Raw genomic sequence first — 115,343 nt, 5'->3', positions numbered from 1 at the left:
TGCTGATTTCGTGGATGCTGAATTACGTCAAATAACCGCTCAGGTGTCGGACTTTCCCATGTGGCCGTATGATTGGGAGTAATCCCTAGAACTCGTTCTCTCGCCCCTATAGTTTCTGCAGTAGGCAGATCACCAATCGCTTGTCGAACAGTTCTCTTCACGTATGAAGGAGTTGGAAAACTAAAATGGAACCCCAAATCCTTTCTAATACCAGCGATAAACACGCGGTTTCTCTCTTGCGCTACACCGAAATGCGCAGCATTTAGGAGCGCCCAGGTAACGTTAAATCCCATGTCCTTATAATTATCGATTAGATGGTAAAAGGATTGTGAGTGTCTTGTCAGTAAGCCCTCTACATTTTCAAATAGAAAAAAATCGGGCATCATTCTCCGGATTATTTCTTGATAAACTATTGCTAGTTTTCCGTGATCCCCTTCAATTCCACGATTGACTCCAGCAGAGCTGAAATCGATGCAACTGGGTCCTCCAATAAATCCGTTGGACTTCGGAATACTTCTTAGTGGCACCTTTGTAATATCTCCTACTCGGATATGCCTACCAATGTTTTCTTCGTAACAGTGTGCAGCGTGTGGATTGAATTCATTCGCCCATTGAATGTCGAACAATTCTTTAAATCCTAAATCAAGTCCACCCATACCAGAGAAAAACGAAGTAATTGTCGGTTTTCTAGAACATTGCATTTGTTAGCCCTCAATTCGCTGTGAAGCTCACAGCTACGAGAGGACAACCGATATGAGAAATGCTGGGCCATTATCTCCTCACTTGCAAGAAGGGGTTCCTTAGCCCTCCCCCTTCGCTTGAGACGGTTTTATGAGGTACATTAAAGAGCCGGTAACGCCCAAGTTTACTTACTGTGGCAGGGGCGTAGCGTATCCCTCAACCCTTTTAGGGAAATGCAATACGTTTTCGTTCCTTTTTAGCTTCTCTCTGCAAAGAAAACCAGGAATCCTCACGGTATTTATCACGATCATCTTCCGCACATTGAAATTCATTACGAAAGCAATCAGGAGTACCGTAATATTCGCAATCCTGGCAAACCGATTTGGTGAATCGTTCTACTTCACGACAGAAAAGAAGAAATGTATGGTTTAGCGGTATGTTGCCTATCAGCTCTCGGTTGTTAATTTTGTGAGAAAACTCAGTTGACGAGAAGGCAAGCACCCCCGTTACTCCAGAGCAGTCCTCATAGGATTGCTCTAGTGCCACTGATAATTTTCTACCATCTACATATCCCTTGTTAAATAGGTCTGTTTTTAACCTTCCATTCAAAGGAATAAAAACATACCCTGCAGAACTATGAATCAGTTCCTGCATCTTGTATTTCTTTTTTCCTGTACTGTTTACATGAACAGGAACGGGCTTGGGTTTTGACACTAATTTTATCCCTCCTATTTTGGGTACAAAAAAAGGAGACGCAAAAAAGATATACATTAACTTGTATATCTCTATGGTCTCCATGATTTGAACCTTATGTATGAGCTGCAGTTGCAGCATACTCCTTCCCTGCAAAATAAAAAGATCGCAAGGGAAAATTAATTAAATCGTATTGGAATAATTATATCGTTATCTCAATCATCTGGGAAGTACATTGAGGACAGAGGCTACAATAACTATTTGAATCCTATCACCAGAATAAGATTTTAACTGCTGGCTGTGCCATTGAAACCAAAAGTATGTGATGGATGTTAAAAGAAATATTTTAGTGGTGTTACAGCTAAGTATGTTGATGGTTGAGGTAATTGTATTCGTTCATTCTGACAGGAAAGAAAAAACCTTGAAAGGCATGAAGCCAATCAAGGTTTTATAATAATTATTTAAGCGGGTCACTATGCCATCTATCGTCTCCCATGATTCTATCAATAATATGCTCCGCTTCCCAGACAGCAGCAATTTCTAAACCTTCGCATTCTAGTTTAGTAGCCTTCCTCATCTCCCCCTTATAATAAGTTGAATATTCATCAGTTAATTTATCTATTACACACGCAGGAGGTGGCCAAGCTTCTTCTTCATTCGAAAATGGTCGATTCTCAATAACCGGCCATTGACCGGATTTTAATACATCATCGTAGACACCTACAATAAATTGATAATCTTCATCTTGAGGTATATCCTCGATATAACTACCAATATACCTATAGATTGCAATACTAGCGTCTTTAAATCTCCTTCCGAAACCAAACCTACCATCAGGCAAAGGGATTGCAAACACATCTCCAAGTTTTATTCGCTTACGTTTCGTGCTCGTCAAGGTTTACCAAACTCCTTATTTGCAGTATCTAATTTTCCATTCTTTAATTTGATATTTATGGAACCCCCATCTTTTCCATGAACCGTAGCGATACTCATTACTTCATTTATTCGGTCCATATGAATTTCCGAAATATCTAACCCATTATTTTTTGTATACTTCATAATACTGTTAATCTCACGTGATGCCTTAAACGATCCTCTAATTTTTAGATAACGTAGGATCATCGTAAAAATACAAAGGGCAGGTACAATAATAAGAAGAATCCCGTCACCCAATAAGAATTGAACTGCTGTATTTTTTCCTTGAAGCTCAAAAAATGTAATGGATAATACGAGAAGGATTATACATGCATATACCCCTACCTTGAACTCTATAATTTCATCAGACATGATAAAGTCCCCCCTCCGCTAGTACAATTAATATCTTGCTAATGTTATATAAAAGTAATAAATCATCAATTGCTGAAGTCAACTATTCTGCTATACATAAGAACTGCAAAAGCAAAGGCAGCAACTAACACTAACAAATGAATAGCATATTTTCGCTTCTTATTTTTAACGATGAATATGATAAATTCATTAAACTCTATAAGTTGTTGTTTCATAAGAGTAAACCCCTCTAAATAAGATTTGAACTGCTAGCAATCATATGTACATAGCCACAATTAGCACAACAGAGAAGGCGTAACCGACGAGTATCGGAGTATAAGCGTGTGGTATTAGTAATAGGTAAAAAACTATGAAGGTGATTTTCACCATCGTGAATCTCACCTTCTGTAAAATGTCTTCCAGAGCAAAGTGGGCAAATAAGTTTTTGCTTAGTTTTAGTAATTACCGTACGATATGATTTATTCGGCATTCTTATCTCTTTTCCTTCAAATAAAGCTACGAAGACTCCAGGACTTTCAGTATAAAGATATTCGACTACTCTTTCATCGAATAACAATAACAAAGTCCCACGTTCCAAACTATTTATAAAATCATTCAAGGGTCCATTAAGTCTATTTTCTTTACTTCTTTGGATTATCATTTTTAACGTTTTAAACATTTACAATACATCCTCCCTTTCATTGAAACTTTGTATTCTTGCAACATAGTCACTCTGTCTTCCAACTATCCCGATAGGTAGTATCTTTTATAAATGAACATGCCAGAACTTTCATGTTACTGTAAAATCTCTACTACCGTTTCGGTATGACTAAGTTCATTCACTTTTTCAAGGTGAATATACCTAGAAAAGCCATCTTTTTCAAAGCGGTTCTTGCATGGAATCTCGATCGTTCACTCGTACTGAGTATTTCTATTGACGACAATGATTGTACCGCTATGTTTAGGGCTTTTTCTTTTTCTTCTAAGAGTGTTAAACAGCAGCCTATGATATGAGTACTTTCATCATATACTCTGCGTTTTTCACATAACTTTAGGTGTTTTTTTGCTATTTCAATCTCGCTTAGTTCATTCATGAGATTTCTCCTTAAGGTTGCCACTATCGCTAGTTGATTCGGTCGAATCGATGGATCCAACCCCCTTAGCCCACTTAGCAAAATCCATCACCCATACACCGGTTGTTGATTTGCTGGACGGCTTGTTTTTGTACATCACCATCCCTCCAACTCCGACAACGTAGCGGCTTCTTTTACTACCATTGTTGAACCACTTTTCTCCGTTTGCGATGTGTAATAAGAACTCTTCGATCTTCATTCTCTTCATCCTCTCACTTTTATGTGTTCTTTAGTTTGCAAAACTATTTCGGGCAAAACTACTTTCTATGTCCCTGCAGCACCTATCCACAAATAGACCTACAATTAAGCTTCAGATATCAATAGTAGTATATTAATATTGTAATATATTAATATACTACTATTGATATCTGATTTAGAAAATACAATATTTATAGATTTATAGAAGCTTCCTAAGGTTTTTAGTAATAAACTTACGCATAGAAAAACTCAACCGAGAGGTTGTAATTCGTTCTCTAATATTGCCTGCACAAGTGAGGGGACAAAGTCCAAGGTTCGCAATAAATGATCGCAACTTTCTATCGATATGGTAGAATATAGATAAAGTGTTTTAGGAGGAAGTGATGAAATGGGCTTTTTTAAGAAGAATGATTCCAAAAAGAATCAGTCTATAACAGCCAGCTTATATCATGTAGATGGTCTACCTTTACCTGAGAAGAACCTATGTAAGATTGAATTGAATACAACCCATCTAAATATTGATGGTGGAGGAAGTGATTTCTCTATTGATATTATGCGTATAAAAGAAGCTCAGTTTAAAACTGAAAGTGTTCCGGCGCCAAACGGTGGTATATGGGTGACGTGCTATCTTTTAATTAGCTATATCAATAAATCAGAGAAATTGAGTTCTATTTCTCTTAAAATAGATATTGCCACAGGCAAAACAAAAGATGTCAAAAATGCCCGGAAAATTGCAGATGAGTTGACTTTAAAAACAAAGAATTCCGATGTAGTTGAACTATAAATTTAAATGAATTGAAGACACTCCTAGTGGAGTGCAAAGAAGCCCCCATAAGAAGGGCTTTTTTGTTCTGTTTATTATTACAATGGTCAGATGCTTGTGAGTATCTCTCTCTTATTTTTTGTTTTTTTTCAGATTATTTAATAGTTCATTTCTTTTTTCTTTTCTCTCATTCATTATCTCTGCTTGTGTACGATCGATAATTTTGGTTGCTTTTTTTTGGAATGTAATAAGCTTCCCCTTTTTAACCATACTATTGCTTCCCTTCTATTAGAGATTCATAGTATGTATTCTTCTCAAGTTTCATAGTTATAAACCTATGCGCAAAAAAACCCCCGGGAATTCCCGAGAGTTTTTCTTATAGTTATGCTCTAAGCAATACCTTCTCAGCTTTCTCTTCCGTAACGGCTACTCTTTCACCAAGTTGCTTTAACATTTCGTTACGCAGCTGACGCCGTTTATTCAAAATTTCTTCCTGAGATTTATCCTCTACCTTAATTGGCTTGTTCTGCAGCATCTTGGGTAGCCTCCTTTTTTGAGATCATGTTTTTGTGTAATATCAAACAAAAAGCATGAATAAGTCTTCTAATTTGCCTTGACTCTATTATATCATTGGAAATTACTAGAGACAAGGCGCGTTTGTCTGACTCATCAAAGTGGAAGCACCACACCCAACGCTCATTATTCAGCATTTTCATTGAGAAAGCGACGACTACTCTTCCTGGATATGGGTAGCTAATGAATGAATCGTTAGATTTTTCTTTCGCTGCAGACACAGCTGCATATTCGAATTCCTGGGTGACAGATAAATCTATCTCACTCATACTTCCTCCAGATGTGCCTACGTCGTATATCTTTGTGAGTATATTTTCCTTTACGGCATAAATAGTAAATGGAGAGACGAATCTTAGATCATCAAAATCAAGAATGCCATTGGTTAATTGATATATGTTGGTGTTGACTGCTTTAAGTAAATTAACCAAATAGGAAATACTATTTTCTGAATTATCTATATCTTCAGCAAGCCCATCTACTGATCTTTCTAACTCTTCTATTCGATCTCTCAACTCCTGGATGGTCTCCTCCAATACTTCCTCCCTACCGATAGAGTATTGCAGTACAGATTCAATACTGCCGTCTTTAATAGGGACGAGCAATGTATTGAAAGCATCGTATAGACCATTAAAAGTGAAGTGATCCTTTTGAATGAAAGTACTCCAAACAGCATATTCTGCAGGACGTCTGGCCTTCAAAGCTTCAACGTGAAATTCAGGCGTTCCCAGGGTTGCCATCTTGTCTATGTATCGTTTTACATAAAAAAAGTAATAGATAACAAATAACAAGACTACACTGCCCAGAATAATAGACCATAATGGTAAATGCTTATACCAACCTGTTAAAATGACTATTGCTTGTCCTAAAAGAGGTAGTGAGCTCCATTTTATCGCTGAAACTATTTTAGCGTGTTTAAAATATCCTAACACTTGCTTAATGGGGCCTTTCCAAGCAAGACTTACCCATTTTTCGTTTTTCTGCTGTCTCATCTTTTTTATGATTGGATCGTAAGTTCCTTTTAATTCGTCAATATAGCTATGATAGTTTCTCATTATTTCAGATTGGTCCATGAAATATTACCCTCCCCTTTCATTACTATTCCACAATAGTGGCGGAGATCCTTCCTTTAACAACTTTCTTTCAAATGTCATTAACTACAGGGAAATCAAATGACAACTGACCCTTGGTTTCAGGTTTATAATTCATAAAAACATATTCTTTCTCTATTCTTCGGGTTTGTCCTAGTTCAGCCTTGGCTACTGTGCCTACCTTTGCTTCGAATGTCTCACAATGCCAATCCTTATAAAGATCTAGAATTAACGGATCACCATAATACGTGACCATACATTTGCCTTGAATATTATGAAGCATTGTAGCAAGTTCAACATGTTCATCAAAAGCAAATTTGTAATAGTGCTCACGGTGAACATATGGAGGATCAACAAATAGGAAAGTACCCGGAGAATCATATCGCTGTATCATATTTTTATAGTCAAGACATTCAATCATGACACGACTGAACCGCTCTTCAAAAGCTTCGAGCTTTGCCAAAGAGTTTTGAAAATCACTAGCGGTGTTCTTAATCTTTCCGGATCGCCATCCACTTTTAATACCGTTAGCGGGTATTATGCAGTTTCGGAGTAAATAGTACCACCTTACTGCACGTTCAAGAGGATCCTTAGGAAGTTCCTCGCGTTGCCATTTTTCGAAAAGGTATCGGCTTGTCGGTAAAGTAGATAATGAACTTATCAACTCATCTCTTCTCTCTCTAAGAGTTAGAAGGAAATTGATTAGATCATGATCCTTATCATTAAAAACCTCTACCTTACTTCTTCTTTTAGCCACAGTCATGTGCCCTCCGCCTCCAAAAACATCCACCCAGCAGTGGTGTTCAGGAATTAAAGGAACCAGGTCACGAGACAGAAAATGCTTTCCTCCAAACCACCGAATTACACTACCTACGCTATTTTCATCAACATAATTTGTCGCCATATCCATCTCTCCTGTTTCCGATATCGTATTTAGTCGATATGGAAATAGGCAGGACTCTATCTGTCCTCTCACGCATTCTCGAACGATCTGCGTAAGTGCTACATATCCCAATTGGGAGCTCGCTGAAGGGGGCTACAATGAACCTCAATACGGATTATTCCGTACCTTCGTCGCACCTGATACTAGAGAGTATGGAATCGCATCTTTAACATTTCATTCATATGAAGTACCATTCCTTATTTGATAAGTGCGATTTGTGTACGGAGTAGCGCTGCGCTAATTTTAGATTCACTCTGCAGTACATAGCTCTGCTTGATCAGACACAATGTAAATTTTGCTAGGCACTTACCATATTTGTTTTTAATACTCTCAAAGTTGGAATCTGCATGCAGTTCTGCAAGTGAACCTTTTGCCTGTAGAAAGTATGCGAGTTCACCGGTTTGATCTTCTTCTTGAAGCAATTGCTCCATTTCTCCTAAAGCATTTTTAACGTCTTTCCGCTTCTGGTTGTAATTTCCGAGGAGCTCCTTTAGCTCTTCTAGATTCCGCTCGATGCCATAAAGATGTGCGCTATTACTAAAACTAGTAACAACCTCACTAGCTTCTTGGGGAGTCTGCAACCGAATCATTGAAGTGATCTGCCACTTCTCACGTTGAATTTCCTTGAGTTTTCGCTTGTTCAGCTCCTCCTCAATTAAATCAGCGTAATAATTTGGTTTGCTTCCTAACGGTATTCCAGATCCATATACGCGATATAAAACGTTATGCTCATCAAGCAGTTGCTTAAGCGGATCTGAGAAGGTTCGACCTGCATGAATTTCTACAAAAGGCAATGATTCCATACGGAGAATCAGATTTACGACCTTATGGGCTAACTCAATCGCCTCATTTTTTCGTGGATGATATTTTTGCTTAGGATACGGCTCGACTAAATCCTTATAGCCAATAACTCGCTGCTCATAATGACTCAAAAAGAAGATGTCTTCATGTGGAAAGTCACGGACTTCCATGTACTCGATAACTTTATTAACCCATCGACTTTGCGTTCCTTGAAAGAACTGGTGTGCCGGCATCGGTTCATTTGGTCTTGCTGAAGACTCTGTTATAAAAGCAATTCTTCGCATTATTCCACCTCGAGTTTAATTATTATTTCTCCTAATTAATGCTTAATGGTCATGTATAGACTCATTGCTCCAGATTTAAATCCTTGGGATACAGCCTAATACATTGACCGCACCATTCACCTAATCGTGTCTCCTGTAAAACCCCTTCATTCCCGCAGCAATCACATACTTGAATCATCGCAGGATGTTCATCACCACAGCTTGAGCAAACTGGTTCTTTGCAAGCTATTGAGTAGTGATCATTTAAAGGCTTTTCACTGGTATGACGCCAAGTTTGTTCTTTTTTACAGCAAGATGTTAAAAGGCTCATCGTAATTCCTCCTCTTTTTTTGGGCATAAAAAAAGGAGACAAAAAAAGAATATACGTATCCCGTATACCTTTTTGTCTCCATAATTTAAGCCCTATTTTTTTCTGCTGTGCAGAATTCCCCTTCTCTGCATGAATTATAGTTCTGCAGAGAAAATAAATGTGTTTCGTAATAGATCTAGTATATGATCTCTTAGGTGATTTGGAAAGAGAATCCTACTCTTTAACAGTAAATATCCCCTTAATTGAACTGCATCATATTAGAAGATGTTCTTAAACCTATTGTTTGGAAAGAAGATGAACTGATGTAATACTTCCTCTTAGCCTCTATATATTTCATTCGATTGCAAAATACCCCGAAGAATGATTAAATAATCAGTAAGTAGCCTACCACAATCAAATATGCTAATTAATCGGAAGCACCGATAAATTCTTAAACTATGAGTAAATACATTCATGGTTGTGAATCTATCGGTGCTTTTTTCTATAAATCAATAAGGAGGTACGTATCAAGGGGTTCTGCTTGTTGTCTGAAATTATACGAAAATAACCGAAGATAAAAGGGAGAGATTTAATAAATGATAGATACTACACTAATATCATTAATATTGAGAATATCATTTGGTGGTGTAATGATGTTTTTAAACCAGCGCTTGTACCACTTATATGCTCATGATTTATTACACAATTCACCTTGGCAAATTCTTCACTATGTCATATTTTTTATACTCATGTGGTTCTGTCGTCCCTTATCCCTTATACAGCTAGGAAAGGAAGTAGTGCAAGATCTATATAGAGTCTGGAAAAGAAAATAATTAATCTTAGTCTGTGAATATAGACAAACTGGCTGCGTAATCTCACGGTCATTTGTTAAAACTGACGTGATAAAGGTTACTTATAAAGATTACGATTGGTCGATGAGTGTCACTGGTCCGCAGGTACGCTATCTATGTTCTCTTTGGTTGGTCAGCAACAGAAGAAAGCCACCTATGTAAGGGGGCTTTCTTCTGTTTAAGAGGATTGGAAATGTAGATTAGAGGTTATTTTCCATGTGAATAAAAGTTTCAAAATCCGGGAGAGAGTCAAGATCGTAATTATGAACAGCCCTTACAATTTTTTCAATGGTAGATTGCTCAAAGTCTTTAGCGGAAAGTGAAGATAGAGTTCTTGATGTTTTACGAATTAAAGGATAATAAGCATCTAAAATTTTGCGCATGGCCTCTCGGTCACCGAATTGTGCTTTACGCGCACATTCAAATAATTCAGAGTTCTTCACTTCTTTTTATCCTCCTCCCCAAGCAATGCCAGTTTGAAATCTTGAATCGTAGTAATGAGGTTATCTATTTTTTTTTCGAAACGTAATAATAAATAACCTGTTAACACTATAGGAAAGCCGAAATTACCGATTGTCGTTGATATTACAGTAATTAACTGAGCCTGATCCATGCTAGCTTCCCTCCTTTATTGCCGATTCAATATTCAATGGGGGAATATACCGTTTCAACTTCTGTAAAGATGTTTTTCGTGTTTTAGAGATAGACTGCTGGGTTACATGTAAGAGTAACGCTATCTCACTATCTCGACTACAGGAGGAATAGGCAAGGGTTATCACAAATTTTTGTTTAGGTGTTAATTTGGAGAATCCATGATATAACCATTCATTATTAAGCTGTGATTGGAATACATCAGGATCAACTGTTACTTGAGGAATATCCTCCCCGTGGTAAACATTCGATAAAATCTCTCCTAAAGCTACATCCTCATCTGTTGACAATGGTTTATCAAAGATTAGCAACTCTCGCTCCTCATCTTTTTTTACTTTCCTTAGATAATCGATTCGGCTATTTGTAATGAGAGAACTAAGATACTTTGTAAATCGGATGGCAAAAATATAAATTTTAAAGGCTTGATTTAACTTTTCATGGTTGGATTCAGTTGGATTGTTAATAAATTTTTCTACTAATATCGCATTCTCTGGGTGTGAGGAGAACCCAAGTACAATAGGATGCTGCAAAGATAATTCAAATTCATATCCGGTAATGTTTGTAACAGCCCTTGAATTTTTACTATTCATATTATAGATTTCTTCCATGAAGGATCTTCCTTTCTTGAATTAGACTGTTCGCCCTATACTATATAAAGTGAAGTGAACGAGTAAAATCACAACCAATACAAGAACAAATGTTCCTATTTATTATACTTTATTTGGTTAATTATTTGAATCACTAGATAATTTTTACTGTCAGACATTAATAACAAGGATAGCTATCCTTTAAATATTTAATTGTAACTTTTAGAAACAATTACATCCTTAAAGCGTTTAAATTGTATAAGAAAGGAAATCAAAATTAACCGAAGGAGGAATCACCCCATGAGGAAGATACAATTGATGAGTTTAATCCTGGTTTTATTTTTCTTGTCTGCTTGTTCATCAAAAGAAGAGGTTAAAACTACTTACATTGATGCAACTGCCTATCAAGGAGCACAGCAAGATGTGCTTTCAGTGGTAAACCAACGAGTGGAGTATTTTAATAAACGGGATAAGGATCTATATGCTTCAGTATTTACTAAGGATAGTTCACAATCTGATATAGAGGCTTATGAAAAAGATAAAACGAGAATTATGAAATTAAGTGCTCCCAAATTTATGTCCGAAAGTGAAAATCAAATAACAGTTTCGATTCATGAGGAGTACAAAGATTCTCCTTATGGTTCTGTTGGCGATACGATGTATACCTTAATGAAAGTGGATGGAGCGTGGAAAATAAATGGTATAGATTAAATAGTACAAACAAAAAAAGAAAGCCAGTTAAATTTAACTGACTTTCTTTTTTTGTTTGCATTACTTGTTAATGATTCCAACCATAAACCCAAGTTTACGATTTGGATCGGTGCCGGTAAACGTATATTCTTTACAGAGCATCTCTGTTGAACCACCGCCATCGAGAAGTACACCATCACGAACATTTGGGATTTTGTTTAGGATAGCTGCCCGGAATGCAGTGATGCTAGTTTTACTTTCCGTAATAACTAAATGAATATTGTTGGAGCTATCATAGACAATTGCTGTTCTAGCAGCACTTGAACTTACACCACCAATGCCTTCAACGTGCTCAGTAGTCATTTGCGAGGACCAATTGGTGTTTTGCAATCCTAAGCTAATTCCTCCGATAGCCCAGTACATATCCGGACGCACATAACCTGATTGTGAGGCATTATCGATTACCTTAACACTTAAACTGTTAATATAGGCATCGTATACCAATGTTCCGCGAGTGTAGTATTCATTGAACCAGCCGGTATTGTGAACACCCTTTGCTCCCTTTACGGGAACGTCATTGTATACACCGATGCTAAAGCATTCGTTATAGTTACTGTTATTCGCGAATCCTGCATTAACTCCGTATACGCTTCCCGAGGTAACAGGGGCGAGTGGAGTGATACCTACTGGCTTAATGTTGCCTGGAGTGGTTTTAATAACCTTGAGCGTAATTCCATTAGAAGCAGTGAGAGAAGAGAATGTATATGCCATAATATTTGATCTCCTTTATTTGTGGTTTTTTTGGTGAAGTTCATTCAGGATACTATTGTCTTTGGTGTATCCCTCACCTCGTACAATAGGAACGATTCTTCTGATTCAGTCCGAGCTAGCAGTTGGAGCTGCTATATTTACTTGGGCTGATGTTCTATACAGTGTAACGATGATCGAAAATCACAACCGTATAAAAAAATTCTAATTGTTAACACAGAAAACTTATTGCTGCATTAAACGAAAGTACAAAAAGAGGCTAGATCAAGATGTGACCCAGCCTCTATTTTTATATAAATAACAGAAATAAGACCGATCAAAAGATCGGTCTTATTTAGTTCTTTCGTACTCAATGTCTTAACAGTATCGCTATATTTGTGGCCTGTCTCAACTATTATGCCGCATTTATTTTATACAGCAGCACATCATTAATAATGAGTGCATATTTACAAATAGCCATCTGTGGTGTTTTTCCAACCCCAATATAAATATCATCATAGTAGATACTCCAAAAGAGCCCAGCGCCAGAACCACAAGGAATAAGCCTAGTCTTATCTGCGATAAGGGTATACTCAAACACTTGCAGGGCATGATTCATGTCTTGAGAAGGTTTGAATGAGCCCCTACAATAATGCACGTGAGATAGAAATGCCGGGACCTCAAACGTATGTGGCTCCCATCCCATTACTTCTGTAGTAATGACATGATCTCGCTCTTCCGAAGTCATCCCATCAAATCTAAGGATCTGCGGCTCACAGAGAAGTCTGGAATTCCGCAAGTCATCCTTTGTTATTTTTTTTAGATATTTGGAGCGGGCTAACTCATACGCTTCTATTTGTTTTTGAATCTCAGTGTCCATATTTATTGACCTAACAAAGACCATGGAATTAATCCTGTCTTCTGCCAGGTCACCTCCTCTACTTTTATTTCGTTCGTCATATATTCCTTTCCATCACTACGTAAAAGATGGTTCCGTATTTAAGAGCTCTTGTTTTTGTCTCGATTTTTCCCCGCTTCCACCACATAAAAAACAGATTCCGTTCTTAATATGAAGGTATCGAGTTCTACCTGAACCTTTGCATCGTTCACACGGCTCTTCATCAAGAGAAGCGGTACGCACCATTTGAATACTATTCTTCTTCTGGCTAATAGAGCTGAAAGTACTCGAAGTAGGTTTCATGATAGGAAACGGCGTAGACCGCACTATGTTTTTCTGAGTTTTTGATCTCAGTTGCACGGCACTCTCCACCACGATCTCTGGATCATAAGCTGGTTTCTCAGCGTACTGAAGTGCAGCTCTTCTTCTCTCAATTCTCACAACCACTTCTTGTCCGGTTGCTTCTTTACAGAGCAACCCCCATGCTAACCCTTCATAAGTTCTCAGAAACATCGCTTCCGTTACCTCAGCGTCCCAAAGCCAAACTTGCTGGCTTTTTACGCACGTATACTGGCGATAGTACCATCCACCATCTTCGGATCCTCCAAATGCCCGAGTGACAGTATAGACGTTCACCCAAGGGATAAGTCCGAAAAAGGTAGGTGGGCGGAGCATAGGTAACGACTGTCCTGAAGATGCCTCCTGATAGGACTCTGGGTTCTTCTCTATGCGTTTTTCGCTAGATTTGCAGACTGCTACATCTTTAGTCATTAATCTCTGCTGAAAGAGGTTCTGTAGGTTTTTTATGCCCTTTTGAATACGTAATGCATTCTGAGAACCCCACCGCTTTACAGCTGGAATGGTTTTGTTTATTCGTGCACTAGATAAACAAATGCCGGCTTCCTCTGACTTCATATTTTTAAGGTCTGTAGATGGATCGGCTGGTTTAATTGGATAATGAACAGTAAGGTTAGAGAAGATGAATGACTGCAAACGATTTAGGGAGCGGGAGCAGAACTTAATTAACCACTCCTTTTCCGAAAATGTTCGTCTCACGATCACTCTCAAAAGTCCTTCTGACTTCGCTATGTCCGCTTCTACAGCAGCCATCGCTTCCATATCTTCTATATAGCTAAGAAGATCCATTTGTTCGTATTGAGGCATATCTAATCCTCCTCGGGCTCCATAATAGTAATAACCGCTTCCAAGTTATCTCCAGGGCCAATGATCGCTTTGAGCTGAACATTCTCAATATTCCCCTGCTTATCAGCCAAAGGGACGGTGAAAAGCAGCTTGTGATCATTAGTTGTGGAGTTTCTTGCCACAGAAGCAAGCATACTTAAACATCTCCACAAAGCTCCACGTGTTTTAATATCGAATGGCTTATCTCCATCGATCTCTTGTATGGCTCCGATCCATACCGCACTACTAATGGCAACAGGATAGACTATACCAATTTGTCTAGCTGGCTCTGAAACGTCAATTAAGCCGCCATCCTGGATCTTATCTGCTCGTGAGTAGGCATGAATTAGAGTCGTACCGCAAAGTTCATTCATCTGGACCATCCTTTTATATTTTTTAATGATTGAACAGAAGATTCAAATCATTCTCTCGTATCATCATGTTTTTGTGCTTCATTTAAGCTGAGTATTACATACTGCATTGGAGTACTCACTCTGACCCGCCGCATGAGATGAATGAATTGCCATTCTTGCTGATTGCGTTTACGGTAATTTGCTAGATTCATCAAAATGAGAAAGTAGTTCATTCCAATACTGATTACTCGCTCTACTCTATTTTGCTGTACCGGTGTTCCATTCAGACCTAATTTTGCATAATAGCCTTGTAAGGTCGAAGTTTCAGAATGTAACACGATATCCGGGTACCCTGCTTTAAACTTTCGTATAGCATCTTCCTGCAGCCTTGAATACTTCTCCCGATGTGCATAGTAAAAGCCAAAAGCAGGGCTATGATGAAGGGTGTAAGCACCCTTTCCATTACGACTAACTACGAAGTATCGGTTTAAATAACGTCCGAATACTATTGATTTTGCCGTAAATAACATAGATCCAAGGAGAATAGCGAAAATGAATACGAGTACAAACGTTTCTATAAGAATAATTATCATTTTTAAATACCTCCCCATAACAAATGAAGAGGATTAACGGTTGTATTACACCCGTAATCCTCCTTGTTTTTCTTTCTATGCAACAATGATTTCGTGAGACAATTCGGCTTGGGGAAGGTAAGAGGTCACAAAGAACTGAGTGCGCTCTCCGATGACTTCTTTAATCGATTCACAGTTATCAATAAAGACAGGAATCACCATCCCTAGCGTCATGGCCACTAAATCTGCAAGCTCAAACGAAACTCGATTTTTATCAGCACCAGATAGCAAGTAGTACTCTCTCTCTTTATACCGTAGGCGGTAATGGAAGGTGTAATCTCCCACTTTGCCGCGTCTTGGAATAAACAAGATTTCAGCACTAGATAACTCGCGATTTGCGGCTATCACTTGCAGTTCAGCATACCGTAGCATGAATTGCTGCACGGACTCGACCTCTACCTGAAGATATTCCCTTTGTATTTTCGCATCATCTAAATTTTTCTGATGTAGCGGGAATTGTTTAAAGGAATGACCGGTCTTTTGTTTCAGTTCAATTTTCGCCTCGATCATCTGAAGATCAATCTGGAGTCGCTGTAGCTCCTGCTCAGTTCGTGCAATGAACTCTGCCTTTTCTTCCTCGTATTGTGCACGATTTTTATTTATGTCCTTCCGTAGGGAAAAGCCCTCTTCCAGGATAGCATTACAGCGATTTGCGATTTGATCTAGCTCTAGTTTTCTTTTGAAACGTTCTCGCTCTCCACCGTTAACCGGCGTTTTGTTTAACTTTCCCCAGCTTTCAACTTCCGCATCATATCTCTTTCGGAGAACTTTAGATTCTTCTTCCCATAAGGTGATATGTTCCGGAAATGTTGGTCCTGCTTCCTCTTCGAGCATCTCAATTTGTTGACGTATATCCGCCATTTTTCGCTCATCATCCTCGATGATTGCAGAAGATCCTCGTAGCGCGTTACTGAGAAGCAGTTGCTCTATTGTTTTTTCCGTCTCTTGAATATAGTCGTTCCATTCCCCCAGCTCGATTTTTAGAGACTGAAGATACTGGAGCGGATCGCTCAGTTCATCTAGATTCAGACGGGTCTGAGTCTCCGCTGGAAGACTATTCATGACTTGAGAGATATCTTGTGCTGGTAGCATGGAAAGGACTACATGGTTCATCCTAGCCGCTCCGATTCCTCCGATATACCCGGGAAGAAAGATACTAAGTAATGTATCTGTTTCCCCAAACCATGCATCAAAATCATTTTGGCTGACCTTTTCATCATCCAGAAAGAGGCGCATGGAGCGGGCAGTACTAATACGGCAGAAGGAATGCTTATTCAGTAGCCCTTCAGGTGTATGAAACTCCCAAGTAGTAACGACTTTCATTTCTTTAGTATTGGGATTAGCCAAACGTTTCTTGACTCCCTTTACATTCCCCGTTAAGTCGCATCCTTTAAGGCACCATATAATAGCTTCGCTAAGGGCGGTTTTACCCTGCCCGCGATCACCAGCGATATGATTGCCCATTCCAAAAGAAAAGGAGTGCTCTGCTTCAAAAAGTTTGAAACCAGTGACAGTAGTCTGTACCAGTTTCATCTTATATGCCTGATACATATTTATATTCCCCTTTCACATGAATCCTCTTTCTTTCATGCTTGTATTGGATTGACTCCCGATGATGACATGATCGAGTAGATTGATTCCAATAAGCTCGCCAGCTTCAACTAATCGCTTAGTTAGTTCAATATCCTCAGGAGAAGGAGTGCTATCTCCGGATGGGTGATTATGCGCTCCAATAATGGAAACTGCACCGCGCCGGATAGCCGATTTAAACACCTCTCTGGGATGAACAAGCCCAGTGTTTATAGTTCCTATGGAGATCGTTTCTCTTCCGAGTACTTTGTTCTTCGAGTCTAAAAACAAGAGAACAAAGTGCTCTTTGTCGAGAAATTTGAGATCATCCAGGTACTCGTAACAATCCTCTGGTGATCGGATGATCGTAATCTCTTCATTTCTAACGACGTGTACCCTACGGGAAAATTCAAACAGGGATACGATTGGAAGACTTTGCTTCTCATCAATACCAAACAGTACCGACAGCTCAAATTCGGAAAGAGAAGCTAAATAACTAAGTCCCTTTTCCAAAATCTGATCTACCAAAACCGATACGCTTCTATCTCGAACCAATGGCTCTAGGATTAGAATGAGTAAATCTCTATTGGATAGAGAATTGGTATTGCACGTTTGATAATAAGAACTCCGTACTTCACGCACCGCATATTTATTGACCTCTGTAATAGACATAATTTTCGCCCATGCCAATTGAAGGGGCAAAAGCCCCAATGCACAATGGCAGCGGGGCTTTCCTCCTCACAAATTGGTTTTTATAGGCATCCTAAAGGCATGGAATCTAGCTTCTAGACAGCAATTTACCGATCACTGTGCATTCTTTCAGCTTCTTCCGTCTTTCAGCCTCGAATTGTAGTTTCATCAGTTGTACCTTAGTCATGTTTTTTTGCCCATATGTATGTACTGGGGCGAAGCCCCTAATTACAACATAGCGGGGCTTCCTCCTTTAAATTAAATTATTTTTATGGTCTCCAGCTTCTTGCTTAACTAAAACTAATTACACTGCCACTGCCAGGTGAAGATGTCTTTTTAGCAGCTGCAGATTCAAGGCTTGTTGAACGCTTAGAAAAGGTTGACGCTCATTACTAGCTTGGATATTCGCACAAACTTGCGCTGGATGCGGATACCCATGAGCGGTCTCCCCTTTCAACCATTTTTCTGTACAAACAGAAATGTTCCCTTGAATATCCACAGGCATGGATTGTAAATAGGTTTCAATATTGATCTCCTGCAGAGGAGTTAGTGTCATAATATAAGTCATCCTCTCAAACGCCGCAGCGGGCGATATTTATACAACTAGATCGAAGCTGATTTGATCATCAGGCTTCTGCTGGCCTTTCAAATTATGTTTCAATTCATCAAGCCAATGCGAAAAGCGCTGATGCGGGATCGAATTCCGAATATCCTCATTCCGGACTTCAAAATAATAGTGGTCAAGAATGGGATAAAACGAGAAATACAGTTGTTTCTCCGCTTTTGACCAAATCCTTGGATTGCTCTCGACAAATCCGTAGATTGGGCGAAACTGTTCAATATCAAGAGCAACCTGCATCCAATTAACTGAAGTCACAAAGTGCTGACTCATTGTAAAGTACCAATCGGATAGCACTCGAGCTAGTAACTCCTTTTCAGTTGGCCCATGCTCATTAACGAAACGAATCCAAAAGTAGGAACGTTCGGGTGAACACATATTTACCCTGGGCTCCACGGTGAGTGAATGCGTACCTATGGAGCGGGTCCAGCGTTGTTTTTTACCAGGAGTCAGCTTGACTTGCTTCAGGACAGTTGCAACCGATTCTAACGGTGCTTCTACGTGCCATTTAAAAGCAATATATCGAAGCTTCATTCCGTACTCACGCCCCAATCCGTACATTGTTCCCGATGTTCATGCCAAGTGGAAGCGTACCGCGATAATTGCGGCCAGCCGCCAGCATGATGGTGTTATCAGGATCAAAACCCGCTTCTATTAGCTGATCGTTGATCATAGAAGACCAGACTTGCAGCTCAGCCGGTGTAAGCGCCGTTATATTCACGGGAACGAGTTGAGCTTTATTTATATCGACGAGACCATCACCAGTAAGGGAGTAAACGAATTCACCATAGGTTTTAGCAATAAGTAGGTTTTCAGACATCCGCTTTTCAAATCCTCCCAAATTGACCAAGAGACAAACTCGTTTTGTCGTCAGCTGTTTCATTTCTATTTCCACCCTCCGGTTTGATTGGTTGATCTCCTCTGAAATGGCATAGGTGCCGATCTTTAGCGGTATGTTATGAAAGGTGAAGAGTTCGAACAATTCTCTTTCAAATTGATCCGCATCTTCCATAGAGATTCGCTTCTTTCGGCCGCCAACAATCACATTCGTCTGAGGTGGTTTTACAACGTCAAAGTCAATACAGACGTCGCTTCCATCCAGATCAACAATCGCAAGCCCACTGCAAAGGATACCTAAGTCGTCTTGAATCATTACCTTTTTAATCATCCGGAGATCCTCCCTTTTTTAGGCACAAAAAAAAGGACACCGCAGTAGCAGCCTCCTTTATGCCATCCATATTTGATTTTTTATACACGAGTTACACCAATAAGGTATATATCATGTCTCCATCCCTGAAGGGATTACAGAAGCGTTGACGTCCGTTAGTTATGATCCTAAATGATGTACTCCTAAAGGAATCATTTAGAAAAACAACATCTTTGTTCCTCAATAACATCTGTACTATTTATAACTCCTAGGAAAAAATTAATGTTGTTGAGCTTCTTTAGGCAGGAAATCTTGGATTGTGAATTTCTGCTTTAGATCCTGCATAGATACAGTAATCTCTCCAATAATACTGCGATCCACGAGCAATCTTACATAACCCGCAATCAGAGCACTATCATTAAGAAGCATTTGTTCGTCACATTCGCATTTTTGAACTGGAACATCAGTTACTACTAACGTTCCTCCATCAAATTGACGTTTATTAGTAATCAACATAGTATTGATCTCCTTTTTGCACCGGCCACATTGAGACATAAAGCATCCCTCCTATGACCTTATTTTATCATGGTTTACTAAATTCAACAAAAAATAGATGCACTATTTTTATCCAAAAACTGCTCGACTAATCAAGACAAGTGTTCCTACGATGTAGGTAAGGATAAGCAAGGCATGTACTTTGTTTGCATCTTTAGCAGGCATCATTTCTATTCCTCTTCTCTCATGATTTAGGGATATATTTGCTGTAACGCTCCCTATCCACAGGAAATACTGTTTTTACGATGAACTGATTACCAGTCTTCATCAAGATAATCACGACAGCCCAATTACCGGATACTGCAGGACCGATAATGGTCCGCTCCGGTTCAGGATTTCTTCCTCTCTCTCCACTATCGTACCCTTCGACGATCTCACCATTAGCAATTGCCCATACGATATCAAGTTCGTCGAACACACGATCCGGATAACCCGAATTATGATAACGATCTTGCATGTAATGAGGACTAATCGTAGTGACGTAACCATCAAGATGATTCACGCCTTTTCTTATGCATTCCAGCTCTTTGGGCCAGTATTTCTTCATATGGTCCATCTCTATCTCCCCCTTTTCATGTTTTTGGACATAAAAAAAAGCCTTGAAATGAAAAAAAAGGCATAACCAAAAAAATGGCCATACTTTTTCAACCTCAAGGCATATTCTATAAGTTGTCAATTAAGACAACAGCTCCTTCTCCAGCTGAATATAAGACAGCGGAGAAAATGAATGTGTTTCGTAATGAGGTAATTATATCCTAATCAATGAAAAGGGGCAATAGAGTAGGCGGATTCTTTCAATCGCCTTCTATTGCCCCAATTACATACTTTTTTAACCAGACTGCCGATGTTTTTTTCTGCGCTAACATCAAATATTACTTTGTTCCTGGATAAACAGTTAAGGTGTATTCAAATTCATTGTTTCTGGCACTCGTAAAAATCAGATTAAACTTAGGTTGATTAACGTTTTTATTATTAATTTTTAATTGTGTTTCTGGAAAACCGATCTCATCCCTAGATCCATTTCCAGTAAGATCGTTTCCAAATATATCCTTTCCAGCTTTCATTGAATAATAAAGAAGGTCATAGTAAGTAATATCTTTATTATATATATCTGAGCCGTTTTCTTTAATATAAGCTTGATTAATAACATTTATAGATTCTTGTTCAAATGAAATGGGCATTATGTGTTTCAAAACAATTGCTTCTCCCGATTTTATTATGAATGGAAGTCTAACCGGCTTGTCTTCTTCAGATGTAAATCCGACATCTGATAAGGCATTAGTTCTTGATTGATCAGTTTTAGTTCCCACTTGCACCTCTTTGAAATTTATAAATGATATAGAAGGATCACCAGTATTTGCAAGTAGAATTTTATATTGAAAAGGTATAATTACTTGGTTGTTACTTTGGGTTATTTTAAATTTATATCCAGGATCAGCCTGATATGAATGAATAACAAGTTCTTCTTTTTTACCCTGAATATCCTGATTTATCTGCCAAACTAACGTTCCAATTGCTATTATTATAGCTAGTAACGATAAAAATTTCTCATTCATTCTATTTCTCCATATATTTTTAAAGAACTCTATCAAGTCAAACACCTCATTTTAATTATAATCAATCTTTTTTGATTTAGCATGTATAGTCAGGTATATTATCTAATTTATAATTAGTGAATTTCGCAACACTGCAATATTTTATATATACGCTAATCGCTTGAGGCATCCTGATCAATAGTTAAACAAAGGACTACCTCTCGGCAGCCCTTTCATAATTGAACTACAGCATTTATGTAACTATGAGATAAAAATTATGTAGGAAAAATCTTTTTTCATGCCCTGGGTCACATGAAGATTCCTGTTCCTGGTGTGCGCATGACTTCTATCCATTTTTTTAACGTTGTCCTATCGGCTTTATCAATCGGATACCCCCGAGCAATCCTCACTTCATCGGCACTTGGAGAAAGGCCACGTGTGGTAACAATTAAACCTCGATCTGCATTTTCATGTTCTACGTCTGCGTACAATGCTTTAACGACACCCGATTCCACCATATCTTTACGACGTTTGCATTGAATCAGGAATGCCGGTGGACTACCAGCTGCAGGATCCTTAATCCATGCTCGAACATCGATACCACCATCATTCGATCCTGGTCCGATTTCTACATAATAGCCATGTCGTTCGAAAAATTCGCAAGTCAGAGCTTCGAATTTTCGCCAATGAATGTCGCTGATTCGATCGAAGTTTTGGGCGAGGAAGTCAATATATCGCTGATCGAAGAATTCCCCGTATTGCGTATCTAACGACCGACTCTTAAATAGGCTCTCCAGTTCGGCTGTGTCTCTCCAATCTATGCTCCTAACACCTGATAGAGGGCTTATGTGCTGTTGCGTTATCGTGGTTTCTATTAATTCAACTGCCAACGCAAGACCGTCTTTACCGTGCTTGGCAATTATGCCCTCCAAAAAAGGTAACGGGTCAATTACTTTATCCTTACTATTATCGTGTTGTTTCATCCAGTTAGATAGGTACATGGTCCAGCCCTTATTAATCTCAGAATAGAGTGAAAAGAGCGGTGTCTTGAAATACTTCTTTGTAAGAGAAAAGTACGGCAGCAAGTCGGGACTCGATATATTGCCAACTGCGTATAGCAAATGCGCGATTAGCCCTTCATATTCCTCGGAGCGAATACGTAGGAGTTCTTTTTCAGATCCTCCCCATAATTCTTTGAATTTTTTAGGCATGATGCTGTCAAATTCTTTTCGCGTTAACGCAAGGCCGGCTTTGTAGCCAATCATCTCGGACGTTTGCCTGACTAATCCCCCTCGGTTGATCCAAATTGCACCCATCTGAAATGCAGCTCCTTCCGACTAATTAATCTCTTATTATATTTTCTACTGACGACAATCGATTCCTGCCCTTGTCAATCGTTTTGTTCTTGTTATGCCAGCCAAACGATAGGCATCAATCTTGGCTGTAACGTCTCTCGAAGCATCTACTAATACGATCTGTTCTGGAGCTTCCATGGTAATTGCCGATATCTTTTAAGAATAAACTTATGTAAATCTATCACTTAGACATCTGCTCATTTACTTTTCGAACTTATAGATTACTATTACCTCAATGCCGATCCAAGATTAAGAGCTCACAATTAAAGCAACTTCTGACTTGGTTGTTGAATAGTAAGTCTTAGATTGCTTGATTTTGACGGAGTTAGAGAGGGAGAAATTCATCCGCAGCTGAGAATTTATGATTCTAATATCAATAACAATGGTTACCGATAATTAACTAAGGTCCTTATTAGCCCTTTCATAATGAACATTGGCTTTAAGGTGATACATACATATGAGGTGGTAGGTATATGTCCGTACATAATATTATCCGCAAGGCAATTCGAGACAATATAATGCTGCAAATTGATTATAACGATGGTAAAAAAACAACGAAAAGAACTTATGAACCAAGATTCTTGTTTCAATGGAGGACCCATTATTACGTTTCTGGATATTGTCATTTGAGAAGTGCAATCCGAGTATTGAAATTATCTAGAGTTCAAAAATGTAAAAAACTAAAGGATGTATCCACAACCCCTTTTAACATTCTTGATGCACTCAACCGTGACCAATTTAGCCATTTGGATATTATTGTTGATGCATATTCTTTAGATCTGAAACAAGAGCTAGAGAGTCTTCAAATTCGACTAAAAGAAAATATAATTAGGGAATATCCTAAAAGTGTTCTTTTCTCTAAAATGCAGAAGTCAGCAACTTTGAGGAGCCCACTTGAAGAAAAGGTTATTATGAATATGATTGATGATCCGGATGTGAAACTTATTGAAATTGAACCCTTCACCATTCCTTATGAATTCGAAGGAAAATCACACAATTATGTGCCTGATGTACTTGTACATTACCAAAATGGAAAAAAGATGCTAATAGAAATTAAAGTTTCTGGAGATATTATCGCATCTAAAAACCAAGCTAAGTTTCAAGCAGCAGAAATATTTTGTGTGAAACATGAGATGATATTTTCGATTAGAGGAGTAAACGGAAGATCAAATTCAACATATAATTCATCCTGGGATGAAGATGAAATCCTCATTGAGGAGTTCTCAACAAACCATACAAGTCAAAATTTTCATCGACCAACTAAAAAATTTCAAAAAAACTTGAGTGAGAAAACAAAAAAAACACCTTCAGTATATAATCTATCTGAACAAATTGAATATGAAAATAGCATGCTTTTATCTGGAATAATAGAGGACTTTAATCTTAGCTGTATACAGTATGACTGCTCTGACTGTCACGGCAAGGGTTACTTGGAAGGCCATACCAATGGTGTTCCAGCTACTATTCGCTGCACTGGGGGCGGCATTATCCAGCTGTGGGAATCAGGATCAGTCCAGCAGAATAGGCAATATTTGCTAGATTGGACGAGTTATACCGAAATCAGGGTCCTGCCACCTTCCAAGTGGATCGATGATGCTAGATTATTCACTGGACGTAACCCTAGTGGTGAGTGGGTAGAACTGAGGGTTGACGACGACCCAGTTGTGTTAAAAAAGCCTGACAAGCCCAACGAGTATTACTTTAACGTTTGGGACCGCCCGGTGGGTAGCGATCAAAGGTGGGAATGGGTCACTACGATTCTTGCAGAACTAAAACAACTAAGAAACAATAAGAATCTTGACTCTTGAAGAGACATAAGTTATATGATGTACTAACACACAACAAACCGCCTTCTTCTGAAGGCGGTTTGTTGTGATTCACTCAGTTAGAAAGATATATCATTATTACGATTGCCGCAATACAGAAGCGTAGTCACCATTATTCACATCAAACACATTATGTAGTGTGGAGAGAATGGGTCGATTCATTATTTCTTCCTCTTTCCATTTAAACATGTTGGCCTATTTCCTGATGTTATATCAGTAGTAATATCAAAGGGATCATAAATTCCATTAATCATCACTAGATTTTTTATGATAATAGCTTTATCCGTAATAGCTATCAGATTCAGGAGCTTATAACAAACATTTTAGTGTTTCAAATCCAGTGGAAGGATCCTCTTTTACTGTTAACTTATTTTTTATTTTTTTTGAGTATTCGCGTGCAAATTTCATGAATTCATCTACTGATAGCTTAGAGATGACACCACTATAGGGTTCTTGTTTAGGTATTTCTATTGCTGAGTGCGTATAGTAGTACGACGACTTAGGATTATTTTCAAGCTCTTTTTCGTAACTAAGATTAAATACTGAATCTCTAGGACGATCAATTTTTTTTAGATGCTTACGATAACTAACTAACTTTGGTTTACCTGTGGTTGTCTGATCTTCAATATCTTTATATGTATTTGTTTCTAGCTGATCTTGGTACCAAACAAGATCATATATATAATCACCACATTGAACCCACGAATGAGAGACGTTCGCATATTTTTCACGATAATACTTATGTTTAAACTCATAATTAGTGTGTGAACTTAAATAAGTTGCAATTAAACTTGATGCTAAATGACAACAGCTTGGATATGTGTGATATTTGTATAGAAACTTGATAAATGGTTCCTCTACTTCACTTAGAAACTCACGTATTTTTTCGTCCATTTTATAGTCACCCTCTGATTATTATGAATTACCTTTATGCTATCGTGCTTTCTTCTTATCTTAAACATCAATTGTTTATTTAGATAGAGTAAATTCTATAGTTGTATCTCAAAATTAATTAGTAGTCGCCTTCATCAAATAACTGCCCGTTAGATTAATGCCTTTACAATCTAGTACTTTGTTTTCTCAGTCTAAAACATTATTTTCTTCCGACAGAAACATTTTATACAGAAGATATCTAAACGACAACAAGATTTTAGGAAATAAAAGGCATGAGTTTGATATATTAACAAACTCATGCCTACAATTCACTTTTGATTCACCTATCTTAAAAAGTCACAATTTTTTATAGATAGACTATTTAACATGTAACGCAGGAAGTTAAGACAAGATATTTCTCACTACGCGGAAGCGGAGTTACCCCACTTCACATCAAACAGATGATGTAGCGTAGGATATAACGGTGCATCAGCTTGACGATCTTGCTGCAGGAGTAAGTAAAGGTCTAGCTTCGTATTATCTTCACCATTAAGTGTGCGGCTGTTCATCATGCGAAGCAATAGCTGATGCACGCTGTTCATTGTTGCTGGATGTTCCGGATCCGTCCAGTTGCGATTAGTTTGAAAGAAAACATCCTCGTATCTGTGTAGGATAATCCAGCACAACTCGGTCTGTTGGTCCGAATCTAATGATTCTGGGAATAACAAAGCTCGAAAAAGGGATACATCATCCATGTTGTGGCCGGCCATAGACAACCAGGATTGAATTTCTTGGAAAGTAATCTCGAAATTGACCATGAGGTAAGTATCACTGAACTGCAGATTAACCAATTGTGTATTCATTAATAGGTCCCCTTTATATAGTCTACGTTCATCACATAAAATTCTCGTTCATTGGGTGCATAAATGGTTACTCTAATGGCTTCTGGGATGTCTTTTATTTCAATAACAGGAGCTTGCGCTTGAGAAGAGTGTACCACACGATCGTAATTTTCAAAATTAATTATTGGGTTTCCGGTTGTGGGATCGTTAATGGCTTTATAAACGGTATGATACTTACCGTTCATATACTGTTCCTCATGGGTTTCAAATGCCGGTCCTCCATAATATTGACTAATTCCAAAGGTTACAGTAATTAAACTACCAGCCCCACCGTCCCCACTGCTTCCTCCAACAAACCCAACATCAGCGAAGGGTTGGCCCGTTGCGGGGTCAATCCCTTGATTCATATCTAGCGAAGCTAAGTTTTGCTTTCGGATAATCGATTTAAGTTTGTTGGCATACTGACTATCCGTAGCATAACCAGCTCTTTGAAGTTCGTTTGCAAACTCATAAGGATTCTCTTTGGATAGTGCGAAACGGTAACGGCTATTTTTAAGTAGGAAATTCGAATGATCAGCAAAAGACCCTGCTACGCTTGAGTAACTCCGGAATTTTGAAGTCGTAGGTACACGTACTCCACCCACTTCCTCATGCGTTCTTGCCAAGCAATAATCACCTTTGTATGCCTTATCCGCTTTTATTCCAAACATATTATAATTGCACACCGCACTCTTTCCTCTTCCAGATTCAAGTGCAGCTTGAGCAAGGGTGATACTAGCGGGTACCCCGCTCCTACGCTCCTCATACTGAGCCATTACTGCGTACTGGATGAAAAAGGGGTCGGTCAGTGATCCAAGATTTGGTGGGATGTACACCTCTTCTTTTTCTTCTTCTTCGCTTGGGTCTGGAACAGCAGGAATATTACCATTACTATAAAAGTTTGAAGAAGCCCCCCATCCCCCTCTAAGTAAGGGCCTAGTATAACCAACTCCATTTTCGTTGAATGGTGCTATTGAAGAACCATCGAAATTAATATTACTTAGATATAACATTTTCTTAGACAAATACATTGGGTGATCCCCAGTAAGGTACGAAGATACCGGTGTATCCCACTTTACTTTTTGAAAAGCTTTAAAGGCTTCCTCACTTGCCACATCCGTAAGTTTCGAGATCAGCATAACGTAGGGCTTAGGATCCGTTGCTTCTTCTCCATCAGGGATTAGTTCGTAATGTAAATGAGCACCAGTTGATCGTCCCGTATTCCCCGATAAACCGATAATCTCTCCTTTTCTCACAACTTGTCCAGTGTTAACAAAGACTTGGCTAAGATGCAAGTAACGGCTGCTCATAGCGATTTCCGGATCGCTGCTTTGTACGACCACATAAATTCCCGCATTTTGGGTGGATTCAGCATCCGAATTTGTTGGAAAACTTACAGTCGTTACGACTCCTTCAAAGGAACTAGCGACAGGAGTACCCTCTGGGACACCAATATCAATCCCAGAGTGAAACGACGATACTTCTCCTGTCACGGGATGCACCCGCTTCCCATAGTCACTCGTGATTAAGTCCTCCATATCGGATGCATATATCTGTGGTGGGAGGATCTTATCACTAATGACGTTTGAACTGATCACAGCATTTGCGGAAGATACTGCGCTAGCGATGATGAAGAAAAAAAGGAAAATCGCGATACCTAAAGCTAATGCACCTAAGACATATGGATTAGTTAGCAGTTGTAGGGCCTGCTTTTTTAGCATGTCCGTACCTTTTTTTTTGAGCTTCTCTAATGCCTGGCGCTTAGCTATTTCTGCAAGACTATTACTCATGATTCGCTCCTTTAGAACCTATCAACTAGGTTTTCCGGGTTTTTGTTGTGGTGTTTGTCTAGCGATTCTAGCTTTTTGTTGAACGGATTGACTGAGACTTTCGGCCGCTTGGGTAACTGGAGCGGTTTTACGAGCACGTTGCATTGTTTTTAAATGTCTGAGCTCGTCCTCTAATCCACTTGAAATATTTGGAGATATTTTTTGTTTAACCTCCATAGCCACTTTTTGAACTTGTTCGGTATTGATCTGGATCTTCAGATCTTCTACAGGTCCGGAACGATTTAATGCGGTTTTAGCCTCTTCCATTTTTGTTTTTAGAGTAGAATTTTTGATGTTAACAGTCTTAATATCAAGTTTTGGCGTTACTTTCCGGTTTACTCTCACATTCTGAACGACCTCTTGCTCAACTGTTCGAGTAGAAGAGTTAACTTTAGGTAACGTAACGGACTCTGAAACCTTAGTGTTCGCATGTTGTTCTTGTTTCTTGATTTCGACATGAACACCACTACGTTGATCAATCCTCACCTTGTGCATCCTACGCTGACGAAGGGATTGCTCAGATACATTACTTGTAGACTGGAGCGGTAATATAGTCGATTTCGCCTGTTCCAGCGTTGCCTTCAGGTCTGGATTTTTGATTTTGACTTGTTTCATATCCACTTGAACATCTTTACTGCGCTTAATGTTCACTTTATTCAGTGAACGTTGTTGAACGGACTGCTGAGATACATTGTTTGTCGATTGGATTGGTATGGAAGTACGCTTACTAGGTTCCATTCCAGTTCCCGATTGTCGAACATTCACAGTTTCTGCATGTACTTGTGTGCCTTTATAGCGCTTGATGTTCACTTTATTCAGTGAGCGCTGTTGAACGGACTGCTGGGCCACATCATTCGTGGATTGGAGCGGCAATATAGTCGTTCTAGCTTGTTGCATTCTAGCTTTCAGATCGGATTGTTGAACATTTACGCGTCCAACTTCCACCTTAGTGCCTGAATTACGGTTAAGGTTAACCTTATGCAGCATATTCTGTTGAACGGACTGCAGGGATGTCTTTCTTGTGGATCGGAATGGTGCTAATGCTTCCGCTCCCTGCTCCATCTTCGCCTTCAACTCTGGATTTTTGATGTTAACTTGTTGCATATCTATCTGAGTACCAGATCTGCGCTTGATGTTCACTTTGTTGAGGAGTGTTTGTTGTACAGACTGGCTAGCTACACTGCTTATTGCTTGAAGCGGCAATACAGCAGATTTTGCTTGCTGTAGATTGGCTACAAGATCCGCAGGTCTGACGTTCATTCGTCCCACTTCCAATTGCGTCCCAAACTTTCTTTGTACCCGCACCTTATGAAGCTGGCTAAGCTGGGCTGAAGTAGTCGTAGTCATGTTCGCAAGCGCTGCAGGAGTCTTCCCTACGTTACCTTCCACGGAAGAGCTAACGTTAACCCGATACTTTGCTCGTAATCGAGAAGGCATGATAGAGTAGGTATCTTCTGATAGTTTTGAATCCGCTTGGATTCTTCCAGTAAATAACCGTTTAATCTCCATTTGCTGAGTAACTTGTCTCCGCTTAAGGGTAATCGGTTTAGACTGTTCCTTTTGATCCAAACCACCAATCAACGTCTGGTCTACAATTGTGCGACGTACTTCTTGCTTCTTAGCAAGGTTACTACTCACGGAACTGTCTGGAAGCTTCGGTAATTTTGTGAGAACAGAAGCCTGACTTACCGGACCTACGATATAAGAAGGCGGAGGAATAATGACCTTATCCTGTTTAGCTTTAATATGAGTCACATTACTATCGAGCGATTGTTTAATATTTTGGTGTAGCTGTCCTTTACGCTCCTTCATTTGCGATGCGATAGCACTTCCTGGGATTTGAGGAACGCTAGAACGGAATGATTCGGTACTGATAGGAGCGGACTTATACAATGGAGTAACTTTGGTTTGACGGTCAACCGCATTTTTTTGATGTTTCTGTTTAGATAGGTAACTCTCTGGTAAAGCCACTACTTTCGTATTTTTGTTTGTGATTGGATCAATCTTTTGGCCAAGAGCGACTTTACGATCGTTCATCTGACTTGTTATATTGCCAGTCGGAAGCTTCGGCATCTGCGAAACAAGGAAATCTGTGCTCACGGGTGCGGCAAAATGAACAACCGGTTCAGGAATATAAATGCCTGATGCAGGAGGAGCAATTTTACGTAAAGCTTCGTTTGCCTGAAGGAGTTTCATTTTATACTCGTTAAATTCAGGCATTTCATCAAATACCGGAGCGATAGAAGTCCTGCTATTCCGGTGCATCATGGTCTCATTTACCTTTTGAGTGGTATTCAGCCCAGCAACTTTAAACCGTGAGTCCATGTTTTTAACGAAGTCAGTGTGTTCGACTGGATTGCCTGTTACTTGTGAAGTATCGATTGCTCGCTTGTACTCCACTTTATAACGCTCAAAAAGTTGGATCATACAGAAGTCGTTCACTGAAGTCTGTAGCTTATGGTTCTTATTAAGGGACTTCACTCGAGCCATTTGATTAACGGCTTCTTTCGGACGATTAACCATATGGGAAGCAGCCTGGCGGATCGCATTCTCGTTTCCGTATACGGTAGCGGCTACTTCTTGGTCGTTCATACTTTCTTGAACGCCTTGTGTTAAGACAGCCTGTTTCATATCTCCACCATCGTCTTTAATTTCTTTGAGGCGGTTCTTTTCTTCCTTCCATTCTTTGTCCATGCCACGGAATGGATTCTTTGTGCCGTTACGTAGGTTCTCATTCACTCGTTGTACATAAGGGGTGTATTGAACTTCTTCCCCTGACTCGGTGGCAATACTCTCTGCTGCTTGCTTCTCCCGCTGATAACGGAGCATCATACTAGAGCTTGTAGCGTCATTAAGGACTGTGGAAGCTTTTGAAAGTGAGCTTGGATTAAAGGTACTAGGTACACCTTCCCGCTCCTTGCTGTTAAAGATTCCACTGACTTTGTTAGCCGCAGTGTTATAAAGAGTTCTGGTTACGTTACGCTGAAAGGCATCAACAACCGTTGACTTTGCTTTAGGTATTTGTGGGATAACACCTGTAGCTTTAGAGAACACACTATTAATCTCTTCTCGGTATTTAAAAATAACAAAGATTATCACGGATTCTAGTAGGAGGCCAGTGAACCAGCCCTTTCCCCCCTTAACCGCGACCACATCATAGGTTACGTGACCCATAACGAGAGATAGATCTAAGAAAAACATAGTCATGGCGGTCGTTACTGCATAGCCGATCAGTTTAATAAATTGAGAACGAATGACGGCAATACCGGCTTCTCTACCAGGAAGTAATGAAGCTAACAAAGTGACGGACATAACAGCTGCGTGAACGATTAACTTCAGACGCATAAATATGGTCATCACTGCCCAGAAACAGAAGAAACCTAATATAAAGAGAGAAAAGATAAAATATACAAGGATGATAATCATTTGCTCCGCTGATCGAGCAGCCCCCACGCCGGGATACTTATCGGCTGCTTCAGCTAAAGCCATATCTCTTTCTCCCGAGAATGGTTTTGAAGTCAGCACCTTATCAAATAGGACGGGATCTTTTGTTGAAATTTCAGTGTTATCGAACTGTAACATCGAATAAGGACGAATGACGAGTTCATTCCAAACTTGCTCGGAGATCACAGTAACTCCGTTCTCAGCGTTTGTGTTCAACCCAGTGGCTTTTGCTAAGCCTTTGTACATCGTAGTTCCAACAGAACTGACCATTTGATTGGCCGTTTTTAAGAATGCACCGGATTGTGAAAAGAATGCTATACAAATAACCAGTGCGATAAAGAAGGATAGGGATTGTTGTAATCCATCCAGGAAGCGGGTACGTACCATTAACCAGAGGATGTAGGAAACGGTAATCATAACAGCAATACCGCCTAAGCCATCGAATAGTCCTCCAGAGGTAATTACCGCTCCATTTACACCCGTAATATTTCGGATAATGTCAGATACACTGTCTATCAGAGAGTCCATGAAAGAGAATGTAAATGCTTCACGGGCTAGAAAGTTAAAGAAGCGGGTCAATTGTACGGATACTAGAAAACACATGGACAACATTTGGTCAAAGGCATTGACTAGACTATCCTTCGCGGCGGCACTTACTTGCCAAAAGTGATGGTCTTCAGAGACCGTTTGAAACGAATAATGAGAAACGCCATATCTGTTATACAGTGCATCTTTGTTAGTATCGCTTGGTACCATCGTATCAAGGGAATTTGCGTAAATTATGCTAGCAGGGATAGAGGCTACGATAAAAAATACTAGAACTAGACCAAGGATGATCGACAGCCGCTTACTTTTTTTGAAACCGAGCGTCGAAGCCTTTATTTTCATTGACTAGTCCTCCTCTTCCTCTGAAGATGCTGCTTCATCCATATACTGCTGGAACTGTTCCAACACTGTGAAATCAGACTCCTCCGTATCAGTTCTTGGTTCAGCAGCAACTACAGGTGGACGTGTATCGAAGCAATCAAAGAGATGCTGGAAGACAACATCGATTTGTACTAGCCCAATACGACCATAGAGATCTTGCATTAAACACTGACCATTCGCTAGATTCTTGATCATATCGATATTCTCTTGGGTATCTTCCAGTCCAAAGTAGGATAAGGTATTCTTTATCTTCTTCGTATCCTGGTCACGGAAGGCGAACTTAACGCCAATATTCCCTGCTAGATCCCCGGCAACGTCAGTTGCGTTTTGTGTGACTATGATGGCTCCGCCTTTTAAGCTTCGTCCCGTACGAACAACCATATCTGCTAGCGCCTTACCCGCTTGTGTAGAGAGTAGTGCCCATGCTTCATCCATGAGTACGAATTTAAAGATGGATCGATCATGATAGATGAATTTAGTAGCGAAGCGGGCTATAGCAAACATTAAAGCTACGCTCATCTTCTCTTCCAGTGAGTAGTTTTCAGGCAGTTTTTCTGGAGAAGGCATCTTCAGATTTTGAACTTGTAATATATTAATGGCATAGTCCATTTTGATTGTTCGTTCTCCACCCGTACCAAACAAGAGTTTTGCAAAGGAGAGGGAGTGAAAACTTTCTAGTATTTCACCCAAGATTAAGGCATCTTCACGTGTTTTTCCCATTTCAAATAAAACCGTAATACATTTCGCGAGATAAGGCTCAGGTTCACTTGCAACTTTGTTTACTGCTTGTGAAATATAACTGTAACCACGTTCATTTGTTTTCGTGGAAGAGAGATACGCTAAAATCTCAACAGCCGCTTCTTTTGCTGTTTCAATATCGTCAAAAAACATGACAAAAGGATCAAGTTTTCCCATATCTTCTTTCGAAGAGGATAGAGTGGCGACCTGAATCTGTCCAGCCAGTTCAGGTAAATCCTCTGGCCAATTGGAACGTTCCCCTTTCGGGTCAAATATTAAAGTCTTTCCTCCCAGTATGGCTGCATTCTGGTATGCAAGAAGGTTAGCTAGGACGGATTTACCCCCGCCCAGTGTTCCAGTTACTGTCATACTTGGACTGCGGTTTTCTTGACTCGCAAGTGCGGGGTCGAAAAATACAGGATGATCTAGTGTACCGGTAGTTCCGATATATAATCCCTTACCATCACCCAGTACTTGGGTAGCACCTATCATTCCTGAAGCTAGTTTTTCGGGTGGTATACGCTGTATATAGTCCGAAACATAGCGCGGTGAACCGGGAATAAAGTCATTAAACAAAAGCCACTGATCACCTGCAGGTAGTTCTACTTGTACGTTACCAAAATCTCGGTAATGGTCCTGAAGGATTTTACAATTGCTCTTCAGGATGTTTAAGTCTGTATGATAAAGGCCATAGGTAACATGTGTGATAAATGTAGGGTTTTTACGCTTCTTGTACTCATCCTCTAAATATAGCGCCCGCTCTTGCTTTTCTTGCAAATCGATCGGTATATTAGCGCCTGCTTCGTGGATATTTTTGACTTGATTATCGATATCCATTTTCTTCTTACTGAGCTTTTTAATTGCCTCAACCGACTCCATAACCTCAACCTTGATACTCATTTCTACAGGGAACGGTAATGTGGCTGCACTGTAGAGCCACTCACTACCTGGCATCTCTGCACTTTCCGGTAGATCAGAAAGGACCATATATGCATGATAGATATACTGATCTTTTCCATCACAAAGTTGTTGTATTTTAATGCGTCGTGGGTGAGAACAATCTATTTCCCCTTCTGTGAGTGTGATAACCTGTCTTGAATCATAGAAGAAGGTATTTAAGCCACTGCGTATACCCTTGGTTTTTTTCGGAGACCAATGCTGCTCTTCTGTTGACCGCAAACTAGGGTCCGCAATCCCCCACCAAAAGTTTCGTTTTATGAGCCATTCCGTTGTCATTGGTGTACCTCGTGTGATTTTAAGACGGCGGGATAGACGATCAAAAATTTGTCGTTCTTTTACGAGATAACTCTGAAACTCATGCTCGAAAATTTCAGGTTCATTCATTCCTGATATATTCTCAATGGTCCGCATGGGATGGCGTATGAGTTTTTTGAGTTCTACTGCGATACTACCCACTTGTTCTAATAAATCTTTATCTTCACTTTTAGGGAGATACACGGCGATATACGGACGATAGTCCGCATTATTGGCCCCATTCTCAGTATTGTAGTTCCCTTGTAGATACTCATCCATTTCACTTACTATTTGAGTCGCACGTTTTTTCAAGGGGCCAGAAAGTCTTTTTTCTTTTAGTAGTTCATGATGTCGATGGATATCATGTGTTTTTGGCAACCATAGGATATGAAATTGATGTGTTAATAAGGATAAAAAAGAGGTTTGGCTAATTAATCTATCAATTTTCTGCTGGTCACTTAGATGGTCGTAAATAAATGAACTGATTTCATAAATTGCCCATACCTCTTTATTGCGGTTGAAAATCAAGTTTTCTTCAAAATATGCGATTGGAAATTCAATGCTGACTTTACTAGGTTTCTTCTTCGCTGGTGTTAAGAGTGATGACAAATTTTAGCCTCCTTTGAAAAAGAGAGCGTGACTATCCACGCTCTCGTTTAGTTCGAAACACAACTTTGCTTCGGTACACGTATTTTTTGTTGTGCTCTATCTTACGGTACCTATGTAGATGCTTAGGACGTATTGAGAAGAGGATCATACTATATAGCCATTTATGGGGCGCTTTCCCATCTAGTTTTTGTTTTGTGATTATCCAAGTGGATAACAATGGGAGAAAAACATAGATGTACGCTCCTGGAATGAAGAATAGTATTTTACCGAGGATAATCCAAACCACTTCAATAGCACAAAAGGTAAGAACAACACGTAGATTTGCGGGAACGGGTAACTTTTTTCCTTCTAACGCATAGATAACCCAATCCAAATTCCAAATCTTTGTGTAGTTAGATACGGTGATCCGTGGTGGATCTTGTTTTTCATTCATGCTGCATTACCCAAAGAACATAGTGAAGAATTTCCCACCCAAAGTCTTCATGGATTCCCAGTTCATGATCATTGCAAGTACAAGGGTCATAGCAAAAAAGCTAAGCATTTTAGTCCAATCTCTAACGAACATGAAATAAGCACCTACACACAACAAAATGCCAGGGATAACAGCACCAACATTTTTTGTTAGCCAGTTCCCTATGTTTACACCTGGATCAGTAGCAGCAAAGGCTGGCATAGCAGCAAACATGGATACTACCAATAGAAGAGAAACTCGGAAAGCTATTCTATGACTCGCTTTATTCTTTTGAAGCATTAATAAAAACCCCTCTCAGCGCTAATTTATTAATTTGGTGTTGAAGTCGAACTTGGTTCAGGAGCGGGACTTGCAGATGATATCGGTAAATTAGTTGGTGTCTGATCTTCATTCAATTGATGAGTTCCTACTGACAACACGTAAAATTTTCCATTTGTATCAGTGGCGTTTAATGTCCATGTATTAACAAATAATTCGCCTAGATCGTTTTTAACAATGACAGAAGCCTTAATACGATAGTAATCAGGCATGCCATCTTGTTCTGTAACCTTATACATTGCTATAGATTCAACGGTATCTAGGGTGAAGTCAGATGGAATTAAGGTATCTGGTGATGAAGCATTATCTGAGTAATAGTACTTAAGCTGGCTAACATTTCCCTCTAAATAAGTTTTAAGAAAGCTTTCTGATAGTTCCTTCCCTCTAGAAAGCAAGGTCTTATCAGAAACAATATTACTGTCGTCACCATCGATTGAGGCTCCCTTTTGCTGATTGCCAATAAAACGTGGGTACGTTTCAATTAGAGGACCATCATCCGTCAGAGTAACTGGAACGACCATGTATGTTTTTTTGATAATGGTCTTTCCACTTGTTGAATTAGTCGGTGCAACTGCACTATTAGGGACATTTGAATCCGTCCCTATTTCCAAAGGAGCTTTAGTGTTGCTCATTTCTACTTCTCTTCTAACCAAAGTAGTAATATCAAAATGTGTAGGATCGATCATTTTGGAATCATAGATCTCTGCTGAGAGTACTCGTGACTCGCCTTTAACTTCAAAAAACTTTAAGCCGGCATCTTGATCGATGTTAATTATGAATTTGCTAATACGATCGATGCGGTCATTTGCATTAGTGGTATTCCAGGTAAAATACTCTGTGGCAAAATCTGTTGCGAAGCCTTTTACTGAATCAGAGATTGTGGGTGAATTGCTTTCAACGTTGGTCACTTTTTCTATGATTTGTGGTCCTCGTGCGAAAGATACCATTCCTCTAATCAGTATAAAAAAACAAAAAGTCCAAAAGAGAATTCGTAAAGCCCTCTTAGCTGCCATGGTTTTTGGTGCACGTGGTTTAAACGACTTGTCTGATTTCAATTTCTTTTTTTTCTCTTCTTTTGAGGCTTCAAGAATCTCAGCCTCATCAGACTCTGCTTTTTTTTTGTTTTTTGAGAACAATCCCAAAACGAGATCACCTGCCTAAGAGGATTTTTTGTTTTTTTTACCAAAACTTAAAGAAATAATAAATATCACTACAAACACAAGGATTAAAGCATGTTTTGTATCTAAGACCATCAACCAGCGCCAACTATCTTGAATTCTCGCCCACAACCCTGGGATTTCATTTACGATTGCGTTTGAGGAATAATCAATGATCTCTGTTACTTTTTCATGAGAATCACTTGGGGTCGTTGGCTGCTCCGTAACAGTTGGAGTTGGTAACGGCTTAGTTGTAGCAATAGCGGGTGGATCAGAAGCAGAATTATCCAATTTGCTAGGACTACGAATTAGTAGTACTGCAGCTATTAGAATGAAAAGTACACTCACACAGGCAATAGCAACTTTTTTGTTTTTTGTCATTCATTCACCTCCGATTCTAGTATATATATTAATTAACTAATATGATAACTAATATATATACTAACATAATAGTATATTGTATTGTACATGGTAAATATAAAAAAGACGAGGTTGTCAACTGTGGACAATTCTCGTCTTTTTTATGTTTACTCTTTTCGAATGGTTATAAAAATAATCAATTAATTTTATAATAGGTATCATTGATCCCCTATTCAGTTGGAATTAATTTTTCATAAGAAGAAATTATGTCACCAATGTCTCTACCTGTAAAAACCCTGTGCTTTTCTCCAAACACTTTTTTTGCAGCTTTCTCAATGTTATGGAGCCGGGTGTTATAGATGGCATCGGGAACAACAAATGCAATGATCCCCTCTCTTATTATTTTATTGCTGGAGATTTTTAGAACGTTATTATATCGAGCAAGTTTGTTTTCAATTGAAACTTGATCTGAAAAAAAAGGAGATCGTTGAACTGGCTCAGTAGATCTGTCTAATTCTACATAGAATAATTGCTCCCCTATTCTCAACACTGCATCTGGACGAACTGTAATTGTCTCGGCATCATCTTGAACAGCCAATGATGGGTACCAGTCCCAGTCATGAAACTGTTTTAAATCACTTTCTTCATTCATCCATTTATAACGGAGGTCTAGATAGACCTTTGCTAATTCCCAGAAGTGTTGCTTTTTCGCTCTCTCCATATCTAATTCATGTTTAGAAAGCCTATTCTCTTCTAATATCCCTCTTTTCATTTCAACAACTTTTAAACCACGGGAACTAAGATAATACCAAGACTCACCTAGAATTTCGTTTTTTCTTTTATGTACAGGTAGATTAGAAGAATCAGGGTTGAAATTTGAAGATTCTATCAATCCTCTATCTTTCAAACGTTTAATTGTTCTTCTAGTAGCTATGATTGCTCTTTTTTGATTTTTTATATCCAACTCATTCCTTACTTCATTTGTAGCTAATGTGTATTCAGGATAATGAAATTGAGTTGTGTCTAGAAAATATATATTTATCGCTGTTGATTGGGGCATGCATCTGCAAAAGTAGAGATCAGTTAAGAGATTCCATTCACGTGCTGTTATTAGATCAATTACCTCTCCTATTGATAAATCGCCCTTCGGGGTCCTTTTATTTTTCTGCTCATCTTTTTTTCCTGAGGACTCATTATTAGCTGCCATAATCATCTCTCCTTTATTTATCCATGAGTGGGCTGGGGTTGAAAATCATAAGGGTGGTTAAACCGTATTAGTCGCGTTTTTAAAATTGAGTTAAACCCTTATATGAAAAGGAATGTTTAGAAAATCCCTTAATTTAACTTGCCAACATATTAATTAACATACAACACAACATAAAGCTTTACAAAAACGAATTTTAAAAACATTAAAGGTCTTTACATTTGGTGTTTGAAAAATTATACATAAAGCATTACGTACGACACTTATTAAAATTCGGAAAATTCCTTTAGAATAGGTGTCTGTTGGAGCCTATCAAGTTAATACAAAAATAATTGAATTCGACTACTACGTATTGAGATCTATCAAGACAAATCAGTATGAATTACTCGAAATTACTAGTCGAAGTCTTGGGTTATTAATAACTAGAATTAATAGTAGTTTCTCATTTCAATTAACTGTACCTAATAATAGGAATTCAATCTAAGTAACAGCAAAAGATTCGGAATCCTTCATATATACTAATCGTATTATTATAAAATTAGAATGAAATACGAATAATTCAGCGTTTTCAATGAGATTTAATTAAATTTTTATCAAACGGATTATATTATGATGGGAAAATCGTGTAATTATTATTACTCAATACGTATAGAATTAATAAAAGATTAGTATATTATTCTGATTAAATTAATATTATATATGTACAATGGTATGACAACATCGTTATTTAATTTGACTAAAGGTGAACTTACTACTATAATTTTCTTTAGAGACTATGTAAATTATGGGAGGAATGATTATATGAAATTTCAGTTCAATGTGGGTAATGACCTAGGTAATAGCGAACAAGATATTTATGTAGATGGAAAGCTAGTACAGCAGCCCAACGTTTTTTCTATAGCTGGACAAATCCCTTGGGTAGATGACGATACTGATGTTGTGAAAAATTTGAAAAATATCTATGATAATCTAGCTGTTTCTATTGTTGCAACTGCGGGCATCGCAACGGGCCTTTACCTTATTGGGAAACACGCTTTAAAAACAAATGGAGAAAATGTAACTAATCTCTACGTAAAAGGAAATAATTCTAAAGCAAATCAAACGGTACCTTATGTTAATACATTAGGTGTTATTGCTGCTCGTGCTGTAGAAAAAGCAAATGAGCAAGGTGAGTTACCTAATGAGATCAGTGTGGATGTTGATATGGCAACTGCCCTTCCCGTTAAGCAACATACACCATCGAATATCCAAACACTTCAGAGTAACTTCTTAAACAGTACGCACAATGTTACAGTTCATTTAGGCCTTACTAAAAAAGTTCTTGTAAAGATTAATTTTATCTATGTTCATGTATTGCAAGAGGGATCACCTGCAGTGTTTTCACTTCAGATGAACTCGAGTGGAGCTTGGCGCACAGCTGGATATCAAGGTAATAATGATGAGAAAAACCCTATTTTTTCTGAATTCGGAAATACATATAGCATAGAAAATATCGATGGCAGTTACTTTGATGGGAAAAACATCCTCCATCTTGATTGTGGTGATGGTACTACTGATACACCATTTACTAGAGGTGATTCGGTAGACAAAGATTTTGGGAGTGGCGTGAATCATGGAGTAGGACATGCAATCGATCCTGCGACTAACGATTTATTAGCTTTAGCACCTCATGCTTTTAACTCAGTATCAAGACAGCAATATAGTGAGATATTGAAATCTCAATTCACATCAAGAAAACATAAGTTCTTAAATGAAGCCCTTCAAGCATTCGGGCCACATATAGATAATCAAGTAGCGCAGATCATGAAGCATGTAAGTGATCAAACTTTAATAATTGGAACAAATGATATCGATATTATTGTCGTTTATGGTGGCGGTAGCATATTAATGAAGGATAAACTTTATCCTAAACTTAAGGAACTCGCTGATAGATTGAGAATTCAGCTACTATATGTACCGAAAGAATATGCAATTACATTAAATGCTGAGGGTTTAGACTTCTTCGTAAAGAGCCCTATTTATGCAGCTTTAAAAGAAGCAAATATGAATACAATTAAAGGTATTAAAATAAACACAAAGAATTCTAACAAGGAAGTTGCGGCTACAAACGAATAGTTTGGGGTCCTCCCTACTTATAACATTGATTACTTCTTGAGGGGGTGAACCAGAGATGAGGAAAACAGATGCACAGAGAGGAAAAGCTGCTGCATTTAAGCTCAGAGAGGACGAAGAAGAATTGGTTCTTCAATGGATTAATGCACAGTCAGTATATGGAGATTCGATGCGTTATCTCATTCAGAAAGATATAGCCGAAAATGGAATAAGAAATCTCCAGCAGTTCGTTCCTCGTTCAAGAGATATTGAATCAATTAAAAGACAGTTGATGGAAAACAATACGAATCAATCCGGTTTAAAACCTATTGAATTACCTTCCATCGAGAATGAGAATAAGGGTAGTAATAATAATTTCACTTTAAGTAGTGAAATTGAAAAGAATAAAGATAGTGATTCTTTTATAAAGGATACAAATTTGAGTGAACCTGAAATCACTCACTCTAATAATACTGAGATTGAAAATCGTCCTGCAGGAAAAACTTTCAGCAATGATGTAATAAGCTCATATCAGAGTTAGTTATTTTGGCAAAAATCCCTTCATCATTATGATGAAGGGATTTTTGCTTTTCTAAAAATAGAAACCTGATATTAATTCTTAAGAAAAGTAAACTAGGCCTGAAGTAAAAGGGTTCGTTGTTTCATCGTAATTGATCTTACATTGCTGTTATCCTAATAAGTATTTTAAAGAGATATCATTATCATTTTTTGACTATGCTTAGAAAACGGCGGCAGAGATGAACGAGAAAATAAATTTATAGATTAGCGCTGTGTTGTTAACTACACTCTCTGTTAGCGGAGTACCCTGGAAGTGTGTCACTGTCATCGACCTTGGGCTGTTGCTGCGGAGCTTGACTATCTGCTCATTCCGCTCACGGATCTACGGTATTTACTCCTAGCGTAACTTTCTGGGCCTCTCAGTTGGCAAACGATTAAGCTCCTCTTTCTGTTCCGGGCTGACCTTATAAAGTTTTGTCGTTATTATATCGCCTATTTCATAAACTGTTTTCGATTTCTCTATCTCCTTGTCCATGTTCGATACGTTCTCCTACCTCCCTTTGTTATGGGGGACTTTGTTTCTCTCTTTTCTATTATTTCGTCTGTCTGGCCTTACTATAATTCCAAACTATTTCAACTACCTTTACGTAACGGCTGCTAAGTTATAATAGCCCTCTGCTTTACGTTATCTAGTCCGTTAATGCATCTTCCTTAGTCTAACTCCTGTTTTAATAGAATGTACATTTTCATAAGAATCTAATACTAATTAGATTCTTATATTATTATTACTATATCATTATAAAGTACAATTAAGTGTTTATCATGGATTTAAGTTGAATGTTTTTATAAGTGTGACTTTGAATTACTCTGAATCACCCCTGTAATTCAGAGTAATTCAGAAAAATAATAATACCTATTAAGATGTGCTGAAGTAGATTAATGCGCATTAATATAGATTAATACGACTTGAAATGTATTTTTACGAAAAATAGCTGAATTAGTACCGCAATTCAGACTAATTCGGGTATTTACTAATTCGAATCAGTACGAATTAACTTGAATTAGTCTGAATAAGGGTGAATTGAAACATACTAATTTACTTTGAAATCTATTGGATTTTACTATTTATTTGTTAATGGATATTGTAAAATGAAGTTATGAGAATTTGGGGGAAGGAGTGTTGTGTGAATGGAGTACGAATATAGTGATATCCGGACAAAGGAAGAAGTAGAAGAAGCCAGCAAAGAAGAAATGAGAGAGCTATTAATTGAAACATTTGATAATGTATCAGTTCTCTATGAAATTTATAAAAGACGATCGTGGTTAGATAAATTGTTCACAGATAATATCTTAAGTATGGATAAGGATGCACTCTATGTATCCAATCAAGTGGCAACTATTTGTGAAACTCAAACTTATATGATTAATAACAGACGACGAGAACTGTTAGATTATATCAATCCCATTTCTATGGGAGAAGGTAGTAGTAAAACCTTTAAGCATAATTATATATCTGTGTTTAAGATGAAAATGATTATAGGTCTTACAGGTGAAGGATCCGAATATACGGTCCCACAATTAAAAGAAATTATCTATAGTGGAGGGAAACCCACAACTACGACTAATAAGTCTGAAGAACCAACGAGTAGTGATCAAATGTTTCAAATGATGCAGAAAATGAAGAGGTTTGAGAAGTTTCTAGATATGATTGAGTCAGATGAGTTTTTTAAAGAAATAGATAGAAGAGTTCAAGTTACTACTGATAAATTATTGAAAGAATCATCAAGTGATGATGAAGTACATGAAAAGATAATCAAACTATTTGACAAAATTGCATACGGGAACGAGTCTGTACCTATTAAAGAAGAGCTTTTTAAAGAGTTCGAACTCTCTTTTGGAATTATATCCAAAGCAATCGTACACAATAAATATGTATAAAACCGCTGCAGATGAAAAAATCACGAGATTTAAGCAAGATGAACGAGAATTACATGTGCAAAAAGTTAAAGGAACTATTGCCGATTTAATTGAAAAATACTCAGTATCGAATAGTGATAACGAAAGAGAGACTATAAAGAATCAATTATCAAGACTATCAGACCAAAATCCAGATATGAGTTTTGATATTAGAATGTGGCTATCTACACTTTCAAAAGAAAAAGCAAAAAAAGGCTTGCTGAGCCGGTTCTTCTCTAACTAAAAATAGCATCTATCCATTCTCAAGTTGAGTAATTGGAAAGATGCTGTTTTTTATTATATATATTAATATTATATTTATGTATTATATATACTAATAAAGGGGGAATATATATTGAAGTTTTTTGGAATGATCCTCGGAGGGATATTATCAGCGTTTGGTCATATGTTTGGTTTTATATTCAAAAATGTTTACATTGAGATAAGAAGATTCAGTATGGATCCTGCGAACAAAAATACATTATGGAATATCCAGGCGTTTTTATTACTTGGATTCTTCATGATAAACTTCTTTTGGTTAATCGGTAAGTACCAAGACCAATTTTATGGGCTATCGGATCCCGTATTTTACAGAGCAATCCCACTTTTAATCCCATGTTTCTTGGGACATATCATTTACTCGTGTCCAATTTTATTTAAGAATAATTACTCCAAACCAATTATTCAAACATTCCTCAATGGATTAAGCAGCCTGGCTTTAGGACAAATAATAATGAGATTTCTCCCCTATACAATGGGACTGATAATCGCTGTAGTGATTTTTATTGCTGTAATTACTTTAACTTTGTATTACACATTGCATTTTAATGTGAAATCAACAACTTTTCATAAATTAACAGCTGCAGTTGAACAATCTGAAATAAGCTCCTCCAAAAATAACAGGAATAAATCAGTTTTGAACATGGTGAAGAGGAAAGACAGTATTTCAGAAGAAGAATTATATGAATTTGACGGAATAGATCTGAATAAAGAAGGTTGTCTATCTCACTTTAGATATTATTCTGAAGAATGTCGTTTAGATTTATTTCATACAATTCCTACGAAAGAGCGCCAAAGTCAGCAGATGTCCCTTAATAGGAATGATCGAGCACAACATGAGCAAATATTAGGGGGAACTGGCGCTGGTAAAACGGTATTAGCAACAAATTTAATCGTACAAGATTTGTTGAATGATTATATTGGTAGTACGATTATTGAACCAAAGGGATCTCTTATCAATCGTCTAGCACACTTTTTGACACGTGTTGGAAGACCATTTCGTAGGTTAGACCCACAATGCGAGACTACAGATTGTCTGAATCCTCTCTTTGTTCCAGAAGGAGAAGATATCGAACCAATGATAGAAGCAAATGTATCAGCCTTTCATGGTTATCTCGGACCAGATGCTGAAATATTTTTCAAAAATAGATCAACTAATCTAATGAGGGTTTGTATAAAAGCGCTTAAGTTAGCTTATGGTAATAATTGTGGATACAATGAATTAGACCGTTTAGTGCAACCTATGAATGATGATTATAGAGCAGAGGTCTTATCTGTAATTATTGAAAAGGGTTTTGAGAAACAAGTAGGCTTATTAAGAGAATACACTCGTAACATGGCTGCTAACGAAAAGACTAGAGAATACACAGAAAAAACCAACTCAAATCTTTATGATTATCTTACGATGTTAACTAGTAATAGGCATATACAAAAAATTCTTTGTGGACCGTCTACTTTTAATATTGACGATGCAATAAAAAACGGTGAGATAATTTTGGTTAATGGAGCTTATGGAACCTTACAAACTTTGACATATACGGTTGGGCGATTGTTTATAAATCTCGTAAGAGCAAGTACCTTCAGACGTGATATTAAAGGTGAAATTCGACCACATCAAATAACGATCGATGAGATTGAAATGTTTGCCGACGAAGAATTCTCAACATTCTTAGAAATGGCAAGAGAATTCGAAGTTTTTGTTCGAGTAATTCATCAAGGAAATGAACAATTAAATGATGTAAGCAAAAGATTAGGTGCAATGGTAAAACAAAATGCAGTGCAGAAATATCTTCTAGCAGGATTAGAGAATGAAGATGCGGATTATTACGCTAGTATGATTGGTGAATTTTATGAGATAGGACAGAGTAGTGGGACTGATGAGATGTCTACAACAGGGTTTAAAACACAAATAAAGGAGGAAAAGCGGTTTAAAGTACTACCGTCTGAAATATTACACCTAAAAGGATATAATCCAGAAACAGGTGAATCAGGCGAGTGTCTCTTCCGTCAGGTACATAACAATGTACGGTTAGAACCGGTTAAGGGATTATTTAAACCACTTCCTAGGGTATTATTTAGCCCTTTAGTTTCTGAAAAGACCGAGGATGATAATAATTTGGTAGATGAAGAACTTTACTCAAGTGATGATTTTGAGGATTTGCATGATAATGAAACGTCAAATGTAGAAAATGAACAACAGATTATTTTAGAAAAACTTAAAAAGAAGGCAAGTGATAAGAGAAGGGATGAAAATGAAAGTGAAAGTGTGAAAATAAATGATACCTTAAATATTGATGGCACAGAGATGACGGAGAAAAATGTAATTAGAAATCCTTTATGGGATAGTGAAGAAGATGTCACTGATTCAACGAGTGAAGAAATGGGAGTTGAAACTACTAAACTAAATGTGACATATAAACCAGCTGGTATTGATGACAAAACTTTGCTAGTAGCACAGAAAATTAGAAAGATCTCTGAAGAGGCTAGGAATAAAAAATAAATAATAACCTGAAAAAGTATAATCTGAAAATACATTAGAGGATATTTTCTTAATATCTATATGTTAACTACTGATTGGATCTTAAGAGTTAATTAGTGTTTACTAGAATAAAAAAAAAGCAAAGCGGAGTATTACTCCGTTTTGCTAATCTCTAGTTTCCTCTTTTAATGTTGTAAACAAGTCATTGAACTTATTATATGCTTTTACACCAAGAGGTGTTAATTGGTACAGTTTTTGTCGGCCACTAGTTGAGTATCCCACGAGACCAAGAGATTCAATCCAGTTAAGAGCAGTGTTCAAATCACCACGTCTAACTTTTGCTTGGAGTGATAAATCCTCTTTATTAAAGCTTTTGTTGGCCAGCGTTTGCATTACTAATCTTGAAGCATTTGGTATTTGCGCAATCATACGACTCAAATAGTCTTCAAGTGGAGAGTCAAGCTCGAAGTCGATAGTCGTATTATGTTCCGTATTATACACGAGAGTATCACCACCTATATTATATGATTAATCAGTATATATATATATTAACACATAAGACACAAATATATCTCTAGAATTTAATTGAAGAACAAGAAATATGAAGGCAATAGATGTACTTAACGAATAATTAAATTGCGAATAGTTCGAATAAAGGGTTTATATGAACAGTCTAAATTCTGGACATTGTTTAGCTTAGTTGCTTTTGAAATTTCATTTTGGATTGAGATTGCGAGAATTTTAGGGATCCTGATGTTATTATCTTCAAAATCCTCAAAAAATGACAGTTCTCCAGTAGTTTCATCATATCTCTTTACCATTTTAAGATTAACATACCAGCCACTTTTAATACGCAAATAACCATTTTTTTCTAACGAATGTTCAAACAAAGAGAATTCAAATAAAGATTTAGATTCAAAAAAGGTTTGTGTAGAAGAGTGATATGTAACAGTATCATTGATGTCTATCCGAATAAACAGAACTTTATTTAAATCAAGATCTATAAATTCAAATTCATTTGTTGGATTTGAGACTATGTGACCAGCTATCCTCATTAATTCATTAAATGATACCCTATATCCTAGTGCGAACTTTTTTAATGTATCAGGTTTAGGGATGATTTCAAAATTAGAGAAATTCTTTCTTCCAAGCTCTACATCTCGAATATAGCCATGACTTAATGAAGTTTTTTTTGCAGCAAGCCTTAGGCTGTATCCGCAAGAATGTCTTAACTTTTCTAGATATCCCCCAATAGTTTCATCCATATACAATATAATTCTCCTTATGTAATAATCTTCTAATGTAAAATAGTTAGTGCAAGAATTTATGGATTAAATAACCATTTAATAATGGCGTAACAATAAAAGAAATGAAATATCAATCTAAACATAAAAGTAATTTTACACGTTTGTAATTTTTTTTAAAAGATACGAAGTGTATCATTATAAGGGAAAATTAATATCAATTAGAACAAAACGGTACTTTTTAGTTATTGGTTAAAGAATGATTTGATAATGGGATGAAAAAAAATAGGTAGAATTCATCCTTTAATCAAAAATATAGAAGTTAAATCTTGAATAAATACAGGAAAGTATTACAATCGAATTAAGATACGATAATAATTAAATTATTATAAAGTACTAATTAATTCTTATTAGATGTATGCATTTCTCAAATTTAGAGAGGTGATAGAATGTATCAATTTTACGATCCATCAATTAAACCTATATTAACAACTGATTTAGAAGGTGGATTTATTAAAGTTCGAACATATGGGCTTTTTAATTATGGATATCCAGACATAATACTTAATGAATATATTGAAAATTATGAAGAATTATTTTTCTCAATAATTGATAGAATCTTTAGAGTTGAATTCGACATTAACGGCACCTGGAGTCATAATGGAAGACTATTCAACCTAGAATTAGGGAAAGGTAATTTAGCAACTTTAGTCCTTGCACCAATAAATGACTTCGTGAAAATTATTACGATTAATAACCCAATTAATGAAGATCCAGTAAAATATATAACAAAAGGATTAACAAATATTTATGATCACCCTGAATTAGAAGTACAAGCATCAATAGTGTTTTCAAGGGAAATTTTGGCTTTTGCAGTTGAAGAAATTGAAAAAGAGGGAGCGATAAACGAGGACTATAGTATTGAGTATGAGCACCATCTGTATACATTTCATCTAACATCAGATCGGTATGGTAAAAGATTGTTTCAGATAATGCATAAAGATTGTGGGTTAACTCCCATACTAAATACAAACAATAAAAATAGAAGCCACTTATATCGTATAAAATAGTGGCTTCTATTTTTTTAATTTATATAGTAATATACTATTATATTAATTAGATAGTATTATATATAGATATGATTCAGAAGTAGAAGGGAGCATTAGTTTGCATCATGACACTTTTATTAAAGAACTAGATTTTGTCTTAACTCATCCGTCGTGCAGCGTAGAAAATATAGAATCTTTTTATAACCAATGCTTATTTATTTACGAAACAGTACCGCTGTTTGTAATTATCAATCATATGAAGGAAACAAAGCCTAAACTCTTAAAGAATTGGTCGAATTCAAACAAAACGGTAAGTAAGCTACTTGAAGATATGGAAATACAGAAAGATGATCTCGATAAGAAAAGAAAAGTTGAAATCCTTGTTGAAGTTGAAGATAGCTCATTACAAATGAGTCAGAATGGTTATTACATATTATTTTGGAATACAGAAATTGAGAAATCCAAAATTGAAAGCTGCTTTAAAAGGAAGACTTTAAAAGTGATTTCTAAGAGCTTCAATAATCTAGAATTAATTGGTTATAAACTTGAAAAACTAAATCAATATGTTCTATATCTGAAAAATAAAGGAGAATTGATTATATGAATATGTCCATCTTAGGAAACAATATGCTTGAATATAAAACCTCGCTTCGTCGAAAGATGATTCATCAAGGAGTTGTGAAAAGTATTGAAACGCATAGTCCATTTGGTGAACCTATGCAATGTGCAATCATTGAACTGAAGAATGGTCTTAAGGGTATGATTCACGAGAATCAGTTTGATAAACATAAATTTCGATCTCTTGTTGGTTTTTTGGATCATAAAATTGACTACATGGTTTTAGATGTTACGAAACAAGGACTGGATCCTAAGATTGTAAATGTATTTGATGAAGAAAAAGGGATAATCTTACTTTCACGAATACAAGCACTTGAAGAACTGCAAGAGGATTTTTGGGAAAACGTTGAAGTAAATCATGTATGTCCTGCAGTTGTATCCGGCTTTGAGGAAGAACGGTTTTATGTAATGATCAAAGGGGTTTCATGTGTACTCCCGATCAGAGACTATGAATATGACTGGACGCCTTCTGCACGTAACGTAATTCCACTAGGTAGTGAGATTACTGTGAAAATAAAAGAGATCGACCATGAAAAAAAACGTGTTATTGTATCACGAAAAGAACTGATGGAAGATCCTTGGACTCGTGTTCACGAAAATTTCAGAATTAATGATTTCCACACCGGTGTGATAACTAGTGTTGTAGAGAATATAGGTATTTTTGTGAAATTAGCACCTGGTATTGAAAGTCTGGCTTGGTTTCCGAACCGCGTCCCGAGTCATGGGGATTTGGTGGGGATGACCGTTTCAGTCATGATTAAAAATGTTCAAGCCAGCGGAAAAAGAATTCGAAGTAAAATAATTAAATTCCCACATCACTTATATTAGGAGGAGATTATATGGAATCCCAAGTATCTCCTCTAATAATTACGAATCAACCAGGGATTCGAATGCAACCTACTTGGGACGATCCCTTTGCTTTCGTAGTTTCTTTGGATCCACTCACTAGGCATGAGTTTTTCTATATTAACGGAAAGATAAAAGACGGGTGGATTACAGATAGAGATATAGAAATCATTCGATTTCTTGCGGTACATCGCTGGATTACATTGTCTCAATTGACTCGGTTGTTCTTTTCAGGTAGCGATAATACTACGGTTCGAAATAGATTGAAAAAACTAATGAAACTAGGATTGCTAAGAAGGATTCAGTGGAAAACCTACTGTAATCCACTTCAAAATCGTCCAACAATTTATGAAATGGGTTCAAGTGCAGCTGACATTTTGAAGTTTAGGTTTGGTGCTTTTTTAGGAAATAGAGATCCACGGAGACCAAAGGAAGTCTCTATGTTGTTCCGACAAAAGTATATTATTACTAACGAATTTTTCATATTACTAAGAAAATCATTTAATGTTATGCATTTTGAATTTCATCCAGTTTTAAAGCATAAAGAGGATCAGGTAGTACCAACTGCGCACTTCATTTTGGGAACACCAAAAGGGAAAAAGCTTGATTTTCATTTACTTTGCCATCGTGAAGAAGAAAACTGGCTTAAAACCATTCGCTACCAAGCAAAATTTTGTAAGGAGTACTTTGATGCAAACGGCATAAGATCAACTCTTGTTGTACTTGTGTCATCCGATGAAAAGGCAGAATTAGCTAGTAAAATATGCGAACAAGAGGGAACCAGTGACTACACATGGTTCATAACTGATCAAGAATTAGAAGAATGTGTAGACGTTGGATTAACAAATAGTTTTTTTGTTTTTAAAAACGGAGAAAAGAATTATTACGACCTTAGATGATGAAAAATGAGGTGATCAGTTGCATCGTCTATTTTTAGTATCGGATGATGAAGATTTTGCACAGTGGGTTGAAAAAGAACTTTCAGATTATGGACGTTTTGTTAGGAAAATAGACGATTTTGAGTTTTTTATACAACAGTGGAGTACTTCAGAAGCTGAGATCATAATCGCGACAGAATATGCAATAGAATCTGAAGATTCATTTTTCAAGATACTTAATCAAGTTGAAATTCAAGATCCATTTATTACAATAATGCTAATTTACTTTCGTGAAGAAGATACATTTATACAAAACTTAAAGGAAAGAAATGTAGTTTGCATTTCATGGAATGATCTGGACTTTGGGCTAATGGAGAAACGATTAGAACAATCACGATCAATTAAAGAATTGCAAACAAGAGCTGAGTCTTATCCTCAAATGCATTCTAGTAATAAAAGTGAGTATGTAAATGACGATACAGACGAAACAGATGTAGAAATCAAGATTGAACAACCTGAGCTAACTATACAGTTCGGATTGGAGATAGTTGATAAAAAATCTCCTTTTGAAAATTCTATAACCGATAATATAGAAAAGCATTATGTAAATTCATATTCAACCATTGGAAGTAAGGACTTATTTAATGAAGACTTCGAAAAAAAAGATGAATTTATTGAGAAAACTTATGTCGAATCACACCAAGAATCCTCAGATGAAAAAGATCAAGAAGACTCCCCACAATTAAAAGTAAGTGAAGGTAAACAGAGTGAAGAAGAAGTAGTTTTATCAAGAAGAAATCAAACGAAGAAACGTTATCCCAAACTTCCTAGTCTCCCTAAACATGAAAATCAGATTATTTATAAAGATAGAGTGATTATAAATGAAAAGATAATTGGAACTGTTCTAATTGCTGTAGCTAGCACTAACCGTAGAGCAGGATCATCACATAATGCAATACAGATTGCACGTTATTTAAGCGGAAACTCCTTCGAAGTTGCATGTGTTGAGTTACTAGACATTAACGTGAATCCTTCGGTATTTAAATTTCTGGATGATGGAACAAAAAAGTCTAAAAAAATGGACGATGGTTTTCAATCAGAAGGAATTGATTTTTATCCAGCAGCTAACTATGAGAAGTACATAAAAATTTTAAATGCAGAGTACCAATATGTTGTTGTTGATTTAGGTCAGATAGTTACGAATCAAGGAAGGAAAAGCAAAGAAGGCCGTTTTTTCAAAGAATTCTTCAGAGCGAATATCTCAATGATCAGCACCTTTCCAGCAATATGGGACTTACAGTTCTTAGTTAACCTAGTTGATAAACTGTTAAACAATTCCTGGAACAAACCATTTAATGTGTTGGTGAATTTTACAGATGACAAGAGATATAAGAAATTTACAGATACATTTACTAGTAGAGAAAAAAGAAATCTTCAGCTTCAGTTTTTTCAAAACAACTTTCTACCTGATCCCTTGAATCTAGAAGATGAGACAGTATCTATTATTCCTGAGATTTTGAGCTCAGTTATTCCTTCTAGCAAAAAGAAAAAGAGGTTTTATTTTTTTTAAGCATTCGTTTTAAGTTATTACCTAATACTTTAGGAGGTTTTTCATTTGAAATTTAAATTGCATTATTTTCTTTCAATTTTAGTTCTATTAATTGGATTTGGAGGGCTTTTTGGATATGACCTATATATAAAACCTTATGTGCTCTCACAGAAAGTCGTTAAAGTGAAGGTCGCATCTGGAGGGTATCTCCCTAAAAATTATGAATTATCTACAAAAGATGTCTATCTTGAAGCTGTCCAAACAAAAGATGTACCTATAAATGCAATACATAGCATCAAAGATGTTGAAAATAAGATACTCAATGTGAATTTAACAGATGGAGTTATATTAACTGAATCTTTGGTTGATGTAGATGATTTGGAGCCAGGTCCAAATGAAGGGATCTATCCAATACCAAAAGAAGCAATTTACGCAATTAATGGCTCGTTGCGAAGTCGTGATAAAGTTGACATTTACTTAGTGAAGGATCGTACGAAAGAACAAAAGAGCGCATCATCTGATGCAATAGATGTTCCAAGTGTAGATTCAGCTTTTCTAACAGCAGTCACAGTAAATTATGTAAGAACTGAAGACAATAATGATGTTAAAGACACTGAAAACGGTAATATCACAAACCGTACAACATCAACTGGCAAGGTTTCGGTACCTGAACTTAAAATACCTAACGAGGACGCAAAGCAACTTAAACAATATCTTGAACAAGGAGATAAACTTTGGATTGTCAGAGTTGAGTAGGAGGAGAAAATGAAAACGATATTCACAAACGGGTTAGATCAAATAACGGTTAACACGTTACGAAACATAGGCTATACAGTGATTCCACAAAACATAATACCATCTTCAGAACAACTACAAGATAACATATTAATACTTACTAGCGAAGTAGTTGATATTCAAAACCTCTCAACTATCAAGAGCGAAAATAAGGAAGCAGAAGTAATTTACTGGTATTTAAAAAAGGGAGTAAGAGGTTATCAAGCAATTCATGCTATCTGTGAACTGAATGGAGTTTATTTTGTACCACCACGAGCAACAACTGCTAATTTAATCGAAAAAATTAAATACATTCTAGAAGAAGATAATGATCTAAATGGAAATCTAATAGGTTTCTTTGGATCAGCTCCGGGAGTGGGTTGTACTAGCAACGCCAAAATTTTCTCGAAAAGAATCGCAGCCAAAGGGAAAAAAGTTATACTGCTCGGTCTTGATCTCTATGATCCGGGAAATGAACGTCAAACAAGCATTAGTTTGGATTTATTACGCCCACGTATAACTGGGAAGTTACTCCAAGTAGAAGATATTAACCTACTACTTAAACAAGATGGATATCTTTACTTACCTGGTAATCATGACACGCTCAGTGCACTAGATTACCATGAGGATGAAATTGAATATTTACTATCATGGTGTAAAGAACACGCCGATGTAGTTGTTGCTGATTTTGGATCAATCGCAGAGAGCGCAGCTTGGTATGTGGGTATGCAAATATCAAGTTTAAGAATGATTGTTACACATTTGCGACACGAGTATCGCTTAAAACAATTCATGGAATTGGCAAAACAACTAAGTATATACCCACACGAGTTCTCATTAATAATTAATCGGTCGAATGTTGCAGATGTTGTTACTCCTAAAGCGCTTGCTATGCAAATAGGGTCTGAAGTATTAATTGAAATCCCTCAGTATCCGAATTATCCAGAAAATCTACCTCTTGGGAAGAAAGAGACAATTAGAATTGATGAAATAGTAGATGGATTTCTAGTTGCTCTTGGTTTGGCAGAAAACAAGCAAAAGAAAGGATTCTTTTCATGATTCTTGATAAGACAATTTCAACTTCTTCTTCAACCGTACCGTTCTCTCTTAAAGAACGAATGATGAAAAATCGCATAACAAGTACTGAAGACTTCTATTCATATCTAAATAAAATGAAAAAAGATATTACTCCGGAATTGCGGCGGGAGGATGAAGACTATTATGTACTCAATGCAAAAGCATTAATGGGAGACTTGCAAGCTATATCGTACTTCATGAATGAGATTGAGAAATATGTTCGGAAAAATCCATATGGTGGAAAAATACCGGATGCATACAGTAGCATTACTGAAGCATTGTACCATGAATGGAAGGGCTATGGGCCAGCTTTCAAATGGATCACTGATCGCTCCTATAGCGATTCAACAGGGCTGCAAATCATTGGTGAACAGATCTTCTACAATAATAAAGGCGTGTTTAGTAAGTATCCTTATAAGATGCCCTCGTTAGACCGGGTAGAGCAGCTTAAGCGTACATTGATGAAGGGTGCGCCAAGTGCAAAATTGAATAAAGACAAGCCTTCTGCAGAGTTTAAAATGGATGATCCCCTGTGGCCAGGGCGATTCATCCGTATAGCGATATGGGTTTCTCCACGTGTCTGGGATGGCTTTACTACTATTACTATGCGGCGGCAAGTTGTAGAGTATATGAATTTTGATGAACAAGCTGGTACTAGCTCTATCCCTGCGGAAAGCATAGACCTACTAAGAGATCTAAGTTATCTATTTAGAAACACTGTAGTAGCCGGTCCTGTTGGATCAGGGAAATCAACATTTGCCAATACAATCGTAGGTGAACAATTACAAGGATCAACCTCTTGCATGGGGGTAGTCATGATTGAAAAACATCCAGAATCAATATTGCCTTATCAAATTAAAGGACATCGGATTATTCCGATTAAGGCTGAAAATGATGAACTAATGGAAGTTGGAATTGAGTCACTTCGTCATGATCCTAATATTCTCTTTATGACAGAAATGAGATTCCATGAGTGGGAATTTTACTTTTTCAGCGGAGAAAAGGGGTACAACGGTATAATCGGTACTTTCCATACAGTTGATTCTGAAGATATTCCATATCAAGGTGCGTTCGCTGTATTTACTCGTTTGGGAGGTAGTCTGAAGGGCCATTTAATCTCTGCGATGAAATCCTGTGAGATAGTTTTCATTATGGAACCTACAGATGCAGGTGAGAAAAAGTTAACCCGGATTTCAGAGGTCTTCTATGATGAAGCGAAAAATTCCGTATTTGCCAGTGATATCATGCGTTACGAACAAGCTACCAATGAATGGACTTATAATGATCAACTTACAGAGAGTATTGTCAAAAGAATGCAAAAAAAGAATTCGGAAGTTACTCAGCGGTTCCTTGAAGAGTTGAAAAGGTTGACTAAACTCAAACCAATGAAAGATCCATTGAAAGAAAGCTTAAAGGCAAAAATTGTACTCAACAGTCATTGAGGAGGACTTTATGAACAATATAAGCGATTATGCTATTCGTCTTTTTTTTCACTTTTTAGTTGTTCTGGGTATCTGGAAACTAGTAAAGCCCCTCATTGATGAACAACTTCGTTATATAGCGAAGAAACGTGAATACAGGAAGAATGCAAAACATTTTAATGAAGCATCTAAAAGGAATAAACGATTTATCTATCGACATTTAGATAATCTATTGTATCTAACTCAGGATAAGTATGAACCTTTTGTTAGTGTAACAAAATTCATACTTCAAAGCGGATTTCTACTGGTTGGTATATTTATTATTACTCTATTAACAATGCAGGAGCTCCCATCGCTGTTCAGTTCAGATCCCTTTTTCGATGGAAATCTGCAAACCAGTAATATAGATACAATTAAGTCTGTTTGGAAGTTACCGATGTTATTGGCAATATTAGCAGGAAGTATTCCATATATAGTTATGCGCTATAAATATACTAAACGACAAACAGAAGGTAGTTATGACTTATTAGATGTTGTGAAAATATACGCCAAATATACTTACTTATCTGTGGACGCTGCTCTGTATGCAACGTCAGACTTCCTTATGGATAACAATGTACTTAAACGGCCTTTGAGAATACTTGCAGATGAGTTTTCAAATTATAGCAATGAAACGATGCTGCAAGGCGAAGCTCAAAGATTCGCTAGTACTGTCTCAACGACCTTTGCTCGTATATTCATCAGCGATTTATTAGATGCTGAGAAAGAAGGTAATGTTAATCTCAATCTTTCATTACTTGAATTAAACGATTCAATGGAGCAACAAAGAGAAACAATTTTAACTGTAAAAGCAAACAATAGTGATGCTATTAAACTAGGTCTATACGGAAATCTCCTTGTATTTGTATTATCCATCGGTACATTCATGTTTATGCTAAAACCAGGATTGTATTTTAAACTACAATTTCAAACTCCGATTGGAGTCACATTTTTTATGATTATTGTTATTAGTTTTGTTATAGCATTTCTATTCAGTATCCTTCTTTCGAGACCAAAACTAGATTACCAGTAAGTGAGGTGAGAAACATTGGATAAATTATTTACTATAGTTTCAACAATTGGAATAGCGTACTTCGCATTATTGGTATTTCTAAGTACTAGCAAGAGCCACGAACGAGATCTATTTCGCAAACAAATCAATGTTAGAGCTGTAATGATGAAATTTCAGAGTGATCAATTCCAAGAGAAATTAGACAATTCTGGATATCCGGTAAAAGCCCAAAGTGTTAACTTTATTCGTTACGCAACGGCCCTGATATTTTTCTTATTCATGTTCCTCAGTTCATATGTTAGAGAAATAACGCTGTCTTATAAAGAGGTTTTAATTCCAATTCTCATTTTATTAATTAGCAGTCCAATGAAATATTTACCGTTGGGATGGATTTTGAATAGGAAGTTTCAGCAAAATATCCTCCATAAGGATGGGGAGATCGTTTCATTTTTAAAACAATATCAGAATAATCGACTTAGAAATAGAGGCTATATTGAGTTTGGAGCTTTTTGCGCACAAGTTGCTCCAACATTTGAATATCTTAAAGATGATTTAAATGAACTAGCAGAAAAGTCTACAGATGATGGTGTAGAAGAAGCTATAAAACATTTTTGCGATAAGTTTCCTGCGAATCATCATTTCATGTCCAATGTTCGTTCGATCCTACTTGCAACAGAAGGCATGGCTGATAATAATGAGGCAATTGAATATCTAAAAAAACAAAATACTGCAATTTCAAAGATCTCCAGTGATCACTATCAAAAAAAATGGACAAGGATAGGGGACTGGGCTGGCATCATTAATGTAACCCCATCTATTAGTACATTCTTGATGATCGTAGTGTTGTCCTTGCAATATATCATGTTACTAAGAGGGAATTTTAATGGAGTTAGTCTCTTCCGTTAAAAATAAATATTTATATTACGATTAGGAGGGATCGAAAAAAGTTTTCGCGGGATCTTAAACAACTCAAATTAAAAGGAGAGAATTTAAAAATGAAAGATCAAACTATGGGACATGGACTTTTTATTGCAGTAGGTTTTGTATGTGTAGGGTTGTTGATTGCATTTCTTTTTCCAATTGTACGTGATGTAATTACGGATGCAACAAGTAAAAAGCCTACTGTACCTACCTCGATGATTGTTACCCCTGCTAAGCAAACAAATTTGATTATTACTCTACCTGATGAAGCTGTTCAAGCAGCATGAAAGATCAGACTATAGGGATAGCGATTTTTCTTGGTTTGGCATTTGTTGTGGCCGCAATATATCTTGGGGCAGCAACAGGAATGATTGGTGATGGGCAAGATAATATTATCTCTTACACAAAAAAAGTTGAGCATTATTGACTATTAGAAAGGAGTTTTTGTTAGTTGAAAGAGACCATCCTCCGGGCATTATTCATGTGGCTTATCCTGTTTGTTATGCTCCAGCCCATTTTTACATATATTGACTACCTGCTGGATCTTCAGGTTAAGGCAAACACTTCTTATATCACTCAGAAGGCTGCAACAGAGGGGATGGTCACTTCATCAATGAAAAGTGAAGTGATCGCTAATCTCACCGCTGTAGGGTTCAGCGCTTCCGCAATTTCTATAAAGAGCACGACTGAAACGGTTCAAGATCGTAAATCAAGACTCGATGTTTACATCACTGCTCCACGGATAAATTTGTTTCCATATAATTTCTCATCGAACATTGCATCGTTAAATTACTATGGTCACGGATCCATTATGAGTGAATACCTCGATTAAGGGATGATACTAAAATGGACTATATTATTAAGCTGGCTTTCGCATTTTTAATCTTTATGTTTACTTGGTTCTTTCAGGTGCAAAATCAAGAATGGGATGTTAATCGATCATTATTAAAGGATGCAAATAATATGGCAGTACATGACGCAGCACAAGAGATTAATGAAGATCAGCGTTCTCACGGACTTCTTATTATAAATCCAACTGAAGCATATGCCACATTTAAAGAGACACTACAGAAGAATCTTGGATTAGACAGCGAGCTCTCTCCACTAGAAGGGAGCCGCTTCCATGATAAAGTGAATATATTAGAATTTGTAGTCATTGATGAATCCTCAAGTGTGAGCTTCCCGTTTCTCTACGAAGATCAACGGTATGGGATCACCAAATACATACAAGGACCGTCTGTGATCGCAGTAATTGAGACTAAGCACCCTCAACTGTTAGCAAGTGGTAAGGTGCAAGAGCCTATACAGGTACCTGCTGTACAGGAGTATAAATTCAATGAATAATATGCGGGGAGTTGAATCAGTTGGGCATAATGTGCCAAGAAGATGCTACTTTTGCAAAGACCATGACAAAGGATGTTTTAGTGCGTGTGGTATTTTCTAGCGAAATCGCATTGTCTATAGAAAGGGATAATGAGGGAGTTGTAAAAAGACTCATAATAATGATGGGAAATACTAATCAGTTTATTGATTTATTAGATCATAATAAATCAGAAAACGAAATTATAAAATTTATTGAGACACAATATATAGGACTAAAAAGATCATTTGAATCTTCTGTTTTCGAGAAAAAATTCAATATAATGTTAGATTTATCATGGAAAATTAAATCTTATATAGAAAACTAAGTAAAGTTATTTTTTTGAAAATATTTCTTTAATTAACTTACATTTCGTCTTACAATATAAATATAAGATGAAAAGTAAGGAGGTGGAATCATGAAAAACTATTCTGCGACAGTATCATCCAAAGGACAAATTGTTATTCCGATAAAGATAAGGAATGAATTAGAAGTCAAAACAGGAGATACGATTGACTTTATTCTACAAGGCGATGTCATCACTATGCAAAAGGGAATTCGCTTTACTTGTCCCGCTTGCAAAGGTAAGAAAGATATTCATGATAAGAAATGCTTTGTTTGTGACGGCAGTAGTGAAATCAACCCCAATGTATCACTTTTCCATGAAATTGAAAGAGTAGTCAGTTACTCTATCTCGGTAAATGTGAGCAATGATAGGATTGACGATAAAAATCTATCAAGCTCTTTTCCAAAGATTCAGGTACATACAAAACGATATCCCCCAAATGTAATCGCTTGGTACCAAGATTACTTGCAAGCGAAAGCTGTGGAACAATTTGTTGATCGCGGTGATATCGAGAAAGACACTCTTGATATAACCGATATTGTTGATAGTTTTAATTTAAAAGAGGTCAAAGCTGCTATTATCAAACATTTGCCTTCTGTTAAAAGGTTATCTGAACTCGTAATCACAATTAATGACTAAAAACTACTATAAAAAAGGGAGATGTAATTAATGAATAAAACAATGATTAAATCAATTTTGGCAGCAACTATGTTATTTAGTGTGGTTTTGGGAAATGGAGCCATTACAAGCGCAACTGCAGTTAAACCAGCTGCTACAACAAAGCCGGCAGCTACATCAGCACCAATCATGAGGGATAATCTATTTAAATTTGGTCTGAAAAAAGAAGTGGATCTTCCAGTAACAATTAGCGCTGGAGGATTAACGTACACGTTAGAAAAGCTGATGTTTTACGATGTGAATTCTAAAGAAGCGCAGTCTCTAATGAAGATGTATGGTTATTCAGATCGAATTTATAAAACACCTACTAAATATATGGTATGGACTAAACTCACCATTGAAAATAAGGGCAGTAAAGTCATTCAAGTAAGCGCAAAAGATTTGAGTGCAAAATGGAATCTTAAAGTAGACAGTTTTAATCTTATTTCACCTGCGCCTGGGAATAAAATGGAAATTTTGAATAATAAAGAAGCATTGTGGAGTTGGGTGTTGAAACCGGGAGAAAAGCTATCTAGCTATCAGATGTATGGGTATATTAAAGACCCTTCAGTTATTTCTATATATGTTAATCTTGGAGGCGAATTTGAAGAAAAATACATTGTTAAACGTCCAGGAGAGTAACTTATATGAAGAAAATTTGGATTCTTCTGCTTACTGTTATACTAGTTTTTGTATATATCCCACAGACCGTAAAGGCAGCTAATTCGCAAAGCAAAACAGTGTCAATGCCTTCAGAAATCCTTAGCGGGTCAGCAAATGCTCAAAAATCTTATTACTTAGATCTTCCAAGTGGAGTATCCAGTTCGGCAATTAATATCTCTTCTCTTAAATATAATGGCACTAATCAAAAAGTTGCCCTTACACTGGAGAACGGAAAAATAAAGGTTACTTTAAAGGGCGTTGAAGCAAAACAACGAATAGATAATGTACTCGGGTATGCTGCCTCATTTGAAACCCTTTTTGTAACGACTCCAGGTAATTCTATATGGCGATATTCAGACGGTGTAAGATGGCAGATAAATGAATGGGACCCATACATTAATGCTCAGAAGCATAGCGATAGGAATGGGCAAGGTAATGGGACACCTAGAAAAGATCCCCCTGATATGACGGTGGTAACTCAATCAGAAGTATCACGTTCTGGAATTAAATGGTACGACAAAAGCGTGAATTCGGTAATTGATTCATCTCAAATCATAGAGTCAACCGTCCAATTAGTTGTACCTACAGATAAGCTTCCATCAACATATGTCAATCATAATGTTGTAAATGGTAAGCAATTTATTATTTATTATAAAACTGACGCAGTTTCGAAAAATTATATTTCTGAACAATTAAGTTCGAATTTTGATCCAAGTGGTCATGCGTTAGGTAGACGTTATAAAACAGAATTAAGCTATTACTTTACAGGTTCAGCTAATGTAACTACTTACAAATATAGTGGAAATGTCTCATTTGACTATAATCTTCCTACAGAGCCTACACTCACAGGTACAGTAACCCTAAATAAACCTAATCCCAATCCAACAAAATTGGGAGATAAAGACGAACCCGTACAAATTTCATTAATGGGGCAGCTGCAAGGATACAATGATGCTTCAAACATTGACGAGTGGGTGTTCTACGCAAAAGAAAAAGACAGGAACAATACGCTCAAAACGAAAAAGGAGTCTGCGAAGACATTTAACGTGAGTACTTTATTTGATTTTGTGATCAAAAAGTCGAGCGTTACAGGGGAATGCCTTACCCAAGAATATGCGCTAACCGTTCTCGTTCGTTTCAAAAAACCGATCGTTACAAAGAATGGAACCATCACATCACTGGAACAGCCTCTACAAATTTCGGCAACTGTTTGTAAAAACGACCCACAAATTACTTTTCCTCCACCTCCGACTAAGCCAACAGAACCGGAAGGAAAGCCACCGGTCGCAAGAATTTCAGCACCGAGATATGTCAAAGCAGGAGATGATACGCTAATTAGCGGTGCAGCATCCTATGATCCAGATGGATACATTAATATCTACGTGTGGGAAACTACGGGTGCGCAAGGAGAGATCGGTAATGCTTCAAAAGGTTATGTGTGGTACACACCTGAACAAGTTGGACAAACATTCCCTATCGCGCTCACAGTTGTAGACAATGAAAATCAAACGGGGAGTACGAGTAGAGAAATTACCGTCACTGAGCCGAAACCATCAGCAGGATTATCCATAGAAGGAACGCTTAAACAAAATCGTAAGACGACATTATTCAATAGAAGCCAGAGTCCTACACGGTTTCCGTTAGTATCGAGTAAGACGCGAGTTACCATCACTGCTGTTTCTGGTGGGACGAATGCAGATATTAAGTATAGTGGCACATTGTCTGATTTCGAAAGCAAAGACGTCTTATTTAAGAAACCTGGAAAATATAAGGCTACGATTTATGTGGAAAACACGCTTGGTTACTCAGATAGTAGTGAGATTACTTTTGATATCGTTCCAGATGAAGTACCGTATAATTACTTTACTCTACCAGGAGTAGTCTATCGAAGTCCCGACTTTGGGAATAAAGCGATTGTTTCATTAGATGATATTTCATATTCTTCTGACAAAGATGTAATCGGCCGCAGATTATGGGAGTATCGTTATGATTCTAATAATGATGGCAGCTTTGAAGGAGAAAAATGGGTGATTTTTAGTAATGAAAATGCGGATCGTTTAAATTTAGAGCTGAGTGAGGTAGGAAAATATGAAGTCCGACTTACTGTCTTTGAAGAATTTGGTCAACCAACCATTGATGAGTTTGTGACAGAAGCTGATCGGAAATCTACAAATTCAGATGGCCAAAAGCTAAGCTCAAGAGTAGTAGAAGTGAAAAATCGAGCGCCAGAAGTGGATTGGTCCTGGTAGAAAGGTGCTTAAATGAAAAAGATAAAAGAAATGTTCTCTCTAGTCCTTATAATCACTTTATTATTCGGATTAATGCCTAGCCAGAGCATATATATTCAAACCGTAGAAGCTGCGACTGGTGATCCGAATATCATCAATTATAAGGATGTTGATATTCCAGCCACCTCTAATTACTATGATGCAGGATGGAATTTCGGAAATATGAACATGACTTTAACAAATCATAAGTTTACAAATATTAAGTTCAATAAAACAACTAACCAATTAACATTTGATATTAGTCCAGATGCAAAAGTAACTACAAATACAACACTGTACAAACCCTCCGATATGGGTACTAGCAGTATAGCCCAACAAACAACTTTGTGTGTCGCAGCAATATCAGACCAACGGCAAATAAATATGCCTGCGTCTTATTACTCTTGTCCATATCTTGGTGGGTCTGGTAATACCGATTTTACCGCACTTCAAAGAATTTTTTTCAAGGCACCGATTGAAAATAATACTTTTGATATTACAGTTAATCTGGCGACAGATTCCCCTTACTCAAATGAGGTAGGGGCATATTTTCCGGGTGCTAATATTAAACCTGCAGCTATAGCTATTAAATACATAGCTAGAGTAGGGTATCAACAGAACCGGTTCCCTTTTGGTCCTGAGCAAGCTTGGGGTGGACACACTTATTCCCATTATTTAGAATTTGTGATTCCGTTAATACCTAACAGCCCACCGACTATTTCATTAAACACACCTAATAATCAAGTGTTGCAGAACGAACCTGGACGTAACACACTGAACATCGAGGGATATGTTCACGATCCAGATAATGATGATCTTATCGTAAGTGCGGAGATACCCAATGTATTTTATAGAAAGACGGTAGTATCTCAAACGAAAGGATATCAGTATTTCTCTATTCCTGTAGATGCTATAGGTGACTCTATTCCTCCAGGGGATTATACGATGACTGTAAAAGTAGCTGATCCAGCGAATTTGTCGGAATCTGTGAATATGACTTTTAAAGTGACCAATAGACTTAAGCGAAACGCTTTTGTCCTCGTGAATAGTCCTATCGAGAATAGCGGTACCACCTATGAAGACTATGAAGGAGATGCTAAATACGCTGATCGAGTAAGATATGATCATGATCCAAATTACTTTGATAACTCAATGGGTATTTTAGGGGATTCTGGATTATGGAGGACAAGCCTTTACACTTCATTTCCATATACCGGACAATATGTCGTGAGTTATCAAGCTAAGGATATACCGAAACAGAATGCTCTCTTTGCTGAATATCAGATGTGGAGTAGAGATGCCGCATCTACGATGAGTTTTAAAGTTCACCGTAAGCCAATAGCGCTGTTCTCAGCAAGACTTATCAATGGAAATGTTCAATTAATAGATTCCTCCTATGATCTAGATCATATTACAAGTTCGGATAAAGGGATTATGCAGTGGCAATGGCAATATAAAAAGACCTTTGATGAGATGTGGATTGACGGGCAGCCACCTGGGGGAGTTTATGAAAAGGACAGTTACGACATCCGTTTAAGAGTCCGTGATGTGGATGGAGATAATGGCATCGGTGTATGGAGTGATTGGTGTCAACGTACGGTGGGGAATGCTGCTGTTAATCTACCACCCGTTGCCCTATTTACAGTTAATCCGAATATCGTTTCTTATCGTAAATCTACGACCATTATTGACAAGTCCTTCGATCCAGATAATGATCCATTAGATGTATATTACTGGACTGTAATCAAAGACGGATGGAATAAAGTATGGGAACATTGGGGTGGAGCAACAACACCGCCGAATATCGCATCATTCGGTGAAGGGAACTATCAACTCAATCTACAAGTACATGATAATCGTGGCTTGTGGTCAGATTGGTACAGTCAAAATGTACAGGTAGTCAATAATCCACCGGCCGCAGCATTTACAATGCCTAACGAAATTTACCGCGATACGATTATCACAATGGATAACTTAACACCAGATCCGGATGAAGATGGAGATGTTTTATCTTATGCCTGGAATGCAAGATTTAATGATTCTCCTTACTATTGGGCGGGAAACAACCGTTATCAATCAATGACCATTCGTGATCTTATAAATCGTAACGGTATCTCGCATAAAAAGGCCATTTCTGATGGTTGGGAAATGCAGCTCACAGCTTCTGATGGAAGGTTAAGCTCTTATGCGACGCGTACATTTATGGTTAAGAATCATGTTCCTGTTGCTAAGATTAACGGACCTTCATCCGTAAATCAGTATGATACGAAACAATTTACTTCAGGGGATATCGATGAAGATACATCAGATCAAAGCTCATTAGAATACTACTGGAAAGTAACGAACAGTACGGGTGAAGTGAAATCGTATCTTACTCGCGATATTACGCTTACCTTCTCAGATCCGGGGATATATACGCTAGAACATTGGGCAATCGATCAGATAGGAGATAAGTCGAATATCGCTGGATTACAAGTCCAAGTGAAAGAGAATCTGGCACCTTCTATGACTTTAACTAGCCCTTCAGGCACAGCTACAAACCCATCTGTGATTGACTCGGACCAAGGCGATCCATTAATCAAGTGGACTTACGCGGATCCGGAAAATGATCCACAGGAGAAATACAGGTTAGAGTTCTTTGCGAAGGATGGTCTATTAGTCTCCACGATGGAAAATCCGGATCCTACTGGACTGCTCAGACAATATCAGATCCCGAATAATACATTTGAACGATTTGAATACTTTACAGTGCAAGGTCGGGCGTACTCTAAATTTGCATGGTCAGATGTATCAAATGAAAAAACATTCATCATCGATAACGCACCTAAGCCGGGATTCACGCTAATCACAGATACGGGAAGAGATGCTACAAAGGAACCGATCTACCGTACAGATGTTTTGAATATTAAAAGTACGGCAACAGACAAGGATGAGCCTAAAGGAGATAGCATTAGCCTTAAGTATTATCTGAAAACATCAAATGGTTCAGAAGCTCTCGCAAGTGTAAAGAATGACTTTACCAAGCAATTTAGCAGCAATGGCACCTTTACGTTTAGACAACGTGTAACAGATTCTCTAGGGCTATATCGAGATCTTTCCCAGAATGTTACCATAGTCAACCGTATACCTACAGTTTCGATAACGTACCCAACCAGTACGGACTCAACAAAGCCTACGATCGCAAGCACGTTAACTCCAGTCATCAAGTGGGATTATCAAGATGATGATGGGGATCTGCAAGAGCGCTATAAGGTGCGAATTATTAACTTGGCCACCGGTGCAGTCAAGGTTCAATCTGGTGAACAAGTATCAAGCGCTAAGCAATGGCAAATTCCAGCTGGTTCTCTGATCGAGAACGAGAAGTATGCGGTTGAGGTTGAAGTTTTTGACGGCTTTATCTGGAGCAATGTTTCTGCACGAAAATACTTCATGGTGAATCTATTAAGTATAAAAGGTGGAGTTAAGCACACTGAAGAGTGGAACAACAACCGTAAAGGTTATAACTTGAAAAAGAGCGGAAATGAGGAGAGTCCAAGAGGATACAACGTATTCTGGGCAGGAGAACGATTTGTCCTGCAGGGGATAGCAACAGGTCTACCTGATACTGTGGAAGTAACGATGACAGGCGGGTATACCACGCAGCTAACGCCAACCAATAGTGATAAGACACTTTGGACAGGTGAACTCTATGACAGCTCTTTTGAAAAGCTTCCAGATGGACCCGTTTCCTTTACTTTTACTGCTAAAAATGAAAACAACACAAAGGTTGATGTTGTATCAGTGGTAATTTCAGATGACTGGACAGAGTATTTCAGAAGTCATCGAATCAAGTAGTACAGTTTTAAGGAATTTATTGGAGCTGCTTGTTGCAGCTCCAATTTTAGAATGAGGGTAAAATGAAGGTTATACATAGAATATGAGGAGAATTTATATATGAGCATTAAATATAAAAAAATAACACGCTATCAAAAATACCTCATAAAAATGAATATGAACGCAAAGTTTTGGTATATGGTGCAATTAGAGATTCGGGTCGCAGAAGTTGAGAACGTCGTGGATGCTGTAATAATTTCTAGTGAACATAAATTGAGTATAGAAGAGCTGGAGCGGGATGTATTTAATTTCATTAAGTTAAATCCTAAAAAAGTTTTTTTCAAAGAGTACAGATTACATTCATTTTCTGTCGTTGAGGCATATCAACTTAATGCAAGTTAAAGATGCCATTTGAAGTAAAAAAAGGACAGTCTAGTAATTACAATTAGACTGTCCTTTTTCGTATTTCGATAAAACTTAGCGATCTGAATAATTAATGTGATAAACAGTGTCCCAATCTTTTCACAGAATTAATTCGTTAATGAACGGATTTCGGTTATGAACATTGCAATAGACATGATTAACTCCCCTCATATATTCCTAGTAGAGGCATATATGAAATTCCGTTTAAAGATCGTTTAGCCGATGAAATAAAAGTATCTAAGTGAGATAAACCTTTCTTGAATTGTTCTATATCCCCATCGAAACAATTTCTAATTAATGGCCAGTCTACTCCCGAAAGCTTGCCTTCAATAATAAAGTCCTTAGCAAAAACATTGAATTTTCTTCTCCAAACGTAGCATCCAAGTGGGGCCCATGACTCAAAAGTATGCTCCACGTTATGTATATAGAGTAAATTCATTATCCATTCAAATAAATCAAAGGCGTCCCGATACTCGTCTTCTGTTGGAAGTAACGTACTTAAAAATGGATGGATCACTTTATAGAGAAAGCTACTTTCTGGAGTAATCGATTTATTAATGTCAGGAAGTTGGATTTTAGTGTACTCGAAGACATTATGTCCATGTAATTGTTGAATCAATGAAATTGTATTCTGGTTGTTTGAACCGTAGCGCCCTTTTTGAAGAAGAATGGTTTTAATCCAGTCAAAACGATGATTTGCAACCGCAACAATACCTGCTGTATACATTGTAAGTAAAGCTGGGTATTGTCGTAGCTGTATCATCTGAGTTGAACCACCGATACCTGGGAGAGAAGCAATTCTATTCATTACCTTCTTAAATAAATCATGGTGATAAGGTTCCTCTCCATAAGCTATTAAAGGAATAATTAATCCAAGGAGTTTTGAAGTGAGATTAGGATACATGTCTAACTGTATTTCGAAATCTTTAAAATCATTAATTGGCATTTCAATAATTTTATTTCGAAGATTTAAACTCTCTGTGGTGAGATAGTCTTGAAGAACGATTTTTTCGTTCTTAGATATTAAATTTTTACTAGTTATTAATGCAAGATCGAATGTCAACGGATGTGGTTTCTTCAATGTAGCAATGCTATCTACTTGTTTTTGAAAGGAGACAAAGAATTCATCAGCTCCAGACATTCGAATAACCTGAGCGTCACGATGCTGAATAAGCCGCTCTGCATTGGTGCTTATGGAACCAACAGCAAGCCAATACCACGAATATCTTCGATTAACAGATCGATACATGGCTGCTTTTAATGCTTCATCCCATTCAGCTGACCAACCGGCTAAAATCAATCCGAATTCATCCAGTACTCGATCTAGAATACGATTCATAGCCTCTGAATACTCTTTAAGCTCTTCCGGAGTATTTTTGATTCGTGTATCACGATAATCCCCATGAAGCTTAATAATAGTGCAGTTAGAATGAATAAGAGGTCTTATGCCTTGTAGTGCATCATCTGCGCTAGCAACATCAAAACTTACGCCTAACTCCTGCAAAGCCATTTCTAATAGAGGATCAAAGTTGGTTGTCAAAATGACTCTAATATATCCTTCACTAACTAGCCAAGCGATTGCTTTATGAGCTGGAGTAGGCAACTTTTCTCCAGATTCCCGCTCCTTATCACTAGGTTCGAAATACCGTTTTAACAATGCCTGTCTTTCGTCTGGTGTTTTGCATACATCTGCTAATAGAGTATCGTATCTCGGTGAATCACCGAATTTTTGAATATACCATTGTTCAGGATTACCGTTCGTACTTTCACCATGTGCAGCTGCAATTTTCTCGCATAAATCGAGAACAATTTGCCAACCGGTGGGAATGTTTGCACTTCTAGAAATACCAGAGCCAAGCATTAATGCGTAAACACCAGGAGAAGAATTGATAGAAAAAGAAAGTGATAAGATTGGATCCACGGATATCCTCCTATACATAGCCACCAAAGAGTTAAACTACGTTTTGATTTTTAAATACGTTAACTATCATTTTAACATACATATATTTGAACACATGAATATGAGAGGAAGGCTTTTTTTCGTAATCCTCGATTTGATTTCGAGTCCCAATTGGCCTATTTCTAGGTTGATACAGTAGCAAAAACTGCTTTCTTTTAATGTAAACAGAATCAGCATAATTTCAGAAGATTGGATACATCCTAACAAAAAGGAGATGGTAAACATGAAAATTGGAGGGACCTTGGGTAAATGGTCAAATGAATCAAAAAAAGCAGTTAATGACGTTCACGAGGCGGCAAGGGATTTCGTTGATGGTGTCTATAGGGATCTAGATTTCGCGTTTGGTTCATTAAGTACATGTTTAGCTGCACTGGATCAAGTCAGAATTAGGTTGCACGAACGTGAGATTGAGCATCATACGACGCTACTCAGAAATCTGTTGGGGACACACTTTATAACTCGCGCAATGATCGAAGCAGTATATAATTATGTGAAACCAAGTATTAAAGGTGATCCGAGACCTACCATTTATTATGTCAGGGATTATCGATATAAATCAACGGCAGAGGCAATCGATATTGATACTTTTGTTTTCCCAGAAAATAGGACTCCCTGCATTTTTGTACATGGCAAAGGTGAACCCGCAACTCTAGATGCTGCTTATTCATTTTATAAAAAATTTGAAGTTCATGCTAAAGTTTTCGAAAGAAATGAATATCAAAACCATGATCTTTATTTAGTTAGCTATGATACTAATTTAACTGACGAGATTGCTACCAAAATTAAGCTTGCATTTCTCTTGCTTTTTGGAATAGTAGATGATGGAGATTCGATGTTATTTGTTCTGGCCGTATTTTGGAGAGAGTTAGAGGATCGTGCTAATAAAACTGGCGAATATCTTCATCGTTTTCTTAATCGGATTGCCGACTTTCATAAATCTTCCAAAACTCCTTCAGATAAAATGGGCTTTGCGGTGACACATTCACTGGGATGCTTTACTTTCGCTACTGCAGCGCAAATGGTCATGTCTGAGAATCGTAATCGACAAGCCTTCCATCAATGGTTGTGTTTCGCAGCTGCGGTACCATCTAATGGTTTTAAACAATCTGGAGATTTTGAACTCGCACCACTAATAGCTGGGAATGCTGATGGTGCTAGGCAAGGCACCAGTTCTTGGTATTCGAGGATGGACTTGGTGCTAAATATTCCTTATGCTCTAGCTACTGGGCATTTAGCCTTGGGAGTAACGGGTCCACTACATGCGAAATTTGTTACTCCAATGGATGTCACAAAGATCACACTTGAGGATCATTCGCAGGCTTATTTCAAAAAATTAGAATCCCTACTTCAACACGATGTGTTTTAAAGTAATGTCGTACAAATAAAAAAATATCTAAAAATGTTTAGCACTAAATTATTACTTGATAGGTAAAAATCCAACGATCTGCACTACCAAGTAAAATGATGGAAAATAAAGTTCTAAGCTATCGTTGTTCCATTTGAACTAACGGTCTCCGTTAGTTAATTGATTACCTTTGAAAAGTGAGTCAGTATTTGAAATGTATCCATAAATGAAAAATGTATTGTTTTCTTCTCTATACGGAATTCTTAATTCATGTAAAATCGAAAGAAATTCTTTACTTATGTCAATTAATTCAGGAGGAAGCAGATTCCCCTTGTGCTTCTGATACCTTGGTCTAACCCGTATCCATTCTACAGAAAAAAAAGGTGAAAGTCCTTCTATCCAATCCCCTAAATACCAGACGTCGGTTTCAAAGTTCTCTGGATAAAGTACATCATCTAATACATACTTAGCTTGATATGGCGGGGTAAAAGGGAGTTTATTTAGTACATCACTTTGTAAGTTTCCCCACTTAGTGTCATTCATAACTGAACAAAATTGTTTCTGTGTAATAACTTTATGTACCCTTTTTTTAAAATCCAGTTCATAACCCACAATAAAAAATCCTCCTGAATAAATAACATAAATCCCACGCTGATCTGCCCGTGTGTCGTTATTTTGTTAACGTTCCCCGTTAGTTGAATAAGAATAAAAAGGTACTCTTGGGGTGCCGTTAGATTATATAGCTTTTAAATTTTCATAATAATCTTTTGCCCTCTGTAAGAGATCATCATAAGATAATACATCACAATTGTTTGCCTCTTTTAGAGAAGTTCTTAAATCATCAAAATTGGCATAAGGCCCTAAATCATGCGTTCGACCGATAATGAGTGAAAATGAACGATTCGCTTTATCCGATATACCAGGAAAAGTTGCTTCAACTTCGGAAGCATGATGATCTAGGAAATGTTTCCATTCTGTAAGTTGGTAAGCAGCTTGCGTTACTGTTGCCCTTTGCTGTCCTTGGCCTGTGGAAAAATTCTTGTTCGGACGTTCAATTTCAATAAGACGATAATGCTGTGTGGAGTAACTTACAATAAAATCAGGTTCTAACTCACCTTTCCCAGTTCGGGATGTTTTCCCTACGGGGTATTTAAACGATGGTTTGTTATGAACGAACCCAACCGGATCTAGGAGTATAGGGTTTTTATGTAAAAAATTATGAAATACAGATTCAATCTCATCAGAATTTTTAATAAGTAACGTCTCAAAATTTATTATTGCTCTTTCTAGGCGGTGGATAACCTCATCACGTAAAAATGGAAAAAGATGATAGGTGTATTCTTTTGCAAACTGATATAGTGAGGAGGAATGAAGTTTACCCTTTTTTGCAAGTACATCTTCCTTGTTGATTGTAAAATGAAAATTATAAGCAATTTCAATAGGATATGGTGGTTCATCACCCTGAAAAACAACAGCGAAACCAGGACGTTGCAATCTACCCGGTTGAATTCTTATTAAAAGAATTATATGTACCATTTTTGGTGAATCTTGAAGAACTACTCCTAAATGACGCCCAGTAACTGCAGAACCTTCAGGTAGCTGAAATAATACAATGTCGCCTTGTCGAAAAAGTTTCTCCAATTTCCAATACCCCAATCATAATGGTTTAAGAATAACACCATTTATTTCTATATGCGAAGTCATAATCCTGCTCGTTAGTGCAAATTAGGCATTTTTTAACTATAGACTGTATTTTTCTAGGTTAAGCTATTGTTTCCCGTTAACTTATTTCTTGTACTGCCTGCTATATTATTTTGACTGACGTAGGAAAAATAATATAGCAGGCAGGATACATTAAATACATGGGTTTCTAAATTATAAGATAGTCGGTTATGGATTTTCAGATGTCAAAGTGGAATGGTGTTATCGCTCAATATCGATGTTGAATACGCTCCTATAATACCCAATTGCCATATATTCTAAGCTTGCACGCTGATATGTATTTTCCACTTCAACATAAGAATAGCCCACGTTATTTAGTATAAGTCCGAGTGTATCTTCTACCATAGGAAACACTCGGTCTATCCGATCACGCAGTTGAACGCTTGTACTGTACTTTCGGCCATCTGATTTTTCATGTTCTTTAATCGCTTCCATTCCAACTGGCAACAGACGATGAGTGTCCAACATCAAATGTTGTTTATATCGTTTGTAAATATTTTCTGCCTTTCCGATGTAAAGTGGAATAGGTGCTTTGCTATAAATATCAACTTGCATACTTTCCCAGAAGGTATATACATTCATCGGAACCAGTTCACTTTTACTATTCTTAAATCGCAACTCAGGATAAAACCCATTCGCTTCTAATAATAATGATTGGTCTCCCGTCCACCAAAATGCATATATACCAGATTCAGTGGTAGGTTTTTTAGCATGGGTTCTTTTTAAAGTTTTAGTAGGTTCGCCATATTCTTCACGTTTACGTTTTTTAGTTGCCTCATCAAGAACCATCTTATATCGCATAGTTTCTTTTGTTTCACCTGTCGATATAAAGTCCGATAATGTTTTGCATTTCAATGTCTTCAATTTCATTAACTCTAAAAACAACGGATGGCTATTCATTGCTCAATTATACATCTCCTTTTATTATTTTTCGGATAACTGTTAATAGATTCGCTTTTTCCATTCGAGATCATTTTAAATCACTTTAACTCGTTTTAAACCCAATAAAGTTTAATCCCATTGAAGCCCTTCTACCGATGAAATAAGTAAAAGGTTGATACAGCACCCTCTCATCATCCATCGACTTTTCATCATTTGAACTCTCCTTTCAGGGTTTTGGTAGATATGACCTGGTATATTTATATACTGATGAAAAATCTGCATTTATGTAAACCGCCCGTTAGCTTAATGGAATATCACCAGTTAAAAACTTATGTTCCTGTCCAAAATTTTATTTTTTTGGACACATATTATAGCGTACAACGCATCACATCTTCGGCAAATGAATATCTACAACTTCACTTACATCATGCTCCTTCTTAAGTGAATTTCGGAGATAATTGACCTTAGTAGTACGATCGAGTGTATGTCCAAGTGTCTCCGCAATGTGGCTTATAGGTGCTCCTGCTGCATAAGCTGTTTGAGCGAAAAAATGACGTAGGTAGTGGGGAGTCGCTCGCTGATTAAGAGTTGTAGTAAGGGAAGCCTCGTCCATTTTTTTCGATAATGAAGATGACAAGCTGCTTAATGAATAATGCTTACCATATCTGTTCGGATAAAAAGGAGTTTGATCTGTTGGATCAAGTTCGCTGTTAAGTCCAAGTCGTTTTCGGTACTCTATTAATTCTTCTAAAACGTAATCCTTAATGTTTGCATATCTAATCTTTCCACGCTTAGTAAGTGTCCTAAGATAGTAGCGTTCCCGCTTACTATCAAAAGACAAAGCTCCCCAGACTGGAACTCTAACCTCGTTTAAACGTAATCCGGTTGTCGCTAACAATAGTAGAAGGGACTTTACTTTCGGCTGATCATTGTAATACATTATAGCGTTCTTCAGAACTTCATCATCAAATTCACGCATTGGGATTTCTTCTTTATTTATTTTAACAGTAGTTAGGCCCCGAGATAACTTTTTGCTTATGTACTCTTCCTCGTAACACCAATCCAAGAAACTTTGAACAATTCCTAGTTTCTTTGCTCGAGTTGTAGTCTTCTCATATTTACGTTCCATCAAATCCTGAAAGTTCTCAATATCGGAGCGGGACAAATTACGAATATCTGATTTTCCAATAGCAGCACTATATGACAGAAGGTTAAGGATTTCTCTAATATAATCCTTTTTAGTATTTTGATTGCGATTTGTACCCTTTAGATGAACAAAGAGATAAAGTATTCCATAATTAGATATTTTTTCATAATCATAGTTTCCATTTTCATCTTCACGCTGAGAGGCATAGGACATGAGTCTGGAATAGGAAGATTCATCCAGAAGTAAGTCGCGAGTAGAGGAAGAATCAATATTATTCAAATGATTACCATTAGAAGTTAAAATTTGATATTCGGTGCTTAAGCTATTCATCTATGTCTCACTCCAATAGTAAAGTTGAAAAAAATGACAGGAATATATTTTTCGATAACATAATTATATAAGAAATCTAAAATTAATCTACAACCTAAAATAATGGTCTATTCTTTTCGATTAACTAATATAATCGAATTTTTATAATTATATTAGTAAAATCTAAAAGTATATTTAATGAAAATGGCGATAAACTATTTAATTAATATACTAATATAGTATTATATATATTAGATAAAGAATCGAAATAATTGAGAGGAGAACCTAAACTGCTAATCCTTATTTTATTGATTCAGGTGCTATTGATCTTAACTGCATTTAAAAAGTCATATAGAAACGTTGGAATCAGTTTTTCTGTTGGTTCTCTCATTTACGTAATGTTTTTAGTCTTTGATCCACCTAGTACTGAGAAAGATCTCCATTTTGAAGGTGTGTTCTTTACAATCATCACCATACTCATTGTAATCCCAATTTATGTGATTGGATCTGTTTGGTGGATAGAGGCATATCTGCAGAGGAGAAAGTCTGTATTACATAAAGAGAATGGAGAGAATCTTAATGGATAGTAAAGGGTGTTTGGAACCTATGCCGCTCCTAGTTTCAGCAATAGAGTTATCATTGGGTGTTGTTTGCGATTTCAAACCGGAAAGTCTCAAAGTAATTGAAACTGAGATTAATAGAGTATATCCAATAGGAAATGAACCAATGTTATCAACGATAATTAGCTATGGTGTTTATCTTGGTGAAGTCTTTGTACGAAATGTACCTGGAGCATCCTGGGGGCCATATACAGGGGATGATTTATTAGATCTTGATATCCGGATCGATCGCAAAGAGCATTCTTTTGTAGGTTATCCGCTTAAGAGAGTTCTGGATTTTTGGTTTGACCGTTCCCTAGCCCTCTCAGTTTATTATCAGATGAATCTTGATATGTTGGATGGCGTTATTCAACCTGAAGCTAGCAGCGCCTAGAATGATTGTAAAAATCAGTATTACGTTTCGATGAGTCAGCAAACAAGACGAGTTTTTTAGTAAGTAAAAAGAAGGACTTTACCATCTATATTTAGAGAGGTGTTAAAAATGGAACGTGAGACTAGTACAATGCTCTATTTTCTATCTAACCTACATCCATTCGGTTTTAAATTAACGGAATCATTTATTATCCAGACGATTTTAGAACGTGCGAAACGAGAAAGAAGAGACAAGAGTAATAAAGAAATCTATTCTCAAGGGCTTAACATCTTCAAAGATAAGAAGAACAAACGAGTTTCCGACCTGATCGAAGAGGCTCTACAAAAAGGGTATCTCACTATTATAGGATGGCAAGATGATCAACGTATATTCACCATGACTGAAGAGGGACTGTTAGAGCTTGCTGTATATTGGACAGATGGATTCTCAGAGCAATATAAATCATTCGCTATAGAGGTTAATAGACTCTTTGAAAAAGCAAAATCTCCAGCCCCACCGATAATTACTGTAATGAAGCTATACAAAAATAATTATACCTTAGATAAGGTTTATTCTAATTTCATACAAGAAGTTGATACTAGAGGTCGTATATCTAGGGATTATCATTCACACTTGTTAAATGAATTTGCAGGCGTACCGGACGTCCCGAACAACTATTATATGTTCCATTTAGCACCTAAACTATATGTACCTTGTGAGTTGCAAGGAAAGAAAGTAACGTTGGAAATACAAGGTATAGACACTCCTGAAAACCTTGTGATATCAAGCCCTTTTCCAAACAAAAGTTATTATGCTGCAGGTTTAAAAAAGGGTCGTAAGAAGAGTTCTTTTGGATTTTATCCGATTATTACTAGTAAAGAAACTTTTCCTGAAGAATTAGAAATTCTTTTGCGCTGGAGAATAGAAGAAGAGCTACTGTTAGATCATCAAATAAATATAAAGTTTGATTTTATGAATCATGAGGGCAATCTTTTCTCATCAGATCAACGATTTTCACGTAGTGCTAAGATGAACGAATTTTCTCTGGTGAGCTCTGCGATTAGTAGTGATATATTTTCAAAAAACCGAACAACAGATCTTGTAGTTAAAGATATTTTCAATCATTTTGAACTTCGTGAAAATATTAGTCTATCGAATTTCCCCGTGGAGCTGCATTCACTTTCTTGGTCAGGGTCTCATTATGGAAAGTGGCATAAACAAAGAAATTTGTAACCAATTCAATATGAAATGGAAGTGTGCTGAGTGTATAGAAAGATATTTAGGAAACAGGGTAAACCGTTGAGATTTGGAGACCAAATCATCACCACTTCATCTTTTTTTGCTATTGTTAATCCAGTAAAAACCAATTTTAAGAATCGTGACAAATTTTTAAATAACTTCGCAAAGCAGGCATACATACACGGACTGAGTACCGTTAAAAAGCCAAGCCATGTATTGTATTGGTATGACGGACCTATCAGGAATCAAGGAGTAGACCTTTGGAATGATGGTGCATATCATCGCACTCGAAAAGGAGTAGTTGGAATTTCTGCATTATTTCTAGCAGATTCTGAAGAGACAATAGAACTGGCAAAAAAAGCAGTTCATGTGTTGATAGAGAATAACAATCTAGTACTGTTACTTCCAGAGTATGCCGAAGAATTTGAAATGTACAAGATGATGTTCCCAGATGCAGTACTATTGAACGAAGAAGCTGGATTAGTATAATGAACCCAATTCCAATAATATTAAAACGCTTAGGCAGAAATACAAATATTAACCCATCAGCTGTAACGTGAGATTGGCGTTTGAAGGTGTCCTAGATCGCTGCTCTCTTCTTCAGATGGAATTTGTAAGTATAAGATATGCAATAAGAGAAGAGGAGTCGAATTAATGGGAGAATATTTAAATATCAATCAAGTGGCCGAAGAACTTAAAGTAACCTTGTCCACTGTATATAAATTAATTGATCATCTTGATCCATTAAAGAAGCTTGAACCGGTTAATCCAGAGTCTTATCGGGGCGAAGGAGGTTACCGTTTTCGCAAAGAAGATGTGGAGCGGATAAAACCTTTATATATAAGTAAAGATCTCACTACAACTCAAGCAGCTGCACGTATAGGTAGATCCAAAACTTTTCTTCAAAATCTGATGAGAAACGGTGAGCTGTCGTATTACGAAGCATATTTTCGAGGAAAGAATACATTCTTTATAAAGGAAGAGGATCTTCTAGAGTATGAACAGAGTAAACCCTCTAACGTAAAGTCTAATACCCTTTATGATAAAAAAACAGGTGCATTCTTGTTCCAGCCCTACTTAAACAAAGAAAACGGTAGGATCGCTCGAATTATGGAAATGGAGCGGATAAGTCCTATCAAAATAAAGGCTAAAATGATAGACGAAGGTGGAAAGGGAATTTCATATGAGGAAGCGATCGCTACATGGAAGCCGCTTATTCAATTAGAACGTAAGGAAACTAATAGCGCGTATGGGTATGCTTGTTTCAATTTTCCCATTCCAACTTTTTTAGACTCCATGATTTACACGATAATTGAGCAATTCTATCAACATGTAGGGCCTACTAATATGCGTATTTCAAAAGAAGAAGCTTCTCTAGTAGTGGAAGTGAAAAAATGTGTGTTGAAAGGTATTTCTCTTTTAACGTATCCAGACTTCATAGATAAGCTTAAATTGTATATTAGATCCGGAGAAATCATATCTGAAGGGGAAGATACAGTCATTAACACGTGCTTTTCACCGATAACATTCTACCTTCAGGAAAGTCGGAAATCCTTGATATTAAAACGAGCGTCTGAAAAAGGGATGACTATCCAAGAATGGCTCGAAGATCATTTTAATAATTATGAATGGGGAGAAGGCGTGTGATACAAATAAGAGTTTCATACAACATATATCTGATCAGTTTGCTGGATGAACTTGTATCCGATTTACTAGTAAGCAATCCTGAATATCGTATGGCAGGAGATATTGGCGATAATCCGATAGTTAATACACTAAGTCGTGAGGTTGGCCACAATCCTATGTATTATGCTTTACCCACGAAACGAGGGGTCACGTTTGATCTAACTAAATTGAGGTCATTGAGACAAGAGTTAGTCCAAATGAAAGAAGAATCTATTCACATTGCTTTAGAAGTTATTACTTTTGAATTAAGCAGGATTAAATTAGAAAACTATATAACTTGTTCAATAAAAGATGATGAAGTTGAGCTGCAGTATAAAGATTTTTCCTGGAGCGGCTCTGCAGAGAGTATCATTGCTGCAACTCTAAAAGTTGATGAAACTTGTGATGCTTCTGATTTCTGGGTTGGAATTACTAGAGTTTCCTGATGATGTTGACTTGATTCGATTTATTGAATAGGTCGAACGATAATAACAGAAATACCACCAGCTGAATGAAGAAGAACTAATACACAAGTAGAGGACTGATGAGAATGAATAAACACACAAAAAATATTATCATCGCATCTGTGGTTGCATTAATAGTAGGAGCAGTTACACAAAGCGTTGTAGATCAGTATTACTTAAAAAAAACAATGAAGTTGCAGAAAGCTATGTTTACAACGATATTAAACAATTATCATATTTTAGAATTCAGAGAAATGATCGTAGATTACGCTAACGGTGATTTATCAAAAGATTATGTTCAAATACGAATAAATAAAATAGTGGATCCATTGTACAGTGACCAGGATACTAAAGAGTTAGCTTTTCTAATGGAAAAAGCTTCAGGTATTATTGAAGATGGGACAACTGAGGATTTAAAAGCATTTACATCTAATGATTTTTCAGCTGCTTTAGTTAGTTACGCAGAAAAATCTAATACTGATCTTGAAAAATTATTTCCATTCTAATTATAGGAGGGGATCTGATTTATGGAGATAACTACTTTCTTGGTGCATTCAGAACAACATGGACTTATTAGAGTAATTCACACTATCGTAGATCTTAAAAGAGTCACAAGTAATGTTAAGTGGTCTAAAATTGCAGTATGGAAGAATAATCAACGTCAAAATATCTTGCTCAGCTATCTTGGAAATGAAGAAATGCTGAGGTTCTCACAGCTTTACGTCTGAAAGATGCACAATATAGATTAGAGGAATATAAGACGCATACTGTGAAACAAAAAAAGCCTACTTTTCAGTAGACTTTCCATCGACCATTTTCTTATAATTCTGTGCTTGTTTTAATGTCCAGATAGGACCCGATGCGAGAACTTGAACAGCTTCAGGCAACAAAGGTCTTACTTTCTTGCCCTCTCGTTGTCGGGAATACTTGGTACTTAATCTTGCCTTATCCCATCCAAGTATTTCCGAAAATTCTTTTATTCCAACAAGAGGGGGAATTACTCCCCCAATTCATCACTCCAAGTTTGGTAAAATCCACCGCCAATGACTTCAAGAACATTATCTTCTTCTTGTGGATGTACGCCATACCAGTACGAGGTAGTGATTACATTACCATCTGGGTATTCTATAGTAACGTTTTGTTGAGTATACGCAATGCCATCTTTAGCAATTTCTTTAGCTTCATTCAAGTCATACACATTAACTTCCTCAGTTACGCCAGTGTGATAATTGATTACGAATTTTTCCATTTCCAACAGCTCCTCTTAATAGATATCTTTGTTATCTTTATTATATCATAACAGATAACTTTGTACACACTTTTTTCGAATAAGTATCTTAGGCTTGATGCACAGTACGAAGATTTGATGAAAAGGGGATAGATAGTTGCAGAATGATTGTAGTTGTGTGGATAAGAGTGAAGAACGTTTTTGGGATGAAGATTTGGAATGTTGGTATGTAGTGCGTGAGTGTGACGATTGTGAATATTACTGGGAAGGACCAATTTACTCTTATGATGATCAGGATCAGTATGGTAATACAAAGGAATAGTTAATTTCGAAAAAGAATTGGAGTGTTAATGTCCTGTTCGTAGTTGCGGAGCTGTGGACTCAAATAATGTAAGAAGCAAGGATACCAAGTAGCTATAATTAAGTTGTAACAGCCAAAGCAATTGAGAATCTGCAAAAGTTGAGGGTCTGAAAATAACGTTTTTCTAATAGTTGAAGCAGAAGCAGTCCAATAATATCTAATCGAAGGGAGCAGGGGAATGGGTGACTTTGCTGAATTAAACACGCGATTTAAGTTGAAAGTTGATACACCAAATGAAGTAATTGAGATAATTAAATATATGACTGGTAAGGGAGAAGAGCCTGCCACATTACCTAACTATCAAATATTTTCAACCGAAAATTGGGATACGATGCTGCGATCATTTTCCGATGATACAAATATAAGAGGAGAATTTTCTTTTTTTGAAAAACATCCCAGGTTCGATTGTTGGGAATTATGCGTTAGATCAGTCTTCCGAGATCGAAACGAGATAAAATCATTCTACAATTGGGTACATCCGTATATTGATAATATTTGGCTTGGATTTTTGGGATACGTAGTATTAGATGAAGTTGGAGAACACCCTTACTTAATTTATTTTAAAGATGAAGGTATACGTTTCATGAAAGTCTCATGTGATGAAAAGGAGGATCTTGCTCGGGATGAAGTTTTATTTAACTGGAACATTTTTGATGCTACTGGAAACTAAGCGCAGTTTGTCATGAACATGCAAGTGCTTTACGAAACACTATAAACTATCTGAATAGGAATGTTTATCTATGGAAGCTTTTAATATCATGGAGTTTAGTACATGGCCATTTTTTATGCAGATCTTAGGTATATTAGCAGCGATATTTCTAGTAGTTATGGCAGTAATTGTTTTGCGATCACATAAGTCACAATGAACGGTCAGCGCTGGAACCTGCTGTACATGGATGAGACAAAATACCAAAAGCTAATATGGAACTCCGGTCACCTGCATAAGGCCACCGGAGTTTTTTTACACCTTATATAGACCGGCTTTCGATCGACGAACCGAATCAAACAACTTTATTTTTCAGTGTCTAATACTTTATTTACTTTTTGACAATTGTCCAGAATTAATACGATGGTTTAAAGAAATATTATATACTTAATACTTGGAATGATATGAAATTATCTATATAATTAATATGAAGAATTTACTTTAATCATATAAGTATAGCCATCCTTTTAAGGGATGGCTTTCATAATAACTGAATGTATACAACCTGGATATAATTATACATACGCATACACTAATTTAATGGGAGGTTTGGGTATACAATGGCGGATACAACAGTTAGAGTTGCAGAAGAACAAAAAGATGAAATTAATGAGATAGCTAAAAAAATAGGAGACGGTGCAAGCCAAAAGGAAGCAATATCCTATCTACTTCAGTTAGAAAAAGTAAAAAGGGAACAAGATAATGGTCGTTCGATTCCGAGGTTAGATGATATTAACCAATTTGCCTCACGTATTATTGGTATCTATACTGAAATGTATTTGACAATGAGGGATCAAGAAGAAGTCTCTCAAGATGCAATTACTAATAGAAGGCTAGAAGTGGAGGAGCTCAAAGCTCGATTGTTCGAAACAAAAGAAGAACTAGAGAAAGTACAGGATGAAGCGAATCGAAAGATCAATGAAATCATTCTATCTGCAGATAAAAGGATCGCAGATGGAGAGGAAGAATTCCGGAGAGTGAACGAGCAAAAGGATTTAGAAGTTAGTCGTATTAAAGGTGAAGCGGCTCTGTCCAGGGAAACGGCCGAAAAAGAACTTCATCAAATGGAACTGCTAGTTAAGGAATCACGAGAATCTAAAGATCAATCCGCTAAGTTGGTAGTTCTTGCTCAGGAAATGGCCGAAAATGCGAACATCAAGGCAGCTGCTAACGAAGAACTTGCTTTGAAAGCTAAGCAATATCATGAGGAAATGCAAGAGATGAAGAGAGAGTTACAAAAGATTAAGGATGAGGCTGAAAAGAAGGAACAGAACTTTATACGCGAGATTGAAAAGCTGCAGTTAAACGCTGAAATTGATAAAGAGCGTGCCATATTGGAGACGCAACGTAAAATGATGGATAAAGAGACTGAACTGCGTGATAAGGTATCAGACCTACGAGAGCAAATCTCGGAATTAAGAAGCGTAAAATAGATTGGGATTATATGGGGTACGGTTTGTCTTGTTCCTGATTCAAGAGGGTTAGGGACTGATGGGAAGAGGATAATACACTCTAATCAAAAACAGTAGGAGTTGGACGTGAAATTAAAGTCCTTAACTTCCGCTGTTTTTTTATGTGGGGAATGCTTGGTAAGATCACTCGCTCGAATTTAGGAGGATATTAAAGGGTACTTTGCAACGGAATAGACAATATGTAGACGTTCGATCAATATATATATAATTGCCGAAAAGAATCTAGTATGTGTTCGAAGAAAATAAAGTAGTAGACTGCACGTTCGGGACACCCCGCACGAGAGATGCTGTCCGCACATATCGTCCGACATGAACAAATCAGGAATTATCTGAAATCTGGTCGCCGGACCGAATACCAATCTACAGCGCCCGGCGCGTCCGGAGAGAACTGGGAACGCGGGCTGAAGTATCGAGTCTAATACTCTATTTTCTCAGTCTATAACTTTATTTTCCGAGTCTAACACTTTATTTTCTTCTTACAGTATGATTATTGCTATGGAGCTTAGTCGTATCTGGCGCCATATGGGTATGATGGTTTAAATATATTTATTTAGGTTGATGAGCCAACAGCAAACATATGACTGAATGCTTATTGCTAGGTGCTAAACGGGTTAATATGGTACTGGAAGCTGCTAAGTAATACAGTTAGGATTGCCGATATATAATTATTGACAACACAAAGGTTAACGACATTGTTAACTATTCCACCTGGGGGAGTAGTAATTCTACTCCGGCCTGCTGCTTCATAGTGGCCATTCGTACAGATCTGCTTCAGTACATCCCATGACTAGACAAATGGCTCTCATTTGTTCTGGTGACATTGGTCGTTTTGTATTTTCAAACTGAGAGATCATAACTCGTGACATAGAAATACCCGTCTTTTCGAATACCAAGATACATAATTGATCTTGAGTCAATCCTTTTGAAAGACGAATAGGGCGCAACAGGCACATCCCACGGGATAATGCCATAATACCCTCCTACCATAAAAAGGGGTAAAGATGTTCGAGCGAATTATAACATATTAAACGCATTATTGTTACTTAATAAGTTTGTGAAATGAATTACTGATATAAAACCTTGAGTTTTCTTGAAGTGATTTGATTAAACGGATGAACGCAAAAAAACCGTACCCTAATAAGCTGGCGGCCGGGAACGGTTTTTGCAATGTGTTAAATTGCTGTTGAAATGAAGGAATTCGTGAATCTTGGAATTTCCATACGCAAAACCTTAGTTGCATATAAATTCAGGGACGGATTGCTCGCTAGAGAGATTTCAATTAGCTCTTTAGCACAGAGCAGTACTTCTTCTTCCGTGTCACCTACAGCGCTGAGACGAAGTTCTGGAACATAAATTGAAAAGTTATTTTCGGCATAATCTTCCTCGATTAACAAAGTGAAACCTTCTGACATGATGTATCCTCCCTAGGCATATGAAACTGTACTATTTATAGTACGATTATATCTTAAATATTGTGACTGTGAGAGAAAATACCTAAACGGTTTTAATTTAGGTGTAGATGGTAAATTTAATGTCGAAATATAACGATATATGAAAGAAAAAGAAAGGTGTATGCGAAATGAATATGCAATTAACGGCAATTGTCGCTGAAAATAAGCCGTTGGACCGAGAAAAGTTAGCACGTTATGCTCATGATTTAGGTATTGAAGTAGTTAGTAAGGTGGCATCTGGGGAATGGCTTATTGATGAATGTGAGAAATATGAACCAGATATCTTATTCTTAAATCTTAGTTTAAATGGGATTGACGGCCTATCAGCATACCAAATTTTATTGGATAGAGGAATTAAGCCCTACTTAATATTGATAACTAGTAATATGAATTCGGAGCTATTATTGACCGGATTTAAATTGAATTGTTTAGATATTCTGAACAAACCAATAAGATATGAACAATTAGTTGACGCGGTTAATAAAGCAAGGGAACTAGTGAAAAGAGACTTACTGATCTCGAAATCCACTCCAGGCAGAATCATTAAAATTATATCCCTATACAAAAAAATATACATAAATGAGAATAATCTTATTTATGCACATAAATTGAAGGGGGGACACAAGTCACTAGTATTTATAGAGGGGGAGTTCAAATCAGGGATCGAAACAACCACAACATTAACAGATATTTTAAAGCAATGTTCAAAACAGATTTTCTTATCAAACCCTTCTAATCTTATTAATCTTAATTATATTAAATCTGTATATGTCAGTGAAAAGTCGATGGGTACTTATATTATAAAACTTGCATATAACGATGTAGAAATTGAGTTGTCACGGAGGAAAAAGAGAGAGTTTGATCAATTGTTCTCTACTATAAACTAGCCGGACCTCTATTTCTCCTTATGTATCCCTAAGTTGGAACTAAAGTTCTCAGAATTCGAACTCTTCAGTTTTCCTTAACCTTCAAATCACCATAAATTTCAGGATATACATTGCCGTTTGGAAATGGGACACGTTGTCTTTTTTTAGTTCAATTACCTCAGAAATTATGACTCTACTTCATATTAAACATCAAAAAAAGGGGAGTAAGAATTATGTACTGATATAATAGAAGGCTGAGAATCCGAATAAGGTTCTCAGCCTTTTGTGCACCCCAGCAACTTTAGGTCGGGCGGAAATCTGGGCACAGCTGGGTTGGAAAGGCGGAACAGCCCCTTTTTACAGCAGCAGACGCGGCGGTTTCCGTCGGACTCGCCGGACTTCGCCGGACGTTCCGGACGAAGACGGCATCCGTGGCACCGATTAATCACCGCCCGGGTAGCACGTACCGGCAGTAAAGGAAGAAAGTCAGGCGTAGCCGGTGCGAGGTAACAGGGAAGGGCGGTAGGTGGCGACCGCCGCCAAGGGGGGGCGGGCCAGATGCTCCTTTTCTTTATTATCGGCTATCCGCGGGGACTTGGTGGTCTTTACCAGACGTTCCAAACGAAGACGGCAGCCGGTCACTGGTAAGTATTAATATTCTTTTCGCATCACTTTTTCCAAACTAAGTAGGAAGCGTTCCATGAATTTGAAGCGAAAATCATATTGTTTCAAATCGGTATAGCGTTTTTTTTGAAGTTTCACAATGGAAAATTTCTTAGCAGAGGAGCTGCTCTCCTCTAGCATAAGAACCGTTTTTGGCTCAAATAGAAAAGGATAAAATCTGGGTTCAGCTGCTGTTAATTCAAGTAACTGATGCATGGCATCAAGCATAAACAGAGTACGAAGCCGTTGAGTCTCGATAAATGGTGTAGAAAGGAATTGCGACGAACTCTCTTGAATGGAAAGCACATATTGTTCGAGAAGTTTAATGGTTTCAAGAAGGCGAGCTTTCGTGATTTTATGTGTATCCTGAACACCCTTACGCTTAGGTCGAATGGCACCGGTAATACTTTGCGTAATGAATTGGATGCATTCGATTAACAGTAACATCTTCTCCTCAGCTCGAGAGAGTACCAGAATTAAGTTATGATCCTCAATACCGTTGCGCTTAAATATCTCTTCAATATCCTCCTGGTATTCAACCTTATGATTCTCAAAGTCTTCTTTGTAACTTTCGAACACATCCCCAAAGGTACGTATATGATTTAGAAGATCTTTATAAAAAGAAAGAATGTATTCTAGAGACTTGACGCGTATTTGAGATGATTTTAGACTTTCAATTTCTCGGAAAATTTCTTTGTTATTATTTTCATTCATAAACAATTAATACCTCCAAATCGTCCAATATGTACATTATAATGGACAAAAATAAATAAATTCAATTATATATTATGGTCCAGCTGGTGGGATTGTCTCCTTCATGTATCTCTGCTAGTATGAGCACACAGCTTACTCAAGGAGGAGATTAATATGTTCACGATCACTGAAATTTACAGAATCGTCAATGCTGAACGATTGGATTTGGATTGGGATACACTAGTTGAAGAGGCATTCGAAACCTACAGCAAATTATCCCAGAGTCGTCAATCAGAGTTTAACGCGTTGGTCAAACGAGCTATTTCCCAATGCCAAGCCGATTTCGACTCGTTTCCGGAAAGCTATCAAACAAAAGAGGATGTTGAGGATCTAGATGAGATTATTGATGTGATAAAAGAGAAATTAGAGACAATCTTTGCTGACTTTCTCGAATAATTGAATGAATCAGTTATTCTCGGTTTCAAGTTGAACGGGAAATATCCGAAAGCCATTTACGAAGAGACCATCGAGCCGGTATTGTAAGCTGGCTGGGGAGGGGAATGTACATGTCCACAATTGGAAGAAATGATCCTTGTCCGTGCGGAAGCGGGAAGAAGTACAAGCAGTGCCACTTAAAGAACAGTGGAAAAACGTGGAGTGAAGTCGCGGGAGATGTTGAATTCAGTAATTCACAGAGTGTCGCGATCCATAAAACGTTCTTCTTACTGAACGACGATTTCAAGAAAAATCCGAGTCCCGGAGGGTGTCATCTTATTTCGTCCATCATGTATGTGCTGTTCACCGAACAAGGCATCTCGTCAGAGCTATGCATCGGTGAAGTACAACGTCCAAATGGAATGTATTTTGATCATTCATGGGTAGAGATTGATGGAAAGGTATTTGACCTTTCAATTCAGCTGACATTGGATGGAGAACGAAACGCCCCTGTGTTTGCTGGATATGATTTAGATACTGGATCTTTGACGAAGTTTAACTACCTTTTCAAGTGCGAGGGGTTGGGAATGGTTGCTAGTCGCGTATTCAGGACTCCCTTTTTGGATTACCTAGACGGTGCCGATCATGCTCAGAGTTGGGGCTTGATTGAAGAGGTGGGTAATTCTTTGGGGTTAAATTTGAAGACGGCCATGCTCCGCAATCGCTACAAGGATACGAAGCGCGTTCTCATAACTCCCTAAGACAAATTGTCTTTGTCTCGGGTATACCATTGGGGAAGGATAGCAACCCAGCCTTAGTGTATCTATAAGACAAGGCGCACGAGCTGTAGAATCGTTGTGCAGTTGGGCTACTCAGTTCGCCGGTGAAGCCGGTCCAATAGATATAGACTGTTCATCGCGTCTACCAGAAGCTGATGAAAAACAGGCCCGGTCGGAGTTAGCTCCCAAATGGGCCTGTTGTACTATTTAAAAAATTTATGAACTACTTAATTACGAGAGTTCCTTTATAAAGTAGCATGTTATTTCGGTAGACAAGAACATAGTCCCATAAGAGCCCTCGCCCAGCGCGGGTTTTCTGTTTTAAGGGACCAAGTTCTTGTCCTTTTCTTTGGACAAGAACTTGGTCCCATTGTCGATTTGATAATCAACTATAAAGTAAGTATCAAAAGCAAATATTGTATGAATTCCTGGCGCAGTCGGCGTGGGGAGACTAGGAAAAGCGGTGGGAGTTGACCGGCCGGGCGCTCAGTAAAAACCACCTTGTTCGTATCGTGAACGCAGGCTCCTCTAGCTTCTACGGTGGATGAGGCCGAAGCGTTGGCCAAAGAATCGTCCGGATATCAATATCAACCAGGAAATGCGCGATATACTGAGAGAGTTTTATCCTTAACTAGGATTTAATAAGCATCGTGTTAATGAAGGGATTGTTCCTAAGAGGGAAATAGTCCCTTTTTTTCATGCCGCCATTTGTGGCTGTAATGATCATTGAAGGGAATGGAAGATCGATCTACAAAAAGATTGAAATCCATAATTAGGTAGTTTACTGTTGAGGTGAAGAACGAATGTATGGGGGGAATAGAAATGAGCGAGCAGCAGCGTACGATAGAATCCTTGAATCAAGGGCGTCCTCGACTGAAGCAATTGATCATTCAGAATTTTCGCGGAATAGGCAATCATCCGGTCACAATTGAACTGGATAAGATTGTCGTTTTAGTAGGGCCAAACAATGTTGGCAAAAGCTCCATTCTTCGGGCCTATGAGGTAGCGATGTCCGAGGGCTCCAATGAAGCAATTCTGCTGCAGGATGACTTTCCAGGTGGTGTTGTACATCACGAGTCTCTCCCCATGATCGAGCTTCATACGGTTGTTCAGGATCATGCTCCTGGAGCGAGATGGATACATACGGATTCACTTACCCAAGAGAAGGTAGTCAAGGAGAGATGGACGTGGGCTACTCCAGGTGCACCCAAGCGTCAAGGCTTCGATGTTGAAAAAAACATTTGGGCTGAAGATGCGGTTCCATGGGGTGCACCCAATGTCGCCAACTATAATCGACCTAAGCCACATCGAGTTGATGCTTTTTCAGATCCTAAAGTACAAGCGGATGTCATCGTCAAACTGCTAAGCAATGTCATAAAAGAGAGAGTAAAAGATGTTCAAGAAGAAGCTGGGGAATCTCAATACAAACATTTGCTTCGTACGATCGCAACATTAAGACAGCAAGTAATCAATGAATCGATCGGGCATATCGAAAAAATTGAACTACAGGTCTCGCAGCTACTCAGTGAAGTTTTCCCCGGATACGTTGTTAAATTTGATCCTCGGGCAGAAGAGGAAGCGGAGAGTGACCTTAATCTATTTCAAAAAGTCAATAACGCACAACTAAAAATGGGACATGGTGAAAATGGTCATTTAACCACACTGGATCGTCAAGGAAGTGGTGCAAGACGTACTTTATTATGGAGTGCCTTACGAATGATTGCAGAGACGAATGTGAATAAAGGGGGAAAGAAAGGGGCGAAAAAAGAAGCAATAGAAGGTGAGGAGAATAGGCCTCATGTCCTTCTTTTGGACGAGCCGGAGCTATGCCTTCATCCAAACGCCGTAAGAGAGGCTTGCCGGGTATTATACGATTTACCGAATACGGGAAACTGGCAAGTGATTGTAACAACACACTCTCCTGCTTTTATTGACGTCTCTCGCGATAACACAACCATTATTCGAGTAGAACAGATTAATGGACAAATTTCCGGAACAACGGTATTTCGTCCGGAGAGAGTCAAATTAGATGATGAAGACCGCTCCCTTTTAAAGCTTATGAACATCTTCGACCCTTATGTTGCCGAATTCTTCTTTGGGGGACGCTGCATTATCGTAGAAGGGGACACGGAATATACGGCGTTTAAGCACATCATGGCAACTAAGCCGGGAATATATAAGGATGTGCATATTATTAGAGCAAGAGGAAAAGCTACCATTATTTCATTAGTCAAAATACTAAATCATTTCGGTTCTCGTTATTCTGTCCTGCATGATAGTGATACACCAACAACCCTTAGAAAAGGAAAAACGATAAAAAATCCGGCATGGGCACATAACGAAAAAATATATGCAGCGATACAGGATCGACCGCATACTTCAAGTGTTCGGCTACTAGCCTCACTGGGGAATTTTGAGAAAGCGTATTTTGGGGAGGAAGTAAGTAGTGAGAAACCCTACAATGCAATTATTCATTTGCAAAACAATGAGCAACGATTCGAAAAGGTGGAACAACTGCTGGATGCTCTTCTAGATCATAGTAAAGTTCCGCCTGAAGGTGCGCTTGAATGGACAAGCATTGCTCAGTTAGAGGAGATGGTTGCTGCACAAGCCAGTAAGGAACTAGTAGCTGCAGGAACTGAAGTTACGATAGATGAGGTGTTTTGAAAGCGTAGTAGGTATACAGCGATTTCCAATTTATAGGACTTTTCGACAAAAGTACAGTCTTATATATTGGGAATTGGAGCTTGTAATCCGTTCTTTACGTATTAGATGAATTCAGGTAACGACTATAATGATTATTAAAAACAACTCATTAATGAGTTGTTTTTTTATGGTCAAGAGAGGCTTAGTCGGCAATGGGACCAAGTTCTTGTCCTACAAGGGACTATGTTCTTGTCCATCAACATGTATATATTTATGTAGGAAGGGCATACTAATAAGTCGTCTGGACATATGCACAAAATACGGATTATGTGTAAATGTCTAAATGATAATATCAATTAGATCATAAATACTTATCTTTTTTTGTACGTTGAAGCAAATACCCAGTTGCATATCCCACAATTGGAGAAAGATCTCGTATATATTTAATTCTTTTCAACAACATAGAGTGTCTTTGTGAAGCAAACCCGATTGCATACTTACAAATGTGTGATGCAAATGTGGTTGCATTAAAAAGAGCCCTTATATATCAAGGACTCTAAAGAAATCTCGCTCCTGGTACTCCCGGATAAATCAGCTTTGCTTCGGACACGACACGCTGACGCCGGCAGTCGGATCGAGCAGCTGTAGATCACACTTCTGGGCTCCAAAATAAAGCCAGTCTTTGCTGCCGACGTGCCTGTGACGGTGAGTGAATATGTAGAAAGAAAATAAATATTAGACTGGATATGCTGATCCCACGTGGGTTATCAAATTATAAAATCGGCAGATCTCGTAAAATAAGTATTAGACTGGCCCTTACTATAAAAACAGCGATAGCCGTTGACGAGAAGTCCTAGACTGCCGCTGTTTTATTGAGCTAACGTGTCCCGTTAGTGGAATAGCGTCCTTTATTATTACAACCAAGAACTAGGTGATTGATTATATTCACTATTCACCACGAGGTTCAGATGCAATTTCTGCTTGGATTTGGCGTGATTCATATTCAGCTTCTTGCTTACCATCAAGCAAACTTAAATAGTGTGTTGATAGCGAATCAAGGCTATCAAAAATACCTTGGAATACTGTATAAAAGTTTTCTAAATCCACTACTACATTATCGAATGTATTAATATAGAATTGTGGTTCTAAATCATTGTTTAACGTGTAACGACAAAATGTAATATCGTGAAGGGTTTTATTTTTTCCTTTTTTGTCTATCACTGTTCGTTCGATTTTTCCATAAAGTTCATTAATATATGCCTTTAGGTCACTTAGCATCTCATGAAATACTGCTATGTCATTCGAGCTATTCAGTTCGTTTCCTAAATCTACTACTTTTTTAAATAGCTCTTGTAAATTATGATTCCCGTCAAACGTATCGTTCTTATCCAATAATTGATTTTGCGTCCAACAGATTGCTTTTAAATACACTTCAATACTGTGGTTCACATTGAATAGAATTGGGAAAATTAAATTATCAGCTCTTTTGTCACTATTATCTTCTAAGATTTCTTTTACTAATAATAAAGCTGAATCACTAAATCCTTCTGCAATAACAATCATATTGTGGATATGGTCGTAATGTTGTGTTCGCCAATTCATAAAAGCGTTCTTTTCAATATCTTTATTGTATGAAAATATGTCTTTCATTGGTTATAATCTCTCCCTTTATTCGGTGGACCTATAAGTCTCTACCAATCAGCTGCTTTATTCGCTCAAAAATGACAACATCTCTAATCTGGTCTTTGATTATTCGAATGAATTCTTTAATACCGGGTTCACCCAATTAATTTTAACACATCAGTCCTCTTCGGTAATGATGAAGAACGACTCGTTATCCACGCTGAAAGTGAGCTCTTTATTGTCGACAATTCCCTGGAACTTATAGGAAGCTGCTGAAGGCCCGATGTAGCGAATGTTGGTTGCATTTTCTTGATCTTCAATCCGCTTGGTTAAAGCTTGAATCTCTTGTTCAGATAAATCACGATTTCCTGGAAACATAGCCATGTGGTTGGCCCCTCTCATGGAATTTGATACCGACTTTGACTTTGACTTTCTTTGACTTTAATTAGTATGCCATGTTATTTCTGTGATGTCAAATTCTCTCAAGCCGATTCGTGCGAATTATCCTTGTCCTGATATCTTACGAATTTTCATTTTCTAATAACAAGAAAAATTGTATAGCTACAGAAAGAAACCTGCACTCATAAAGAGTACAGGTTTCTTTCTAGCAGTTTTATCCCTATTCATATAATAATATAAGCATTCATCTATTAAAATATACATTGTTATACTATTATCTTTCGAAAATATTATTAGATAATCAAGTTATAGGTATCAGAATCATTCATTTTATTAATAATATATCTGCTATACATTAGCACTAATGATATTATCTATTTTGATCCAATCATAGTCATCGTTTGGCCATCTCATTTTGATTTGATTCAAATCTTTATCGATCTTTGTAGCAATTCCTTCGATCACTATATTCTCAGCAGGGTCGAACATAGTTAATGTAATCGCACTATGATCCTCAATTGACTTAGCCACCACTTGATGGATTTCATCCCATGCTTGTGGATCAAGCTCGGGTTTGTAGCGAATATCTTGATTTTGATGATCTGCAATTATGCGTTGTCCGAGTTCAGGCATGATCATTCGGCTACTCTCCCAAAGACCATTTCCTTCTAGTTTTTTTCTCACTATTGCATCCTCCTAATACTTAGTCCAGTATTCGATATTACCTCCATCCAATCCCCACCCTACCTCGTTTGTAGATGTCTGAGAGGTTTTGAATCTCGGATCAGGACGTTCCCAACCTTCAATGATTACGGCACTCTCTAAGGCGGAGTGTGGATCCCATTCGATATAATCTTCATCGACTAGTTCTTTAAATGCCTTATAAATCTTATCGGCAGTGCGCCCGCTTTTGATCTCTAGTTCTTGAAGAGTTGGCATATGAGTATGATGGACCGAAGAATGCCTCATAATCATAAGTAACTTACGAGCAGTGTCGCTAAGCATGCCGAAGCATCCTTAAGGCACTTAAAACGTTATCTTTACGTTCATACGATCCTCTGGGCTCTAGCCTTACAACATATCTGTGGGTGGCTGAGATAGGCTCAAGGAGCTTCCCATCAGCTGATATTCTTCGGATAGTCCATGGGAACTTTAGAAGCTCATTAAATATAGTAAAGGTTGCAGAAGTTCCCATGATTCTTTTGGTAAATTCACTCATGCTATTGCTCCTCCTTTATTAACCGGTTGCCACGCCAGGATATTATTGTATAAAAACACTCTTGGTGCACCGTTCCTCAAACAAGTGGCACGTATTCGGCCGTTACGAATACCGTTCACATCTATTATTCGTTGCGTAATCTTCCCGCTTTTATCCTGATACACGATTTCAATTCTCTGGCCAATCTGTATTTGCATAAAGAGCGCCTCCGAATGGGAACGTTTGTTTCTATTATACACGAACATACGTTTGCTTATCAACATTTTGAAATAATTAACTGCTTTTCATTCTGGCTATGTGAGCATGTAGCGGCAGACCATACTAATGCCGTAGATAACCAATCTGGAGCGACCCTAAGCCGCTCCAATATCTATTGTTGCTTGTCGTTTGAGTTAATCGTCGAATGCCTTAAACAACCACTCAGACATGTTGTGCAGGGTGTTTATAATGGCTTGATTTTGAAGCGGCTTAAGTGCTATTTATTGACTCGAGTGTTCTTTTTCATACATATTAATGTAACGGCTGCAGGAGAGTATCCATTCGTTTTAAGTGATCGATTCTCTATCATATTCATGCATCATATCCTCGATCCACTCTACATCTGTAAGAACTTCATAACAATCTACAGTCATGCGACCGTTAATTCCAGCTGCAGAGTTATCATCGGTATCCTGGGAGTCAAATATAGTGAGGACTCTATACATGATTGCAAGCAGCTCAACTAATAAACCGCGATAAGTACTTTGAGATAAGCCAGGGAAGCATGCAGAAATAGATGGGTACGAAGCTTTAAATGCTAACTCACTATCCCATTCACCTTCAAATGCCATAAGTGTTCCTTTTGCTGTGATCAGATTTTCTACTGACAAAATGTACTTTTCACCGGTACTTGTAAATAGCGCGAACGCTGCAAAGCGTGCTTTAATACCACCATATTTCGGTAACATGATGGATACTTCTTGAGCATGCTGTCCTAAAACCAACCTATTAATGGACTGCAAATAATGTGTGGTTTGTTCACGAATTTCTAAATGAGTACATGTTAATGATTGCTGCTTCATTAATCGATTCCCCCTAAGTAAAATGAAAAGAGGAAACACTTCTCCCAGTGGTTACTGTGAGAGGTGTTTCCTCTTGAAATGGTAATTATTATGTTGTGAGTTAAAGATATCATTGGTCAATGATAAATTCAAATAGAATTTTATTTAATCGTCTTCGGATCGAAGACTCTATTTTTGAGCTACAAAATCATCAAAGCAAATGGTCTCGATGATAGCAGTGTCTTTAGGGATGGCTCTACCTTGTTGTTTAGCTATTTCAAGCTCGGCTTGTACTAAATCAATAGCATTAGCACGCGCTTCTTCTAAAGTATCTCCAAGAACACCAAGGCGAAATACTGGAATGTAGGCAGATACATTCCCCTCTGCTTTATCCTCTTCAAATAAGATCTGTAATTTAAGTGCTGTCATTATCATCATTCCTTTCAGAAAATTAGTAGTGTTTAATGGGGCGGCTAACACCTTGTCAGGCCACCTAATTGAAAAATAGAAGTGAGTTTCCCTTCTATCTCTCTTTAGGAGCCCGAAATATTATGAACTAGGGCTTAATTTGCTTAATAGATTTCCGTTTTTATAACTATGGATACGGGTCATATTACCTGTTCTCGTATTACAAACGTATAGGCGATCCGTACTCTTCGCTAGGTTGTTCGGTTTTAAATCATCGATACTGCAGATCCATTCATTTTCAAAAGAATGTATGGCATCCTCAGTTAATGGAATGAAATGTGTTCCACAATCATATACAAACCAAGCGAATTTGGAGCATTGCTCCATTGCTTTCAAGTCTTTTTTATAAAAGTCGCAGTGGAACTTAGAATGTATAACAACCTCTTCTAGGATTCTTTTCATGCGATTAATCAATGAAGGGTGTATTTGTTGAACAGGTTTTTCTATAAATATCGATGTACTCATGTAAAATTCCTCCCGCTTGGCTATATATATGCTAGTTCCGCGCTCCACATTATGCTGTTTAAAGAAAGCTGGTCTTCTTGGATGAAATCGCTAAGAGAAAGTGAACCTCCATTACGGCTTTTTAAAGTATGGCCTAAGTCAACCTCCATCTGCTTTAAGTACTCCCAATCCTCAGGGAATAGTCGTGAGGTACGCTGCATTTCCGAAGCTGTATTAAAGATGCAAAATTTACAGGAACAGCGGCTTACCCACTCATAGCAGGGATGTAGTTCGATTCCATAATCCGCGGCTAATTGGCGCACCTGGTGTTTAAGCATATCTTTAATGGGTTTCAACCAATGAACGGTGCGATTCTTTTTGTTCGTCGCATGTGCCGAATGAAGCATGAAAACAGGTTTCTTAGATCGTTCCTTAGATTCTTCAGATCGTTCACCAGTCAATAACAGGATCTTGCAATTATCGAATTGACGAACCCACTTCGCATAAACATCTCTTTTCATATACGAAGTGCAGAAACGGCAGCTGGAGTCCGGAAACATTTTACGGTCCCGAATTCTCTCTTCTAAACTTAAATCACCCCATATAACGATTAAGGGAAGATCAAGTTTTTCGCTTAGGTACTGAAGGTATCCATCGGTCTGCGGCCAATCAAACAATTGTCTTTTAGTCGTATCTTCTGGATCTCCATCGACACGCATATGGACAAGTTTGATTTTTTCTTTTGGAATATGATAGCCGTGAAGGGCTACAAGCGCCGTTGCGACACTATCTACCCCACCCGATACATTGACATGAACTTCATCATATTCATGAAGCGGGAGCATTTCTGAAGGCAACTCAGTAAGTACATACTGCTCAGCTGCACGACTAATATCTACCGGATCCACTTTATCTCCTCCTATAGGCACAAAAAAACCATGGAACGCAAAAAGACACCAAACAGGTGTCTATCGTCTCCATGGCAAAATAAGCCCTAATATTTATGAACTGGTCGTGTTCCAGTACAACTCCAACTCTGTCGAATCACTAACGACAAGAGAAAATTCGATGAATCATAATATAATATATTTACCACATTTACAGATATTCGTCAATAAACTGCAATTTATAACACAGAGATGTAGTTAAGACTAGCATATTTCACTTCTTGCGGGTATCTCTAATTTGACCATATTGACATCCAAGTGAATTTTTAATTGATAAATTATTCATAACGTATTTATTTTCATCCGTCAAATCCCATACTAATTACATTTCCATTAATAAAAAGAGGGTAGCCTGGATTCACTCCTTTAGGCTCCCTCTAGATACTATTGATCAACGTGCATATTGCTTTATCACTTTTTAACTAATTTGGGAAAACTTCATCTGCATAGATTGGACGACAACTGCCAAAACGAGCGTTAAAATTGTTATAATGAACGACAATACTATTAGAACTAAATAACTCGTTAAGGACAGTAGATATCTGAAAAGCCGCCATTTCATTTGCAATCATTCGCTGCGGTTGATATGGCTCTAGTCCACAGTTGTGAGAAGGTGGAATAGCATCCTTCGCATCGATAGCGTAAACCGAGTTGAGAGCTGGCAAAATGACCTCTCCTGCTTTCTTAAGACCTACAACGACTTGACCTGAATACCCACTTTCCAAATTGTCTAAGGCTTCTTCCGGAGTCCACTCTTCCTCCGTTTTATCTTCTGGAATAAACACTCCTTCAATACCGGCATCGATGTAAATCAAATCATCGGTTTTATTAAAGTATTCATTCATGATGTTTCGTGAATAGTCGTAGGGTAAGCCCCAAGCGCCAAATATGTTTACGCATACCGGTTTCTCAAGGCTCCCCTCGGAACCGGACTTGAAGCTTTCACCTCATCCGGCTCCCCAGATAACTAACATCCTACATATTGCCTAAGTGTACCTTTGTGTAAATCCACGTGACAGTTCCTACATAGCGCTATAGTTTTTCGTTGTCTCGCTATCATTACTCTTTCCCATAGCTCCTTACCCTTCAAACCCTTGAGTTTACGTACATGGTGCATCTCTAGTTCTACCCCAGAAGTTCCACACCATTCACAAGTGTCTGCAGCAAGTCTTGCCATAAGGCTTCCTCTTCCAGTGTAGATAAGCTTATTTGGTATTAGATCGACGTCTACATCAACGAACGCCTTCTCGGACCGCTTAAATGGTCCATTAAAAAGTTTGTTGATCATTAGCTTCCCTTTGCTGTTCTTATATGTAACTGCAAGAGCGCCATCGATTGAATACTTTCGACGTATCTCGCTTGCCGATGTCCTATACTTATTGGCGAGCGTCTTCTGAAAGCTTTGATGAATAATGAAGTACGGATGGTGAAAATTGAATATGTTATGTGCAAGCTGGTAGTAGTTATAAAAGCCTCTAATTGTTGCATTGTATGATCTGATGATTTCAAGTTCATCAAGGTTAGTTAGAGGTTTGTTATGCCTGGCTCTCCAGCTCCCATCTTGTCCAATTGACATATATCCGTTTTTCAAGAGAAACTCTCTTACTCTGTCGTGAGGCATGCGTAGTATTACATTCCCGTTGAGCTGTTTTACTAAGCCTCTCTTCGTTGGAATACCTGCACTTGATCTCGCGATTTCAATTTCGTATCCAAGAAATCTAATTGGCTTTGAATTGTGAGTGATGAAAGTTTTCTCCTCGCTGAGATTCAACTTCAACTCTTCCTTAAGGAACTGCTTGATTTTCTGTTTTAGTTCTACCGCATCTTCTTTGTTTCCGATTACACTGATAATAAAATCATCTGCATACCGAAAATACTTTAGCCTACGAAACCCCGCGTCCATGTCATCTTTGCTTGACATATTACGTTGAATCAGCTCGGATTTCCTTATCTTACCTAAGAGTGTCTTTTTCTCCTTCCGATCAGTACATGCCGCGTAGTATTTGCGGTATTTTTTGACTTGGAAGTTGGCGCTACCCCAGGCATTGCTGTGTCCCCTTGCATCTCCCTTATAGAATTTCTGAATAAGGTTGTCCATAAATAAATCTAGTTCACCTAGATATATATTGGAGAGAATGGGGCTCAATATGCCACCTTGCGGAGCGCCACTGAAAGTCTTATGATACACCCAGTTTTCAACGTATCCAGCTTTAAGGAACTTGCGGATCAGATTAAGGAATCTTTCGTCCTTAATCTTTTTGCGAAGGATGTTTATAAGAATATCATGGTCGATATTATCAAAGAATCCTTCAATGTCACCCTCAACCCACCATTTAGTACTTTTACATCTATCCCTTATCTTGAGGATTGCTGTGTGACAGCTGCGACCGGGTCTGTATCCGAAAGAGTCTTCGGAAAAGGTCGGTTCATATAGGCATTCCAAAATCACTCGGACTGCTTCTTGAACTATCTTGTCATCCATTGAGGGAATGCCCAATGGACGCATCTTACCGTTCCTCTTTTTGATATACGTCCTTCTGGCGGGGGTGGGACGAAAGCTTTCGTCCCCAAGAGACTTGATCATTCTGTTGATTCTATCGAGACTATACCCATCGATTGTCTTTCCGTCATAACCAGGCGTCATATTGCCTGGGTTAGAAGCTTTTCTCGAGTAGGCTCTTAAGTACAGCTCGGAATTGTAAAGAATACGATACAGATCCGTGAATTTAAAATTCTCCACTTTAGTCTTTTCTTGTAGGATGTCTAAAACTACATCAAGTCTTTGCATGGTATTCCACCATAACCTCTCGTATGTTTTAGAAAAGTAATCCTGCTCTCCTTCGCCAGCACCAGTAGTGTCACTCATGCCTCCATGAATGTGTGGGCGTCTTTCACGCTTCCGAATTTACGGCAATCCCTGTTAATTCAGGTTCCTCAGACTACTACGAGAGCTCCGACACCATATTGGATATTCATAGACCATTGTCTAATAGCTCATTCAGAGCGTTCCAACGTAGGTGTTCTCCGTTTAACCCTTAGCTGATATTTAAGAAACTACTTAGGCTCCCATTTCGCTCTTGTAACCTGCTTATTGTAGGCGGCTGAATCTACGGTTGACGTATGCGAGGATAACGAACCCACATAACCTAAGATTCACCTTCACTCTTTCCCACGATGACGTGAAGGGGGGCGCGTTCTTCCCTCCTAGAGCTTGGGTTCAGGCAATTCAGCTTTAGCCATATAGTTTCGTCTCACTCCAGAAGCACTCAGAATCGACGTGGTTTCAATTCTGCCACTTCTTCTGTTACCATGCGATTGTCCCCCAAGCGGTTTCCCTTTGAGGTAAGGTATGGAGTGGCAAGAGGCCACACTCTTGGCAGGCTTCCCTGTCATTCAGCTAAATGTCTTTTACGGACGCACGTTATCCACTGCTCCAATCAAGACTTTTTGAATATGCTGGTCATACCCATGACGATAGTCCGTGAGTGTAAATAACTTCTCTAGAGACTCCACAGACTCAATGTAAGAATTGGAATAAGATCCAATCTTAAGTCCATAAGTAAGTCCGTATCTCTTGGCCAAGACATCTGCCTTTTTGAGTCCAATATCAGAAGAGATAAAAGGTTGCCGAAGCAATGTGGATAGGTAAACCTTTGATATGATCTCCGGCTTTTCCCCCCACCCAAACCGAACAGGCACCTTTCGATGCATTCGGCTTTCCATCGACGGAATTTGGATTTTAAAATCCTCTAGATGCTCATATTGAGCCTCCTAAATAGGTCCATCAGAACCGAGTCTGATTTTACGAAATTTTATAATTTTGTCCCTTCTGCTTTTCTTGAGAGTCACCTCATCGGGTATTCCATACTCGATATATCGATGATCTTCCGTACACATCCATAAAAGGTTGGACACCTTATTCACTTGATCTAAGGGAAGCTTAGGGTTCTTATGATGACATTCCTTTTCGCCTTTAACGAGTTCACAAGTACAAATCTGGCAAACGTACAATCCTTTGCGAAGGGTCTGATTGAACGCATACTCCCTATTCATGACGAATTCAAAATTGTGAAGCGGGTCTTTGTGAAAGAGACTTCCGTAAAGAGCTTCATCGTTGTATAGGGGTTGTCTAGCTAACGGCAGTCTTTTACCCTCATGAATTCTGAGATATAGGGACCTACCTCTATCGGAATATGGTGTGAGATCTTGACCGTACTGCCTGGCGTATTGAATGGGAGTGATATAGGCTTTAGTGATGCCAATCCACAAACCATTAATCTTCACGGCCCAGGTTTTATCTGTTCGAGTTATAGGTTTCCCCTTAGCATCGGAAAAATGTCTGTTTACCCTATTAGAAAGCATATGAAGTGCTACATAGTGTTCATATAACGACTTTTTATATACTTTCTTGAACTGGAAGTAGACCATAGTACTGACCAAATTATCGATTTTTTTCAAGATTCTCTTTGAAGCGCCCATCTTCCAATATTCAGCAATACCGACTATGCGGGAGTTGAGATTTTCAATTTCAATCGCCCTTAATCTATCGTCGCGTCTGCGAGCAATGTATCTGATCTGTTCACGTAGTGATTGAACTTGCTGTTTTACCCGTTCAGGTTCAGGGTATGTCTTTGCCACCGCGATTTTACTCAGACCGTTAATACCTTTCCTGACTTCGGATTTTATATGAAATCCAAGGAACTTAACCGGTTGTTGTGAAACGTCCGTAATAAGTGTCTTCTCCTCCGACAGTTCAAGTTTTAACCGATGATTGAAGTACTTGATGAGCCATCTATAGAGCCTACTTGCTTCGACTTCTGATGGTGTCTGAATAATCCAATCGTCAGCATATCTGGTAATAAATTTTGGTGAAATACCTTTCTTCCTTAGGACTCTTTGAGCGTTGCTAATTGTGCTGTATTGATCAGAGAAGCTTGGAATATGAAACATCCGCGCTATAGTCCAATCAAAATCATTTAGATAAGCATTAGCGAGTAACGGGGACAGAATGCCTCCTTGAGGAGTACCGGTTGTGGATTCAATGAATATTCCTTTTTCCATGATACCGGATTTGAGCATCTTTTTGATGATCGCAAGGATTCTCTTATCGATGATACCAAGTCGTTCCAATTTTCGTATGAGCAATCTGTGATTAACATTATCGAAAAAGCTTTTAATGTCCCCTTCGATTGCCCACTGAGAATTGCTGTTGACCATTCGTGCCACTCTCGCGATTGCGTGCTCTGTAGAGCGGTAAGGTCGAAACCCGTAAGAGTGATCGTAGAAGCGTGCTTCTAGTATGGGTTCAATAACAATCCGAATACATTCTTGAACTACTCGATCGATAAATGCTGGAATTCCTAGAGGTCTCTTTTTCCCGTTGCGCTTTGGAATGTGAACCCTGCGGACAGGTAAAGGCTTGTAATCATTTAATGCATCCCGAACAAGTAAAATGACCTCTTCATAAGGCATTTGCAGGAAGTGATCAACGTTTTTTCCGTCAACCCCTGCAGTCTTCGCACCAGTGTTACTTTTGATGTTATGGATTGCCGTAATGATAGTTTGATCGTTAGATACCAGTTCAAGAATACCTGTAAATGATTTACCTTTTTTTGAATGTGCAAACAAAAGGTCAAGCGTTTCGCGTAGTTCTTTTTCGGTTTGAATCGTGTTCGGAACCCGCATTGGTATCACCCTCCTTTCGGCTGGCATCCTTGCGTTGGCGATTTACCCATAAAGGGAGTTCGCACGATTCCGATGTTCCTATTACTCCCGCCGACTAGCACCCTTCGCCGTGTATGCGGCTTTCCCGCACTCAGACTACTACGATGCCTCTGTTGCTCAATTAGTTTCATTGCGTGACATCGCTCCGCTAACTGGCAATCCCCCGTGATTTTGTGATTATCCTTTTGTATATCCCTTAGGCGGCAACTTTACCCCGGCGATTCCAGAGACGGTGTGAATCAAGAGTTAACCGTCTACTTCAACTCGGTCTTTATTCCGAGAGATATCTGATCAAAAATTACAAACAGATACAACCGCTTGTCCTCTCCTACATCGGGTATGGGAGAGCGAAGATGACGAGGCTTACGTTACTTCACATATGTTCGCCGTAGGATAAGGAGGCCCGCGCTATACTAGGCACTATTGAAACCCGAAGTGCTTTTCAGCTACGACTTTTAACCCGCTTTATGAAGGTTTGCACTATGTCAATGCTCCCCCATGGGTTAGTTCTCAGCCCGCGCAGTACCAAGGAGGGTGTCACCCCTCCCCATAGGCATTGATTCCTGCGGGATGGGGTATTCACCCATCATTCATCACAAAACTTCGCTTAGACGGAATTCCACCGTCGAGATAGTGTTAACTATCTGCGTGTACGTTACTTGATGGATGACTATGCCATCAATTAGTACAAGCGAGGCGCACAATTTTTCTCTTCAACTGCATCCGGATCCGCTATGAGCAAATAGGAATTCACTTTACTAAAAGCACTCATTATTTTTGTAATCCGCTGAACGGCATATCCGCCGGTCCCTCCGCTACCAACGATCACAATATAATACATCATCTTTGAGACTGAAGGCAGATGAGATTGTGATTTCTCTCTTTTATGAAAGTCGAATAATTGAATCATTTTAAAGGACCTCCTGAGTTGAGATCACAACGCGGTTTCTCCATTTTTGCGGATAAGGTGTATAAGGAATTAGATTCCATGAGTCATCTTGGTTATCGTAGTTACCTTCTATCCAGACTGACGAGAGGAGCGGGAGGAATTTACCGGCTACTCCAGCACGAGTCTTGATGTCAAAACGAATAACGCCATCTCCTTTAATGATTCGGCCAATTACACCATATAACATAGTGCCAACCTCATCATTGTCATCAATAGTACTGAAATAAGCTCTCATCGTATTGTGGGAGTGTATTTCAGCAACTCGCATGAGATCTGGTCTAAATTCAGTGTAATTCGGATCAATTGATTCTTTACTTACTTTTTGATGAGGCACATTCACAACATATTTTTTATTTATGCGATCCCAGTAGAAAACTCCCATTACCTCGACTTCTAAATCGGAATAATCCGAGAAGAAAGAGAGTAGTTGTAGCATTAAATGCTCAGGAATCTTCGGGAGGGAAAGCTTAAAGCCTTCTTGGCATTGATCTAAACTATTTCTTTCAGGAAGCTGGGATACGAGCTGCTGGAACCCTTCCCAATTCTGAAGTTCATCGATATTAGATCTGGCAACAAAAATACCAATTAGATTCTCACGAACTTCATAGAATCCATCCTGAGCTGCTAAGATATTGACTATTTCTTTATTTTCAACTAGCTCCTTAGCTGTAGAAAAAAAACCGCGGGAGCCATCAATAAAAAAGGCTCCTTTCTTACCACCAGTGATAATCGGTACGATAATGTTCTGCTTCGCATCCCAGTCCATTTTTGTTCTACTCTTAGAACATTCTGGGTGATCCTTCTGCAGAGCTTTTCGTACATCGTCTAGTGTGGCCACGGATAGTTTATCTAGTGCAATGTATTTAGTGATAGGTCGGTTTATACCGGCATAGCAGATGAATGTCGTACTCGTAAAAACTGGTTTCTTCTCTGTTTTGCCTGCTGTAGACTTAGGTTCAGTAGATGGAGACTTCCCAGCAAGCTCATTTTCATCGGCATCTTTTTCGTTTTCCTCTTGATCTTCAGATAAGGCATCTTTCTCTTCTTCAGATAAATCGCTATCCTTCAGATCCTGGTCATCACATCCATCGTCAGAACAAGAATCTTTTACAGATGGTTTACTCGGTTGTGAGGCGTTACGCTTTCCATTCAGAAGAGGCGAGAAGCTTTTATCGTCACTTTTTTTATCATCCGATGATTCTGTATCCTTTGACTGTGCTGCAAGGGGGCTGCTGAAGCTACCTTTGAAATAATCAAAGAGATTGGAACCACCATAGTTATCATTATTAGTTGTCATTTTTATATCCTCCAGATTCGATCTATTATTCATAAGGTAATCTTGATCTTATCGCTAGAATTAGATCAATTCATTAACCCAATTGAACAAAGTTTTACCCGACTTTTTCAAGAATTCCTCAGGGAAATCTTTTCCTTTTAACGTTTCTAATAATTCTCTATACGGCAGGTTACTTGAATTTGCGGTACTGTAATAGCAATCAGAATTAGTAGAGTTAAAAAACAACTCTGGAATCGTTGTAAGTTGCGATATACGGGTCAGAATAGGACGCTCTGTTCCACCCCAACAAACCGCGAAATCTGATCTTACATTAGAATAAGGAAAACGATAGATTTCTGAATCTTCATTAAGAACACCGTAACTTTCACAAGCACCCAAAAACGCCCTAGAGATAACATACTCATCTCCTCGATGAAGTAGTTCAAATCCAAAGACAAGTCTCGGAAATGGAACTTCATCAACTAGTGCCTCATGATAGTAAATTGATCTGCGATGAGGAGCTATCTCTAGAAAGCAAGTACACTTTGACCCATCAACACTCTCTGAATAGTACAAAGTACCCCGAGGCAATATTGGTGTTGCTAAGTTACCCAAGTCAATTTTTGGCGTTAACGCATTGGCGATCGCTTCATGGGTATGAAAGCCTTCTCCGGTTTTGATTCCATCTTGATAATCTTCAATGTACGGCAAATTAAAATCAGATATCTTAATGATTTGTACATTTCCTTTATCTTCTATGCTTAGGGACACATTCATGCTACTTCATCAGCCTCTCTATGATTTTTCGTCTTCTTAGATAGGAATGTATCTTGCTGTACTGCAGATGAACAAATCGTGACATCCAGAGCTTGATCCTGAACTGGATCTTTAGCCGCTTCTGTCTTAATTTTTGTAGATAGCAATTCCTGACCTATTTTATGAATGAGAACACTGCGAAGACGTTGCATCAACTTTTCCTTTTTTGAATCTATTAACTCTTGTACTGCATAACGTATTTTTAACAATTGCGCTAAGAAGGTGTGATTATCATCAGAGTATCCTAAGAAACTGATTACCAAGCCATCGGAAGAAAGCTTACCGGTCATCTCTCGATCCCCATAATTAGAATCGATACGCATCATTTGATTAATGCGTTGGATAATCATTGATTCCTCTTTTGGTGATAGTAGCGACAGCAGTTCACTCATCTGAGGGAATGGCAGTGTTAGAGTGATAGATTCACCACCAGTTTCCTCGAATTCTCTTTCGTCGATTTCATAGCTGCCAAAAATGCGAGATATACACTCGTAAAAGACGGAGAGCTGATCATCAGAGTCAAAGTAGTATGGATTACTAATATAATTAATAGAGATACTACAAATGTCGAATCCAGCATCATGAGTCATTTTTAGCATGATCAATGAATCGAATTGTGATTGCAATTGTAATACTTCCTCACTAGAAAAATAGCTACCCTCCATTTTTCATAACACACTCCCTTAAAAGAATTGAATGTCTTCAGTTTGCTTTACTGGTTCAGATATTTTTAGACTTCTCACAACATTTATATTATGTAGATATTGATGAATCACATTATCCTTGTTCGGATTACTCAAGGATTCTGAATCCATATAATCTTGGTCGCAATAACCAAATGCTTCGTGCATTGCGATCATTGCTTCTTCTAGTGTGAAGGAATTCCAGTCCACACGACCACTTTCTCCCTCTAAACCAGCTTCAATAGCTTTAAATACACCCGACTTAAATTTAGGTGAACTTGTAGCAGTACCTGATAGCTTCTTTCTGAAGCTAACAAGATCGAAACTCTCTATCATTTTTATCCTCCCTTGTTTTAGGCACAAAAAAAGCCGTGGAAACCAAAAAAAGCATGCGAAAAGTCGCACACTTATAGTCTCCACGGCTGATTTAGCCTACATTTTTTTAAGCAACACTACTGTTGCTCTTCTCACTCTTTCATCGAATCATTAACGACGAAGAAAATCAATTAAATCGGAATAAGCTTATTATAAGCATAAGGAACTATAGTGTAAAGAAAGGAGCGGGAAATTAGTCTGTCATTGCTCAAAGTTTCTTATTCTTATGTAATGAATGAAAGGATTTTATTTACTGAATCGCTGTTTTAGCATGCTAGTTGGTTGGGTCAAGCCTTTTGTTTTTTTTGCCATACTACCCTCGTCCTTTTAATAAAATTAATTATTTTTCTTATTCACAGCAGCTGTCAGAACCTTAACGCCGTCAGGTACATCAGCATGATACTGTTTGACGGCGGAAGGTAGCCAAGAGCGAAACTCCTACGTAGAGTCGCAAGGGTATCATTTGCGGGATAGCTGTTCTTTTTGTTTTCCTACTAGTGAGAAGGTTATTTTGACTCCTCAATCTTCTTAAGAGTATTCCGACGAAAAATACTGGAATCGTAATTAACAAAGTAATGAGATTCTTCATTTAATTTACTTGTATCAAACCGAGAAGGGACGTTAACCTTAGTTTTTTCACCCAGTTGATTTATTAATACAATACTATTTTCTTTAATCTCAGATACGTTAACAATTGCAGTTGTACTGCGAGGATTGTAACCATACACAAAGAACAAGATGATACAGGAGAGGAAGATAATTCCGCTTTTGTTTATTTTCATTTTTTTCCACCACCTTGAACTAATGATACAACAAAGGTAAGTAGATTACACTTGAGTAAGGTTATATATGTGGAGTTGGTGTAACGGAAGCACCTCGGCTGGTGCCTTCAACTGTGGAGAGCAAGAAGTATTGGCAATCATCGCGCTGCGCGTTCTCCAGAATGCATTGTTGCTTGCTTTCAAGGTTTTGATATCCATCAATGCAGATAACTTTCAACGGGCCTGACTGAGCCTTAGTAAGCTTAAACGCGAAGTCTAACGCCTCACCTTCAGACAATCCATCAATAAGAGTTCCGTCAATTCGGATGCGTCCCTTATCATCTACCGTCAGACCGTCCACTGGTAGAGCAGCGCCAATACTAAGCCCTTAACCTTGTCATTCATTCTTTTGTTACTGCTATGTATTTAGACAGTCGAGTTTAATTATAAGACAATTTCTTTCTAAATCCTCTATTTCACGACAATCTTTCCTAAGGTTAACGTATCTAAAAAAATAAAGTGCTCATAATTTCCCCCGCGAAAGAATACGAACCATACGAGAACGAATGTGAGACCGATACAGAGGTTTTCTATCAATGTGCCTTTCATAGTCCCAGTACTCATCAGGCGTAGCTTCAGACGGAAATCGAACGGTGGTAATGGGCGAATTCCATGGTTTGTGAGTGCATCAGCGAGTAGATGAATTAGATAAGATAAGCCACCGGCGATCCATAGCGCATGTCCATAGGTATAAGTTGAAAAGTAAAGAAGTGCAGTCCATCCAAGTACACCGTATAAAGAGTGGGTAATCCCACGATGAGGCACTAGAGCACAGATAATGAGCAGGCAGCCGATGATAGTGCTCCACGGAATATAAGACTGACCAAACAAGATCAGGCAAGCGCCAATCAGGATCATCATGACGTTCCGGAGTGTTCGGGTTGGCATAAAAGATACGAGTGCAGCTAGAATGGCGATGACTGTGTTCCATGGTGCGAGTTCAGTTCCATAAAAATAAACGAATGCAGCAAGTGCGATAAGTACGCCCTGCAGAAGACGAAGTAAAGATGTTGGGAGTGCTCTTGATACTAAAAGTGAATTAGGTTCATCGATATCCGGAAGAAGAGAACTAACCACAGTTACAGCGACTACTGGTACTGTTATTTTATAATCGGCTAACCCTAAGATCGAAATAGTAACTCCGGTACTTATTGCTAAGTGAGCTCTTCCCATCATAAGAATCAACAACCTTTCTTTAGCAAGGTAGTATGTGAATGATATCCTCTAATTTTCTTGAATATTGACACTTTGGGAGACTACGAATGACTCTTCCCCCATATCTCTTGGTTAAGATCCTATTATCTAGAATGATAAAAGCGCCTTGGCACTTCATGGATCGATTTAAACGCCCAAATCCTTGCTGAAGCTTTACCATCATTTTAGGGAACATATAATCAAAGAAACTGCTGCGCTTGGCTTTTTCAATGACGGCGAGCTGGGCTTGGATTAATGGCTCATTAGGCTGAGGAAAAGGAAGTTTAGCAATTACTACTGTTGTTAATGCATCACCAGGAACATCTACGCCGGTCCAAAAGCTTGCACATCCAAGTACTATTGTTCGTGGATTGGTTTTTAACTGATGAATGATATCCTCTCGATCGCATCCAGGGAATTGAACTAGAAGGTTAAGCGAACGTTCACTGCAGTAATCTTCGAGACTACGAGCAACACGGTTCATACTCTCGAAACTGGTGAATAAGACAAGCATTCGGCCACCGCTATATAGTAATATTTCTTCAATTTTGTGTGGGAGGTATTCGTCATACTCGGGACTACTGGGGTCAGGTGCATCATCGGGGCAAATAATCATTGTTTTCTTCTCATATTCAAATGGGCTGTCTACTATAATGGTTCCATACTCTTTAAGACCGAGTCGGCCAGCATAAAACGTGAATGTTTTTCCCTCTTTAGTACTCGTGGACATGGTAGCGCTCGCCAAGATTACAGGTACCTTGTCGAATAAACCTTTACTTAATATGACTTTTGGGTAAAGAGGAGCGGCATGGAGTATTACATTGCCTCTGCCTTGAATCGTAGCCCAATATGCCCAAGAATTCTTCTCGTTTGAGCTAATGAATTCTAAATCATCATTACCTTCAAAGAGTTTTTCAGTTAAGTCTGATATCCCTCGTACCTTTAAACTTTTGACTTTCTCAATGAAGCTAGTTAGAGTAGCACAGACCTCGGAAATTTCAATCTTTGTTGTCATGAGCTTGAAGGCAAGCAATCCCCCCTGATCATCTCTCATCTTCTTTCCTACTTGAGCGTACACTTCATCAATTTGCTGGTGAAAAGATTGACGAAGCTGAGCAAGCTCGATTTGACTTCCATGATCAAGTTCCGAGAATGCACTTCGTTTGAAGATTGCTTCAAATAAAATTTCAAAACGGTTGATATCTACTTTCTTTTCGAAGACATTGCAGCATACATCTTCTATTTCATGTGCTTCGTCAAAAATGACGGCATCATATGCTGGAAGAGTACCATTCCCCGTCTTCATTCTCATTTTTAGATCATTAAAGAAGTAAGCGAAATTTGTAACAATTATATGGGAGGTATACATTTTTCCTTTTAGGTCTTCTAACATGCAGTTGCTTGGTTTAGTAATGGCTGGACAATTGGAAGCACTAATCTTTTTCCACACATTGTCTTCAACATCGAATCCTAGAGCCGCACGATCCCCAACCCGTTCTTGTTTTACCATCTTTGAAATCTGACGTACAAGTTTAGCTTCAGAATCATTACTGCGTAACTTTTCTTGCCAGAGTGTTTCTAATTTTGTATTACAGATATAATGATCCTTTCCTTTGACATGTTGGAACTTAAGTGATAACTTCTCCATCTTAAGGATGTTAACTACCCTTGGTAGCTCCACATTAACGATTTGATTCATTAAAGGGATCGTATGCGTACAGACAATAACTGTTTTCTTATTAACGACAGCCCAGCGAGCTGCAGGAGTTAAATATCCAAGTGATTTACCAGTGCCGGTGCCGGCTTCGCAGATTAAATGCTGTGAATTTTCTAAAGATTCGCCAACCTTTTTCGTAATCATTATTTGGGGGGCTCGTGGGATATATCCATTTACTAGCTTAGACAAATGTCCTTGAGCCCCAAAAGCCCGTTCAATAAAATCCTCCACAGCGAATCCTCCAATTAATATAGTAATATAATATACATGTAATATATTAATATATTAACAAAAGCGTGAGAAATATCAACGAAAACCATCATCATTATTTAGTAACAATGCTAATTCTTTCAGCACATATGATGTCTCCAGTCGCTGCCTATATTCAAAAAGTTAATGATAATACCATACACTAAACCATGAACACAAACGCCAAAATTCCAAATAAACAACAACCTAAGAAAGACTTCCATCGATCTAAACTATTCCCAAGCTTTATTGATCTAATGAAAGCTACTAAACCGGCCACGATAAGAATTGCTCAGGAAAAGAAACTATTCCAAGCATACCCCAGATTGAAATCAATAAATAATAAATTGTAAATGCTTTTGCAGGAAGCTTGTTAATAAAAGCCATGGTATCACTCTCCGACTTATTTATTCAGCTAAAATTTTGGAAGCATCCGATGCGTAAAAGTATTCATTTTGTCGATCTTTATACTCCTTCGGAATTTCCTTCCCCCAATATTTTGCATACGAATGTAATGTCCTCTTGTTCCCTCCACGTCCAGGTTTCCCAACATAAAATTCGAAATAATTCTTGGGTTTGCTAGTAGGATCAAAAGCTCGTTCAATAAAATCCTCCATAACGAATCCTCCTTAATATTCTAATATAGTATTTAATTGACATACTAATATACTAACGAAATGGAGAGGGAAATCAACCAAAATAACTCAGAATAATCTTGAGTTGAAATTATTAATCTTTTATCACATGTGACGTCTCCAATAACTTTTGGTGGGACGCATAAATTCAGGGAGATGTCCAAATTGTTTTTGGTATCGGAATTCATCCGAAATTGTTCTGAATGAAAAGTATACACCCGTAATTCCCACTACAATGAATAATACAATCGGCAAAATTTCTTTAAGAGCAAGTAATTGATTTAAACTTGGCATTTAAATTCACTCCTATTCTTTTATTATCTAAGACTTTTTGAAACATCTGAAGCAAAAACATCATCTAGTCTGCAATTTTATCGCTGTATATTTCGCATTATTTGAATATCGAAGGTGGAATTCAGCAATTCCATATTCTTTTTTAGAATCTTCCAAACTGGGTTCAACTGCTCTTCCTTCAATAATAAGGCGCTCAATAATTCCTAGCCTATCTTTATAAGCAGCCGTTTCGACTTTCTCAACTTCCTCAATTAGTACAAAGTATGTTCTCATGAAGAAGGGATTATTAAGTCCATCAGGCGCAAAAAAAATGCTCTCTTTTTTCTCATTAACAGCAATTGAAAGCCCGTATCCCCCATCGTTAACCTCAATAATTCTTGAGAACGTACCCACTACTTTTTGTTTCCATTCTTCAATATTTTCAAATACCTTGATCTTTTGTTCTAGCATTTCTAAACCTTCAGATATGTTTTTTTGCAGAAATTACTGGTAACCATGATCCTTCGTTATTAAAGTAAGATGCCAGTTCAATTGCTTCGATATCAGCACCTTCTGTGATTTCTCTGATTTGGTCCAACTGTTCAGCAAGAGGCGAAGCAATCACCCATAGTTCTGTGCCATACCGAAATCGCCAGCTTTGAATATTCCAACCTTCATTACTTACCAATTTGTCGATTGTATTCAATGTTATTGAAAATCCCACCTTTATTTAATGTATGGAACTAAGCAGAAGCCTAACTTTAATTAAATCTCATTCTATAGACAGGTAAACAAAAGAGAAAATTCTTCTGCTTCTTCTTTAGAATAAATTACAATAAAAGCTCGAACAGAAATATCAGTGATGTTTAAATGTGTTTTGATTTTTTTAGTGCAAGATCAATTAAAACAATAATAATCACAAAAGCCTCCAGTGAGATCAGGGATCTTCCAATAAAGGACAACGGAAGAAACCAATTCATCCATACTGAGATAAGAATTAATAGCATTAGTGCAAAAGCAAATATACTAATCCATTTAGTTGCAAATCGATTTAACATTATGTAACACCCTCCCAATGGCTTATTTCGTTTGACGCTAAAGTTCTGACTATAAATGGATTACGTACTCTATCAGATATTTGTTGCAATTTTCAATGGTTTTCGCTCATTTCTTGTGAAAAAAACGAAAAGAAGGTTTTTTCACAAGTTAGTTCTAAGTTTTTGAGAGCTTTATCTTTCTCTTTTTCTAAATATCAATTATCATTATTGAGGTCTGTTATTTCTTCAAACATTTTTATATCCTCAAGGTAAAAATGCCTTAAACTGTCTGCTGTAAATACACGCACCATCATCCCTCTTAATACAATTTGATATTTTGTAATTTCACCAGACGTTCGTCAACTGGATAATGCTTTTTAAGGTATAGAAGAAATGCATCATTTAATTTTTCATGTAACATTTTTGTAGTTTCAAAAATCAGTTTAGAATTATTAAGGATTTTCAAATTACTTTCCCATTCTCTCAGATCATCAGGCGTGCTCTGATTAAGCACGTCTCTCACTCTAAGTCGTTTTAACTGTTCACGAGCTTCTTTGCTCTGGGGGAATATTATTAAGGAATTGAGAATATTACGAATATAACTCATTCATATCTACCTCCATACAACTTAATATTCAGACGGTGTTCATTTCAAAATTGATTCATAAACCATTCGAATTGTCATGCATTCCTCTAGGTTATCTTTATAATTATCCGACACCAGAATATTTATAGCTTGATCAATAAGCACAATTCGATCAGCTATTAAACTACTTTCAATCGATCTATGTAGATGTAAGGTAGAGCGTAGTCGATCCTCTCTGACTTTTAAATCCTTAATCAGCCAACGTTTATCAGTGTAATCAATACTAGGAAACCGACTGAAAATATTGCGAATCTTTCTGTTCCTGAAGTAATTAAACATGTGGATCTAACACCTCCATACAACTTAATATTCATTCTGTATCCTTATTCCCAGTAATTGGGATGAGACGAGTCACTTTCATAAATGTAATCAGAATGTATACCCCCCCTAAAACAGACCCAATTATGCCCGCTAAATATTTTTCACTATATAAGAGATATGAACCGCTGGTAAAAAAGAATATTGTTAAAAATACATCTAAATACACTGTTTTTGAAACTTTTTTCATATAAGCCTCCCTTTGTACGCTTTCATTCAATATGTTGTGGAACAGACAGAATCATGAAGTACAAAAACCAACTGAACGATTTTATTCAATATGTTACGTTGCCTATAACATCAAATTGATCTTCGTAGTAATCTTTTAATTCCGGCTCACCTGAGTGATTAAACAACACAGTAAATTTTTGCTGATCTTTTCTGTCAGAATGAACCTGCTTTACCGTAACGCCTTCTTTATCAAAGTTCACATCTTTTGAATCTTTGATTTTTACAGGTCTTTTTTCCACGTATTAAACACCCTTCCTATGAACGAATATATTCATTGAAGATCATTGCCCTCATAGTCGTGATTTAACTATTCTCCGTCTTTAGTTGAAAGAACATTAGTTCCGCAATCATGTTGACTGAATCGATTATATTCATTCGTCCAAACTTGACAGCGTGGACACCACATTGTTACGACTTGTATTCTTTTTATTTTTGCCATCGCTCCGCAACGGCAATGAAAAAAATGGGTTCCATCCAGGTATTCTATTTGTGATGGTTTGTCAAAAATGTGATAGTGCTTACCTGTCAATTTTTCAAGCAGCTCATAGAGCCATTCTTTCATATGAACACTCCATGTTCATTTTGTTTCATTATCATTTCAGAGTCATAGAGGATTTCAGATCTCAATCCTCCGCTACCTGGAACATGAAGCTCATCTAATATTTCTAGTCGGTCCCAATACTTTTCTTTGAAATGTATCCGTGTATATTTTTCTTCAAATTTTTCTTGCTCATTCAAGCCTATCATTTCATCATCTGCTATTTCTATTTGCCCTTCGGAATCGATTTCATTCCTTGTGATTTTGTATGTAACGATAATCAATAGGTTCCCCTCCCTTTGTACGCTTGCATTCAATATGTTGTGGAACAGACAGAATCATGAAGTACAAAAACCAACTTAGCGATCCGCTGCTTTTCTAATGTGTAGTCCATTAGAGCTTGTAAATTATGAAGCGATTTTTCAGGGAGTTGATTTTTTTCGTAAACGATTAGATTTATGAATGGAAGCCCTTCGCAAGACGCGCCCTCATCATAAAGTTTTATTCTATCATCGTATAGACTCTTAATAATTTCTAATATGGCATTAAAATCTGGAATATCCTGATAAGTATGACACTTTGGATTGAGACCTAAAAATTTGTTTGGTTTTTCTGTTAGATCTACATAATAAACATCACCTGCATTTAATAATGAATTTGCAAATGATTTTAATTCTTCCCTCTCAATTACCCAATTGTATGTTCTACCCGATCCAGAAGGGCCAATTATTAGATTACTATTCTTAACCATATCCTTATCTTTTTTAAAGAAGATACGTGGTAATTTGGCCATCTCAATACACTCTCCTATTCATTTTGTTTCATAACTCCCAGGGAACATAATTTTATCGAGAGCAGTTTCACGTTTTCTGAATAATAAAATGGCTTTTTTAAGATGTGATGAAAGTGATGTTATTTCATCATCACATATTATTTCTCCATCTTCTTCTAAGTAGAATTTAAATTCTTTCCCTGAATTGAGTATTAACTTACCTGAACCTTCACCGATCCACGAGCTTCATGAAGCTTTATTTTACCCGATATTTCGTTTTCGCTTATATCTAATAATGGCACCAATTTAGCGTTAAATTCATCTAAAGTTTGCTTATATCTACGACCTTCAGGGTGGTTTTCATTGATCATTACGATTACTCCTTTATGAACCGATTTATTCAATATGTTTCTATCACATAGAATCCAGATTCCCACCTTTTAATCAGATGCTCGAATGAAAGCAGACAATCAGGCAATTCATTTTTCACCAGCTGCAATAAGTTTTTCTTCTCTACAATCCGAAGACATTCAGTGGGTTCCTTCAACTTTGTAATAATATACTCTGTTTGTTCTTTCGTTAAGCAATCAAAATAGTATTGCTCTCCAAATGTAGGAACAAAATCAACTTCAATTCCTTGACTTGAAAACAATTTATAAAGCTTACTTAATGAGGAAGGGTAGATATAATTCCCTGGTTCATATCCTAATTTCTCAAAAATATAGTCACCAAATTCCTCAGTTACATTGAAGCTTTTAAAGCACTCAATACTATATCCCAATACCGAAACATCTCCTTTCTAATACACTCACGCTATTCAATTTGTATCTTTGTCAGATCTGCCCCATATTTTATTGATAGCAAAAGTAATTGCAGCGAGCGAGCCAATCACAGAAATTCCAATCGGAGTAAAAAGCCACGTTATTAAAGCCATATAATAGTTACATCCTCTCTATTCAATATGTCTTCTTACCTAGTAGAATATAATTTCAACGTCT

General features: G+C 37.7%; 130 protein-coding genes and 1 pseudogene (1 of these 131 cut by a window edge). 43 read left to right on the top strand and 88 right to left on the bottom strand.

Annotated features, from left to right (window positions below):
- The 8 genes from ACDZ28_RS01100 to ACDZ28_RS01065 all read right to left on the bottom strand — a co-directional run.
- On the bottom strand, positions 1-701 hold the 5' portion of the coding sequence (locus ACDZ28_RS01100) for a DNA cytosine methyltransferase (RefSeq protein ID WP_375102286.1). The gene continues 286 nt to the left of window position 1, outside the view; the window shows 701 of its 987 coding nt (coding positions 1-701); the start codon lies at positions 699-701; its stop codon lies off the left edge, out of view.
- 205 nt (positions 702-906) lie between these two features.
- Positions 907-1,395 carry a hypothetical protein gene (locus ACDZ28_RS01095; protein ID WP_375102285.1) on the bottom strand — a complete coding sequence of 163 codons (489 nt, stop codon included), beginning with the start codon at positions 1,393-1,395 and terminating at the stop codon, positions 907-909.
- A gap of 436 nt (positions 1,396-1,831) precedes the next feature.
- Positions 1,832-2,269, bottom strand: a complete 438-nt coding sequence (locus ACDZ28_RS01090) for an Imm26 family immunity protein (RefSeq protein WP_375102284.1) — start codon at positions 2,267-2,269, stop codon at positions 1,832-1,834.
- Positions 2,266-2,661, bottom strand: a complete 396-nt coding sequence (locus ACDZ28_RS01085; RefSeq protein WP_375102283.1) for a hypothetical protein — start codon at positions 2,659-2,661, stop codon at positions 2,266-2,268. The genes ACDZ28_RS01090 and ACDZ28_RS01085 overlap by 4 nt, the downstream gene beginning before the upstream one ends.
- Before the next feature lie 65 nt (positions 2,662-2,726).
- On the bottom strand, positions 2,727-2,876 hold the full coding sequence (locus ACDZ28_RS01080; protein WP_280788861.1) for a hypothetical protein: 150 nt from the start codon (positions 2,874-2,876) through the stop codon (positions 2,727-2,729).
- A gap of 14 nt (positions 2,877-2,890) precedes the next feature.
- On the bottom strand, positions 2,891-3,319 hold the full coding sequence (locus ACDZ28_RS01075; protein WP_280788860.1) for a hypothetical protein: 429 nt from the start codon (positions 3,317-3,319) through the stop codon (positions 2,891-2,893).
- Positions 3,320-3,479: 160 nt separating this feature from the next.
- Positions 3,480-3,734, bottom strand: coding sequence for a hypothetical protein (locus ACDZ28_RS01070; protein ID WP_280788859.1), 255 nt, complete (start codon positions 3,732-3,734; stop codon positions 3,480-3,482).
- Positions 3,727-3,972, bottom strand: coding sequence for a hypothetical protein (locus ACDZ28_RS01065; RefSeq protein WP_280788858.1), 246 nt, complete (start codon positions 3,970-3,972; stop codon positions 3,727-3,729). The genes ACDZ28_RS01070 and ACDZ28_RS01065 overlap by 8 nt, the downstream gene beginning before the upstream one ends.
- A gap of 387 nt (positions 3,973-4,359) precedes the next feature.
- Between ACDZ28_RS01065 and ACDZ28_RS01060 the strand changes: the two genes are divergently transcribed.
- Positions 4,360-4,755, top strand: a complete 396-nt coding sequence (locus ACDZ28_RS01060; protein ID WP_280788857.1) for a hypothetical protein — start codon at positions 4,360-4,362, stop codon at positions 4,753-4,755.
- Positions 4,756-4,866: 111 nt separating this feature from the next.
- Here the strand turns inward: ACDZ28_RS01060 and ACDZ28_RS01055 are convergent, their stop codons facing one another.
- From ACDZ28_RS01055 to ACDZ28_RS01015, 9 genes are all read right to left on the bottom strand, one after another.
- The gene (locus ACDZ28_RS01055; RefSeq protein WP_280788856.1) at positions 4,867-5,004 is read right to left on the bottom strand and encodes a hypothetical protein; all 138 of its coding nucleotides are present in this window, start codon (positions 5,002-5,004) and stop codon (positions 4,867-4,869) included.
- Between the two features lie 112 nt (positions 5,005-5,116).
- Complete coding sequence (locus ACDZ28_RS01050; protein WP_280788855.1) at positions 5,117-5,269, bottom strand: hypothetical protein; 153 nt, start codon at positions 5,267-5,269, stop codon at positions 5,117-5,119.
- The gene (locus ACDZ28_RS01045) at positions 5,247-6,377 is read right to left on the bottom strand and encodes a hypothetical protein (protein WP_375102282.1); all 1,131 of its coding nucleotides are present in this window, start codon (positions 6,375-6,377) and stop codon (positions 5,247-5,249) included. Before ACDZ28_RS01045 ends, ACDZ28_RS01050 begins: the two co-directional genes overlap by 23 nt.
- Before the next feature lie 70 nt (positions 6,378-6,447).
- A complete protein-coding gene (locus ACDZ28_RS01040; protein ID WP_280788853.1) occupies positions 6,448-7,299 on the bottom strand; it encodes a DNA adenine methylase in 852 nt (283 codons plus the stop codon).
- 236 nt (positions 7,300-7,535) lie between these two features.
- Positions 7,536-8,423, bottom strand: coding sequence for a hypothetical protein (locus ACDZ28_RS01035; RefSeq protein ID WP_280788852.1), 888 nt, complete (start codon positions 8,421-8,423; stop codon positions 7,536-7,538).
- Positions 8,424-8,484: 61 nt separating this feature from the next.
- Positions 8,485-8,733 (bottom strand): hypothetical protein, encoded by a 249-nt coding sequence (locus ACDZ28_RS01030; RefSeq protein ID WP_280788851.1) that lies wholly within the window; start codon positions 8,731-8,733, stop codon positions 8,485-8,487.
- Positions 8,734-9,763: 1,030 nt separating this feature from the next.
- Complete coding sequence (locus ACDZ28_RS01025; RefSeq protein WP_375102281.1) at positions 9,764-10,006, bottom strand: helix-turn-helix domain-containing protein; 243 nt, start codon at positions 10,004-10,006, stop codon at positions 9,764-9,766.
- Entirely contained in the window at positions 10,003-10,176 is a 174-nt protein-coding gene (locus ACDZ28_RS01020) for a YvrJ family protein (protein ID WP_280788849.1), read from the bottom strand. Before ACDZ28_RS01020 ends, ACDZ28_RS01025 begins: the two co-directional genes overlap by 4 nt.
- Position 10,177: 1 nt before the next feature.
- Positions 10,178-10,822: a hypothetical protein gene (locus ACDZ28_RS01015; RefSeq protein ID WP_375102280.1), complete on the bottom strand. Its 645-nt coding sequence runs from the start codon at positions 10,820-10,822 to the stop codon at positions 10,178-10,180.
- Between the two features lie 279 nt (positions 10,823-11,101).
- On the opposite strand from ACDZ28_RS01015, the gene ACDZ28_RS01010 reads away from it, so the two are divergent.
- A complete protein-coding gene (locus tag ACDZ28_RS01010; protein ID WP_280788847.1) occupies positions 11,102-11,512 on the top strand; it encodes a hypothetical protein in 411 nt (136 codons plus the stop codon).
- Positions 11,513-11,572: 60 nt separating this feature from the next.
- Here the strand turns inward: ACDZ28_RS01010 and ACDZ28_RS01005 are convergent, their stop codons facing one another.
- The 15 genes from ACDZ28_RS01005 to ACDZ28_RS00935 form a co-directional block, all read right to left on the bottom strand.
- Positions 11,573-12,262, bottom strand: coding sequence for a phosphodiester glycosidase family protein (locus ACDZ28_RS01005; RefSeq protein WP_280788846.1), 690 nt, complete (start codon positions 12,260-12,262; stop codon positions 11,573-11,575).
- Between the two features lie 391 nt (positions 12,263-12,653).
- The gene (locus ACDZ28_RS01000) at positions 12,654-13,118 is read right to left on the bottom strand and encodes a hypothetical protein (protein ID WP_375102279.1); all 465 of its coding nucleotides are present in this window, start codon (positions 13,116-13,118) and stop codon (positions 12,654-12,656) included.
- Positions 13,119-13,214: 96 nt separating this feature from the next.
- On the bottom strand, positions 13,215-14,300 hold the full coding sequence (locus ACDZ28_RS00995) for a hypothetical protein (protein WP_375102278.1): 1,086 nt from the start codon (positions 14,298-14,300) through the stop codon (positions 13,215-13,217).
- A gap of 2 nt (positions 14,301-14,302) precedes the next feature.
- Complete coding sequence (locus tag ACDZ28_RS00990; protein WP_280788843.1) at positions 14,303-14,692, bottom strand: DUF6573 family protein; 390 nt, start codon at positions 14,690-14,692, stop codon at positions 14,303-14,305.
- A 47-nt stretch (positions 14,693-14,739) separates the two neighbouring features.
- Positions 14,740-15,264, bottom strand: coding sequence for a hypothetical protein (locus ACDZ28_RS00985; protein ID WP_375102277.1), 525 nt, complete (start codon positions 15,262-15,264; stop codon positions 14,740-14,742).
- A gap of 75 nt (positions 15,265-15,339) precedes the next feature.
- Positions 15,340-16,854, bottom strand: coding sequence for a hypothetical protein (locus ACDZ28_RS00980; protein ID WP_375102276.1), 1,515 nt, complete (start codon positions 16,852-16,854; stop codon positions 15,340-15,342).
- A gap of 15 nt (positions 16,855-16,869) precedes the next feature.
- On the bottom strand, positions 16,870-17,544 hold the full coding sequence (gene radC / locus ACDZ28_RS00975; RefSeq protein ID WP_375102275.1) for a DNA repair protein RadC: 675 nt from the start codon (positions 17,542-17,544) through the stop codon (positions 16,870-16,872).
- Positions 17,545-17,866: 322 nt separating this feature from the next.
- On the bottom strand, positions 17,867-18,118 hold the full coding sequence (locus ACDZ28_RS00970; RefSeq protein WP_076179572.1) for a hypothetical protein: 252 nt from the start codon (positions 18,116-18,118) through the stop codon (positions 17,867-17,869).
- A 39-nt stretch (positions 18,119-18,157) separates the two neighbouring features.
- Positions 18,158-18,715 (bottom strand): hypothetical protein, encoded by a 558-nt coding sequence (locus tag ACDZ28_RS00965; protein ID WP_375102274.1) that lies wholly within the window; start codon positions 18,713-18,715, stop codon positions 18,158-18,160.
- Between the two features lie 7 nt (positions 18,716-18,722).
- Positions 18,723-19,349 (bottom strand): hypothetical protein, encoded by a 627-nt coding sequence (locus ACDZ28_RS00960; RefSeq protein ID WP_375102273.1) that lies wholly within the window; start codon positions 19,347-19,349, stop codon positions 18,723-18,725.
- 258 nt (positions 19,350-19,607) lie between these two features.
- Positions 19,608-19,844, bottom strand: a complete 237-nt coding sequence (locus ACDZ28_RS00955) for a hypothetical protein (protein ID WP_229696535.1) — start codon at positions 19,842-19,844, stop codon at positions 19,608-19,610.
- A 223-nt stretch (positions 19,845-20,067) separates the two neighbouring features.
- On the bottom strand, positions 20,068-20,439 hold the full coding sequence (locus tag ACDZ28_RS00950) for a DUF4258 domain-containing protein (protein ID WP_375102272.1): 372 nt from the start codon (positions 20,437-20,439) through the stop codon (positions 20,068-20,070).
- A gap of 316 nt (positions 20,440-20,755) precedes the next feature.
- Entirely contained in the window at positions 20,756-21,439 is a 684-nt protein-coding gene (locus ACDZ28_RS00945; protein ID WP_375102271.1) for a hypothetical protein, read from the bottom strand.
- A 287-nt stretch (positions 21,440-21,726) separates the two neighbouring features.
- Entirely contained in the window at positions 21,727-22,734 is a 1,008-nt protein-coding gene (locus ACDZ28_RS00940; RefSeq protein WP_375102270.1) for a restriction endonuclease, read from the bottom strand.
- A gap of 45 nt (positions 22,735-22,779) precedes the next feature.
- Entirely contained in the window at positions 22,780-22,911 is a 132-nt protein-coding gene (locus tag ACDZ28_RS00935; protein ID WP_375102269.1) for a hypothetical protein, read from the bottom strand.
- A gap of 335 nt (positions 22,912-23,246) precedes the next feature.
- Between ACDZ28_RS00935 and ACDZ28_RS00930 the strand changes: the two genes are divergently transcribed.
- Positions 23,247-24,581 carry a TnsA endonuclease N-terminal domain-containing protein gene (locus tag ACDZ28_RS00930; protein WP_375102268.1) on the top strand — a complete coding sequence of 445 codons (1,335 nt, stop codon included), beginning with the start codon at positions 23,247-23,249 and terminating at the stop codon, positions 24,579-24,581.
- 327 nt (positions 24,582-24,908) lie between these two features.
- On the opposite strand, the gene ACDZ28_RS00925 is transcribed toward ACDZ28_RS00930, so the two are convergent.
- The 10 genes from ACDZ28_RS00925 to ACDZ28_RS00880 form a co-directional block, all read right to left on the bottom strand.
- On the bottom strand, positions 24,909-25,493 hold the full coding sequence (locus tag ACDZ28_RS00925) for a hypothetical protein (RefSeq protein ID WP_375102267.1): 585 nt from the start codon (positions 25,491-25,493) through the stop codon (positions 24,909-24,911).
- Between the two features lie 401 nt (positions 25,494-25,894).
- Entirely contained in the window at positions 25,895-26,335 is a 441-nt protein-coding gene (locus tag ACDZ28_RS00920) for a hypothetical protein (RefSeq protein ID WP_375102266.1), read from the bottom strand.
- Positions 26,335-28,143 (bottom strand): glucosaminidase domain-containing protein, encoded by a 1,809-nt coding sequence (locus ACDZ28_RS00915; protein ID WP_375102265.1) that lies wholly within the window; start codon positions 28,141-28,143, stop codon positions 26,335-26,337. Before ACDZ28_RS00915 ends, ACDZ28_RS00920 begins: the two co-directional genes overlap by 1 nt.
- A 21-nt stretch (positions 28,144-28,164) precedes the next feature.
- Positions 28,165-32,514 (bottom strand): CD3337/EF1877 family mobilome membrane protein, encoded by a 4,350-nt coding sequence (locus tag ACDZ28_RS00910; protein ID WP_375102264.1) that lies wholly within the window; start codon positions 32,512-32,514, stop codon positions 28,165-28,167.
- Between the two features lie 3 nt (positions 32,515-32,517).
- Positions 32,518-35,154, bottom strand: a complete 2,637-nt coding sequence (locus ACDZ28_RS00905; protein ID WP_375102263.1) for an ATP-binding protein — start codon at positions 35,152-35,154, stop codon at positions 32,518-32,520.
- 31 nt (positions 35,155-35,185) lie between these two features.
- Entirely contained in the window at positions 35,186-35,587 is a 402-nt protein-coding gene (locus tag ACDZ28_RS00900) for a TcpE family conjugal transfer membrane protein (protein WP_076179056.1), read from the bottom strand.
- Positions 35,588-35,593: 6 nt separating this feature from the next.
- The gene (locus ACDZ28_RS00895; protein ID WP_375102262.1) at positions 35,594-35,905 is read right to left on the bottom strand and encodes a hypothetical protein; all 312 of its coding nucleotides are present in this window, start codon (positions 35,903-35,905) and stop codon (positions 35,594-35,596) included.
- A gap of 29 nt (positions 35,906-35,934) precedes the next feature.
- Complete coding sequence (locus ACDZ28_RS00890) at positions 35,935-37,086, bottom strand: conjugal transfer protein (RefSeq protein WP_375102261.1); 1,152 nt, start codon at positions 37,084-37,086, stop codon at positions 35,935-35,937.
- A 15-nt stretch (positions 37,087-37,101) separates the two neighbouring features.
- Positions 37,102-37,482 (bottom strand): hypothetical protein, encoded by a 381-nt coding sequence (locus ACDZ28_RS00885; protein ID WP_375102260.1) that lies wholly within the window; start codon positions 37,480-37,482, stop codon positions 37,102-37,104.
- A gap of 208 nt (positions 37,483-37,690) precedes the next feature.
- Positions 37,691-38,668, bottom strand: coding sequence for a replication-relaxation family protein (locus tag ACDZ28_RS00880; RefSeq protein ID WP_179087389.1), 978 nt, complete (start codon positions 38,666-38,668; stop codon positions 37,691-37,693).
- 798 nt (positions 38,669-39,466) lie between these two features.
- On the opposite strand from ACDZ28_RS00880, the gene ACDZ28_RS00875 reads away from it, so the two are divergent.
- From ACDZ28_RS00875 to ACDZ28_RS00855, 5 genes are all read left to right on the top strand, one after another.
- Positions 39,467-40,780 (top strand): hypothetical protein, encoded by a 1,314-nt coding sequence (locus tag ACDZ28_RS00875; protein ID WP_375102259.1) that lies wholly within the window; start codon positions 39,467-39,469, stop codon positions 40,778-40,780.
- 55 nt (positions 40,781-40,835) lie between these two features.
- The gene (locus ACDZ28_RS00870) at positions 40,836-41,297 is read left to right on the top strand and encodes a hypothetical protein (RefSeq protein WP_375102258.1); all 462 of its coding nucleotides are present in this window, start codon (positions 40,836-40,838) and stop codon (positions 41,295-41,297) included.
- Positions 41,298-42,463: 1,166 nt separating this feature from the next.
- Complete coding sequence (locus tag ACDZ28_RS00865; protein ID WP_375102257.1) at positions 42,464-43,213, top strand: hypothetical protein; 750 nt, start codon at positions 42,464-42,466, stop codon at positions 43,211-43,213.
- Positions 43,206-43,475, top strand: coding sequence for a hypothetical protein (locus ACDZ28_RS00860; protein WP_375102256.1), 270 nt, complete (start codon positions 43,206-43,208; stop codon positions 43,473-43,475). The genes ACDZ28_RS00865 and ACDZ28_RS00860 overlap by 8 nt, the downstream gene beginning before the upstream one ends.
- Before the next feature lie 111 nt (positions 43,476-43,586).
- Positions 43,587-46,010 carry a type IV secretory system conjugative DNA transfer family protein gene (locus ACDZ28_RS00855; RefSeq protein ID WP_375102255.1) on the top strand — a complete coding sequence of 808 codons (2,424 nt, stop codon included), beginning with the start codon at positions 43,587-43,589 and terminating at the stop codon, positions 46,008-46,010.
- A gap of 144 nt (positions 46,011-46,154) precedes the next feature.
- Here ACDZ28_RS00855 and ACDZ28_RS00850 read toward each other — a convergent pair whose 3' ends face one another.
- Both ACDZ28_RS00850 and ACDZ28_RS00845 read right to left on the bottom strand, forming a co-directional pair.
- Entirely contained in the window at positions 46,155-46,490 is a 336-nt protein-coding gene (locus tag ACDZ28_RS00850) for a hypothetical protein (protein WP_256715909.1), read from the bottom strand.
- A 119-nt stretch (positions 46,491-46,609) separates the two neighbouring features.
- Positions 46,610-47,254: a helix-turn-helix domain-containing protein gene (locus ACDZ28_RS00845; protein WP_076315935.1), complete on the bottom strand. Its 645-nt coding sequence runs from the start codon at positions 47,252-47,254 to the stop codon at positions 46,610-46,612.
- Positions 47,255-47,682: 428 nt separating this feature from the next.
- Here ACDZ28_RS00845 and ACDZ28_RS00840 point away from each other — a divergent pair, with 428 nt between their 5' ends.
- The 20 genes from ACDZ28_RS00840 (at position 47,683) to ACDZ28_RS00745 (ending at position 66,925) form a co-directional block, all read left to right on the top strand.
- Positions 47,683-48,303 (top strand): hypothetical protein, encoded by a 621-nt coding sequence (locus tag ACDZ28_RS00840; protein ID WP_375102254.1) that lies wholly within the window; start codon positions 47,683-47,685, stop codon positions 48,301-48,303.
- A 235-nt stretch (positions 48,304-48,538) separates the two neighbouring features.
- A complete protein-coding gene (locus ACDZ28_RS00835) occupies positions 48,539-48,886 on the top strand; it encodes a hypothetical protein (protein WP_375102253.1) in 348 nt (115 codons plus the stop codon).
- Complete coding sequence (locus ACDZ28_RS00830) at positions 48,883-49,728, top strand: S1 RNA-binding domain-containing protein (RefSeq protein WP_375102252.1); 846 nt, start codon at positions 48,883-48,885, stop codon at positions 49,726-49,728. Before ACDZ28_RS00835 ends, ACDZ28_RS00830 begins: the two co-directional genes overlap by 4 nt.
- A gap of 11 nt (positions 49,729-49,739) precedes the next feature.
- The gene (locus ACDZ28_RS00825) at positions 49,740-50,645 is read left to right on the top strand and encodes a replication-relaxation family protein (RefSeq protein ID WP_375102251.1); all 906 of its coding nucleotides are present in this window, start codon (positions 49,740-49,742) and stop codon (positions 50,643-50,645) included.
- Positions 50,646-50,664: 19 nt separating this feature from the next.
- Positions 50,665-52,194 (top strand): hypothetical protein, encoded by a 1,530-nt coding sequence (locus ACDZ28_RS00820; RefSeq protein ID WP_375102250.1) that lies wholly within the window; start codon positions 50,665-50,667, stop codon positions 52,192-52,194.
- A 45-nt stretch (positions 52,195-52,239) separates the two neighbouring features.
- On the top strand, positions 52,240-52,929 hold the full coding sequence (locus ACDZ28_RS00815) for a hypothetical protein (protein WP_280788817.1): 690 nt from the start codon (positions 52,240-52,242) through the stop codon (positions 52,927-52,929).
- A gap of 9 nt (positions 52,930-52,938) precedes the next feature.
- Positions 52,939-54,006, top strand: a complete 1,068-nt coding sequence (locus tag ACDZ28_RS00810; RefSeq protein ID WP_375102249.1) for a hypothetical protein — start codon at positions 52,939-52,941, stop codon at positions 54,004-54,006.
- A 113-nt stretch (positions 54,007-54,119) separates the two neighbouring features.
- The gene (locus ACDZ28_RS00805) at positions 54,120-55,466 is read left to right on the top strand and encodes an ATPase, T2SS/T4P/T4SS family (protein WP_375102248.1); all 1,347 of its coding nucleotides are present in this window, start codon (positions 54,120-54,122) and stop codon (positions 55,464-55,466) included.
- Positions 55,467-55,476: 10 nt separating this feature from the next.
- Positions 55,477-56,517, top strand: coding sequence for a hypothetical protein (locus tag ACDZ28_RS00800; RefSeq protein WP_280788814.1), 1,041 nt, complete (start codon positions 55,477-55,479; stop codon positions 56,515-56,517).
- Positions 56,518-56,532: 15 nt separating this feature from the next.
- Positions 56,533-57,402 (top strand): hypothetical protein, encoded by an 870-nt coding sequence (locus tag ACDZ28_RS00795; RefSeq protein ID WP_375102247.1) that lies wholly within the window; start codon positions 56,533-56,535, stop codon positions 57,400-57,402.
- A gap of 89 nt (positions 57,403-57,491) precedes the next feature.
- Complete coding sequence (locus ACDZ28_RS00790) at positions 57,492-57,704, top strand: hypothetical protein (RefSeq protein WP_375102246.1); 213 nt, start codon at positions 57,492-57,494, stop codon at positions 57,702-57,704.
- Positions 57,701-57,844: a hypothetical protein gene (locus tag ACDZ28_RS00785; protein ID WP_341061765.1), complete on the top strand. Its 144-nt coding sequence runs from the start codon at positions 57,701-57,703 to the stop codon at positions 57,842-57,844. Before ACDZ28_RS00790 ends, ACDZ28_RS00785 begins: the two co-directional genes overlap by 4 nt.
- A gap of 24 nt (positions 57,845-57,868) precedes the next feature.
- Positions 57,869-58,249: a hypothetical protein gene (locus ACDZ28_RS00780; RefSeq protein ID WP_076315929.1), complete on the top strand. Its 381-nt coding sequence runs from the start codon at positions 57,869-57,871 to the stop codon at positions 58,247-58,249.
- A 14-nt stretch (positions 58,250-58,263) separates the two neighbouring features.
- Entirely contained in the window at positions 58,264-58,761 is a 498-nt protein-coding gene (locus ACDZ28_RS00775) for a hypothetical protein (protein WP_375102245.1), read from the top strand.
- A 29-nt stretch (positions 58,762-58,790) separates the two neighbouring features.
- On the top strand, positions 58,791-59,105 hold the full coding sequence (locus ACDZ28_RS00770; protein WP_375102244.1) for a hypothetical protein: 315 nt from the start codon (positions 58,791-58,793) through the stop codon (positions 59,103-59,105).
- Between the two features lie 90 nt (positions 59,106-59,195).
- Complete coding sequence (locus tag ACDZ28_RS00765) at positions 59,196-59,762, top strand: AbrB/MazE/SpoVT family DNA-binding domain-containing protein (RefSeq protein WP_375102243.1); 567 nt, start codon at positions 59,196-59,198, stop codon at positions 59,760-59,762.
- Between the two features lie 30 nt (positions 59,763-59,792).
- The gene (locus ACDZ28_RS00760; RefSeq protein WP_375102242.1) at positions 59,793-60,422 is read left to right on the top strand and encodes a hypothetical protein; all 630 of its coding nucleotides are present in this window, start codon (positions 59,793-59,795) and stop codon (positions 60,420-60,422) included.
- 5 nt (positions 60,423-60,427) lie between these two features.
- Positions 60,428-62,692 carry a hypothetical protein gene (locus tag ACDZ28_RS00755; RefSeq protein ID WP_375102241.1) on the top strand — a complete coding sequence of 755 codons (2,265 nt, stop codon included), beginning with the start codon at positions 60,428-60,430 and terminating at the stop codon, positions 62,690-62,692.
- A 12-nt stretch (positions 62,693-62,704) separates the two neighbouring features.
- On the top strand, positions 62,705-66,544 hold the full coding sequence (locus ACDZ28_RS00750) for a hypothetical protein (protein WP_375102240.1): 3,840 nt from the start codon (positions 62,705-62,707) through the stop codon (positions 66,542-66,544).
- A 99-nt stretch (positions 66,545-66,643) separates the two neighbouring features.
- Entirely contained in the window at positions 66,644-66,925 is a 282-nt protein-coding gene (locus tag ACDZ28_RS00745; RefSeq protein ID WP_375102239.1) for a hypothetical protein, read from the top strand.
- Between the two features lie 178 nt (positions 66,926-67,103).
- On the opposite strand, the gene ACDZ28_RS00740 is transcribed toward ACDZ28_RS00745, so the two are convergent.
- Complete coding sequence (locus tag ACDZ28_RS00740; RefSeq protein ID WP_375102238.1) at positions 67,104-68,867, bottom strand: SIR2 family protein; 1,764 nt, start codon at positions 68,865-68,867, stop codon at positions 67,104-67,106.
- A gap of 262 nt (positions 68,868-69,129) precedes the next feature.
- On the opposite strand from ACDZ28_RS00740, the gene ACDZ28_RS00735 reads away from it, so the two are divergent.
- Positions 69,130-70,272: a hypothetical protein gene (locus tag ACDZ28_RS00735; RefSeq protein ID WP_375102237.1), complete on the top strand. Its 1,143-nt coding sequence runs from the start codon at positions 69,130-69,132 to the stop codon at positions 70,270-70,272.
- A 138-nt stretch (positions 70,273-70,410) separates the two neighbouring features.
- On the opposite strand, the gene ACDZ28_RS00730 is transcribed toward ACDZ28_RS00735, so the two are convergent.
- From ACDZ28_RS00730 to ACDZ28_RS00715, 4 genes are all read right to left on the bottom strand, one after another.
- Positions 70,411-70,863 carry a DUF6678 family protein gene (locus ACDZ28_RS00730; protein WP_375102236.1) on the bottom strand — a complete coding sequence of 151 codons (453 nt, stop codon included), beginning with the start codon at positions 70,861-70,863 and terminating at the stop codon, positions 70,411-70,413.
- A 123-nt stretch (positions 70,864-70,986) separates the two neighbouring features.
- Positions 70,987-71,892: a Shedu anti-phage system protein SduA domain-containing protein gene (locus tag ACDZ28_RS00725; RefSeq protein ID WP_375102235.1), complete on the bottom strand. Its 906-nt coding sequence runs from the start codon at positions 71,890-71,892 to the stop codon at positions 70,987-70,989.
- Between the two features lie 282 nt (positions 71,893-72,174).
- A complete protein-coding gene (locus ACDZ28_RS00720; protein WP_375102234.1) occupies positions 72,175-72,873 on the bottom strand; it encodes a hypothetical protein in 699 nt (232 codons plus the stop codon).
- Between the two features lie 367 nt (positions 72,874-73,240).
- Positions 73,241-74,332 carry a tyrosine-type recombinase/integrase gene (locus tag ACDZ28_RS00715; RefSeq protein WP_375102233.1) on the bottom strand — a complete coding sequence of 364 codons (1,092 nt, stop codon included), beginning with the start codon at positions 74,330-74,332 and terminating at the stop codon, positions 73,241-73,243.
- 558 nt (positions 74,333-74,890) lie between these two features.
- Between ACDZ28_RS00715 and ACDZ28_RS00710 the strand changes: the two genes are divergently transcribed.
- The 6 genes from ACDZ28_RS00710 (at position 74,891) to ACDZ28_RS00685 (ending at position 79,157) form a co-directional block, all read left to right on the top strand.
- The gene (locus ACDZ28_RS00710; RefSeq protein ID WP_076315918.1) at positions 74,891-75,304 is read left to right on the top strand and encodes a hypothetical protein; all 414 of its coding nucleotides are present in this window, start codon (positions 74,891-74,893) and stop codon (positions 75,302-75,304) included.
- Positions 75,305-75,412: 108 nt separating this feature from the next.
- Positions 75,413-76,516, top strand: coding sequence for a DUF6012 family protein (locus tag ACDZ28_RS00705; RefSeq protein WP_375102232.1), 1,104 nt, complete (start codon positions 75,413-75,415; stop codon positions 76,514-76,516).
- Between the two features lie 30 nt (positions 76,517-76,546).
- Entirely contained in the window at positions 76,547-77,011 is a 465-nt protein-coding gene (locus ACDZ28_RS00700; protein ID WP_375102231.1) for a hypothetical protein, read from the top strand.
- A 165-nt stretch (positions 77,012-77,176) separates the two neighbouring features.
- Positions 77,177-78,169: a helix-turn-helix domain-containing protein gene (locus ACDZ28_RS00695; RefSeq protein WP_375102351.1), complete on the top strand. Its 993-nt coding sequence runs from the start codon at positions 77,177-77,179 to the stop codon at positions 78,167-78,169.
- Complete coding sequence (locus ACDZ28_RS00690; RefSeq protein ID WP_375102350.1) at positions 78,166-78,633, top strand: hypothetical protein; 468 nt, start codon at positions 78,166-78,168, stop codon at positions 78,631-78,633. The genes ACDZ28_RS00695 and ACDZ28_RS00690 overlap by 4 nt, the downstream gene beginning before the upstream one ends.
- 104 nt (positions 78,634-78,737) lie before the next feature.
- Positions 78,738-79,157 carry a hypothetical protein gene (locus ACDZ28_RS00685; RefSeq protein WP_375102349.1) on the top strand — a complete coding sequence of 140 codons (420 nt, stop codon included), beginning with the start codon at positions 78,738-78,740 and terminating at the stop codon, positions 79,155-79,157.
- A gap of 491 nt (positions 79,158-79,648) precedes the next feature.
- Here the strand turns inward: ACDZ28_RS00685 and ACDZ28_RS00680 are convergent, their stop codons facing one another.
- Entirely contained in the window at positions 79,649-79,900 is a 252-nt protein-coding gene (locus ACDZ28_RS00680) for a hypothetical protein (protein WP_375102348.1), read from the bottom strand.
- Between the two features lie 136 nt (positions 79,901-80,036).
- Here ACDZ28_RS00680 and ACDZ28_RS00675 point away from each other — a divergent pair, with 136 nt between their 5' ends.
- The 3 genes from ACDZ28_RS00675 (at position 80,037) to ACDZ28_RS00665 (ending at position 82,379) form a co-directional block, all read left to right on the top strand.
- The gene (locus ACDZ28_RS00675; protein ID WP_375102347.1) at positions 80,037-80,201 is read left to right on the top strand and encodes a hypothetical protein; all 165 of its coding nucleotides are present in this window, start codon (positions 80,037-80,039) and stop codon (positions 80,199-80,201) included.
- A 217-nt stretch (positions 80,202-80,418) separates the two neighbouring features.
- Positions 80,419-80,910, top strand: a complete 492-nt coding sequence (locus ACDZ28_RS00670; protein WP_375102346.1) for a hypothetical protein — start codon at positions 80,419-80,421, stop codon at positions 80,908-80,910.
- Between the two features lie 596 nt (positions 80,911-81,506).
- Entirely contained in the window at positions 81,507-82,379 is an 873-nt protein-coding gene (locus tag ACDZ28_RS00665; protein ID WP_375102345.1) for a hypothetical protein, read from the top strand.
- A 782-nt stretch (positions 82,380-83,161) separates the two neighbouring features.
- Here the strand turns inward: ACDZ28_RS00665 and ACDZ28_RS00660 are convergent.
- Positions 83,162-83,371 (bottom strand): helix-turn-helix domain-containing protein, encoded by a 210-nt coding sequence (locus tag ACDZ28_RS00660; RefSeq protein WP_375102352.1) that lies wholly within the window; start codon positions 83,369-83,371, stop codon positions 83,162-83,164.
- A gap of 219 nt (positions 83,372-83,590) precedes the next feature.
- Positions 83,591-83,830, bottom strand: coding sequence for a type II toxin-antitoxin system HicB family antitoxin (locus tag ACDZ28_RS00655; RefSeq protein ID WP_375102344.1), 240 nt, complete (start codon positions 83,828-83,830; stop codon positions 83,591-83,593).
- A 167-nt stretch (positions 83,831-83,997) separates the two neighbouring features.
- Here ACDZ28_RS00655 and ACDZ28_RS00650 point away from each other — a divergent pair, with 167 nt between their 5' ends.
- Both ACDZ28_RS00650 and ACDZ28_RS00645 read left to right on the top strand, forming a co-directional pair.
- Positions 83,998-84,756: a LytR/AlgR family response regulator transcription factor gene (locus tag ACDZ28_RS00650; RefSeq protein ID WP_375102343.1), complete on the top strand. Its 759-nt coding sequence runs from the start codon at positions 83,998-84,000 to the stop codon at positions 84,754-84,756.
- Between the two features lie 262 nt (positions 84,757-85,018).
- Entirely contained in the window at positions 85,019-85,180 is a 162-nt protein-coding gene (locus ACDZ28_RS00645; RefSeq protein ID WP_375102342.1) for a hypothetical protein, read from the top strand.
- Positions 85,181-85,386: 206 nt separating this feature from the next.
- Here the strand turns inward: ACDZ28_RS00645 and ACDZ28_RS00640 are convergent, their stop codons facing one another.
- Positions 85,387-86,112 carry a hypothetical protein gene (locus tag ACDZ28_RS00640; protein WP_375102341.1) on the bottom strand — a complete coding sequence of 242 codons (726 nt, stop codon included), beginning with the start codon at positions 86,110-86,112 and terminating at the stop codon, positions 85,387-85,389.
- Between the two features lie 153 nt (positions 86,113-86,265).
- Between ACDZ28_RS00640 and ACDZ28_RS00635 the strand changes: the two genes are divergently transcribed.
- From ACDZ28_RS00635 to ACDZ28_RS00625, 3 genes and pseudogenes are all read left to right on the top strand, one after another.
- Positions 86,266-86,547, top strand: a complete 282-nt coding sequence (locus tag ACDZ28_RS00635) for a hypothetical protein (RefSeq protein WP_375102340.1) — start codon at positions 86,266-86,268, stop codon at positions 86,545-86,547.
- A 116-nt stretch (positions 86,548-86,663) separates the two neighbouring features.
- Positions 86,664-86,735 (top strand): annotated as a pseudogene (locus tag ACDZ28_RS00630) (SEC-C metal-binding domain-containing protein); the annotation flags it as partial.
- A 1,392-nt stretch (positions 86,736-88,127) separates the two neighbouring features.
- The gene (locus ACDZ28_RS00625) at positions 88,128-89,972 is read left to right on the top strand and encodes an ATP-dependent endonuclease (RefSeq protein WP_375102339.1); all 1,845 of its coding nucleotides are present in this window, start codon (positions 88,128-88,130) and stop codon (positions 89,970-89,972) included.
- Positions 89,973-90,899: 927 nt separating this feature from the next.
- Here ACDZ28_RS00625 and ACDZ28_RS00620 read toward each other — a convergent pair.
- The 35 genes from ACDZ28_RS00620 to ACDZ28_RS00450 form a co-directional block, all read right to left on the bottom strand.
- Positions 90,900-91,601 (bottom strand): hypothetical protein, encoded by a 702-nt coding sequence (locus ACDZ28_RS00620; RefSeq protein ID WP_375102338.1) that lies wholly within the window; start codon positions 91,599-91,601, stop codon positions 90,900-90,902.
- A 150-nt stretch (positions 91,602-91,751) separates the two neighbouring features.
- Positions 91,752-91,958 (bottom strand): hypothetical protein, encoded by a 207-nt coding sequence (locus tag ACDZ28_RS00615; protein WP_375102337.1) that lies wholly within the window; start codon positions 91,956-91,958, stop codon positions 91,752-91,754.
- Positions 91,959-92,321: 363 nt separating this feature from the next.
- Complete coding sequence (locus tag ACDZ28_RS00610; RefSeq protein WP_375102336.1) at positions 92,322-92,657, bottom strand: YolD-like family protein; 336 nt, start codon at positions 92,655-92,657, stop codon at positions 92,322-92,324.
- Positions 92,658-92,669: 12 nt separating this feature from the next.
- Positions 92,670-92,912, bottom strand: a complete 243-nt coding sequence (locus ACDZ28_RS00605; protein ID WP_375102335.1) for a hypothetical protein — start codon at positions 92,910-92,912, stop codon at positions 92,670-92,672.
- 58 nt (positions 92,913-92,970) lie between these two features.
- Positions 92,971-93,192, bottom strand: coding sequence for a hypothetical protein (locus ACDZ28_RS00600; RefSeq protein ID WP_375102334.1), 222 nt, complete (start codon positions 93,190-93,192; stop codon positions 92,971-92,973).
- Positions 93,189-93,389, bottom strand: coding sequence for a hypothetical protein (locus ACDZ28_RS00595; protein WP_375102333.1), 201 nt, complete (start codon positions 93,387-93,389; stop codon positions 93,189-93,191). The genes ACDZ28_RS00600 and ACDZ28_RS00595 overlap by 4 nt, the downstream gene beginning before the upstream one ends.
- A gap of 348 nt (positions 93,390-93,737) precedes the next feature.
- Entirely contained in the window at positions 93,738-94,253 is a 516-nt protein-coding gene (locus ACDZ28_RS00590) for a hypothetical protein (RefSeq protein WP_375102332.1), read from the bottom strand.
- 168 nt (positions 94,254-94,421) lie between these two features.
- The gene (locus ACDZ28_RS00585) at positions 94,422-94,661 is read right to left on the bottom strand and encodes a type II toxin-antitoxin system HicB family antitoxin (protein ID WP_375102331.1); all 240 of its coding nucleotides are present in this window, start codon (positions 94,659-94,661) and stop codon (positions 94,422-94,424) included.
- Positions 94,662-94,781: 120 nt separating this feature from the next.
- Positions 94,782-95,165: a hypothetical protein gene (locus ACDZ28_RS00580; protein WP_076179517.1), complete on the bottom strand. Its 384-nt coding sequence runs from the start codon at positions 95,163-95,165 to the stop codon at positions 94,782-94,784.
- Between the two features lie 20 nt (positions 95,166-95,185).
- On the bottom strand, positions 95,186-96,052 hold the full coding sequence (locus tag ACDZ28_RS00575) for a phosphoadenosine phosphosulfate reductase family protein (protein ID WP_375102330.1): 867 nt from the start codon (positions 96,050-96,052) through the stop codon (positions 95,186-95,188).
- Between the two features lie 461 nt (positions 96,053-96,513).
- Positions 96,514-96,936 carry a hypothetical protein gene (locus ACDZ28_RS00570; RefSeq protein WP_375102329.1) on the bottom strand — a complete coding sequence of 141 codons (423 nt, stop codon included), beginning with the start codon at positions 96,934-96,936 and terminating at the stop codon, positions 96,514-96,516.
- 122 nt (positions 96,937-97,058) lie between these two features.
- Positions 97,059-98,957 (bottom strand): reverse transcriptase/maturase family protein, encoded by a 1,899-nt coding sequence (locus tag ACDZ28_RS00565; protein ID WP_256720291.1) that lies wholly within the window; start codon positions 98,955-98,957, stop codon positions 97,059-97,061.
- Between the two features lie 338 nt (positions 98,958-99,295).
- Entirely contained in the window at positions 99,296-99,484 is a 189-nt protein-coding gene (locus ACDZ28_RS00560) for a hypothetical protein (RefSeq protein WP_179086907.1), read from the bottom strand.
- A gap of 15 nt (positions 99,485-99,499) precedes the next feature.
- The gene (locus ACDZ28_RS00555) at positions 99,500-99,814 is read right to left on the bottom strand and encodes a hypothetical protein (RefSeq protein WP_076315867.1); all 315 of its coding nucleotides are present in this window, start codon (positions 99,812-99,814) and stop codon (positions 99,500-99,502) included.
- 48 nt (positions 99,815-99,862) lie between these two features.
- Entirely contained in the window at positions 99,863-101,776 is a 1,914-nt protein-coding gene (ltrA, locus tag ACDZ28_RS00550; protein ID WP_076315866.1) for a group II intron reverse transcriptase/maturase, read from the bottom strand.
- Positions 101,777-102,497: 721 nt separating this feature from the next.
- Positions 102,498-102,725 (bottom strand): hypothetical protein, encoded by a 228-nt coding sequence (locus tag ACDZ28_RS00545; protein ID WP_375102328.1) that lies wholly within the window; start codon positions 102,723-102,725, stop codon positions 102,498-102,500.
- Between the two features lies 1 nt (position 102,726).
- Positions 102,727-104,061, bottom strand: a complete 1,335-nt coding sequence (locus tag ACDZ28_RS00540; protein WP_375102327.1) for a hypothetical protein — start codon at positions 104,059-104,061, stop codon at positions 102,727-102,729.
- 60 nt (positions 104,062-104,121) lie between these two features.
- Positions 104,122-104,817 carry a hypothetical protein gene (locus ACDZ28_RS00535; protein ID WP_375102326.1) on the bottom strand — a complete coding sequence of 232 codons (696 nt, stop codon included), beginning with the start codon at positions 104,815-104,817 and terminating at the stop codon, positions 104,122-104,124.
- A complete protein-coding gene (locus ACDZ28_RS00530; RefSeq protein ID WP_375102325.1) occupies positions 104,814-105,521 on the bottom strand; it encodes a hypothetical protein in 708 nt (235 codons plus the stop codon). The genes ACDZ28_RS00535 and ACDZ28_RS00530 overlap by 4 nt, the downstream gene beginning before the upstream one ends.
- An 18-nt stretch (positions 105,522-105,539) precedes the next feature.
- Entirely contained in the window at positions 105,540-105,875 is a 336-nt protein-coding gene (locus tag ACDZ28_RS00525; RefSeq protein ID WP_375102324.1) for a hypothetical protein, read from the bottom strand.
- A gap of 545 nt (positions 105,876-106,420) precedes the next feature.
- Positions 106,421-106,696, bottom strand: coding sequence for a hypothetical protein (locus tag ACDZ28_RS00520; protein ID WP_375102323.1), 276 nt, complete (start codon positions 106,694-106,696; stop codon positions 106,421-106,423).
- Positions 106,697-106,757: 61 nt separating this feature from the next.
- Complete coding sequence (locus tag ACDZ28_RS00515) at positions 106,758-107,036, bottom strand: hypothetical protein (protein WP_375102322.1); 279 nt, start codon at positions 107,034-107,036, stop codon at positions 106,758-106,760.
- A gap of 110 nt (positions 107,037-107,146) precedes the next feature.
- Positions 107,147-107,911, bottom strand: a complete 765-nt coding sequence (locus tag ACDZ28_RS00510; protein ID WP_375102321.1) for a metal-dependent hydrolase — start codon at positions 107,909-107,911, stop codon at positions 107,147-107,149.
- 19 nt (positions 107,912-107,930) lie between these two features.
- Positions 107,931-109,877 carry an ATP-dependent DNA helicase gene (locus ACDZ28_RS00505; RefSeq protein WP_375102320.1) on the bottom strand — a complete coding sequence of 649 codons (1,947 nt, stop codon included), beginning with the start codon at positions 109,875-109,877 and terminating at the stop codon, positions 107,931-107,933.
- Positions 109,878-110,302: 425 nt separating this feature from the next.
- On the bottom strand, positions 110,303-110,512 hold the full coding sequence (locus ACDZ28_RS00500; RefSeq protein ID WP_280788560.1) for a hypothetical protein: 210 nt from the start codon (positions 110,510-110,512) through the stop codon (positions 110,303-110,305).
- Between the two features lie 372 nt (positions 110,513-110,884).
- Positions 110,885-111,274 (bottom strand): hypothetical protein, encoded by a 390-nt coding sequence (locus tag ACDZ28_RS00495; protein WP_375102319.1) that lies wholly within the window; start codon positions 111,272-111,274, stop codon positions 110,885-110,887.
- A gap of 10 nt (positions 111,275-111,284) precedes the next feature.
- A complete protein-coding gene (locus tag ACDZ28_RS00490; protein WP_375102318.1) occupies positions 111,285-111,509 on the bottom strand; it encodes a hypothetical protein in 225 nt (74 codons plus the stop codon).
- A gap of 650 nt (positions 111,510-112,159) precedes the next feature.
- Positions 112,160-112,447, bottom strand: coding sequence for a hypothetical protein (locus ACDZ28_RS00485; RefSeq protein ID WP_280788558.1), 288 nt, complete (start codon positions 112,445-112,447; stop codon positions 112,160-112,162).
- Positions 112,448-112,796: 349 nt separating this feature from the next.
- Positions 112,797-112,994: a hypothetical protein gene (locus ACDZ28_RS00480; protein ID WP_375102317.1), complete on the bottom strand. Its 198-nt coding sequence runs from the start codon at positions 112,992-112,994 to the stop codon at positions 112,797-112,799.
- A gap of 85 nt (positions 112,995-113,079) precedes the next feature.
- Positions 113,080-113,274 carry a hypothetical protein gene (locus tag ACDZ28_RS00475; protein ID WP_280788557.1) on the bottom strand — a complete coding sequence of 65 codons (195 nt, stop codon included), beginning with the start codon at positions 113,272-113,274 and terminating at the stop codon, positions 113,080-113,082.
- Positions 113,275-113,342: 68 nt separating this feature from the next.
- Complete coding sequence (locus ACDZ28_RS00470) at positions 113,343-113,597, bottom strand: hypothetical protein (RefSeq protein WP_280788556.1); 255 nt, start codon at positions 113,595-113,597, stop codon at positions 113,343-113,345.
- Positions 113,594-113,857 (bottom strand): hypothetical protein, encoded by a 264-nt coding sequence (locus tag ACDZ28_RS00465; protein ID WP_375102316.1) that lies wholly within the window; start codon positions 113,855-113,857, stop codon positions 113,594-113,596. Before ACDZ28_RS00465 ends, ACDZ28_RS00470 begins: the two co-directional genes overlap by 4 nt.
- A gap of 29 nt (positions 113,858-113,886) precedes the next feature.
- Entirely contained in the window at positions 113,887-114,366 is a 480-nt protein-coding gene (locus ACDZ28_RS00460; RefSeq protein ID WP_280788554.1) for a hypothetical protein, read from the bottom strand.
- Between the two features lie 191 nt (positions 114,367-114,557).
- Positions 114,558-114,716: a hypothetical protein gene (locus ACDZ28_RS00455; protein ID WP_280788553.1), complete on the bottom strand. Its 159-nt coding sequence runs from the start codon at positions 114,714-114,716 to the stop codon at positions 114,558-114,560.
- Between the two features lie 29 nt (positions 114,717-114,745).
- Positions 114,746-115,126, bottom strand: coding sequence for a hypothetical protein (locus ACDZ28_RS00450; RefSeq protein ID WP_280788552.1), 381 nt, complete (start codon positions 115,124-115,126; stop codon positions 114,746-114,748).
- Between the last annotated feature and the right edge of the window lie 217 nt (positions 115,127-115,343).

The sequence above is a fragment of the Paenibacillus sp. RS8 genome (genome assembly GCF_041956825.1).
In the GTDB taxonomy this organism is placed as follows: Bacteria; Bacillota; Bacilli; order Paenibacillales; family Paenibacillaceae; genus Paenibacillus_AQ.
This window is presented reverse-complemented; position numbering and strand designations above follow the sequence as displayed.

Excerpts from the sequence above, each read along its gene's own strand:
- ACDZ28_RS01085 (WP_375102283.1), bottom strand. The coding sequence starts at position 2,661 with ATGTCTGATGAAATTATAGAGTTCAAGGTAGGGGTATATGCATGTATA.
- ACDZ28_RS01080 (WP_280788861.1), bottom strand. The coding sequence starts at position 2,876 with ATGAAACAACAACTTATAGAGTTTAATGAATTTATCATATTCATCGTT.
- ACDZ28_RS01075 (WP_280788860.1), bottom strand. The coding sequence starts at position 3,319 with ATGTTTAAAACGTTAAAAATGATAATCCAAAGAAGTAAAGAAAATAGA.
- ACDZ28_RS01070 (WP_280788859.1), bottom strand. The coding sequence starts at position 3,734 with ATGAATGAACTAAGCGAGATTGAAATAGCAAAAAAACACCTAAAGTTA.
- ACDZ28_RS01065 (WP_280788858.1), bottom strand. The coding sequence starts at position 3,972 with ATGAAGATCGAAGAGTTCTTATTACACATCGCAAACGGAGAAAAGTGG.
- ACDZ28_RS01060 (WP_280788857.1), top strand. The coding sequence starts at position 4,360 with ATGGGCTTTTTTAAGAAGAATGATTCCAAAAAGAATCAGTCTATAACA.
- ACDZ28_RS01055 (WP_280788856.1), bottom strand. The coding sequence starts at position 5,004 with ATGGTTAAAAAGGGGAAGCTTATTACATTCCAAAAAAAAGCAACCAAA.
- ACDZ28_RS01050 (WP_280788855.1), bottom strand. The coding sequence starts at position 5,269 with ATGCTGCAGAACAAGCCAATTAAGGTAGAGGATAAATCTCAGGAAGAA.
- ACDZ28_RS01045 (WP_375102282.1), bottom strand. The coding sequence starts at position 6,377 with ATGGACCAATCTGAAATAATGAGAAACTATCATAGCTATATTGACGAA.
- ACDZ28_RS01040 (WP_280788853.1), bottom strand. The coding sequence starts at position 7,299 with ATGGCGACAAATTATGTTGATGAAAATAGCGTAGGTAGTGTAATTCGG.
- ACDZ28_RS01035 (WP_280788852.1), bottom strand. The coding sequence starts at position 8,423 with ATGCGAAGAATTGCTTTTATAACAGAGTCTTCAGCAAGACCAAATGAA.
- ACDZ28_RS01030 (WP_280788851.1), bottom strand. The coding sequence starts at position 8,733 with ATGAGCCTTTTAACATCTTGCTGTAAAAAAGAACAAACTTGGCGTCAT.
- ACDZ28_RS01020 (WP_280788849.1), bottom strand. The coding sequence starts at position 10,176 with ATGGATCAGGCTCAGTTAATTACTGTAATATCAACGACAATCGGTAAT.
- ACDZ28_RS01015 (WP_375102280.1), bottom strand. The coding sequence starts at position 10,822 with ATGGAAGAAATCTATAATATGAATAGTAAAAATTCAAGGGCTGTTACA.
- ACDZ28_RS01010 (WP_280788847.1), top strand. The coding sequence starts at position 11,102 with ATGAGGAAGATACAATTGATGAGTTTAATCCTGGTTTTATTTTTCTTG.
- ACDZ28_RS01005 (WP_280788846.1), bottom strand. The coding sequence starts at position 12,262 with ATGGCATATACATTCTCTTCTCTCACTGCTTCTAATGGAATTACGCTC.
- ACDZ28_RS01000 (WP_375102279.1), bottom strand. The coding sequence starts at position 13,118 with ATGGACACTGAGATTCAAAAACAAATAGAAGCGTATGAGTTAGCCCGC.
- ACDZ28_RS00995 (WP_375102278.1), bottom strand. The coding sequence starts at position 14,300 with ATGCCTCAATACGAACAAATGGATCTTCTTAGCTATATAGAAGATATG.
- ACDZ28_RS00990 (WP_280788843.1), bottom strand. The coding sequence starts at position 14,692 with ATGAATGAACTTTGCGGTACGACTCTAATTCATGCCTACTCACGAGCA.
- ACDZ28_RS00985 (WP_375102277.1), bottom strand. The coding sequence starts at position 15,264 with ATGATAATTATTCTTATAGAAACGTTTGTACTCGTATTCATTTTCGCT.
- ACDZ28_RS00980 (WP_375102276.1), bottom strand. The coding sequence starts at position 16,854 with ATGTATCAGGCATATAAGATGAAACTGGTACAGACTACTGTCACTGGT.
- radC (WP_375102275.1), bottom strand. The coding sequence starts at position 17,544 with ATGTCTATTACAGAGGTCAATAAATATGCGGTGCGTGAAGTACGGAGT.
- ACDZ28_RS00970 (WP_076179572.1), bottom strand. The coding sequence starts at position 18,118 with ATGACACTAACTCCTCTGCAGGAGATCAATATTGAAACCTATTTACAA.
- ACDZ28_RS00965 (WP_375102274.1), bottom strand. The coding sequence starts at position 18,715 with ATGAAGCTTCGATATATTGCTTTTAAATGGCACGTAGAAGCACCGTTA.
- ACDZ28_RS00960 (WP_375102273.1), bottom strand. The coding sequence starts at position 19,349 with ATGATTAAAAAGGTAATGATTCAAGACGACTTAGGTATCCTTTGCAGT.
- ACDZ28_RS00955 (WP_229696535.1), bottom strand. The coding sequence starts at position 19,844 with ATGTTGATTACTAATAAACGTCAATTTGATGGAGGAACGTTAGTAGTA.
- ACDZ28_RS00950 (WP_375102272.1), bottom strand. The coding sequence starts at position 20,439 with ATGGACCATATGAAGAAATACTGGCCCAAAGAGCTGGAATGCATAAGA.
- ACDZ28_RS00945 (WP_375102271.1), bottom strand. The coding sequence starts at position 21,439 with ATGAATGAGAAATTTTTATCGTTACTAGCTATAATAATAGCAATTGGA.
- ACDZ28_RS00940 (WP_375102270.1), bottom strand. The coding sequence starts at position 22,734 with ATGGGTGCAATTTGGATCAACCGAGGGGGATTAGTCAGGCAAACGTCC.
- ACDZ28_RS00935 (WP_375102269.1), bottom strand. The coding sequence starts at position 22,911 with ATGGAAGCTCCAGAACAGATCGTATTAGTAGATGCTTCGAGAGACGTT.
- ACDZ28_RS00930 (WP_375102268.1), top strand. The coding sequence starts at position 23,247 with ATGTCCGTACATAATATTATCCGCAAGGCAATTCGAGACAATATAATG.
- ACDZ28_RS00925 (WP_375102267.1), bottom strand. The coding sequence starts at position 25,493 with ATGGACGAAAAAATACGTGAGTTTCTAAGTGAAGTAGAGGAACCATTT.
- ACDZ28_RS00920 (WP_375102266.1), bottom strand. The coding sequence starts at position 26,335 with ATGAATACACAATTGGTTAATCTGCAGTTCAGTGATACTTACCTCATG.
- ACDZ28_RS00915 (WP_375102265.1), bottom strand. The coding sequence starts at position 28,143 with ATGAGTAATAGTCTTGCAGAAATAGCTAAGCGCCAGGCATTAGAGAAG.
- ACDZ28_RS00910 (WP_375102264.1), bottom strand. The coding sequence starts at position 32,514 with ATGAAAATAAAGGCTTCGACGCTCGGTTTCAAAAAAAGTAAGCGGCTG.
- ACDZ28_RS00900 (WP_076179056.1), bottom strand. The coding sequence starts at position 35,587 with ATGAATGAAAAACAAGATCCACCACGGATCACCGTATCTAACTACACA.
- ACDZ28_RS00895 (WP_375102262.1), bottom strand. The coding sequence starts at position 35,905 with ATGCTTCAAAAGAATAAAGCGAGTCATAGAATAGCTTTCCGAGTTTCT.
- ACDZ28_RS00885 (WP_375102260.1), bottom strand. The coding sequence starts at position 37,482 with ATGACAAAAAACAAAAAAGTTGCTATTGCCTGTGTGAGTGTACTTTTC.
- ACDZ28_RS00880 (WP_179087389.1), bottom strand. The coding sequence starts at position 38,668 with ATGGCAGCTAATAATGAGTCCTCAGGAAAAAAAGATGAGCAGAAAAAT.
- ACDZ28_RS00875 (WP_375102259.1), top strand. The coding sequence starts at position 39,467 with ATGAAATTTCAGTTCAATGTGGGTAATGACCTAGGTAATAGCGAACAA.
- ACDZ28_RS00870 (WP_375102258.1), top strand. The coding sequence starts at position 40,836 with ATGAGGAAAACAGATGCACAGAGAGGAAAAGCTGCTGCATTTAAGCTC.
- ACDZ28_RS00865 (WP_375102257.1), top strand. The coding sequence starts at position 42,464 with ATGGAGTACGAATATAGTGATATCCGGACAAAGGAAGAAGTAGAAGAA.
- ACDZ28_RS00860 (WP_375102256.1), top strand. The coding sequence starts at position 43,206 with ATGTATAAAACCGCTGCAGATGAAAAAATCACGAGATTTAAGCAAGAT.
- ACDZ28_RS00845 (WP_076315935.1), bottom strand. The coding sequence starts at position 47,254 with ATGGATGAAACTATTGGGGGATATCTAGAAAAGTTAAGACATTCTTGC.
- ACDZ28_RS00840 (WP_375102254.1), top strand. The coding sequence starts at position 47,683 with ATGTATCAATTTTACGATCCATCAATTAAACCTATATTAACAACTGAT.
- ACDZ28_RS00835 (WP_375102253.1), top strand. The coding sequence starts at position 48,539 with ATGAAGGAAACAAAGCCTAAACTCTTAAAGAATTGGTCGAATTCAAAC.
- ACDZ28_RS00830 (WP_375102252.1), top strand. The coding sequence starts at position 48,883 with ATGAATATGTCCATCTTAGGAAACAATATGCTTGAATATAAAACCTCG.
- ACDZ28_RS00825 (WP_375102251.1), top strand. The coding sequence starts at position 49,740 with ATGGAATCCCAAGTATCTCCTCTAATAATTACGAATCAACCAGGGATT.
- ACDZ28_RS00810 (WP_375102249.1), top strand. The coding sequence starts at position 52,939 with ATGAAAACGATATTCACAAACGGGTTAGATCAAATAACGGTTAACACG.
- ACDZ28_RS00805 (WP_375102248.1), top strand. The coding sequence starts at position 54,120 with ATGAAAAAAGATATTACTCCGGAATTGCGGCGGGAGGATGAAGACTAT.
- ACDZ28_RS00800 (WP_280788814.1), top strand. The coding sequence starts at position 55,477 with ATGAACAATATAAGCGATTATGCTATTCGTCTTTTTTTTCACTTTTTA.
- ACDZ28_RS00790 (WP_375102246.1), top strand. The coding sequence starts at position 57,492 with ATGAAAGATCAAACTATGGGACATGGACTTTTTATTGCAGTAGGTTTT.
- ACDZ28_RS00785 (WP_341061765.1), top strand. The coding sequence starts at position 57,701 with ATGAAAGATCAGACTATAGGGATAGCGATTTTTCTTGGTTTGGCATTT.
- ACDZ28_RS00775 (WP_375102245.1), top strand. The coding sequence starts at position 58,264 with ATGGACTATATTATTAAGCTGGCTTTCGCATTTTTAATCTTTATGTTT.
- ACDZ28_RS00770 (WP_375102244.1), top strand. The coding sequence starts at position 58,791 with ATGTGCCAAGAAGATGCTACTTTTGCAAAGACCATGACAAAGGATGTT.
- ACDZ28_RS00765 (WP_375102243.1), top strand. The coding sequence starts at position 59,196 with ATGAAAAACTATTCTGCGACAGTATCATCCAAAGGACAAATTGTTATT.
- ACDZ28_RS00760 (WP_375102242.1), top strand. The coding sequence starts at position 59,793 with ATGAATAAAACAATGATTAAATCAATTTTGGCAGCAACTATGTTATTT.
- ACDZ28_RS00755 (WP_375102241.1), top strand. The coding sequence starts at position 60,428 with ATGAAGAAAATTTGGATTCTTCTGCTTACTGTTATACTAGTTTTTGTA.
- ACDZ28_RS00750 (WP_375102240.1), top strand. The coding sequence starts at position 62,705 with ATGAAAAAGATAAAAGAAATGTTCTCTCTAGTCCTTATAATCACTTTA.
- ACDZ28_RS00745 (WP_375102239.1), top strand. The coding sequence starts at position 66,644 with ATGAGCATTAAATATAAAAAAATAACACGCTATCAAAAATACCTCATA.
- ACDZ28_RS00735 (WP_375102237.1), top strand. The coding sequence starts at position 69,130 with ATGAAAATTGGAGGGACCTTGGGTAAATGGTCAAATGAATCAAAAAAA.
- ACDZ28_RS00720 (WP_375102234.1), bottom strand. The coding sequence starts at position 72,873 with ATGAATAGCCATCCGTTGTTTTTAGAGTTAATGAAATTGAAGACATTG.
- ACDZ28_RS00715 (WP_375102233.1), bottom strand. The coding sequence starts at position 74,332 with ATGAATAGCTTAAGCACCGAATATCAAATTTTAACTTCTAATGGTAAT.
- ACDZ28_RS00710 (WP_076315918.1), top strand. The coding sequence starts at position 74,891 with ATGGATAGTAAAGGGTGTTTGGAACCTATGCCGCTCCTAGTTTCAGCA.
- ACDZ28_RS00705 (WP_375102232.1), top strand. The coding sequence starts at position 75,413 with ATGGAACGTGAGACTAGTACAATGCTCTATTTTCTATCTAACCTACAT.
- ACDZ28_RS00695 (WP_375102351.1), top strand. The coding sequence starts at position 77,177 with ATGGGAGAATATTTAAATATCAATCAAGTGGCCGAAGAACTTAAAGTA.
- ACDZ28_RS00685 (WP_375102349.1), top strand. The coding sequence starts at position 78,738 with ATGAATAAACACACAAAAAATATTATCATCGCATCTGTGGTTGCATTA.
- ACDZ28_RS00680 (WP_375102348.1), bottom strand. The coding sequence starts at position 79,900 with ATGGAAAAATTCGTAATCAATTATCACACTGGCGTAACTGAGGAAGTT.
- ACDZ28_RS00670 (WP_375102346.1), top strand. The coding sequence starts at position 80,419 with ATGGGTGACTTTGCTGAATTAAACACGCGATTTAAGTTGAAAGTTGAT.
- ACDZ28_RS00665 (WP_375102345.1), top strand. The coding sequence starts at position 81,507 with ATGGCGGATACAACAGTTAGAGTTGCAGAAGAACAAAAAGATGAAATT.
- ACDZ28_RS00660 (WP_375102352.1), bottom strand. The coding sequence starts at position 83,371 with ATGTGCCTGTTGCGCCCTATTCGTCTTTCAAAAGGATTGACTCAAGAT.
- ACDZ28_RS00655 (WP_375102344.1), bottom strand. The coding sequence starts at position 83,830 with ATGTCAGAAGGTTTCACTTTGTTAATCGAGGAAGATTATGCCGAAAAT.
- ACDZ28_RS00650 (WP_375102343.1), top strand. The coding sequence starts at position 83,998 with ATGAATATGCAATTAACGGCAATTGTCGCTGAAAATAAGCCGTTGGAC.
- ACDZ28_RS00640 (WP_375102341.1), bottom strand. The coding sequence starts at position 86,112 with ATGAATGAAAATAATAACAAAGAAATTTTCCGAGAAATTGAAAGTCTA.
- ACDZ28_RS00635 (WP_375102340.1), top strand. The coding sequence starts at position 86,266 with ATGTTCACGATCACTGAAATTTACAGAATCGTCAATGCTGAACGATTG.
- ACDZ28_RS00625 (WP_375102339.1), top strand. The coding sequence starts at position 88,128 with ATGAGCGAGCAGCAGCGTACGATAGAATCCTTGAATCAAGGGCGTCCT.
- ACDZ28_RS00620 (WP_375102338.1), bottom strand. The coding sequence starts at position 91,601 with ATGAAAGACATATTTTCATACAATAAAGATATTGAAAAGAACGCTTTT.
- ACDZ28_RS00615 (WP_375102337.1), bottom strand. The coding sequence starts at position 91,958 with ATGGCTATGTTTCCAGGAAATCGTGATTTATCTGAACAAGAGATTCAA.
- ACDZ28_RS00605 (WP_375102335.1), bottom strand. The coding sequence starts at position 92,912 with ATGCCAACTCTTCAAGAACTAGAGATCAAAAGCGGGCGCACTGCCGAT.
- ACDZ28_RS00600 (WP_375102334.1), bottom strand. The coding sequence starts at position 93,192 with ATGAGTGAATTTACCAAAAGAATCATGGGAACTTCTGCAACCTTTACT.
- ACDZ28_RS00595 (WP_375102333.1), bottom strand. The coding sequence starts at position 93,389 with ATGCAAATACAGATTGGCCAGAGAATTGAAATCGTGTATCAGGATAAA.
- ACDZ28_RS00590 (WP_375102332.1), bottom strand. The coding sequence starts at position 94,253 with ATGAAGCAGCAATCATTAACATGTACTCATTTAGAAATTCGTGAACAA.
- ACDZ28_RS00585 (WP_375102331.1), bottom strand. The coding sequence starts at position 94,661 with ATGACAGCACTTAAATTACAGATCTTATTTGAAGAGGATAAAGCAGAG.
- ACDZ28_RS00580 (WP_076179517.1), bottom strand. The coding sequence starts at position 95,165 with ATGAGTACATCGATATTTATAGAAAAACCTGTTCAACAAATACACCCT.
- ACDZ28_RS00570 (WP_375102329.1), bottom strand. The coding sequence starts at position 96,936 with ATGAATGAATACTTTAATAAAACCGATGATTTGATTTACATCGATGCC.
- ACDZ28_RS00565 (WP_256720291.1), bottom strand. The coding sequence starts at position 98,957 with ATGAGTGACACTACTGGTGCTGGCGAAGGAGAGCAGGATTACTTTTCT.
- ACDZ28_RS00560 (WP_179086907.1), bottom strand. The coding sequence starts at position 99,484 with ATGACAGGGAAGCCTGCCAAGAGTGTGGCCTCTTGCCACTCCATACCT.
- ACDZ28_RS00555 (WP_076315867.1), bottom strand. The coding sequence starts at position 99,814 with ATGGAAAGCCGAATGCATCGAAAGGTGCCTGTTCGGTTTGGGTGGGGG.
- ltrA (WP_076315866.1), bottom strand. The coding sequence starts at position 101,776 with ATGCGGGTTCCGAACACGATTCAAACCGAAAAAGAACTACGCGAAACG.
- ACDZ28_RS00545 (WP_375102328.1), bottom strand. The coding sequence starts at position 102,725 with ATGATTCAATTATTCGACTTTCATAAAAGAGAGAAATCACAATCTCAT.
- ACDZ28_RS00540 (WP_375102327.1), bottom strand. The coding sequence starts at position 104,061 with ATGACAACTAATAATGATAACTATGGTGGTTCCAATCTCTTTGATTAT.
- ACDZ28_RS00535 (WP_375102326.1), bottom strand. The coding sequence starts at position 104,817 with ATGAATGTGTCCCTAAGCATAGAAGATAAAGGAAATGTACAAATCATT.
- ACDZ28_RS00530 (WP_375102325.1), bottom strand. The coding sequence starts at position 105,521 with ATGGAGGGTAGCTATTTTTCTAGTGAGGAAGTATTACAATTGCAATCA.
- ACDZ28_RS00525 (WP_375102324.1), bottom strand. The coding sequence starts at position 105,875 with ATGATAGAGAGTTTCGATCTTGTTAGCTTCAGAAAGAAGCTATCAGGT.
- ACDZ28_RS00520 (WP_375102323.1), bottom strand. The coding sequence starts at position 106,696 with ATGAAAATAAACAAAAGCGGAATTATCTTCCTCTCCTGTATCATCTTG.
- ACDZ28_RS00510 (WP_375102321.1), bottom strand. The coding sequence starts at position 107,911 with ATGATGGGAAGAGCTCACTTAGCAATAAGTACCGGAGTTACTATTTCG.
- ACDZ28_RS00500 (WP_280788560.1), bottom strand. The coding sequence starts at position 110,512 with ATGGAGGATTTTATTGAACGAGCTTTTGATCCTACTAGCAAACCCAAG.
- ACDZ28_RS00495 (WP_375102319.1), bottom strand. The coding sequence starts at position 111,274 with ATGCTAGAACAAAAGATCAAGGTATTTGAAAATATTGAAGAATGGAAA.
- ACDZ28_RS00485 (WP_280788558.1), bottom strand. The coding sequence starts at position 112,447 with ATGAGTTATATTCGTAATATTCTCAATTCCTTAATAATATTCCCCCAG.
- ACDZ28_RS00480 (WP_375102317.1), bottom strand. The coding sequence starts at position 112,994 with ATGAAAAAAGTTTCAAAAACAGTGTATTTAGATGTATTTTTAACAATA.
- ACDZ28_RS00470 (WP_280788556.1), bottom strand. The coding sequence starts at position 113,597 with ATGAAAGAATGGCTCTATGAGCTGCTTGAAAAATTGACAGGTAAGCAC.
- ACDZ28_RS00460 (WP_280788554.1), bottom strand. The coding sequence starts at position 114,366 with ATGGCCAAATTACCACGTATCTTCTTTAAAAAAGATAAGGATATGGTT.
- ACDZ28_RS00455 (WP_280788553.1), bottom strand. The coding sequence starts at position 114,716 with ATGATCAATGAAAACCACCCTGAAGGTCGTAGATATAAGCAAACTTTA.